At 34.6% G+C, this 115343-nt stretch carries 120 protein-coding genes and 3 tRNA genes (1 of these 123 running past the window's edge); 47 read left to right on the plus strand and 76 right to left on the minus strand.

The features are described from left to right. Window positions 1–155: 155 nt before the first annotated feature. The gene (locus tag RMR09_RS09165) at window positions 156–1250 is read right to left on the minus strand and encodes a bifunctional methionine sulfoxide reductase B/A protein (protein ID WP_310595501.1); all 1095 of its coding nucleotides are present in this window, start codon (window positions 1248–1250) and stop codon (window positions 156–158) included. A gap of 139 nt (window positions 1251–1389) precedes the next feature. Here RMR09_RS09165 and idi point away from each other — a divergent pair, with 139 nt between their 5' ends. The 6 genes from idi to RMR09_RS09195 all read left to right on the plus strand — a co-directional run bounded on the left by idi (window position 1390) and on the right by RMR09_RS09195 (window position 4275). Then, window positions 1390–1917 carry an isopentenyl-diphosphate Delta-isomerase gene (gene idi / locus RMR09_RS09170; RefSeq protein WP_310595502.1) on the plus strand — a complete coding sequence of 176 codons (528 nt, stop codon included), beginning with the start codon at window positions 1390–1392 and terminating at the stop codon, window positions 1915–1917. A gap of 13 nt (window positions 1918–1930) precedes the next feature. Continuing rightward, window positions 1931–2341 carry a 6-carboxytetrahydropterin synthase gene (locus tag RMR09_RS09175; RefSeq protein WP_310595503.1) on the plus strand — a complete coding sequence of 137 codons (411 nt, stop codon included), beginning with the start codon at window positions 1931–1933 and terminating at the stop codon, window positions 2339–2341. Next, entirely contained in the window at window positions 2341–2808 is a 468-nt protein-coding gene (locus tag RMR09_RS09180) for a peroxiredoxin (protein ID WP_310595504.1), read from the plus strand. The genes RMR09_RS09175 and RMR09_RS09180 overlap by 1 nt, the downstream gene beginning before the upstream one ends. A 22-nt stretch (window positions 2809–2830) precedes the next feature. Beyond that, a complete protein-coding gene (locus RMR09_RS09185) occupies window positions 2831–3799 on the plus strand; it encodes a type I phosphomannose isomerase catalytic subunit (RefSeq protein WP_310595505.1) in 969 nt (322 codons plus the stop codon). Window positions 3800–3856: 57 nt separating this feature from the next. After that, window positions 3857–4123 carry a hypothetical protein gene (locus RMR09_RS09190; RefSeq protein ID WP_229316154.1) on the plus strand — a complete coding sequence of 89 codons (267 nt, stop codon included), beginning with the start codon at window positions 3857–3859 and terminating at the stop codon, window positions 4121–4123. A gap of 78 nt (window positions 4124–4201) precedes the next feature. Continuing rightward, a tRNA-Thr gene (locus tag RMR09_RS09195) sits at window positions 4202–4275 on the plus strand. 100 nt (window positions 4276–4375) lie between these two features. On the opposite strand, the gene RMR09_RS09200 is transcribed toward RMR09_RS09195, so the two are convergent. From RMR09_RS09200 to RMR09_RS09235, 8 genes are all read right to left on the minus strand, one after another. Then, complete coding sequence (locus RMR09_RS09200) at window positions 4376–5086, minus strand: DUF4369 domain-containing protein (RefSeq protein ID WP_310595506.1); 711 nt, start codon at window positions 5084–5086, stop codon at window positions 4376–4378. A gap of 110 nt (window positions 5087–5196) precedes the next feature. Next, on the minus strand, window positions 5197–7056 hold the full coding sequence (locus RMR09_RS09205) for a peptidase M61 (protein ID WP_310595507.1): 1860 nt from the start codon (window positions 7054–7056) through the stop codon (window positions 5197–5199). A gap of 55 nt (window positions 7057–7111) precedes the next feature. Further along, complete coding sequence (locus tag RMR09_RS09210; RefSeq protein ID WP_310595508.1) at window positions 7112–8050, minus strand: serine aminopeptidase domain-containing protein; 939 nt, start codon at window positions 8048–8050, stop codon at window positions 7112–7114. Between the two features lie 53 nt (window positions 8051–8103). Continuing rightward, window positions 8104–8382 carry a DUF2805 domain-containing protein gene (locus RMR09_RS09215; RefSeq protein WP_296686472.1) on the minus strand — a complete coding sequence of 93 codons (279 nt, stop codon included), beginning with the start codon at window positions 8380–8382 and terminating at the stop codon, window positions 8104–8106. 107 nt (window positions 8383–8489) lie between these two features. After that, on the minus strand, window positions 8490–9302 hold the full coding sequence (locus tag RMR09_RS09220; RefSeq protein ID WP_310595509.1) for a sterol desaturase family protein: 813 nt from the start codon (window positions 9300–9302) through the stop codon (window positions 8490–8492). Window positions 9303–9333: 31 nt separating this feature from the next. Further along, on the minus strand, window positions 9334–10014 hold the full coding sequence (locus RMR09_RS09225) for an alpha-ketoglutarate-dependent dioxygenase AlkB (protein ID WP_310595510.1): 681 nt from the start codon (window positions 10012–10014) through the stop codon (window positions 9334–9336). Further along, complete coding sequence (locus tag RMR09_RS09230; RefSeq protein ID WP_310595511.1) at window positions 9948–10841, minus strand: DMT family transporter; 894 nt, start codon at window positions 10839–10841, stop codon at window positions 9948–9950. Before RMR09_RS09230 ends, RMR09_RS09225 begins: the two co-directional genes overlap by 67 nt. Next, the gene (locus tag RMR09_RS09235; protein ID WP_310595512.1) at window positions 10842–11252 is read right to left on the minus strand and encodes a DUF2721 domain-containing protein; all 411 of its coding nucleotides are present in this window, start codon (window positions 11250–11252) and stop codon (window positions 10842–10844) included. Window positions 11253–11388: 136 nt separating this feature from the next. On the opposite strand from RMR09_RS09235, the gene RMR09_RS09240 reads away from it, so the two are divergent. Further along, the gene (locus RMR09_RS09240) at window positions 11389–13494 is read left to right on the plus strand and encodes a TonB-dependent receptor domain-containing protein (protein WP_310595513.1); all 2106 of its coding nucleotides are present in this window, start codon (window positions 11389–11391) and stop codon (window positions 13492–13494) included. A 55-nt stretch (window positions 13495–13549) separates the two neighbouring features. Here the strand turns inward: RMR09_RS09240 and htpG are convergent, their stop codons facing one another. After that, window positions 13550–15433, minus strand: coding sequence for a molecular chaperone HtpG (gene htpG / locus RMR09_RS09245; RefSeq protein ID WP_310595514.1), 1884 nt, complete (start codon window positions 15431–15433; stop codon window positions 13550–13552). 157 nt (window positions 15434–15590) lie between these two features. Here htpG and RMR09_RS09250 point away from each other — a divergent pair, with 157 nt between their 5' ends. From RMR09_RS09250 to argS, 4 genes are all read left to right on the plus strand, one after another. Next, the gene (locus tag RMR09_RS09250; RefSeq protein ID WP_310595515.1) at window positions 15591–16280 is read left to right on the plus strand and encodes an OmpA family protein; all 690 of its coding nucleotides are present in this window, start codon (window positions 15591–15593) and stop codon (window positions 16278–16280) included. A 103-nt stretch (window positions 16281–16383) separates the two neighbouring features. Then, entirely contained in the window at window positions 16384–17316 is a 933-nt protein-coding gene (locus tag RMR09_RS09255) for an ABC transporter ATP-binding protein (protein ID WP_310595516.1), read from the plus strand. Between the two features lie 82 nt (window positions 17317–17398). Then, a complete protein-coding gene (locus RMR09_RS09260) occupies window positions 17399–18406 on the plus strand; it encodes a beta-ketoacyl-ACP synthase III (RefSeq protein ID WP_310595517.1) in 1008 nt (335 codons plus the stop codon). Window positions 18407–18827: 421 nt separating this feature from the next. Beyond that, window positions 18828–20606: an arginine--tRNA ligase gene (gene argS, locus RMR09_RS09265; RefSeq protein WP_310595518.1), complete on the plus strand. Its 1779-nt coding sequence runs from the start codon at window positions 18828–18830 to the stop codon at window positions 20604–20606. Between the two features lie 109 nt (window positions 20607–20715). Here the strand turns inward: argS and RMR09_RS09270 are convergent, their stop codons facing one another. The 6 genes from RMR09_RS09270 to RMR09_RS09295 all read right to left on the minus strand — a co-directional run bounded on the left by RMR09_RS09270 (window position 20716) and on the right by RMR09_RS09295 (window position 23776). Continuing rightward, window positions 20716–21072 (minus strand): hypothetical protein, encoded by a 357-nt coding sequence (locus RMR09_RS09270; RefSeq protein WP_310595519.1) that lies wholly within the window; start codon window positions 21070–21072, stop codon window positions 20716–20718. A gap of 188 nt (window positions 21073–21260) precedes the next feature. Continuing rightward, window positions 21261–21635 (minus strand): hypothetical protein, encoded by a 375-nt coding sequence (locus RMR09_RS09275; RefSeq protein ID WP_310595520.1) that lies wholly within the window; start codon window positions 21633–21635, stop codon window positions 21261–21263. After that, window positions 21628–21993 carry a DUF6864 domain-containing function gene (locus RMR09_RS09280; RefSeq protein ID WP_310595521.1) on the minus strand — a complete coding sequence of 122 codons (366 nt, stop codon included), beginning with the start codon at window positions 21991–21993 and terminating at the stop codon, window positions 21628–21630. Before RMR09_RS09280 ends, RMR09_RS09275 begins: the two co-directional genes overlap by 8 nt. A gap of 237 nt (window positions 21994–22230) precedes the next feature. Next, a complete protein-coding gene (locus RMR09_RS09285; RefSeq protein WP_310595522.1) occupies window positions 22231–22416 on the minus strand; it encodes a hypothetical protein in 186 nt (61 codons plus the stop codon). A gap of 493 nt (window positions 22417–22909) precedes the next feature. Continuing rightward, entirely contained in the window at window positions 22910–23374 is a 465-nt protein-coding gene (locus RMR09_RS09290) for a PEGA domain-containing protein (RefSeq protein WP_310595523.1), read from the minus strand. An 18-nt stretch (window positions 23375–23392) separates the two neighbouring features. Continuing rightward, on the minus strand, window positions 23393–23776 hold the full coding sequence (locus tag RMR09_RS09295; RefSeq protein WP_310595524.1) for a hypothetical protein: 384 nt from the start codon (window positions 23774–23776) through the stop codon (window positions 23393–23395). Between the two features lie 487 nt (window positions 23777–24263). On the opposite strand from RMR09_RS09295, the gene ffh reads away from it, so the two are divergent. Then, window positions 24264–25622 carry a signal recognition particle protein gene (ffh, locus tag RMR09_RS09300; RefSeq protein WP_310595525.1) on the plus strand — a complete coding sequence of 453 codons (1359 nt, stop codon included), beginning with the start codon at window positions 24264–24266 and terminating at the stop codon, window positions 25620–25622. Window positions 25623–25740: 118 nt separating this feature from the next. Continuing rightward, window positions 25741–26622 (plus strand): tetrahydrofolate dehydrogenase/cyclohydrolase catalytic domain-containing protein, encoded by an 882-nt coding sequence (locus tag RMR09_RS09305; protein WP_310595526.1) that lies wholly within the window; start codon window positions 25741–25743, stop codon window positions 26620–26622. A gap of 55 nt (window positions 26623–26677) precedes the next feature. Here the strand turns inward: RMR09_RS09305 and rluF are convergent, their stop codons facing one another. Genes rluF through RMR09_RS09325 form a run of 4 tightly spaced genes read right to left on the minus strand, consistent with a single transcriptional unit; the run spans window position 26678 to window position 30275 of the window. Then, window positions 26678–27481 (minus strand): 23S rRNA pseudouridine(2604) synthase RluF, encoded by an 804-nt coding sequence (gene rluF / locus RMR09_RS09310; RefSeq protein WP_310595527.1) that lies wholly within the window; start codon window positions 27479–27481, stop codon window positions 26678–26680. Between the two features lie 29 nt (window positions 27482–27510). After that, window positions 27511–28359, minus strand: coding sequence for an alpha/beta hydrolase (locus RMR09_RS09315; protein WP_310595528.1), 849 nt, complete (start codon window positions 28357–28359; stop codon window positions 27511–27513). A gap of 38 nt (window positions 28360–28397) precedes the next feature. Beyond that, complete coding sequence (locus RMR09_RS09320; protein ID WP_310595529.1) at window positions 28398–29177, minus strand: C4-type zinc ribbon domain-containing protein; 780 nt, start codon at window positions 29175–29177, stop codon at window positions 28398–28400. A gap of 3 nt (window positions 29178–29180) precedes the next feature. Next, window positions 29181–30275 (minus strand): Nif3-like dinuclear metal center hexameric protein, encoded by a 1095-nt coding sequence (locus tag RMR09_RS09325; protein WP_310595530.1) that lies wholly within the window; start codon window positions 30273–30275, stop codon window positions 29181–29183. A 79-nt stretch (window positions 30276–30354) separates the two neighbouring features. Between RMR09_RS09325 and lpxK the strand changes: the two genes are divergently transcribed. Then, window positions 30355–31401, plus strand: coding sequence for a tetraacyldisaccharide 4'-kinase (gene lpxK, locus RMR09_RS09330; RefSeq protein WP_310595531.1), 1047 nt, complete (start codon window positions 30355–30357; stop codon window positions 31399–31401). A gap of 5 nt (window positions 31402–31406) precedes the next feature. Beyond that, window positions 31407–33815, plus strand: a complete 2409-nt coding sequence (locus RMR09_RS09335) for a TonB-dependent receptor domain-containing protein (protein ID WP_310595532.1) — start codon at window positions 31407–31409, stop codon at window positions 33813–33815. Here RMR09_RS09335 and gap read toward each other — a convergent pair whose 3' ends face one another. From gap to recF, 8 genes are all read right to left on the minus strand, one after another. After that, on the minus strand, window positions 33816–34820 hold the full coding sequence (gap, locus tag RMR09_RS09340; protein ID WP_310595533.1) for a type I glyceraldehyde-3-phosphate dehydrogenase: 1005 nt from the start codon (window positions 34818–34820) through the stop codon (window positions 33816–33818). 16 nt (window positions 34821–34836) lie between these two features. Continuing rightward, the gene (gene lipA / locus RMR09_RS09345; protein ID WP_310595534.1) at window positions 34837–35706 is read right to left on the minus strand and encodes a lipoyl synthase; all 870 of its coding nucleotides are present in this window, start codon (window positions 35704–35706) and stop codon (window positions 34837–34839) included. Window positions 35707–35797: 91 nt separating this feature from the next. Further along, the gene (locus RMR09_RS09350) at window positions 35798–36349 is read right to left on the minus strand and encodes a sigma-70 family RNA polymerase sigma factor (protein ID WP_310595535.1); all 552 of its coding nucleotides are present in this window, start codon (window positions 36347–36349) and stop codon (window positions 35798–35800) included. Further along, window positions 36340–37443: a glycosyltransferase gene (locus RMR09_RS09355; RefSeq protein WP_310595536.1), complete on the minus strand. Its 1104-nt coding sequence runs from the start codon at window positions 37441–37443 to the stop codon at window positions 36340–36342. Before RMR09_RS09355 ends, RMR09_RS09350 begins: the two co-directional genes overlap by 10 nt. 311 nt (window positions 37444–37754) lie before the next feature. Further along, window positions 37755–38768, minus strand: coding sequence for a UDP-N-acetylmuramate dehydrogenase (gene murB / locus RMR09_RS09360; protein WP_310595537.1), 1014 nt, complete (start codon window positions 38766–38768; stop codon window positions 37755–37757). Window positions 38769–38805: 37 nt separating this feature from the next. Further along, window positions 38806–39483 carry a DUF2461 domain-containing protein gene (locus RMR09_RS09365; RefSeq protein ID WP_310595538.1) on the minus strand — a complete coding sequence of 226 codons (678 nt, stop codon included), beginning with the start codon at window positions 39481–39483 and terminating at the stop codon, window positions 38806–38808. Window positions 39484–39493: 10 nt separating this feature from the next. Next, complete coding sequence (locus RMR09_RS09370) at window positions 39494–40189, minus strand: thioredoxin domain-containing protein (RefSeq protein ID WP_310595539.1); 696 nt, start codon at window positions 40187–40189, stop codon at window positions 39494–39496. A gap of 78 nt (window positions 40190–40267) precedes the next feature. Further along, complete coding sequence (gene recF, locus RMR09_RS09375) at window positions 40268–41347, minus strand: DNA replication/repair protein RecF (protein ID WP_310595650.1); 1080 nt, start codon at window positions 41345–41347, stop codon at window positions 40268–40270. 141 nt (window positions 41348–41488) lie between these two features. Here recF and RMR09_RS09380 point away from each other — a divergent pair, with 141 nt between their 5' ends. The 6 genes from RMR09_RS09380 to RMR09_RS09405 all read left to right on the plus strand — a co-directional run bounded on the left by RMR09_RS09380 (window position 41489) and on the right by RMR09_RS09405 (window position 47757). Further along, window positions 41489–42262, plus strand: a complete 774-nt coding sequence (locus RMR09_RS09380) for a tetratricopeptide repeat protein (protein WP_310595540.1) — start codon at window positions 41489–41491, stop codon at window positions 42260–42262. Window positions 42263–42382: 120 nt separating this feature from the next. After that, a complete protein-coding gene (gene ribH / locus RMR09_RS09385) occupies window positions 42383–42955 on the plus strand; it encodes a 6,7-dimethyl-8-ribityllumazine synthase (protein WP_310595541.1) in 573 nt (190 codons plus the stop codon). A 258-nt stretch (window positions 42956–43213) separates the two neighbouring features. Then, complete coding sequence (mutL, locus tag RMR09_RS09390; RefSeq protein ID WP_310595542.1) at window positions 43214–45076, plus strand: DNA mismatch repair endonuclease MutL; 1863 nt, start codon at window positions 43214–43216, stop codon at window positions 45074–45076. Beyond that, window positions 45073–45819 (plus strand): rhomboid family intramembrane serine protease, encoded by a 747-nt coding sequence (locus RMR09_RS09395; RefSeq protein WP_310595543.1) that lies wholly within the window; start codon window positions 45073–45075, stop codon window positions 45817–45819. The genes mutL and RMR09_RS09395 overlap by 4 nt, the downstream gene beginning before the upstream one ends. 27 nt (window positions 45820–45846) lie before the next feature. Next, window positions 45847–46692, plus strand: coding sequence for a rhomboid family intramembrane serine protease (locus RMR09_RS09400; RefSeq protein ID WP_310595544.1), 846 nt, complete (start codon window positions 45847–45849; stop codon window positions 46690–46692). An 18-nt stretch (window positions 46693–46710) separates the two neighbouring features. Further along, window positions 46711–47757 (plus strand): endonuclease/exonuclease/phosphatase family protein, encoded by a 1047-nt coding sequence (locus RMR09_RS09405; RefSeq protein WP_310595545.1) that lies wholly within the window; start codon window positions 46711–46713, stop codon window positions 47755–47757. On the opposite strand, the gene RMR09_RS09410 is transcribed toward RMR09_RS09405, so the two are convergent. The 8 genes from RMR09_RS09410 to RMR09_RS09445 all read right to left on the minus strand — a co-directional run bounded on the left by RMR09_RS09410 (window position 47758) and on the right by RMR09_RS09445 (window position 53676). Then, on the minus strand, window positions 47758–48384 hold the full coding sequence (locus RMR09_RS09410; RefSeq protein ID WP_310595546.1) for a WbqC family protein: 627 nt from the start codon (window positions 48382–48384) through the stop codon (window positions 47758–47760). Window positions 48385–48404: 20 nt separating this feature from the next. Continuing rightward, window positions 48405–48776 carry a four helix bundle protein gene (locus tag RMR09_RS09415; protein WP_310595547.1) on the minus strand — a complete coding sequence of 124 codons (372 nt, stop codon included), beginning with the start codon at window positions 48774–48776 and terminating at the stop codon, window positions 48405–48407. Window positions 48777–48824: 48 nt separating this feature from the next. Then, the gene (gene lepB / locus RMR09_RS09420) at window positions 48825–50372 is read right to left on the minus strand and encodes a signal peptidase I (protein WP_310595548.1); all 1548 of its coding nucleotides are present in this window, start codon (window positions 50370–50372) and stop codon (window positions 48825–48827) included. Between the two features lie 44 nt (window positions 50373–50416). After that, window positions 50417–51118 (minus strand): 4-hydroxy-tetrahydrodipicolinate reductase, encoded by a 702-nt coding sequence (gene dapB / locus RMR09_RS09425; protein WP_310595549.1) that lies wholly within the window; start codon window positions 51116–51118, stop codon window positions 50417–50419. Window positions 51119–51164: 46 nt separating this feature from the next. Beyond that, window positions 51165–51725, minus strand: a complete 561-nt coding sequence (locus tag RMR09_RS09430) for a DUF5683 domain-containing protein (protein WP_310595550.1) — start codon at window positions 51723–51725, stop codon at window positions 51165–51167. After that, entirely contained in the window at window positions 51725–52624 is a 900-nt protein-coding gene (locus RMR09_RS09435; protein WP_310595551.1) for a ParB/RepB/Spo0J family partition protein, read from the minus strand. The genes RMR09_RS09430 and RMR09_RS09435 overlap by 1 nt, the downstream gene beginning before the upstream one ends. A gap of 4 nt (window positions 52625–52628) precedes the next feature. Beyond that, window positions 52629–53396, minus strand: a complete 768-nt coding sequence (locus tag RMR09_RS09440; protein ID WP_310595552.1) for an AAA family ATPase — start codon at window positions 53394–53396, stop codon at window positions 52629–52631. A 205-nt stretch (window positions 53397–53601) separates the two neighbouring features. Beyond that, window positions 53602–53676 (minus strand) — tRNA-Pro (locus tag RMR09_RS09445). A 160-nt stretch (window positions 53677–53836) separates the two neighbouring features. Here RMR09_RS09445 and trxB point away from each other — a divergent pair. Continuing rightward, window positions 53837–54787 (plus strand): thioredoxin-disulfide reductase, encoded by a 951-nt coding sequence (trxB, locus tag RMR09_RS09450; RefSeq protein ID WP_310595553.1) that lies wholly within the window; start codon window positions 53837–53839, stop codon window positions 54785–54787. 46 nt (window positions 54788–54833) lie between these two features. Here trxB and RMR09_RS09455 read toward each other — a convergent pair whose 3' ends face one another. The 5 genes from RMR09_RS09455 to RMR09_RS09475 form a co-directional block, all read right to left on the minus strand. Then, window positions 54834–55682, minus strand: coding sequence for a GIN domain-containing protein (locus RMR09_RS09455; protein ID WP_310595554.1), 849 nt, complete (start codon window positions 55680–55682; stop codon window positions 54834–54836). A 79-nt stretch (window positions 55683–55761) separates the two neighbouring features. After that, window positions 55762–56499 carry a head GIN domain-containing protein gene (locus RMR09_RS09460; RefSeq protein ID WP_310595555.1) on the minus strand — a complete coding sequence of 246 codons (738 nt, stop codon included), beginning with the start codon at window positions 56497–56499 and terminating at the stop codon, window positions 55762–55764. Between the two features lie 4 nt (window positions 56500–56503). Beyond that, entirely contained in the window at window positions 56504–58225 is a 1722-nt protein-coding gene (locus tag RMR09_RS09465) for a PspC domain-containing protein (RefSeq protein WP_310595556.1), read from the minus strand. 2 nt (window positions 58226–58227) lie between these two features. Further along, entirely contained in the window at window positions 58228–58560 is a 333-nt protein-coding gene (locus tag RMR09_RS09470) for a PadR family transcriptional regulator (protein ID WP_310595557.1), read from the minus strand. A 110-nt stretch (window positions 58561–58670) separates the two neighbouring features. Beyond that, entirely contained in the window at window positions 58671–59126 is a 456-nt protein-coding gene (locus RMR09_RS09475; RefSeq protein WP_310595558.1) for a DUF4870 domain-containing protein, read from the minus strand. A 206-nt stretch (window positions 59127–59332) separates the two neighbouring features. On the opposite strand from RMR09_RS09475, the gene RMR09_RS09480 reads away from it, so the two are divergent. Further along, the gene (locus RMR09_RS09480) at window positions 59333–59785 is read left to right on the plus strand and encodes a DUF4442 domain-containing protein (protein ID WP_310595559.1); all 453 of its coding nucleotides are present in this window, start codon (window positions 59333–59335) and stop codon (window positions 59783–59785) included. 47 nt (window positions 59786–59832) lie between these two features. On the opposite strand, the gene RMR09_RS09485 is transcribed toward RMR09_RS09480, so the two are convergent. The 7 genes from RMR09_RS09485 to RMR09_RS09515 all read right to left on the minus strand — a co-directional run bounded on the left by RMR09_RS09485 (window position 59833) and on the right by RMR09_RS09515 (window position 63632). Further along, the gene (locus tag RMR09_RS09485; RefSeq protein ID WP_310595560.1) at window positions 59833–60057 is read right to left on the minus strand and encodes a hypothetical protein; all 225 of its coding nucleotides are present in this window, start codon (window positions 60055–60057) and stop codon (window positions 59833–59835) included. A gap of 106 nt (window positions 60058–60163) precedes the next feature. Next, window positions 60164–61198: an ACR3 family arsenite efflux transporter gene (arsB, locus tag RMR09_RS09490; RefSeq protein ID WP_310595561.1), complete on the minus strand. Its 1035-nt coding sequence runs from the start codon at window positions 61196–61198 to the stop codon at window positions 60164–60166. A 60-nt stretch (window positions 61199–61258) separates the two neighbouring features. After that, complete coding sequence (locus tag RMR09_RS09495; protein ID WP_310595562.1) at window positions 61259–61870, minus strand: protein-tyrosine-phosphatase; 612 nt, start codon at window positions 61868–61870, stop codon at window positions 61259–61261. A gap of 17 nt (window positions 61871–61887) precedes the next feature. Then, a complete protein-coding gene (locus tag RMR09_RS09500; RefSeq protein ID WP_310595563.1) occupies window positions 61888–62361 on the minus strand; it encodes a DUF6428 family protein in 474 nt (157 codons plus the stop codon). Window positions 62362–62378: 17 nt separating this feature from the next. After that, window positions 62379–62705, minus strand: coding sequence for a metalloregulator ArsR/SmtB family transcription factor (locus RMR09_RS09505; protein WP_310595564.1), 327 nt, complete (start codon window positions 62703–62705; stop codon window positions 62379–62381). A 99-nt stretch (window positions 62706–62804) separates the two neighbouring features. Next, complete coding sequence (locus RMR09_RS09510; RefSeq protein WP_310595565.1) at window positions 62805–63479, minus strand: DUF1080 domain-containing protein; 675 nt, start codon at window positions 63477–63479, stop codon at window positions 62805–62807. A gap of 79 nt (window positions 63480–63558) precedes the next feature. Then, window positions 63559–63632: transfer RNA gene (locus RMR09_RS09515), tRNA-Met, on the minus strand. A 151-nt stretch (window positions 63633–63783) separates the two neighbouring features. Here RMR09_RS09515 and RMR09_RS09520 point away from each other — a divergent pair. Next, window positions 63784–64176, plus strand: a complete 393-nt coding sequence (locus RMR09_RS09520; RefSeq protein ID WP_310595566.1) for an START-like domain-containing protein — start codon at window positions 63784–63786, stop codon at window positions 64174–64176. Between the two features lie 52 nt (window positions 64177–64228). Continuing rightward, window positions 64229–65062: an aminotransferase class IV gene (locus RMR09_RS09525; RefSeq protein ID WP_310595567.1), complete on the plus strand. Its 834-nt coding sequence runs from the start codon at window positions 64229–64231 to the stop codon at window positions 65060–65062. On the opposite strand, the gene RMR09_RS09530 is transcribed toward RMR09_RS09525, so the two are convergent. From RMR09_RS09530 to RMR09_RS09550, 5 genes are all read right to left on the minus strand, one after another. Then, on the minus strand, window positions 65059–65619 hold the full coding sequence (locus RMR09_RS09530; protein WP_310595568.1) for a YqgE/AlgH family protein: 561 nt from the start codon (window positions 65617–65619) through the stop codon (window positions 65059–65061). The genes RMR09_RS09525 and RMR09_RS09530 overlap by 4 nt on opposite strands. 116 nt (window positions 65620–65735) lie before the next feature. Beyond that, the gene (locus RMR09_RS09535; protein ID WP_264532738.1) at window positions 65736–66008 is read right to left on the minus strand and encodes an HU family DNA-binding protein; all 273 of its coding nucleotides are present in this window, start codon (window positions 66006–66008) and stop codon (window positions 65736–65738) included. A gap of 178 nt (window positions 66009–66186) precedes the next feature. After that, entirely contained in the window at window positions 66187–67134 is a 948-nt protein-coding gene (fmt, locus tag RMR09_RS09540; RefSeq protein WP_310595569.1) for a methionyl-tRNA formyltransferase, read from the minus strand. Then, window positions 67134–69029 (minus strand): ATP-dependent DNA helicase RecQ, encoded by a 1896-nt coding sequence (locus RMR09_RS09545; protein ID WP_310595570.1) that lies wholly within the window; start codon window positions 69027–69029, stop codon window positions 67134–67136. Before RMR09_RS09545 ends, fmt begins: the two co-directional genes overlap by 1 nt. Window positions 69030–69093: 64 nt before the next feature. Beyond that, window positions 69094–69633, minus strand: coding sequence for an ATP-binding protein (locus RMR09_RS09550; RefSeq protein WP_310595571.1), 540 nt, complete (start codon window positions 69631–69633; stop codon window positions 69094–69096). A gap of 148 nt (window positions 69634–69781) precedes the next feature. Between RMR09_RS09550 and RMR09_RS09555 the strand changes: the two genes are divergently transcribed. The 4 genes from RMR09_RS09555 (at window position 69782) to RMR09_RS09570 (ending at window position 73072) form a co-directional block, all read left to right on the plus strand. Further along, window positions 69782–70078, plus strand: coding sequence for a DUF493 domain-containing protein (locus RMR09_RS09555; protein WP_310595572.1), 297 nt, complete (start codon window positions 69782–69784; stop codon window positions 70076–70078). 3 nt (window positions 70079–70081) lie between these two features. Further along, window positions 70082–70798, plus strand: a complete 717-nt coding sequence (locus RMR09_RS09560) for a DUF4290 domain-containing protein (protein WP_310595573.1) — start codon at window positions 70082–70084, stop codon at window positions 70796–70798. Beyond that, window positions 70799–72112 carry a UDP-N-acetylglucosamine 1-carboxyvinyltransferase gene (gene murA / locus RMR09_RS09565; RefSeq protein WP_310595574.1) on the plus strand — a complete coding sequence of 438 codons (1314 nt, stop codon included), beginning with the start codon at window positions 70799–70801 and terminating at the stop codon, window positions 72110–72112. 84 nt (window positions 72113–72196) lie between these two features. Continuing rightward, on the plus strand, window positions 72197–73072 hold the full coding sequence (locus RMR09_RS09570; RefSeq protein ID WP_310595575.1) for a cation diffusion facilitator family transporter: 876 nt from the start codon (window positions 72197–72199) through the stop codon (window positions 73070–73072). Window positions 73073–73120: 48 nt separating this feature from the next. Here RMR09_RS09570 and RMR09_RS09575 read toward each other — a convergent pair whose 3' ends face one another. The 3 genes from RMR09_RS09575 to RMR09_RS09585 form a co-directional block, all read right to left on the minus strand. After that, window positions 73121–75553 carry a DUF5686 family protein gene (locus RMR09_RS09575; protein WP_310595576.1) on the minus strand — a complete coding sequence of 811 codons (2433 nt, stop codon included), beginning with the start codon at window positions 75551–75553 and terminating at the stop codon, window positions 73121–73123. A gap of 147 nt (window positions 75554–75700) precedes the next feature. Further along, window positions 75701–76114, minus strand: coding sequence for a type II 3-dehydroquinate dehydratase (gene aroQ, locus RMR09_RS09580; protein ID WP_310595577.1), 414 nt, complete (start codon window positions 76112–76114; stop codon window positions 75701–75703). Between the two features lie 74 nt (window positions 76115–76188). Further along, entirely contained in the window at window positions 76189–76788 is a 600-nt protein-coding gene (locus tag RMR09_RS09585; RefSeq protein WP_310595578.1) for a porin family protein, read from the minus strand. Between the two features lie 217 nt (window positions 76789–77005). On the opposite strand from RMR09_RS09585, the gene RMR09_RS09590 reads away from it, so the two are divergent. Both RMR09_RS09590 and xerD read left to right on the plus strand, forming a co-directional pair. Then, window positions 77006–77551: an outer membrane beta-barrel protein gene (locus tag RMR09_RS09590; RefSeq protein ID WP_310595579.1), complete on the plus strand. Its 546-nt coding sequence runs from the start codon at window positions 77006–77008 to the stop codon at window positions 77549–77551. Between the two features lie 78 nt (window positions 77552–77629). Next, complete coding sequence (gene xerD, locus RMR09_RS09595) at window positions 77630–78529, plus strand: site-specific tyrosine recombinase XerD (protein WP_310595651.1); 900 nt, start codon at window positions 77630–77632, stop codon at window positions 78527–78529. Between the two features lie 60 nt (window positions 78530–78589). On the opposite strand, the gene rny is transcribed toward xerD, so the two are convergent. The 3 genes from rny to RMR09_RS09610 all read right to left on the minus strand — a co-directional run bounded on the left by rny (window position 78590) and on the right by RMR09_RS09610 (window position 80955). Next, a complete protein-coding gene (gene rny / locus RMR09_RS09600) occupies window positions 78590–80155 on the minus strand; it encodes a ribonuclease Y (protein ID WP_310595580.1) in 1566 nt (521 codons plus the stop codon). 209 nt (window positions 80156–80364) lie between these two features. Then, window positions 80365–80658, minus strand: coding sequence for a cell division protein ZapA (locus RMR09_RS09605; protein WP_310595581.1), 294 nt, complete (start codon window positions 80656–80658; stop codon window positions 80365–80367). 6 nt (window positions 80659–80664) lie between these two features. Continuing rightward, window positions 80665–80955 carry a hypothetical protein gene (locus tag RMR09_RS09610; protein ID WP_310595582.1) on the minus strand — a complete coding sequence of 97 codons (291 nt, stop codon included), beginning with the start codon at window positions 80953–80955 and terminating at the stop codon, window positions 80665–80667. A gap of 184 nt (window positions 80956–81139) precedes the next feature. On the opposite strand from RMR09_RS09610, the gene RMR09_RS09615 reads away from it, so the two are divergent. Continuing rightward, on the plus strand, window positions 81140–82834 hold the full coding sequence (locus RMR09_RS09615; RefSeq protein ID WP_310595583.1) for a M23 family metallopeptidase: 1695 nt from the start codon (window positions 81140–81142) through the stop codon (window positions 82832–82834). A gap of 20 nt (window positions 82835–82854) precedes the next feature. Continuing rightward, entirely contained in the window at window positions 82855–85314 is a 2460-nt protein-coding gene (locus RMR09_RS09620) for a TonB-dependent receptor plug domain-containing protein (protein ID WP_310595652.1), read from the plus strand. Between the two features lies 1 nt (window position 85315). On the opposite strand, the gene RMR09_RS09625 is transcribed toward RMR09_RS09620, so the two are convergent. From RMR09_RS09625 to RMR09_RS09650, 6 genes are read right to left on the minus strand one after another with little or no spacing between them, the layout of a single operon-like run. Continuing rightward, entirely contained in the window at window positions 85316–86017 is a 702-nt protein-coding gene (locus RMR09_RS09625) for a hypothetical protein (protein WP_310595584.1), read from the minus strand. 2 nt (window positions 86018–86019) lie between these two features. After that, window positions 86020–87849 (minus strand): ABC transporter ATP-binding protein, encoded by a 1830-nt coding sequence (locus RMR09_RS09630; RefSeq protein WP_310595585.1) that lies wholly within the window; start codon window positions 87847–87849, stop codon window positions 86020–86022. Then, window positions 87850–89580, minus strand: a complete 1731-nt coding sequence (locus RMR09_RS09635) for a phospho-sugar mutase (protein ID WP_310595586.1) — start codon at window positions 89578–89580, stop codon at window positions 87850–87852. Window positions 89581–89588: 8 nt separating this feature from the next. Then, window positions 89589–90092, minus strand: coding sequence for an ORF6N domain-containing protein (locus RMR09_RS09640; RefSeq protein WP_310595587.1), 504 nt, complete (start codon window positions 90090–90092; stop codon window positions 89589–89591). 9 nt (window positions 90093–90101) lie between these two features. Next, the gene (locus tag RMR09_RS09645) at window positions 90102–91061 is read right to left on the minus strand and encodes a glycosyltransferase family 2 protein (protein ID WP_310595588.1); all 960 of its coding nucleotides are present in this window, start codon (window positions 91059–91061) and stop codon (window positions 90102–90104) included. A 6-nt stretch (window positions 91062–91067) separates the two neighbouring features. Further along, window positions 91068–91595, minus strand: coding sequence for a DUF4199 domain-containing protein (locus RMR09_RS09650; RefSeq protein ID WP_310595589.1), 528 nt, complete (start codon window positions 91593–91595; stop codon window positions 91068–91070). Between the two features lie 244 nt (window positions 91596–91839). On the opposite strand from RMR09_RS09650, the gene RMR09_RS09655 reads away from it, so the two are divergent. Continuing rightward, window positions 91840–92091 (plus strand): type B 50S ribosomal protein L31, encoded by a 252-nt coding sequence (locus tag RMR09_RS09655; RefSeq protein WP_296686803.1) that lies wholly within the window; start codon window positions 91840–91842, stop codon window positions 92089–92091. A 113-nt stretch (window positions 92092–92204) separates the two neighbouring features. Further along, window positions 92205–93380 carry a GlmU family protein gene (locus RMR09_RS09660; RefSeq protein ID WP_310595590.1) on the plus strand — a complete coding sequence of 392 codons (1176 nt, stop codon included), beginning with the start codon at window positions 92205–92207 and terminating at the stop codon, window positions 93378–93380. Window positions 93381–93434: 54 nt separating this feature from the next. Here RMR09_RS09660 and RMR09_RS09665 read toward each other — a convergent pair whose 3' ends face one another. Beyond that, window positions 93435–94814, minus strand: a complete 1380-nt coding sequence (locus RMR09_RS09665; RefSeq protein WP_310595591.1) for a kelch repeat-containing protein — start codon at window positions 94812–94814, stop codon at window positions 93435–93437. An 845-nt stretch (window positions 94815–95659) separates the two neighbouring features. Between RMR09_RS09665 and RMR09_RS09670 the strand changes: the two genes are divergently transcribed. From RMR09_RS09670 to RMR09_RS09680, 3 genes are all read left to right on the plus strand, one after another. Then, complete coding sequence (locus RMR09_RS09670) at window positions 95660–97294, plus strand: ABC-F family ATP-binding cassette domain-containing protein (RefSeq protein ID WP_310595592.1); 1635 nt, start codon at window positions 95660–95662, stop codon at window positions 97292–97294. 167 nt (window positions 97295–97461) lie between these two features. Beyond that, a complete protein-coding gene (locus RMR09_RS09675) occupies window positions 97462–98148 on the plus strand; it encodes an alpha/beta hydrolase (protein ID WP_310595593.1) in 687 nt (228 codons plus the stop codon). 11 nt (window positions 98149–98159) lie between these two features. Beyond that, a complete protein-coding gene (locus tag RMR09_RS09680; RefSeq protein WP_310595594.1) occupies window positions 98160–99065 on the plus strand; it encodes a lytic transglycosylase domain-containing protein in 906 nt (301 codons plus the stop codon). A 39-nt stretch (window positions 99066–99104) separates the two neighbouring features. On the opposite strand, the gene RMR09_RS09685 is transcribed toward RMR09_RS09680, so the two are convergent. Next, entirely contained in the window at window positions 99105–99620 is a 516-nt protein-coding gene (locus RMR09_RS09685) for a DUF2892 domain-containing protein (protein ID WP_310595595.1), read from the minus strand. Window positions 99621–99786: 166 nt separating this feature from the next. Between RMR09_RS09685 and rpmH the strand changes: the two genes are divergently transcribed. Both rpmH and carB read left to right on the plus strand, forming a co-directional pair. Then, the gene (rpmH, locus tag RMR09_RS09690) at window positions 99787–99948 is read left to right on the plus strand and encodes a 50S ribosomal protein L34 (RefSeq protein WP_008464848.1); all 162 of its coding nucleotides are present in this window, start codon (window positions 99787–99789) and stop codon (window positions 99946–99948) included. Window positions 99949–100118: 170 nt separating this feature from the next. Continuing rightward, window positions 100119–102974 (plus strand): carbamoyl-phosphate synthase large subunit, encoded by a 2856-nt coding sequence (gene carB / locus RMR09_RS09695; protein WP_310595596.1) that lies wholly within the window; start codon window positions 100119–100121, stop codon window positions 102972–102974. Window positions 102975–103010: 36 nt separating this feature from the next. On the opposite strand, the gene RMR09_RS09700 is transcribed toward carB, so the two are convergent. Then, on the minus strand, window positions 103011–103676 hold the full coding sequence (locus RMR09_RS09700; protein WP_310595597.1) for an alpha/beta hydrolase: 666 nt from the start codon (window positions 103674–103676) through the stop codon (window positions 103011–103013). A gap of 32 nt (window positions 103677–103708) precedes the next feature. Further along, window positions 103709–104344 (minus strand): phosphoribosyltransferase family protein, encoded by a 636-nt coding sequence (locus tag RMR09_RS09705; RefSeq protein WP_310595598.1) that lies wholly within the window; start codon window positions 104342–104344, stop codon window positions 103709–103711. Window positions 104345–104530: 186 nt separating this feature from the next. Here RMR09_RS09705 and RMR09_RS09710 point away from each other — a divergent pair, with 186 nt between their 5' ends. From RMR09_RS09710 to RMR09_RS09735, 6 genes are read left to right on the plus strand one after another with little or no spacing between them, the layout of a single operon-like run. Beyond that, entirely contained in the window at window positions 104531–105427 is an 897-nt protein-coding gene (locus RMR09_RS09710) for a MerR family transcriptional regulator (protein WP_310595599.1), read from the plus strand. A gap of 24 nt (window positions 105428–105451) precedes the next feature. Continuing rightward, a complete protein-coding gene (locus tag RMR09_RS09715; RefSeq protein ID WP_310595600.1) occupies window positions 105452–106927 on the plus strand; it encodes a phytoene desaturase family protein in 1476 nt (491 codons plus the stop codon). A gap of 1 nt (window position 106928) precedes the next feature. After that, complete coding sequence (locus tag RMR09_RS09720; protein ID WP_310595601.1) at window positions 106929–107768, plus strand: phytoene/squalene synthase family protein; 840 nt, start codon at window positions 106929–106931, stop codon at window positions 107766–107768. 18 nt (window positions 107769–107786) lie between these two features. After that, the gene (locus RMR09_RS09725; RefSeq protein WP_310595602.1) at window positions 107787–108236 is read left to right on the plus strand and encodes a sterol desaturase family protein; all 450 of its coding nucleotides are present in this window, start codon (window positions 107787–107789) and stop codon (window positions 108234–108236) included. Between the two features lies 1 nt (window position 108237). Next, the gene (locus RMR09_RS09730) at window positions 108238–108699 is read left to right on the plus strand and encodes an SRPBCC family protein (RefSeq protein ID WP_310595603.1); all 462 of its coding nucleotides are present in this window, start codon (window positions 108238–108240) and stop codon (window positions 108697–108699) included. After that, window positions 108699–109994 (plus strand): deoxyribodipyrimidine photo-lyase, encoded by a 1296-nt coding sequence (locus RMR09_RS09735; protein WP_310595604.1) that lies wholly within the window; start codon window positions 108699–108701, stop codon window positions 109992–109994. The genes RMR09_RS09730 and RMR09_RS09735 overlap by 1 nt, the downstream gene beginning before the upstream one ends. 82 nt (window positions 109995–110076) lie before the next feature. On the opposite strand, the gene folE is transcribed toward RMR09_RS09735, so the two are convergent. From folE to RMR09_RS09760, 5 genes are read right to left on the minus strand one after another with little or no spacing between them, the layout of a single operon-like run. Continuing rightward, window positions 110077–110676 carry a GTP cyclohydrolase I FolE gene (gene folE, locus RMR09_RS09740; protein WP_310595605.1) on the minus strand — a complete coding sequence of 200 codons (600 nt, stop codon included), beginning with the start codon at window positions 110674–110676 and terminating at the stop codon, window positions 110077–110079. A gap of 23 nt (window positions 110677–110699) precedes the next feature. After that, a complete protein-coding gene (locus RMR09_RS09745; protein WP_310595606.1) occupies window positions 110700–111383 on the minus strand; it encodes an SDR family oxidoreductase in 684 nt (227 codons plus the stop codon). An 11-nt stretch (window positions 111384–111394) separates the two neighbouring features. After that, complete coding sequence (locus tag RMR09_RS09750; RefSeq protein ID WP_310595607.1) at window positions 111395–111673, minus strand: TIGR03643 family protein; 279 nt, start codon at window positions 111671–111673, stop codon at window positions 111395–111397. Further along, the gene (locus RMR09_RS09755) at window positions 111673–112980 is read right to left on the minus strand and encodes an AarF/UbiB family protein (protein ID WP_310595608.1); all 1308 of its coding nucleotides are present in this window, start codon (window positions 112978–112980) and stop codon (window positions 111673–111675) included. The genes RMR09_RS09750 and RMR09_RS09755 overlap by 1 nt, the downstream gene beginning before the upstream one ends. Continuing rightward, window positions 112981–113640 carry a TetR family transcriptional regulator C-terminal domain-containing protein gene (locus tag RMR09_RS09760; protein WP_310595609.1) on the minus strand — a complete coding sequence of 220 codons (660 nt, stop codon included), beginning with the start codon at window positions 113638–113640 and terminating at the stop codon, window positions 112981–112983. A gap of 120 nt (window positions 113641–113760) precedes the next feature. On the opposite strand from RMR09_RS09760, the gene RMR09_RS09765 reads away from it, so the two are divergent. Beyond that, window positions 113761–114675, plus strand: coding sequence for a TIGR01777 family oxidoreductase (locus RMR09_RS09765; protein ID WP_310595610.1), 915 nt, complete (start codon window positions 113761–113763; stop codon window positions 114673–114675). Between the two features lies 1 nt (window position 114676). Here the strand turns inward: RMR09_RS09765 and RMR09_RS09770 are convergent, their stop codons facing one another. Then, entirely contained in the window at window positions 114677–115216 is a 540-nt protein-coding gene (locus RMR09_RS09770) for a YceI family protein (protein WP_310595611.1), read from the minus strand. A 62-nt stretch (window positions 115217–115278) separates the two neighbouring features. After that, window positions 115279–115343, minus strand: the end of a protein-coding gene (locus RMR09_RS09775) for an acyl-CoA thioesterase (protein WP_310595612.1). The gene runs 484 nt beyond the window's last position; only the last 65 of its 549 coding nucleotides appear in the window; its start codon lies beyond the right edge, outside the window; its stop codon occupies window positions 115279–115281.

The raw sequence follows: 115343 nt of genomic DNA on the forward strand, positions 1-115343 counted from the left end.
AACGGAACAAAAAATGTATCGAGAACCGTTTTTAATGAAATTTTTCTTGTTCTCGATACAATTTTCTTCCCGAAGCGTCGGGAGAAAATCACTCGAACTGACGAAAAATTATCATCAAAAACTAATTACACCCAACGGGTTAGGTAAATATACTACTATTCTTTTTTTAATCGGCTTTTAAATAGCTTTTCGAATTTTTCAATTTTAGGTTGGATCACCATTTTGCAATAGGGTTGGTTTTTATTGTTTTCGTAATACCCTTGATGGTAGTCTTCGGCTTTGTAAAATTGAGTTAGCGGTTCAATAGTGGTTACCACAGGATTATCATAGACGTGGGCATTCTTTAGCGCATCAATAACATTTTGTGCTTCTTTTTTTTCTTGTTCGTTTTTATAGAAAATAACCGAACGGTACTGTGTTCCTACATCAGCGCCTTGACGGTTGAGTGTGGTTGGGTCGTGAACGGTAAAGAAGACTTTAAAAATCTCATCTAAATTCGTTTGTGTTTTGTCATAAGTGATTTGGACTACTTCGGCATGCCCTGTAGTTCCTGAGCACACTTCTTCGTAACTCGGGTTTTTGGTTGTTCCGCCTGCAAAACCTGACACGACTGATGTTACTCCTTTCAAATTTTCGTACACGGCTTCGACACACCAATAACAGCCTCCGCCAAGTGTAATGGTTTCACTATTAATGGCCGAATTTTTTGGGCTAATCTCCGGAACAAAATCCAACGAAATCGCATTCATACAGTATCTTTTTCCTGTTGGTTCTGGTCCGTCATTGAATAAATGGCCTAAATGACTGTTGCATCTGCCACAAAGTGCTTCGGTTCGAATCATTCCAAACGATTTGTCTAACTTAAAGGCGATACTTTCTTTATTTTGTTGTTCAAAAAAACTAGGCCATCCGCAACTGCTAGTGAACTTTTGATTGGATTGGAAGAGTTGGTAGCCACAAGCCGCACAGTAATAGGTTCCTTTGGTTTCGTCATTCCACATCGTTCCTGTAAAAGCTCTTTCAGTATCGGCTTCACGGGCTACAGCATACAAGTCGGGTGGTAACACTTTTTTCCATTCGGCATCTGAGACGTTTAGTTTTGTGGTGTCGGTGTTGGAATAATAAGGATTTTCAGGTTTTGAAATAGTATTGGACATAGTGGATGTATTTTTTGATTTATTTTGATTTGTCGTTTGGCCACAGGCATTAAAAATAAGCAAGGGGATGAGTAATAAAAAATAATTTTTCATTTGTATCTGTTTTTAGCAACTCTAGTTTCAGTGTAAAAATACCATTTTACTAGTTAGACAGTAGTTAAACTTTGTCTAAAATTAAAAATAGGCGTTCTTACTCTATCTTTTTTGTATTTTTGACGATTAATACCATTGTATGTTAGAAGAGAACGTTATATTAGTGAATGAAAGGGATGAGCCTATTGGTTTAATGCCCAAGATGGAGGCGCATGAAAAGGCGGTTTTGCATCGTGCTTTTTCGGTTTTTGTGTTGAATAGCAAAAACGAAATCATGTTGCAACAGCGCGCACACCATAAATACCATTCTCCGTTGTTGTGGACCAACACTTGCTGTAGTCACCAACGCGAAGGTGAGACTAATATTCAGGCGGGAAGCCGACGTTTGTTTGAAGAAATGGGATTTCAAACCGAGTTGAAGGAGTTGTTTCATTTTATATACAAAGCGCCTTTTGACAATGGTTTGACTGAGCATGAATTGGATCATGTGATGATTGGGTATTACAATGAGGAGCCAAGCATTAATCCGGAAGAAGTAGAAGCTTGGAAATGGATGCCTATTGAAGCGGTTAAAGAAGATATTCAAGCTAATCCAGTAGTTTATACCATTTGGTTTAAAATTATTTTTGACGAGTTTTATCATTTTTTAGAAGAACATACATTATAACACCAAACCCCAGATGAGAGTTACTATTTCGCGAAAAGCACATTTTAATGCAGCACACCGATTGTATAGAAAAGATTGGTCATTTGAAAAAAATGATGCTGTTTTTGGGAAATGCAACAATCCTAATTTTCATGGGCATAATTATGAATTGATAGTCAGTGTTACAGGAGCGATTGATCCTGAAACCGGCTATGTGATGGATGTAAAAATCTTGTCGGATATTATCAAAGAAGAGGTGGAAAACCAAATGGATCATAAAAACTTAAATTTGGATGTTCCTGAATTTCAAGATTTGAATCCTACGGCTGAAAATATTGTGGTGGTGATTTGGAATAAAATTAGAAAACGAATCCAGTCGGAATTGGATTTAGAAGTAGTTTTATACGAGACCCCGCGTAATTTTGTAACGTATAGAGGAGCATAATGGCAATACAAGTAGGTGATAGAATTCCTCATTTTAGTGCTTTAGATACTAAAGGGAATTCGTTTGATAGCGATGCTGTGGTGGGTAAAAAGCCATTTGTGATTTATTTCTACCCCAAAGACAATACGCCAGGTTGTACTGCTCAGGCCTGTAGTTTTAGAGATCAATATGAAGATTTCCTTGATTTGGGTGCTGAGGTTATTGGGGTAAGTAGTGACAGTGTGATCTCACATCAAAAATTTACTTCTCAATACCAATTGCCTTTTATACTTTTGTCAGATGCAGATAAAAAAATAAGAACTTTGTTTGGCGTTCCATCAGCGCTACTCGGAATGGTACCAGGAAGAGTGACTTATGTTGTCGATGCAGCTGGTGTAGTTCAAATGGTTTTTAATAGTATGTTAGCAGGTAAACATATACCAAAAGCCCTTGAGGCGGTAAAAAAAATAGTTGCAGTATCAATGTGACGATCAATTTAGGTTTTAACAAATGAAAATACCACTCTATCCATTACAATTTATTCCGATCTTCCAAGAGCGACTTTGGGGAGGAGATAAATTAAAAACGCTTTTTAATAAGCCTATAACTTCTACTAAAACGGGAGAGAGTTGGGAATTGTCCACTATCGAAGGTGCTGTTAGTACGATTGCCAATGGGGATTTAGCAGGAAGATTTATCACAGAAGTTATTAATGAATATCCTAATGAAATTTTAGGGACTTCGGTCTACCAACGATTTGGAAACCAATTCCCTTTGTTATTCAAATATTTAGATGCTAAGGAAGATTTGTCGGTTCAAGTACATCCTAATGATGCCTTGGCGAAAGCGCGTCATCATTCTTTCGGTAAAACCGAGATGTGGTATGTAGTTCAAGCTGATGCAGATGCTCGGTTGATTGTTGGTTTTAAAGAAGAGATGAACCAAACCACTTATCTTGAAAACTTAGAAAAAAAGACTTTATTAGCCACTCTGGATGAAATTAAAGTACAACCAGGAGATGTTTTCTTAATAGAAACCGGAACGGTACATGCTATAGGAGCGGGGATGGTTATTGCCGAAATTCAGCAAACTTCAGATATCACGTATCGATTGTATGATTTTGACCGAGTGGATGCTGATGGGAATTTACGCGAACTTCATGTTGATTTGGCTTTGGATGCCATTAATTACCATACCATTGAAACTCAAAAGCAATATCAAAAACACAGTAACCAGTCTAATGAAGTAGTGGACTGTCCTTATTTTACGACTCATTTTATTCCATTAGCGGGTGAGATGAATGTTCAAAAAACAGCAGAGACGTTTACCGTGTATATGTGTGTAGATGGGGAGTTTGAATTTATTTTGGATGGCAAACAGTATTCGTATTCTAAAGGGGATACGATTTTAGTACCAGCAGCATTAACAGATTTTCAATTGAGCGGAAAAGCTTCAATTTTAGAAATTTACATTTCGTAGTAGTGAATAGAAAGATTATGTGTACTTTTGCACACGCAAATTAAAATTAAAAATAAAATGGCAAACGTTAAGAATTTAAAGAAAGACATCAACTACGTTTTAGGAGATATTATTGAAGCAGTTTATTTGTTTGAAATTTCAACTTCAGGAGTTCCAACACCAGAAACTAATGCTTTGATTGACGAAGCTATTGCAGCTTTTGATGTTTTGATTACAAAAGTAAACGCTAAGAACGTTGAGAACAAAAAAGCACACTTCAAACAAATCAATGTTGAATTGGAACAAACTGCTAATCAATTGATTGCTAAAATCAACGAATTATAGTCGAAAAAAACCGTAAAAAAGTGTCAAATTATTTTGGAAAATTGAATTTCAGAATTATATTTGCACCCGTAATACGCTGCCAGCGTAGCTCAGTTGGCTAGAGCAGCTGATTTGTAATCAGCAGGTCGTGGGTTCGAGTCCCTCCGCCGGCTCAAAAAAACCATAACATTTGTTATGGTTTTTTTATTTTATAACAAAGCATAAAAAACCGTCAATTGCAATTGACGGTTTTCTTGTTTTTAATCGTTTTGACTATTGTTGCTTTTTAATGGAAGCAATATACTCGGTAAGTTTTTTACCATAAAGTGATTTAGATACTTTTGGTGTCAACGATTTTTGAATCGTATCTAAATATTTCATGTTGATATCATAAATCTCAGATAAGGCAAGATAAGGTGCTACTTCATATTCTTTGTTGTTGATGATGAAATTAGTAGCATACAAGTATTTTCTTTTGATATTGGATTCTTGTTGTGCAGTGATGCTTGCAATTTCTTTTTCGTTATTGCTTTTTAATGCTTTGAATTTTTTCTCAATCAAACTAAGTTCTTCGTCTTGAAAGCGATTGTCCACCTTTTTAAACTCGTAATACAAATCTTGATTTTTTGATCCTGTTACTTTTGCATCTGCGATGTAGTTCTCAAGGTCGGTATCGATGTTTACATTTCCAGGCTCAGCAAAGAATAATAAATTATTATCTAACGAATTGCTTACTCCTCTGTCAAGAAACAAGTATAACATTTCAGGTGATTTTAACTCGATATTGGTTTCAAAATTAGAGCTGCCATCTATAGCTATCGTGTCTAATGCCACTAGTTTATTATTAGTGACTCTTTGTACATACAAAGTTCCTTTTTTCAATCCTTTGATATTTCCTGTTAAGTGTAAATTGTTTTCCAATTTTTTTTCGGAACAAGCAAACACTAGTGTCAATGTTACGAAAGCAATACTAATTTTTTTCATTGTAGATTTATTTTGTCGCAAAATAACGAAAATTGTTGGAAAGCGATATTGAATTGCAAAAAAAATCCCAATCTATTTCTAAATTGGGATTTTGACTGATTAATTTGTTTTTATCCTTTTAACCAAGCGTTTTTTAAATTGGTTTTAGAGGCATCTGTAGCTTTTAAACCGTCTGTTTCTTCATAAGGCAAACTCACTTTTCCAGTTAGGATTTGTTCTTTACCGTCTCTTTTGATTTTGATGGTAATCTCGTCATTTTCTTTCCAGTTTTCGCTTTCGCCAATCATGTCATAGATGTTGTCTAGTGTATAGGCTTTGTTATTAATAGCTAGGATAATATCGTTAGCTCTCAAATCCAAGTTTTTGTAGAAGTCGATTAAATCGGTATTGGGTCTCACTAAAATTTCTTTGGTAGCTTTATCTACAGTAATATAAGGCGCTTGTCCTTTTAAGAATACGTTGCCCGCTTTTTTATCAGCTACTTTAGTTACGCCTACTTTAGCTAAGAATATATCGTATGGAATCGGCGTTGAACCCGAAACATACGTACTTAAAAAGTTACCTACTTCAGGATACGTTAGTGCTGTGATTTTAGCAAATAATTCGTTGTCGTTGAAAGCCTTGGTTACTCCGTATTCTTTTGATAATTGTTGCATTAAGTTCAAAATACCTCTTTCGCCGTTGCTTTTTTCACGGATGATGATATCGATACACATTCCGATTAAAGCGCCTTTTTGGTACACGTTTAAGTATTGTTCTTTGTACGGACTTTTTAAAACGTTAGCACTCATAGTGGTGAATGGCATGGTGTCGTCTAAAGTTTTTGCTTGTTCGATCTTTTCAGCCATACGAGTATAAAATTCTGCCTCGTCAATTAGACCTTGATTGATTTGGAATAAATTTGCAAAATATTCGGTTACTCCCTCATACATCCATAAATGTTGAGACATTTTTGGTGCATTGTAATCAAAGTATTGAATTTCGTTAGAGTGAATGGTTAAAGGGGTTACAATATGAAAAAATTCGTGTGAAACCACATCTTTCATTGATTTTTGTAACTCTTCTAGCGGCATCATTTCAGGTAATACAACGGTAGTAGCTGTCGGGTGTTCTAGCGCTCCAAAACCTTTGGCATCATTATCTTTCATTGAAGATAAGTACAGCAAAACACTGTATTTTTTAGTGGCATTGATATTTCCTAAAAACGTTTTTTGAGCCGTCATCATTTTTTTCATTTCAGGGGTAATGCTTTCAGCGGTTACTTTTCCTGAAGGCGAATACACTGCAATTTGAATGTCCATTCCGTTGACATTAAAAGTAGTGTAATCTGGTTTAGCATACATGATTGGGTTTTCGACTAATTCAGCATAGCGCGGTGTGTTGAATACGTCTTTGGATTTACTAGCGTCAGTATCACTCATGGAAGTAGCGCCCCAAAGTGTTTCAGGATGGGTAATAGTAACTTGATAAGGAAGGTCTTTTTTGTCTTGAAAGTAACCTACAAAACCATGTGTATTCAGCATAAAGTTGTTTCCTGCATCGATATTAGTTCCTGCAGGTGAGAAAATATCGGTTCCAAAACTTCCTCCTTTTTCAGTATCAAAAGTATCGTTGACTAAATAGGTGATTTTAGATAGATTTTTAGCATTCGAAATCGACCAAGTATTGTCGTCTGATTTCGTTACAGTCAATTCTTTTCCTTTTGAATCAAATGCCTTAAAACCTTCGATGTTTTTTCCGTAATTGTCTTCAGAATAGGTTCCAGGTACAATTTTAGGAATGCTGTAGGTAATTTTCTCAGTAGTTATTTTTGGTGCTTGAACGGTTACTTTGACTTTGTCGTCTTTTACGTCAATTAAGTCAATGCTCACTTTAATGTCTTGTTTTGCAATGGACTTGTTTTGTGCCATAGCGTTATTGCTGTTCCAAAGAAAAGCTACAAGCGCAAGTGCAATAATTGATTTTTTCATTTTGAATTTATTTAGATTGGGTTATTAGTATTCTTTTTTAGATAAATGTTACAATTTATAGTGATTGGATGAACGTAGTTATGATCAATGGTAATTCTTTGCTGATAGGCAAATCGGGATTAGTGTACGAAGCTTTGTTCTCCGCCTCATCTCCTTTGATTTCCTTAAAAATATGATTCATATTGGAAATAATTTTTAGTTGGGCCTCTGGTTTCGCTTGTTGTAATAATTGCGCATCATTCACACTTACTTGAATATCTTTGTCGCCATTGATTAATAGGGTTGGGACGTGTAGTTTCTTAATTTCAGACTGCGGGTTGTATTTGATCCACGAAATCATATAAGGTTGCACACTCGCTCTAAATAAGGAAGCAAGCATCTGATTTTTTAATTCGAAGGTGGTGCCACTTTTAAGTGTTTCTAGGTTTTTTTGTACTTCCTCTTTTAGAAAAGGGGCTTGTTTTCCAATTTGCTCCACCAAAACCTCGTCGATTGGGCGACCCGCTCCAGCAATTGAGATGTACCCATCAGCATTCCCATCAGCAGCCACCATTCCAATCAAGGCTCCTTCGCTATGCCCAGCAATAGTGATGCTGTGGTACTTTTTTTGGTTTTTGAAATATTGAATAACCGCTTTAGCATCGTCTATAAAATTATCGAAAGATAAACTCGCCTCGTCTAATTTTCCTGAAGCTATTTGAGCAAAAATTCGTTTGTCATAACTGTACACTGCAATACCGTTATTGGCTAATGCTTCGGCTAATAGTTTCAATGAGTTATTGGTTAACCCTTTTTGATTGCCGTCTCGGTCTGTAGGTCCGGAGCCAGCAATGAGAATCACCAAGTTCGTTTTATTACTTTGCTTTAATGGGGAATACAACGTACCTTTTAAAAGCGAATTAATTTCAATATCTGCTTTCGAAAATTCTATTTTTTCTTGAGAAAATGCAAGGGTTGAGAACAGAATGACAAATAAAACAAGGGCTTTTTTCATGGGGTAGTGTATAAAGGAATAAAAAAACTCCTGTTTTTCAGGAGTTCTGTAACTTAATCTAATTTATTTTTGATGTAGTATTTGCCATCCAATTCGTCGTCAAAATCATCGATTTTTACTGGTTTTGGTTTTGGTTTGTTGGCTGCCGCTTTCTTTTTCCACATTTCAAATTTTTCTGCGGGCATTTTCTTTTTCATAATTTCTAAAACCTCTTTTTCGGCTAAGCCAAATTCTTTTTTAATAATTTCAAAAGGGTTTCTTTCTTCTAGGGCCAAAGTCATCAATTTTTCCGTCTCTTCCCAATTTAATTCTTTACGGCTACTCTTTTTCATCAGCTGAAAATAATTCAAATAGTGTTGTTAGTTATTCGTTATTAGTTGTTGATTTGAAATCATTTATCAATATTAATAAAAAAAATAATTACTTCATTATCCTTAGTTTACTTTTTTTTCTGAAAAGGGATTTTTAATAAATTTCCTAGGTTATTGTGCTCTTCAGGCTGCATATGAGTGTCCACTCCGTACACAATTTCTTCTCTTGGCAGTACCTTAAAAGTACCGAATAATCGATCCCAAATAGAAAAAATATTACCATAATTACTATCCGTATACGGCATGACATAATGGTGGTGTACTTTGTGCATGTCGGGAGAAACAATAAAGTAACTCAAAAACAAATCGACTTTTTTGGGCAAGGCAATATTGGCATGATTGAATTGCGTGGCTATAACGGATAAGGTTTGGTACAAGAATACTAGCCACATCGGACTTCCCACAACTACCACTCCCAAAGTAGTGAATACAAACCGAATCACACTTTCGCCAGGGTGGTGACGGTTAGCTGAAGTAGTATCAATCCATGTGTCGGTATGGTGAATCAAATGGAAACGCCAAAACAATTTTACTTTGTGTTCTATTAGATGCACGAGATAAGCCCCTATTAAGTCTAATAAAAGCAAACCTATAAGGGTGTACGCTACTATTGGCATTTCAGGCAACCATTGTAACAATCCAAAGTGATTGGTAAAAGCCCAATCTGCTGTTTGTAATAAAATGAAAGCCAAACAGAAATTGACAATAATCGTAGTTAAAGTAAAAAAGATATTGATACCGGCATGTTGCCATCGTCTGTACTTGAAGTTAAACAAGGGAAAGGCATTTTCTATTAGCCAAAAAATAGTGATTCCGCTTACTAAAATAAGGCTTCGGTGTGAAGATGGAATGGTTGAGAAATAATCAATAATTGGTTGCATATTGGATCGATTTGAATCCAAATATAAACAATTATTTAATGGTTCGAAAGGTTAGATTAATTCTTGTGCCAATAGGTTTTGCTGTTTTTGGAATTTGGTGTTTCCAAAAATGTTGGGTGCTTCCTTTCATTAGTAAAAGACTGCCGTGTTCCAAAACAATATTCTTTTTGAGGTCTGGGATGGTGTTGTGCTTGAGCTGAAAAACACGTTCGGCTCCAAAGCTTACGGATGCAATACTTGGATTGTTGCCTAATTCTTTTTCGTTATCGGCGTGCCAACCGTTACTGTCTTTTCCGTCTCGGTATTGATTCAGTAAAACGGTGGTGAATTGGCATTCCGTCGTATCCTCAATGTAGTATTTGATTTTTTGCAAAAGGGTATTCCACGGATGTGGGTGCATCGTGATATTGGAATACGAATACGGTTTTCCTTCGTTTCCGTACAAAGCCGTCAATCGCGGTTGCGGATGGGTTTTGCCATATATAGTGATATCATCTTGTTGCCAAGCGATTTGTTGGAGTAATTCGGCATAGATACTATCCGCTTGTTCTTTATCAAAAAACTGAGGGTAATAGATAATTGCTGCATCTGGCAAATCGAGTACAAGAGGTTCGGGGGCGAAATTGAATAGCGATTCCACAATTATTAGGGTTTCTTGTAATTGATATTCATAATGATGATGGCGAGGATAATTAGCACAATTCCTAACCATTGTAGTCCGATGACACTTTCGTTCAATAAAAAATAGGCCATGAGTACTGAAACAGGAAGTTCTAAAGCCGAGACAATACTGCCTAATCCGATTCCCGTTAACGGAAATCCAGTATTGAATAATAAAGGCGGAATTACCGTACCGAAAAGAGCTAGTACAATTCCCCATTTGGCAAAAATGCCGAAATGGAAAGTCCCTGTTTGGGTTGCAATGGCAAATCCAAAAACAATTACAGCACCACCTAACAGCATAAACAAACTACGTTGCGCTGACGAAATACCAATACCTACTCGGTTAGCTGTAAACATAGTTGTTGTGAATGAAGTGGCTGATAGAAGTCCTAAAACAATACCTCGCCAATCCAAATTGATTTGGCTTTCTATTAAATTAGTAGCCAATGCGGTTCCAATAAGAACGACTACAACGGATATGATTTTTTGGGCTGAAGGGATTTTTTTTTCAAGAGCCATTTCAAATACAACACCCATCCAAACGGTTTGCATTAATAAAATAATAGCAATGGAAACCGGAATGTATTTTACGGCCAAATAATAGAAAACACTGGTCATCCCAAGAGATGTTCCTGCAAGCATCAATTGAAAAATGGTTTTGGATGAGGCGTTTGTAGTTGTACTATTCTTTTTTGATTTTTGGAAGGCGTTTATAAGTAGTATTCCCATAATTCCATACACAAATTGAGCAATTGTAACTTCGGGAGTGGTAAATCCTTCGGCATAGGCCATTTTTACAAAAGTTGCTAGCATGCCATAACTGGTTGCTCCAAGTCCGATGAGGAAAACGCCTTTTAGTTTTGAATTATTTGTCATTTAATTGATTTGTTTTTTATCCATTTCTGATAAATCGCTCAAGTGCAAACGCAAGGCATTTACTGAAATACTAATTTCCCAAAACGACAAACCAAGCGAAATTAATAAACTCAACAAACTCAATCCGAAGAAATACAGACTGATGGCTTGCTCTTCGAAAAATAATAGCAGCATCGCAAAAACAGACAAGAACAAGCACAATACACCCGCCATTTGCATGTAGCGAATTAAGGTAAGGCGCAGGTTGAGGTTTTTAATCTCTAACAAAATCATGCTGTTCTCCTTTTCTTTGTACACTTTTTTCAGTCCACGAATGATGCTTGCAATGGTCAAAAATCGATTGGTATAGGCCAAAAGAATTAACGAAGTTGCTGAAAAAAGCAGGGCGGGTGTTCCTATTTCTAAAGTCATATTTAATTGAGTGTAATTTCAGTGGCCAAAGTTCGTGATTCTTTATTCATTTTTAATTTTTTTTACCAATAACTTCGAGTTGGACTGTAACAAATGAATGCATTTAAAGACTAAACGTACAAACGAAATTTATATAATGAAAAAAATAATTGTATTACAAGCCTTATTTTTTGGTGCTTTTTCCCAGCTTTCTGCCCAAGAGACTACCAAAAAAGCACAGGAATTAAAAGAAGTGACCATTATTAAAACCAAGAAAGCGGTGGAGCAACGAGCAGATCGGACTATTTTTGATTTTGCCAATCAACCGAGTTTGAGTTCGGGTTCTGTTCTAGAAGGATTGAAAAAATTACCGGGTTTAATTGCTTCGGATATTGCGGGTATGATGTACCAAGGAAAGCAATTGGATGTGTATATGGACGGGCGACCGTTGAATATTTCTTCTAATGAATTGAATAGTTTCTTGGAAGGAATGCCGGCGAATGCGATTGAAAGAATTGAAGTGATTACGCAACCTGGTGCCGAATTCCCTGCGACTTCGGGAGGGGCTATTTTGAATATTATTACCAATAAAAACGCGAAGAACTTTTTGAGCGCCACCTACACCAATAGTACAAATGTCACTAATTATGACCGTTTGCGATGGAGAGTGAATAATAGCGTCTTATTGAATGCCAAAAACAAATACTTTGGTTGGCAATTGAACATGGGGCAAAACTATAGAGAAAGCGCCATGTGGACTTCGTTGATTAAAGAAGAAAATTCGAGTCAAACTTTGCTTTCCAATACAGATGCTGATAGAACCAATAGAACTAATTTTATCAAATCAGCCGTTACATTTGACTTGAAAAAAGATCGATTGTTGTTGAACTATGATGTGAATTATAACAATAATGGAAGCACTACCTTGTCGAATGGTCCTGGGTATGCTACCAATGACAATTCCAATACAAAAGGATGGCGTCAAGATGCGGTAGCAACTTATCAAAAACGATTTGAAGACAAGACGAAAAAGTTGGATTTTAAATTCAATTTCAATCGCAATCAGAGTGACTTTGTAATGAATTCATTAGGGTATGTGCTTCCCGTTCTAGACAACTCTTCGGATCAAAAATACTACAACTTCAAGTTTGATTATTCGCAACCGATTGCCTTTTCTGATGAAGGGAAAATAAGTTTTGGAAGTTTGCACGAAGAATTGGATTTCCAAACGCAAAACAGAGGGGTAACTAATTTGGATTACCAAAGAAAAACCACCGCAGGGTATTTTGAACTGCAAACCAAATTCAAAAGTATGAGTTTTATTTTGGGAGGTAGAGCCGAAGATTACGACATTTCTGGAAAAACCAACACGACTGATTTGACTCCTTTCAAACAGTTTCGTTTCTTCCCAAATGCGAGTGCGCAGTACAATTTTAACAAGTCGGTGTTTTTTAATGTGAATTACAATAAGAAGATTACGTTACCAAGTACGTCAGCCTTGAATCCGAACAATACCAATTATCAAAACCCGAATATTGGTTATGCTGGAAACCCGAATTTGCAACCTACGATATATGATAACTACGAAGTGAAACTGAGTGCGTATGATTATGCATTTATAGGTTATTCTTTGAGTTCGGCTAAGAATCAAGTGATCCAAAGAGTGAATTTGAATTCGAATGTGGTAGTCAATTCCAATGAGAATGTACCTGAAGTGAAAATTCATAATTTCAATATTGGAATGCCTATTCCGTACATGTTGTTTACCAAAGGATTGGCCGAAACGATGAAGATGAATGTGAATCCCGATGAGATGAATTTTATTTTTGTGTATGCAGCTTATCAGTTGCACCAAATACCATCAATAGAGACCAAAGGATTTTGGGTGTATAATCTGATGTCACAAATGGTGTTGCCAAGTAAAATTAAGTTTGTTGCCAACTTCAGTTATATTACTGCTAAAGGAAATTACTATTATTTTATTGCGAACAAACCATTTAATAATACCGTGGATTTGTCATTGTCTAAAAAGTTTTTGAAAGACCAGTTGTCTGTTTCCATCAATGCGGATGATATTTTCAATTCGAATCGATTTGTGTTCAACTCGTACAACACGCCGCTGTTGTTGAGCAACAAAATGGATTCACGCCGATTTGGATTTAGTATCAATTACAAGATTCCAACGAAGAATAGATTGGCTAAAGAAACCCCAATTTTATTGAATAAGGATAAAAAAGAAGAAACCGGAATTATTGGGAATTAAAATAAAAAAGCCTGTTAGTTCAACTAACAGGCTTTTATTTTATACGAAGTTCGTATTATTTTAAGATGTCAAAACTACGTTTCACAAAAGCGGTTAACGCTTCTCCTTTGAGTAAGTTTTGCGATAATTTAGCCAAGTCTAGGGCTTGTTTGACCAAGCTTTCTTGAACTGTTTCGTCTTCGGTGTTCAAAATGGTCGTTGCCAAATCAGAGTTGGTGTTCACCACTAAGTTGTACATTTCAGGCATGTTACCCATACCAAACATACCGCCACCGGTTTGACTCATTTCTTTCATGCGTCGCATAAACTCGGGTTGTGTGATGATGAAAGGCGCTGCTTGACTGTCTAAGGCTTCCAATTGAACGGTATAGTTTTGCTTTGGCACAATCGTTTCTACTACCGTTTTCAAACTCGTTTGTTCTTCGTCTGACAATTTAGAAATAGTAGTATCTTCTTTCTTGATTAAATTATCAATATGGTCTGAATCCACACGAACAAAAGTAATTTCGCTATTGTCTCCTTCAATTTTTTGGATGAGGTGCGAAATAATTGGTGAATCCAATAACAAGACTTCATATCCTTTTTCTTTTGCAATTTCGATGTACGAGTGTTGCGCCTCTTTATTGCTAGCGTAAAGTAATACTAATTTGTTGTTTTTATCCGTTTGCTTTTCTTTTAGTTGTTCTTTCAATTCGTCCAAAGTGTAGTACTTGTCGTCTACTGTTGGGTACAAAACAAAAGCGCCTGCTTTTTCATAGAACTTATCTTCAGACAACATTCCGTATTCCAAAACAATTTTGATGTCGTTCCATTTTTGTTGAAAATCAGCACGGTTGTCATTGAATAATGCTTTTAGTTTGTCGGCTACTTTACGGGTGATGTAATTCGATATTTTCTTCACCGCAGCATCTGCTTGTAAACCGGAACGCGACACGTTCAACGGAATATCTGGAGAATCAATCACTCCTTTCAACATCGTTAAGAACTCAGGTACAATTCCTTCTACATTATCCGTAACAAATACTTGGTTTTGGTACAATTGGATTTTGTCTTTTTGGATTTGTAAATCCGATCCTAATTTTGGGAAGTACAAAATCCCTGTTAAGTTGAACGGATAATCTACATTCAAATGAATGTTGAATAAGGGTTCTTCAAACTGCATTGGGTACAATTCGTGGTAGAACTTTTTGTAGTCTTCCTCAGATAATTCGGTAGGCTGTTTTGTCCAAGCCGGATTCGGATTGTTGATGATATTGTCTACTTCAATAGTTTCAGGTTTTGCGTCTTCGGCAGCACCTTCAGGCAAAGGAAGTGCTTCTGTTTTGGTTCCAAATTTAATTGGAATAGGCATGAATTTATTGTAACGATTCAGTAATTCTTTGATTTTGAATTCTTCTAAAAACTCCAAAGAATCCTCTGCGATATGCAAGATAATTTCAGTTCCTCTGTCGGTTTTGTCAGCAGGTTCCAAAGTAAATTCGGGACTACCATCGCAAGTCCAATGCGCTGCTGGTTCGTCTTTGAATGATTTAGTGATGATTTCTACTTTTTCAGCGACCATAAAAGCCGAGTAAAATCCAAGACCAAAGTGTCCAATGATTCCAGAATCTTTAGCTGAATCTTTGTATTTGTCTAGGAATTCTTCTGCTCCAGAAAAAGCCACTTGATTGATGTATTTTTCTACTTCGTCAGCGGTCATCCCTAAACCTTGATCAATGATGTGCAGTTTTTTGCCTTCTTTGTCAATTTTTACTTCAATAATGGGATTACCATACTCTACTTTGGCTTCGCCAATACTTGTTAAGTGTTTTAATTTTAAGGTAGCGTCAGTTCCATTTGAAATCAATTCGCGCAAGAAAATTTCGTGATCGCTGTATAAAAATTTCTTGATTAATGGGAAGATGTTCTCTACCGAAACATTAATTTTTCCAGTTGTCATAGTGTATAAATTTTAAGTTTAAATTGATGTTGAAATGATTTTCAAATAAGATACCAAATTCCTTTGAAGTGACAAATTGGCATTTGGTCGATTTTATATCTTTATGGGCGTTTTCTTCGATTATCTTTAGGTTAGTTTAAAATAAAAAATACAAAAGATGAGAGAAATAATTAGTATAAGTAGCAGTGTGGTATTGATTTTAGTAAGTATAGCGAGTAGTTGTGACTCGGTTAAAAATGCGAGTAATACACAAAAAGGAGCCGTAATAGGTACTGTAAGTGGAGCTGTAATTGGAGGTATTATAGGCAATAATGCGGGCAAAGGAGGTAAAGGGGCTTTAGGAGCTGTTTTAGGAGGAGTTGTTGGTGGTGTAGCGGGTGGACTTATTGGAAATAAAATGGATAAACAGGCTCGAGAGATTGATCAAGCTTTGCCTGGAACCGAAGTACAACGAGTAGGAGAAGGAATTCGTTTAGTGCTCAATGAAAATGCGATTCGTTTTAATACTAATATGTCTTCATTGACACTTCAAGCGCAACAAAATTTAGATAAACTCATTCCGATTTTACAAAAATATCCTGAAACCGATATCCAAATTTTTGGATATACCGATACCTCAGGTACACCAGAATATAATTTGACACTTTCGCAGAAAAGAGCCGATACGGTCAAATGGTATTTGGTTTCCAAAGGGCTAAGCCCAGGCCGATTTAGTACCTTTGGATACGGTGTGGCAGATCCAATTGCGACTAACGAAACGGCAGAAGGTAGAAGTCAAAATCGCCGAGTAGAGTTTGCGATTACTGCCAATGAAAAAATGGTTCAAGACGCGAAAAACGGAAATTAATAGTTGTTCTAAAATTTATTTTTAAGCTGTCCTCTTATGGGGCAGCTTTTTTTGTTGAAGTATTCCAATTAACATTGTAAATTTGGTTCCTTTATAACCAAGCATGCTCGAACTCAAGAATATCAGCTTTACCTATATCGACCAACCCGTAATTAAGGAGTTGAGCTGTGTTGTACACCAAGGACAAAACATATCTGTCATTGGCGAAAGCGGCTGTGGTAAAAGTACATTACTAAAGTTGATTTATGGTTTGTACGATTTGGATTCGGGTAGCATCAGCAATAACGGACAAGCTATTTTGGGTCCTAAATTCAATTTAATTCCCGGCGAAGACTATATTAAATATTTGGCACAAGATTTTGATTTGATGCCTTATATTACGGTAGAAGAAAATGTGGGCAAGTACTTGTCGAATATCTATCGCGATAAAAAGAAAGCCCGCGTTCAGGAGTTATTGGAAATGGTCGAAATGACGGATTATGCCAAAGTCAAAGCCAAATATTTGAGTGGCGGTCAACAGCAACGTGTGGCTTTAGCCAGAGTCTTGGCTTTGGAACCCGAGATTTTATTGTTAGATGAACCTTTTAGCCAAATTGATTCTTTTCGGAAAAATGCGTTGCGCAGAAATGTGTTTCAGTATTTAAAAGAAAAGAAAATTACGTGTATTATAGCCACTCACGATAGCACTGATGCCTTGTCTTTTTCGGACGAAACCATTGTCATGCAGAGCGGAAAAATCATTGCTAACGACAATCCTCAAAATTTATATCATCATCCTGCGTCCCAATATATCGCCTCGCTTTTTGGCGAAGTCAATGAATTAGAATTGGACGGGAAAGTGCATTTGGTTTATCCACATCAACTTAAGTTGGATGCTACTGGACCACTAAAAGGGATTGTAAAACATTCCTATTTCAAAGGAAGCCATTATTTGATTGAGGTTGGTTCAGAACGACAATCGTTATTTTTTGAAAATGCCTTTCCGATAGCTACAGGAGAAGCAATCCGATTGCAAGCTTGTATAAATACGTTATAATTGTACCACAATCCGATTTATTTACTACTTTAGATTTTGAAATCGAATAGATAGCCCTAAATTTAATACACTACTTACACGTATGTACCACTCAAAAATAACAGGATTAGGATTTTATGTTCCTGACAATGTAGTTACGAATGATGATTTGTCTAAAATCATCGATACGAATGATGAATGGATTCAAGAAAGAACTGGGATTCAAGAACGTCGTCATATTATTTCCGGTCAAGATACTACGACATCCATGGGAGTCAAAGCAGCCGAAATTGCTATTGAGCGCTCGGGTGTAGCCAAAGAAGATATTGATTTTATAGTATTTGCGACTCTAAGTCCGGATTACTATTTTCCAGGTCCAGGCGTTTTAGTGCAACGTGATCTAGGCTTGCGAACAGTAGGAGCTTTGGATGTTAGAAACCAATGTTCGGGATTTGTCTATGCCTTATCTGTAGCCGATCAATACATTAAAACTGGAATGTATAAAAATGTTTTGGTCATTGGTTCCGAGGTACAATCTACTGGATTGGACATGACCACTCGTGGACGTGGTGTTTCGGTGATTTTTGGTGATGGAGCAGGAGCGGCAGTCTTAAGTCGTGAAGAAGATTTGACCAAAGGGATTTTATCCACTCACCTACATTCAGAAGGCTTACATGCTGAAGAATTGATTGTAAAAGCACCCGGAATGGGCGGCCGATGGGTAACCGATATTTTGAAAGACAACTACCCAGACGATGAAAGTTATTTCCCATACATGAATGGACAATTTGTATTCAAACATGCAGTGGTTCGTTTTGCTGAGGTAATCAACGAAGGTTTGGAAGCCAATAATTTACAAGTCACTGATATTGATATGTTGATTCCGCACCAAGCGAATTTGAGAATTTCGCAATTCATTCAGAAGAAATTCGGATTGAAAGACGAGCAAGTACACAATAATGTAATGAAATACGGAAATACTACCGCAGCTTCTATACCAATTGCTTTAACTGAGGCTTGGGAGCTGGGTAAAATCAAATCAGGCGATACGGTAGTTTTAGCGGCTTTTGGAAGTGGCTTTACTTGGGCAAGTGCGATTATTAAATGGTAGTTGTTGTTCATTAACCATTTTTGTTAAAATTGTAAACCATTACGAAATTAAGGTTCATTAAGCGCTAAATGAATCTTAATTTCTTAATGGTTTTTTAAATTTAACCACATAGAAACATAGGTTTGTTAGTTGTAAGGAAAATATAGAAATACTTTTATTTTTCACATAGCTATGTGACTAGTGGAACGTCTCTCCAATTCTTTGTTTAGTACTTTTAATCTATGTATCTATGTGGTAAAAAAATGTTTAAAATTTGCCACAGATTTCACAGATTATATTGACTTATACAAATAAAATCAGTTGAATCCGTGGCTAAAAAAACAAACAAAATCTCTTTTTTGCTAACTAAAACCGATTCAAAAAAAGGCTATTCTAATTCCTTCTGAAATCCTTATATTTGCACTCTTAAAAAATAAATTCAATGTCATTACAACACATTCTTACTCCATCTATAGCAAAAGCGATTCAAAGTTTATTTGAAGTGTCCGTTGATAAAGTAGAATTTCAAGCAACCCGCAAGGAGTTTGAAGGCGATATTACGATGGTTATTTTTCCTTTATTAAAATTGGTGAAAAGCAATCCAGTGGAATTAGGAAATAAAATAGGAAACTATTTAGTAGGGAATGTACCAGAAGTAGCCCGTTTTAATGTGGTGTCTGGATTTTTGAATATTGTAATCTCCGATTCGTATTACTTGAATTTCTTCAACGGAATCAAAGACGATGCGAAATATGGTTTTGTAACGCCTAATCCGTCAGACAAAGCAGTGATGGTCGAATATTCTTCGCCTAACACTAATAAGCCCTTGCACTTAGGACATGTGCGTAACAATTTGTTAGGCTATTCGGTGGCTGAGATTATCAAAGCTTCAGGAAAGAAAGTTTATAAAACTCAAATTATCAACGACCGTGGGATTCATATCTGCAAGTCGATGTTGGCTTGGAAAAAATTTGGTAATGGCGAAACGCCAGCTTCCACAGGATTAAAAGGAGATAAATTAGTTGGGAATTACTATGTAGCTTTTGATAAAGCCTACAAAGAAGAAATCAACCAATTGATGGCTGCTGGTAAAACCGAAGAAGAAGCCAAAAAGCAAGCGCCAATCATTCTAGAAGCACAAGAAATGTTGCTGAAATGGGAAGCAGGAGATGAAGAAGTCAAATCCCTTTGGGCGATGATGAACCAATGGGTGTACGATGGTTTTGCGACTACCTACAGCAATTTGGGAGTTAACTTTGATAGTTTTTATTACGAAAGCAATACCTATTTATTAGGAAAAGATGTGGTTCAAATTGGTTTAGAAAAAGGCGTTTTTGAAAAAGATCCAGACGGTTCGGTTTGGATTGATTTGACTGACGAAGGTTTGGACCGAAAAATCGTGTTGCGTTCCGACGGAACTGCGGTGTATATGACACAAGATATTGGTACGGCAATCCAACGTGTGAAAGATCATCCCGATGTGGGAGGAATGGTATACACGGTGGGTAACGAACAAGATTACCATTTCAAAGTGTTGTTTTTGATTTTGCAAAAACTAGGTTTTGATTGGGCTTCGAGCTTGTACCATTTGTCGTACGGAATGGTGGATTTGCCTTCGGGCAAGATGAAAAGCCGTGAAGGAACCGTAGTCGATGCCGATGATTTAATGCAAGAAATGACGAGTACGGCTCAAAACATTTCGGAAGAATTAGGCAAATTAGAAGGCTATTCAGAAGAAGAGAAAACCAAATTATACAACACGATTGGTTTGGGTGCTTTGAAATACTACATTTTGAAAGTAGATCCTAAAAAACGCATCTTGTTCAATCCAGAAGAATCGGTTGATTTTGCTGGAAATACAGGGCCGTTTATTCAATATACCTATGCGCGTATTCAGTCGATTATTCGTAAAGCCACTTTTGATTTTTCGGCTACAGCCAAAACTACCGACTTGCACGAAAAAGAAAAAGAATTGTTAAAACAAATTGAACTGTATCCAGAAGTGATTCAGAATGCGGCACAGAATCATAGTCCTGCTTTGATTGCGAATTATACCTATGAGTTGGTACGCGAATACAATTCGTTTTACCAAGCGGTACCTATCTTGGGCGAAGAAAACCAAGAAAAGAAAATATTCAGAGTGCAACTCTCTAAAAAAGTAGCCGATACGATTGCTTCTTCGTTTAGTTTGTTAGGGATTAATGTTCCAGAGAGAATGTAAAGTTGTAACTTTATTATAAATGAAAACGACCTTTAGAGGTCGTTTTTTTTGTTTGTATAACCACCCGAAAGGATTCGGGCGGTAGAGAAGGAATTAGCCATCGGTTTTCTTAGTACCAATTAAATTCTTTAAAAATGAAAACATACAAAGCAATTATGACTATGCAACTCGCTTCTGATTTCAACATTAAGTTATTTGTTTTTGTATCAATGTTATTATTTTCGAGACTTTTATAGATTTTTATAAACCAACAAATAACAAATGCTAATAATGAAATATTATGATTATTAACATTTAACCAAATTATATTCATGAAAAACCAAGTAAAAAGTCCGCCAATAAAAATTCCTATTTGTAAAGGTATTTTTAGCTTTTTTAATATTTCTCCAATTAGGCTGATTGGAATAAATGTAAAACTCAATACTTGTGTTAAAAATATTATTATGTAAGAAGCTATTAGTATCATAAATTATGTAATTAATCTTAAATGAATAAAAGTTAAAATTTTAGAGATGAATTTACCCGTCCTTCGAAGTTACCTGACTTATATCGGGTAAAATGATTATTAAATGGAATTTATATTTTTTTTCGAGGTAGGGAGACCTTTTCAGAGCATCTTAATATTTTTAATTATACTTCGTAGAGCGGGGGTGGTTAGTTGTTTTTAATTTTATTAATCAAGAATTCAAGTTTTGTTTTTTTATAATTTAGTAATGATTTAAATAAGTAATAAATTGTAAAAAAAGCACTTAATATTAATGATAATACAAAAAAAGCATACCAATAATTTTTTGTTATACCTAAAAACTCTTTGAAATCAGCAGCCGTAAGAAATGTTAATAATAATGATAAAAAAATACCAAGTGGTGTTAACCAAATAGTCAAATTGGTATAGTTGCTTAAAAATTTAATTAGTATATTTTCTAATTTATCTTCGGTTATTTCTATGAGGTCAGATTTTGTATTTGAGCAAACTTGACTTATAAATCTACTGTTACTTTTTGAGTTGTTATTTGAATCACTAGCCATTTTTAAAATCCTCTCTTGTGTAAAAATTGAACATAAATGTCATTCCAACATTATTTAAGTCAAAAACTCTATAATTGAAAAATAATGGTTTTGTTCTTAAGGTGCCTAATTCAACTAACTCAGTATTTCCTCCATTTTGGAAATGATTGAAATTTTTCAAATCCACTTGTATTGTAAATTTGTCTAATGCAATAAAGTTAGAATTTGAAGCTTTATCGGTTGTATCGGTAACAAAGTTGATTATAAAAGTAAAGTCCCCCTCAACTTCATCCTTTATTTTAATTTTTATAGGCATATCTTTGATTTGAATAATGATTCCAGAATGAACTAGATTATATTCTCCAAGGGAAATTTCCATTTTATATTTTTAATTAAGATTTTTTATTTTTTAATTACTTTATAACATTTGTAAATCTAATTTTAGCAATTCAGTTTTTTATTTGGTGAATTTTTGGTTTAGTTTATGCAATTCTATTTATTCAGAAACACAATTAAACCAAAAATTTATGCTTTTAATACCTAAAAAAATTCAGAATGTTTGTGGAATTAGCAATCTTTTTATGCTATAATTACTTGCTTTTTTTGAACAAAAAAATTAATCTTTATACAACTGATAAATAACGCTAAAACTGTATGAAATAACATTTGTTACTATGTCATATTTTTCGATTTGCCATCCATCAGATAAATATTTATTTAATTCTGTTAATTCGTGTTCAAAGCTTTTTGTTCCGTCATTTTTTACAGTTGAAACAATGTTTGCTACTAATACTTTTTTCATTTTTATTTATTGTTAAGGTTAAAATTATTTTACGCCATCAATTTTGAATCGGATGGATTGGGAGGTTAACTTGAATATCCAAAACAAAGTTTCGCTAATCAACTAAATTTGTTGTATTTGCTAGTCCTTAAATCAAAATGATTTACTTTTTCAAGCCAACCCACAGCAAAGCCAAAGCCTTTCTAGTGCTCAATTTGTTTTTTTTACCTCTTGTTTTATTGAAACCTACAGCAACAGATGCGTTAGTGTAGGGGAGCTCCGGAAGCTGCTGCGTGCGTAATGTAATTAATTTAACATGAATGACTTGTATTTTGTCATTCCGACAAAAGGAGGAATCTCATTAGTTACTCTAGTTATTAGATTTAACGTTTCTCCCGATGGTCGAAATGACAATTTATACTTAAAGTGCTTACTATTTTTGTTTACTAAAAATAATAGGCATGTACGAGACGATAGCTTTAGGGAATAGGCTGTCAAACAATTTTACTAGTCATCAAATTTTTTCAAGTTGTCCAATTTTTTTCCAATTTGGGTCAATTTTCAGTGCAACAGCCACATAGACATCTTTTCCGTTGTTTTTGAATGCAGTTCCTTTATTCATTTGTGCATTAATTTGGTCTGGTGTTAAATTATAAATTGCCCCAGTAATTGGATCAATAATTACTCCAATTAGCCCACCAAATAAAATGTTTCCAATATACCAAGCATTAAATTTTTTGGTCAATTTTGTTTCATAAGTTTGGTAACCATCAAGTTTGATCATTACGCTGTGTTCACTTTTTCTGGCAAGTTTAATTTCAAACGGTGTTTTACCAACTTCAACTTCATCAATATAAATTGTTGCAGTTGAAGGATTACTGTCGAATTTTACATTTTGCTTTGAACCTGAAATAATTGTTGCACAACTTGATGTTAATAAAGCAATTGCTAATGTACTAGAGATAATTGTTTTTCTCATTTAATAAAATATTAAGGGTTAATTAATTTGTAGTTGATATTGAGATAATTTAGTTACATCACCCTCAAAATAATAAAATTCAACAGAGATTCTGTAACAAGAACTCCATAAATCAGGTGTCGATTTTTTAATTACTTTTACGATATTCGCTCCATTAGCTCTTGCAAGTTTTCTTGCACTGATTAAATTTGTGTTGAAATCACAATCTGTAGAAAACCCACTATCTCCAAATCTTGCTTCTCCAATTTTTTTTGCATTTTCAGGAAGTTTGTTTTCTAAATCCAAAAAAGCAACTTTATTTTCTATTGTTAAAGGTTTTAGTTGCTCTGTAAAACTTGACTGAATGCTTGCTCCACAACTTGTGAGCAAGAAAATAGAAATTCCAAATAATAATTTTCTCATTAATTTTCTTTTTTAGTTAATTTTTAATTACTCAAATATCATTGAGAAGGTTTATATATAAAAAACAAAGTTTCGCCAATCAACTAAAAATTTGTTGTATTTGCTAGTCCTCAAATCAAAATGATTCACTTTTTCAAACTAAACCATAGCAAAGTCAAAGCTTTTCTAGTGCTCAATTTGTTTTTTTACCTCTTGTTTTTTGAAACCTACAACAACAGATGCGTTAGTGTAGGGGAGCTGTTTTTTGTGGGGAGTACAGCTCGTCAATAGTACTATTGAAATTCAAATGTAAGAGTTTTATTTTAATAATTGGAATGGGTTGTCATTTTTTTTATAAATAATTTCAGAGTTTCATCCCGTTACTTAGACACAAAATGGAATGGTCTAAAAATCTAAATAGTCTAAAAATCCCATTACAATTATATAAGTATTGAATTGCCTAATTATTGAATTAGTTTATCTTTGCGTTTCAATAAAATAAAAAACTATGTTTAGTAATTTAAGCGATAAATTAGATAAAGCCTTTCACGTATTAAAAGGACACGGAAAAATCACTGAGATTAACGTAGCAGAAACTTTAAAAGAAGTGCGTCGTGCGTTATTGGATGCCGATGTGAACTTTAAAATTGCCAAAGATTTTACTGCCAAAGTAAAAGACAAAGCGATGGGTCAAGATGTATTGACGACATTGCAACCAGGTCAATTGTTAGTGAAGTTGGTCAAAGATGAATTGACCGAATTGATGGGTGGCGATGTGGCCGGAATCAATCTTTCGGGAGCGCCAACAGTCATCTTGATGTCGGGTTTACAAGGGTCGGGTAAAACGACTTTCTCAGGTAAATTAGCGAATTACTTACAAACTAAAAAAGGAAAGAAACCACTATTGGTGGCTTGTGATATTTACCGTCCAGCGGCGATTCAGCAGTTGTATGTGGTAGGAGATTCCATAGGTGTTGAGGTGTACTCAGAACCAGAAAATAAAAATCCTGTTGAAATTGCTCAAAACGCCATCAAACACGCTAAAGCCAATGGTTTTAATGTAGTGATTGTCGATACTGCAGGCCGTCTAGCAGTAGATGAGGAAATGATGAACGAAATTGAACGCGTTCATAAAGCAATTCAGCCGCAAGAAACATTATTTGTAGTCGATTCGATGACGGGTCAAGATGCTGTGAATACTGCTAAAACTTTCAACGATAGATTGAACTTTGATGGGGTAATCTTAACCAAATTGGATGGAGATACGCGTGGTGGAGCAGCGCTTTCTATTAAATCAGTTGTCAACAAACCAATTAAGTTTGTGGGTACAGGTGAAAAAATGGAAGCAATTGATGTGTTCTATCCAGTGCGTATGGCAGAACGTATCCTTGGAATGGGAGACGTAGTGTCTTTGGTAGAAAGAGCGCAAGAACAATACAACGAAGAAGAAGCAAGAAAACTACAAAAGAAAATCGCGAAAAACGAATTCGGTTTTGATGATTTCTTGGCACAGATTCAACAAGTGAAAAAAATGGGTAATATGAAAGACTTGGTGGGAATGATACCAGGTGCTTCTAAAGCCATGAAAGATGTGGAGATTGAAGACGACGCTTTCAAACATATTGAAGCGATTATTCACTCGATGACACCTATTGAAAGAAGCAAACCTGCTTTGATTGATATGAAACGTAAAACGAGAATTGCTAAAGGCTCAGGAACCAAAATCGAACAAGTGAATCAATTGATGAAACAGTTTGAGCAAATGAGCAAAATGATGAAAATGATGCAAGGTCCTGGAGGTAAAAACCTAATGAAGATGATGGGCGGAATGAAAGGAATGCCAGGTGGTATGCCGGGGATGAGATAAAAAAAGTTTATGAGGTTAAAATGTTAAGAGATTAAAAGGTTAAAATTACAACACACTATTCAGAGTTTATTTTTTTTAGTTTAAACATATAAACTCCTAAACAACTAAACTATATATAATGCAACTACTAGACGGAAAAAAGACATCGGAAGATATCAAACAAGAAATTGCAGCTGAGGTTCAAAAAATGAAAGCCAATGGCGAAAAAGTACCTCATTTAGCAGCAGTTTTGGTTGGAAATAATGGTGCGAGCTTGACTTATGTGGGCAGCAAAGTGCGTTCTTGCGAACAAATTGGTTTTGAATCGACTTTGGTGTCTTTGCCAGAAACAATTACCGAAAACGAATTGTTAGCCAAAATCGCTGATTTGAACGAAGACGATAATTTGGACGGATTTATTGTTCAATTGCCTTTACCAAAACACATCAACGAAGAAAAGATATTAATGGCAATTCACCCCGATAAAGATGTGGATGGTTTTCATCCGACTAATTTTGGTAAAATGGCTTTGGAAATGGAAACGTTTTTGCCAGCTACTCCGTTTGGAATCATGCAATTGTTAGAGCGTTACAAAGTGGAAACTGCAGGAAAACATACTGTGGTTATTGGAAGAAGTCATATTGTGGGTCGACCAATGAGTATTTTGATGAGTCGCAAAGGGTATCCAGGGGATTCAACCGTAACCTTAACACACAGTAGAACTAAAAACATCGAAGAATATACTAAGAATGCCGATATCATTATCACTGCTTTGGGAGTACCTAATTATTTAAAAGCGGATATGGTGAAAGACGGTGTTGTAGTCATTGATGTGGGTATTACGAGAGTAGAAGATGCTTCGCATCCAAAAGGCTATGTAATTACAGGCGATGTTGATTTTGACGAAGTAAGCAAGAAATCTTCTTTTATTACACCAGTTCCTGGTGGAGTAGGGCCTATGACCATTGCGATGTTGTTGCAAAACACACTTTTGGCACGTCAGATACGAGCTAGAAAATAAAAGGTAATTGATATAAAATATAAAAGGCTGTTCGTGAGAACAGCCTTTTTTGGTATTAATTTCTTCTGAATTTCGAATCATTCCTTCTTGGAAATTCTATTTTTCGTCTTGTGGGTTCTGATTTGGGTAAACTCGCCTCTTCCGTTTTACTAGATGGTTCAATCAGCTGATTCAATTCTTTAATTTCAGCTTCGGTCAATTCGCGGTAGCGCCCCACAGGAACATCCAGCGAGATATTGATAATTCGGATGCGTTTTAAGGCAGTTACTTCATAGCCTAAATACTCACACATTCTACGAATTTGACGGTTTAAGCCTTGCGTTAAAATGATTTTGAAGTTGTATTTGCTAATTTGCTCTACCTTGCATTTTCGGGTTACAGTTTCTAAAATAGGTACGCCATTACCCATACGCTCTATAAAACGATCGGTAATTGGTCGGTTGACCGTTACGGTATATTCTTTTTCGTGATTGTTTCTGGCACGCAATATTTTGTTGACAATATCACCGTCGTTGGTCATGAAAATCAAACCTTCACTGGCTTTGTCTAATCGACCAATAGGGAAAATACGTTTGGGATAGTTGATGTAATCGACAATGTTATCGCGAACGTCCAAATTAGTCGTACATTCAATTCCAACGGGTTTATTGAAAGCCAAATAAATGGATTTTTCGTTTTTTTCGATAATCAGTTTGCCATCAATACGCACTTCGTCTTCAGGAGCTACTTTAGTCCCCATTTCAGGTACAATGCCGTTGATGGTCACTCTTCCTTCTTCGATGAGTTTATCGGCTTCTCTGCGCGAGCAATAGCCGGTTTCTCCAATGAATTTATTAAGGCGTTTTAGATTTTCTTCCATGCCACAAAAGTAATGAATTTTGGGATGTATTAATTTGAATCCGAAAGGAAGTCTACGATTTTTTTGTACACGTCTTTGTTTTGCAAACTGTGTCCTAATCCTTTGGTGGTTTCCAAAACAGAGGCTTTCCAATGATTGGTGATTTTTTCGCCTTCTTTGTACAACACAATTTTGTCTTCTACATCGTGAATAATAAAACCTTTGGCTGTAATGTTTGGAGTAAAATGTTGTGCAGAAAATTGTTCGACTTTGATTTGGAAGTAATCCCAATAATGTTGGTGTAATAACTGCACCATGCGACTATTCAAACTCAATAATTTGATGTAGTTTTCAAAAATGACTTTAAAGTCGGCAGGAGCGCCTAACAATACCATTTTTTCAATACTTGGATTTTGGTAGGTAGCTTGGTAATACAAACTTGTTTTTCCACCAATCGAATGACCAATGATATACTTGGGTGCGTATTTTTTGGACACAATATCGATATAAGAAGCATACTGGAACACATTGAATTCTTTCCCTTCCGAAAGTCCGTGAGCAGGTGCGTCAATAGCAATTATGGTATGGCCTGTTTCTAGAAGATGCGGAATTAATTTTTTCCAACGTGCCGTATTGCTTTCCCAACCGTGAATTAGAAAAATAATTTTTTCATCGCCTTTCCAGATATAGGTTTGGAAGTTTTGTCCGTTTTTTTCAAAAGTTTCTTTTTCGGCTTCGGCTAAAAATGGGGGTAAATTTGTGGCGTCCAACTTTCCTTTGCGGGGTTGGCTAAAAAGGGAGTACGCAATTAGGGTTGCTTTTTTAGGAGCTATAAAACACAATAGGTTGAGGTAGGCTCCGTAAGATTTGGTAGTAATATAGAAAAGGAATCGTTTCATAATAAAAAAGTCCCGATTTGCATCGGGACTTAAAGTATTTAAAATTTAGAAAATAATTTTTCCATTTTTTCTCTTTCTTCTTCGGCTAATGTACTGTCAACCAAAATTCTTCCAGAGTGTTCATCTGTGATAATTTTCTTTCTTGAAGCAATTTCCACTTGTGTTTGTGGTGGAATAGTAAAGAAAGAACCTGCAGAGGCTCCTCTTTCGATAGAAACAACAGCTAATCCGTTACGAACGCTGCTTCTGATTCTTTTGTAAGCAGTTAACAAACGCTCTTCGATTTGTGCTTCGTACTCAGCTGATTTTTCAGATAAGAATTCTTCTTCTTTCTGAGTTTCAGCCATAATAGCATCCAATTCTGATTTTTTGTGTTTCAAGTGTGCTGATTTTGCTTCTAATTTTTCTTTAGAATTAGCAATCACCTCTTTTTTATGTTCGATAGAAGCTTTCATTTCTTTGATTTGCTTTTCAGCCAATTGAATTTCTAATTCTTGAAATTCAACTTCTTTAGTCAAAGAGTTGTATTCTCTGTTATTACGAACGCTCTCTTGTTGTTTAGTGTATTTTTTGATAGCTTCTTTGTGATCGTCAATAGCATTTTTCTTTACTTTGATTAGATCTTCAATTACTTCAAGCTCGCTTTTTAATTTTTCTGAACGAGTGCTTAAACCAGCTACTTCATCTTCTAAATCTTCTACTTCTAAAGGAAGTTCTCCTCTAACGTTTCTGATTTCGTCAATTCTAGAGTCAATTAATTGTAAATCGTAAATTGCTCTTAACTTGTCCTCGACACTTAATTCTTTTTTAGTCGCCATATTTTATAAGTACTTAACTGGATTTGTATTTTCTTCTGAAAAAATGATGGCAAAATTAAGGATTTTTTTTCTAAGAAAGTCAACAATATAATTTTTTGTATAGCGTTCGCTTTCAAAATGCCCAATATCTGCCAAAAGTAATTGATTTTCAGCTTCATAAAACTGATGGTATTTCAAATCTGCTGTTAGAAAAGCATCGGCACCTGCTTGAATTGCGTTTTTGATAGCAAAACTTCCAGCACCTCCCAAAACCGCTACTTTTTGGATTGATTTTTGGGTAAATTGTGAATGACGAATCCCTTCAGATTGCATTTTTTCTTTTACCATTCCCAAGAATTCTTTTTCGTTCAAGGGATTTTCTAATTCGCCAATCATTCCTAAGCCGATATTCTGGTGTTGGTTCTTTAAATCGTAAATTTCGTAAGCGACTTCTTCGTAGGTATGACTTTGGAACAAGGCCTTTAGGATTTTACTTTCCAAGTGTTTTTCAAAAGTCACTTCGATTTTGATTTCGTCTCCTTGAACAAATTCAAATCGTTCGCCAATTTCAGGATTACTGTGTTCGTTCCCCATATAGGTCCCAATCCCTTTAGAATTGAAACTACAATTGTCATAATTGCCAATGCTTCCTGCTCCGGCATTGAATAATGCGTTGCGCACTTCTTCGGCATTTTCTGGAATAGTATAGGTCACTAATTTGCGGATGAAGTTTTCTTTTGGAATGAGAATTTTGGTGTTTTTCAATCCCAAAGCATCACAAAATATTTTGTTGACACCTTCTGGATGATTGTCTAAAGCGGTATGAACGGCATAGATAGCAATATCATTTTTGATGGCTTTAATAATGGCGCGTTCTACATAATTCTTGCCCGTAATTTTCTTTAAACCTGAAAATAAGATGGGGTGGAAGCATACTACCAAATTGCAGTTTTTAGTAATAGCTTCATCAATAACACTTTCTAAGGCATCATGACATACTAAAACCCCTGTCGCTTCATTCTCTTGATTACCTACTAATAGTCCTACATTGTCAAAGTCTTCGGCATAGGCCAAAGGAGCCATTGCTTCGAGAATAGGGAATATTTCTTTTATTTTCATTTCCTTTTGTTATAATGAACAAAGTAACGAATAATGGTCGCAACTTTTATATAAAGATAAAATATTCTACTTTCGTACCATGAATCTTTTCCGAAAAATACTATTTCCTTTTGCCATTTTGTACGGCTTGATTACGAGTATTCGTAATTTTTTGTTTGACAAAGGCATTTTAAAATCGTATTCGTTTGATTTACCCATCATAGCTGTTGGTAATTTGAGCGTGGGAGGCACTGGAAAAACACCCCAAATAGAGTATTTAATTCGGTTACTTTCCAATCAATATGCACTAGCTACTTTAAGCAGAGGTTATAAAAGAAAATCTACCGGATTTGTTCTAGCTAATAAAACTTCCAATGCTGAAATATTGGGAGACGAACCTTTCCAATTTTATCAAAAATTTCCATCCATTCAAGTTGCAGTAGATGCGGATAGGAAAAATGGTATTGAACAGTTATTGGCACAAACGCATTCGCCTCAAGTGATTTTATTGGATGATGCGTACCAACATCGAAAAGTCAAAGCGGGATTTTATGTTTTGCTTACCGCTTATGATGATTTGTTTTCGGATGACATTCTGTTGCCAACAGGCAATTTGAGAGAATCAAAAAGTGGCGCTCGAAGAGCGGATTTGATTGTGGTAACTAAATGCCCAACAACACTTTCAGAACTAGAACAAGCTCAAATTAAGCAAAAATTAAGACGACTCTCCAAGTCCACTCAAGCCGTTTATTTTACTTTTGTGGCCTATGATAGTGTAGTCAGTTCTAAAAAAGAAACGATTCCCGTTGCTGAAATTCAGCAATCAGATTGTGTTCTTTTGGCTGGAATTGCAAAACCGGGTTCATTTTTTAATCATTTAAAAAACAACAATTCTCTTTGTTTGACGTATCCTGATCATCATCATTTTTCGGATAGCGACATTCAGGAAATCAAACAAAAGGCGGGTAATAAACGAATTGTGACTACTGAAAAAGATTACGTTCGATTGAAAGATTCGATTTTGCAAGAGCAATTGTATTATTTATCGATTCGAACGTCATTTATTGCCGATTCAGACCAATTTGATGCTACTATCTTAGACTTTGTTAAACACTATTTTAAAAATAATATACCTACACCCACTTAAATCCAATGCAAAAAACAACTCGCCAACTGGCTACCTTGATTGTAGGATTCTTCATAAGTCAGTTTGTTACAGCTCAGAATGTTGTTTCAATAAAAGGAACTGTATTCAGTGGAAATGAGGCTTTGGAATTTGTTGAAGTCAATTTGAAAAAAGTGAGCGACACTACTAAAATAGTAGGGTATGCGGTTACCGATGCAAAAGGTGATTTTTCAATTGAAAATGGAAGTTCAGGAGAGTATATCATTCAATTCCGTTTGTTTGGATATCGTACGGCTTCTCAAAAACTAACACTTTCTGGAATACCTGTTGTTTTAGATAAAATCATTTTAAAAAGTAACGAAACTCATTTAGATGCTGTAGTCGTAACGGCTAAAAAGAAGACGATAGAAAAAGTTCAGGGAGGATTTGTTTTTAATGCAACGACCTCTATTGCACAAATTGGGGGTACCGCAACCGACTTATTGAAAAACATCCCTACGATTTCTGTAGATGCAGATGGAGCAATTACTTTAAGAGGTAAAAAGCCTTTGATTTTGATTAATGGAAAAAATTCAGCTATTACTAATATTGACCAAATTGCAGCCAGCAGCATCGAAAACATTGAAGTAATTAGTAATCCCACCGCTAAATACGATGCCAATGCAGAAAGTGGGATTATTAACATTAAGCTCAAAAAAAACAATCAAAAAGGAACTAATGGGGCTTTCGTTTTAGGAACTGGTTTTGGTGATAAAGGAAGAGTGAATAGTTCGGTTATCTTGAATCATAAGGTTGGGAAATGGAATTTTGGCTTAGGATATGATAATCGTTTTGCTGGGAGAACCAAAAAAATCAATTCTAGCCGTACCAATTATTTTATAGCAAATGAATATTTATTGACGCAAAGCCGTGATGATAAGCGTTTGGAGCAGTTGCAAAATTTAAAATTCAATGTTGATTTTTCTCCCAATGAAAATAATAGTTTTTCTTTTGAAGCTATCGGCAACATGGAAGGTCAAGACAATGACGAGACATTATACAGTTTATTAAATACCAATTCTCTTTCTTTTTATTCTAATTCTAAAAGACATTCGTTGGAACTAGAACGTTCTAAAGTAGCTGAATTAGCCTTAAATTATGAACGAAAATTTGCAGATGAACGCAAAATTTTGACCGCAAGTGTAACATCATCTTTTAATAGAGATAGAGAAAATACGGATATTGATACTTATAATTATGACGTGAATTATTTGCCATTAGGGATTGCTTCTTGGCAAAGAACACACAATTATGAGAATGAGAATATTTCGAATGCTAAAATCGATTATGCTTTTCCAATAACTAAAAATACTAGTGTAGAAACTGGATACAAAGGGACTTTTCGATTTTTTAATTCCGATTTTCAAACAGCTGATCAGATAAATACGACTTATGTAGTTAATGCTATTGCTAGTAATACCTTTCAATTCAATGAACAAATCAATGCTGTTTACGGAATGTTGAATTCGTTTTCGGGAAATAGTGAAAATCCTAAATGGAAATACAACTTAGGCTTGCGTGCAGAGCAAATTTCAAATAATGGAAAAACAGTTAATCAGAATACTGATTTTAGTAATCATTATTTAAAATTATTCCCTTCGGCTTCGGTTCAATTTAATGTAACCCCAGAAGAGTCAATTAAGTTAGGCTATAGCAAAAGAATTAATCTTCCAGAGTTGGATCAGTTAAATCCTTTTATGGATATTACAGATGCTTTAAATCCACATTCTGGTAATCCGTATTTAAAACCTGAAATTGTACATATTGTAGAGTTAGGGTATAACAAAGACTGGACAGGTTGTTCTTTTTCAGCAACCTCTTTTTACAGAAATGCTCAAAATACGATTAAACAATATTCAGAATTACAGAGTAACGGAGCCGTTTTAGTATCTCCTAAAAACTTTGGAGAAACAATTACCTATGGTTTAGAATCTATTTTTAGTTGGAGACCACTCTCTTTTTATGATGCTAATTTTAGTTTAACTGCTTTTCAGCAAAATATTAATGGATCTAACTTGGCTCAAGATGTAGTGAGTAAGGCATTCAATTGGTACGGAAAATGGATCAATAATTTTGTTCCTTGGCAAGGAGGGAAGTTACAATTGATAGGGAGTTATAATTCGAAATTAGCTACCGCTCAAGGGAATCGAATTGCTATTTATAGTATGGATTTAGGGTTTCAACAAAAGGTAGGTAAATCCAATTCTAGATTGGGATTGGTAGTAACAGATGTATTCAATACCTTGAAAAGTGGGTATGTAAATAACACGGCAAATTTTACTAATAATCGTACTTCCAAAGCAGATACGCGTGCTATTATGCTAACCTTTGCGTATACGTTTAAATCTGAATTTAAAGAAAAGTTGTTAGAAAATCAGTTTGCTCCTGAATATTAATTAAGACTTAAGTTGGTTTGTATACAAAACCAAATCAATCAAACGGGAAGAATAACCAATTTCGTTATCATACCAACCTACGACTTTTACCATTTTATCAATTACAGAAGTCAGTTGTGCGTCAAAAACACAAGAGTGAGTGTTTCCAATCACATCCACGGATACAATAGGATCTTCGGTATACGCCAAAATTCCTTTTAAAGTAGTTTGTGATGCTAACTGGAAAGCTGCATTGATTTCGTCAATCGTTACCGCTCGTTGTACATTGAAAGTAATATCGGTAAGAGAACCGTCAGGAACAGGAACACGAATTCCGCAACCTCCCATTTTATTTTCTAAATGTGTAAAAATTTTAGTCAATGCTTTGGCCGCACCGGTAGTTGTAGGAACTATAGATTGACTGGCGCCACGCGCACGTCTTAAATCTTTATGAGGTTGGTCGTGTAAACTTTGGTCGGTTGTAAACGAGTGAATAGTAGTAATATAAGCCTGTTCAATACCGCACAACTGATCAATAATTTGAATCATTGGCGCGGCATTATTGGTAGTGCAACTTGCATTAGAAATGATATTTTCACTTCCGTCAAGAATATTTTCGTTAACACCCAAAACGATGGTTTTAATGCTATCTACTTCGGAAGGTGCGGATAGAATTACTTTTTTGGCTCCTGCCAAAATATGTGCATTGAGTTCGTCAAACGTCTTGTATTTACCAGTCGATTCAATAACGTAGTCAATATCTAGACTTTCCCAATCCAAATTGGCAATGCTTTTTTCGTGGAAGAATGATATGTGTTTGCCATCTACAATAATACCTTTTGCATCAGAAGTTACTTCCAAAGGTAATACCCCGTGAATACTGTCGTATTTCACCAAATGCGCCATGGTTTGGGTATCAGCAATGTCATTGATGGCCACCACTTCGATTTGAGGATGGTTTAGCAGTAATCGAAAAAGATTTCGACCAATTCTCCCAAAACCATTGATAGCGATTCGTATTTTCAAAGTAAAAGTATATCGTTTAAAGAATGTGTTTTTGTGCCTTGTAAGAAGAGCGTACTAAAGCGCCACTTTCTACATGACGGAAACCTAATTCTAATCCGTATTTTTCGTATTTCTCGAATTGTTCAGGCGTAATGTATTCTTTTACAGGTAGGTGTTTTTTACTAGGTTGCAAGTATTGACCGATAGTTACCACATCGACATTAGCAGCGCGAAGATCACGAAGTGTTTGCAAAACTTCTTCCTCTTCTTCGCCTAAGCCAAGCATAATACCTGATTTGGTTCTGTTGATTCCTTTTTCTTTCAAGTAACGCAATACTTCCATACTACGATCGTATTTAGCTTGAATACGTACTTCACGAGTTAATCGGCGTACGGTTTCAATATTGTGCGAAACCACCTCAGGATTGGCCTCTACAATACGATCTAGATTTCGTTCGATGCCTTGGAAATCCGGAATTAAGGTTTCTAAAGTCGTATTCGGATTCATTCTTCGAATGGCTTTCACCGTTTCAATCCAAATAATTGAACCGCCATCTTTTAAATCGTCTCTATCAACGCTAGTGATAACCGCGTGTTTGATGTTCATGATTTTAATTGAACGGGCTACTTTTTCTGGTTCATCCCAATCGACTGTTTCTGGACGACCCGTTTTTACCCCACAAAAACCACAAGAACGGGTACAAACATTCCCTAAAATCATAAAGGTTGCAGTCCCTTCACCCCAGCATTCGCCCATATTAGGACAACTTCCTGAAGTGCAAATCGTGTTCAAGCTATATTTGTCAACTAATCCTCTTAGTTCGGTGTATTTTTGACCAATAGGTAATTTTACACGAAGCCATTTCGGTTTAGAAGTGGGTAATTTAGTATCTAAAACAGTTTCCATACAATCAATTTTTCGGTTACAAATATAAGGAATGTTGTTGAGTTGGTTGAGGTTAATTTGGATTAACAAAAGTTAAAAAATAGCAGATGAATTACGTTCCTTTTTGAATGATTTCGGCTAATAATTTTTTAGCTCTCAAAATCTTAATTTTTACGTTGCTCAGCGGTTCGTCAATTTTAGTAGCGATTTCTTGGTAACTCATCTCTTGAAAATAGCGCATCTGAATCACTTCTTGATAATGCGGTTTCAATTCTTTGATGAATTTCAATAATTGCGAAAGGTTTTGCTCTGTGATTAATTTGTCTTCTACAGAGGGAGTAGTGTCGGCTACATTATGCGCTTTTTGATCGTCGTCTTCCGTAATTTCTACAAACAGACTCGATTTTCTTTTGCGTAACAAATCAATATGTCCATTTTTGGCAATAGCAATTAGCCACGTATTGAACTGAAATTCGTTGTTGTAAGTGCTGATTTTGTCAAAAGCCTTGGAGAACGTTTCGATAGTAATGTCTTCCGCATCTGTTTCGTTTTCGGTACGAATTAGCATAAAGGCAAATACTTCGTTCCAATAATAATCCAATAGAAAAGTAAAGGCAGTTTGATCGCCTTGTTTTGCTTTTTCTATTTGTTTGATTATTTCCAATGGGTTGGTTTTGAGAATAAATTGGTAAAATACGCATTCACTTGTGTAAAGATAAGCACAATTTCAACAACAGGGAACCACAATTTAATGTCGTTTTCTTTTAATTTTCCTGCTGAAAATCCGACTATAGTCCAAGCGATACTATATCGTGCCAAAAAGATACTTAATACAATTATCCATTCAAATTGGAATGCCAATAAGAAGACTGCGACCAATAGAAATAACAGTTGAGAACCATAAAAAACACCTAATCGTAATTGGTCTAATGACTTGAAGTGATTAGCCGTTGCGATTTGTCTTCTTTTTTGGTTGAAAAAGGCGGAAAAAGTAGTCTTTGGTTTCGAATAAGAAAAACTTTCAGGAGTGTAAGCAATGGTTGTGTTTTTGCCATTTGCTGCTTGGTTAATGAATAATTCATCGTCACCTGTGCGAATTTGCATGTGATCAATAAAACCATTGACATTGAAAAACTCTTCTTTTTTGTAGGCCATATTACGACCCACTCCCATATAAGGATATCCCATTTTTGCCCAAGAAAAATACTGAATGGTATTTAATACATTCTCAAAACGGATGATTTTGTTTAGAAACGAATTGGCTACTTTTTCATATTTACCATAACCTAAAACAATCGTTTTTTGCATGGTAAATTGCGAACTCATAGCCGTAATCCAATCTTTAGAAGTAGGATAGCAATCCGCATCTGTAAAAAGTAAATATTCTTTTTTAGCCGCTTTTATACCTAGGGTTAAAGCGTATTTTTTATTGCCCCAAAAAGCTTCGTTGTTTTCTACTTTGACCAAGCGGACATTGGGATATTGCTTTTCAAATTGTTCGAAAATTTCTAATGTATTATCTCCTGAAGCATCGTCAATCAAAACGATTTCAAAATCAGGATAATTTTGTTCGGCTAAAAGTGGAATGTAATTGGCTACATTTTCTTCTTCATTTTTAGCACATACAATTACTGAAATCGGAATTCGTTTCGGGGTGATTTTCTGTGCTTTGGCAAAAGCAAATTTTCCAAAAACACCTAAATAATACGCCAATTGAATAGCTGCTAAAACAATAAAAATGTATAGAATAATAAGCATGGGGAAATTGTCTTTTAAAATCGTGTGCAAAGGTATGAATACAAAAACAAAATTGAAATGAAACAATAGGAATTTTTACCGCTTATTTTTCTTTTTTGATTTGAAATTTGAATAGTTGTTTTCTTTTGATGAAAGTATATGAAACCCGTCAGTTCGAGTGTTTTTTGTGTAGTAGAACGGAACAAAAAATGTATCGAGAACCATTTAAAGTGAAATTTTCCTTGTTCTCGATACAATTTTCTTCCCGATGTTTCAGAAGAAAATCACTCGAACTGACGAAAAATTTTCATCAACGTACTTTTATTGATGATTTAAATTACATTCACTTCCGCTTCAATATGAATGCCAAAAGTATTATATACTGTGTCTTGAATATTTTTTGATACCGCCAAAATTTCTTGTCCAGTAGCATTTCCATAATTAACTAAAACTAAAGCCTGATTTTTATGTACTCCGGCATCGCCAAAACGTTTGCCTTTGAAACCGGCTTGTTCTATAAGCCAACCCGCAGGGACTTTTACTTCGGTTGCTGAAACTTCAAAGAATTTCATGTCAGGAAATTGTGGATGAATTTTTTCGAATTCAGTTTTCGAAATAATTGGATTTTTGAAAAAACTACCGCTATTGCCTAATTCTTTAGGGTCGGGTAATTTACTTTGACGAATCGCAATGACGGCATTACTCACGTCTTTCAGACTAGGGTTTTGAATGTTGTGTTTCTCCAATTCGCCCAAAATATCGCCATACGAAGTATTGATATTGTGGTTGCGTTTGGTTAATTTGAAAACAACAGAAGTAATGATGTACTGGTCTTTGACCTCATTTTTGAAAATACTTTCTCGGTAACCAAAATGACATTCGGCATTCGTAAAAGTTTTCATTTCTTGATTCGCAATTGATATGGCTTGACAAGAAATAAAATGGTCTTTGATTTCGGCACCATAAGCCCCAATATTCTGCACAGGAGTAGTTCCCACGTTGCCAGGAATGAGCGACATATTTTCTAATCCGCCAAAATTTTGATCAATCGTCCAAAGCACAAATTCATGCCAGTTTTCGCCAGCCTGACTCTCGACCCAAACAAAATCATCATTTTCTTCGATGATTTTTTTACCTTTCAAGTCAATATGAATCACTAAGGCGTCAATGTCTTTGGTCAAAAGCATATTGCTTCCACCTCCTAAAATAAATTTTTTCTCTGTTGTATTTTCAGTCAAAACGGTTTTTAAATCAGCTAATGAATGCACCGCTGTAAATTGTTTTGCTTTGGCTTCAATGCCAAAAGTATTGTAGTTTTTTAGAGAAAAATTAGATTGTATGGTCATAAAACAAAGTGCTTTTTTGAAAGTTCAAAAGTAAGAATTAAAAGTCTTCGGTAGTTACCGCGCGATTGATAAAATCGTTCAAAGGTTTTAAAGCGATTAATTTTTTTGTCATTTTGGCGACAAAATCTTCTTTTAGAACTTCTGAAATATCAAATTTCTGACTGGCTTCAAAACTTTTTAATTTTAAAAACTCAATGGCAGGATGGTCTTTTTCGTAACCTCTAGGTGGATTTTTTAGAATACTCGATACGTTACGATCAAAATCGCCAAACTCTTTTTTGAAATTTTCCTCCTGTAGAATGGCTTCTAAATCATCATAGAAAAAGGCTATTTCTTTACGAACTTTTTTTAAATCGTCTGCTTCGGGGCAATAAAACCCACCGGCAATAAAACTTTTGTCTCTTTCAATATGAACGTAATATCCTGAACGATTTTTACCTTTGGCACCCGAAGAAAGCCAAACTCCTGCATAGGATTTGTAGGGTGTTTTGTCTTTTGAAAAACGAATGTCACGGTTGATTCTAAACGTGCAATTTTTTACTTCCAACATTTCGAGTGAAGGATCTAAAGGTTTCATCATATCAAGGAATTGACCTACTAATTGTTGGTAGTCCTTTTTGAATATTTCGTATCGTTTTTTATTCTCTAAAAACCAATCTCTATTGTTGTTGGCTTTTAAATCGTCTAAAAATTGTAGGCTGTCTTTGGAAAGCATTGAGGTGTTTTTAGAATTGTTTTTTTAAATCAGGTTCGCTAATGTAACCAGAATGTTGCCATTTTAATTGTTTGTTGTCGTACAATAATAGCGTAGGCAATTCGCTAATTTTCATTTCTGAAAGTAGGCTTTTGTTTTTATCAGCATCTAGACGAATAATAACGATTTTGTCTCCCATTTCTTTTTGCATTTTTAAAAGATAAGGCGTCATTTTTTTGCAAGGCGCACACCATTCGGCATAAAAATCAATGAGTACTTTTTTATCCGAATTCAACAAATCGGCATATTCTTTCTGAGTGATTCCAATCCACTTTTCGGAAGGTTTAGATAGCCCAGCGGCTTCCCATTTTAGGATTCCACCTTCCATTTCAATTACATTGGTAAAACCTAATTCAGCTAATTTTTCGGCTGCTTTGTGGCTTCTTCCACCACTTTTACAGTACACAAAAATCGGCTTTGATTTATCGTATTTTACACTATTGGCTACAAAATCAGGATTCATCCAATTTACATTTTGAGCTTGGATTAAATGTCCTGAAGCAAATTCTTCAGGCGTTCTAACATCAACTACTTGTGGGGTGGGAGTAGCTTGTATTGCCTTTGAAAAAGCAACAGCGTCAATTGTTTGGATATTTTTTGAAGGCTGTCCTTTGCAAGAAGTTATTGCCAAAGTGACTATTGCTAGTAGTATAATTTTTAATTTCATATCGTAGTCATTAATTAAGTATACGCTAATGTACGGATTTTATTGGTCGGATTCTTTTAATAAAATCCTAAATAAAAGTTATAAATTAAATATTTTATAACTCTGATGGGTCGATTTCACTATGGTTTCTGTTCGTTCCGGATGAGTGTCGGAAATAAAGAGTTGTCCAAAAGTATCGCTATTCACCATTTCTACAATTTTAGCCACGCGACTTTCGTCTAATTTGTCGAAGATGTCATCAAAAAGTAAAATAGGTTTGACGCCGCTTTGTTTTTTTAGGAATTCAAATTGAGCTAATTTTAAGGCAATAAGAAATGATTTTTGCTGGCCTTGTGAACCAAATTTCTTAATGGGATGGGAGTCAATTTCAAATGATAAATCGTCTTTGTGAACTCCAACGCTAGTATATTGTAAAGCTTTATCTTTAGAAAGATTTTCTTGTAAAAGCGTTAGTAAATCATTTTCGAATAAATGACTTTCATACACGAGTTGAACCGTTTCTTGCGAATCAGTTATTGCTTGGTGGTGTTTGTTGAAAATAGGAATGAATTCCCCAATAAATGACTTTCTTTTTTCAAAAATCGACTGAGCAAACTCATTCAGCTGCTTATTATAGATGGATAAAGTATCGTTGTCAAAGACATGATTTAAAGCAAAATATTTCAGCAAAGCATTACGCTGACTAATTATTTTTTGATGCTGAATTAATTGTTGAAGGTAAATTGCGTCCAATTGTGAGATGACACTGTCCATGAACTTGCGACGGGTTTCGCTACCTTCGATAATTAAATCCCTGTCGGCTGGCGAAATAATCACTAAAGGAACAAAACCAATGTGGTCGGAGAATTTATCGTAGACTTTTCCGTTGCGTTTTAGGATTTTCTTCTGTCCTTTTTTTAAACTGCAAACAATTTGTTCAGCTCTGTTTTCTTTTTCCAATTCGGCATCAATAACAAAAAACTCTTCGCCGTGTTTGATGTTTTGGACAGCAAGCGGATTAAAATAGCTCTTTCCGTACGATACATGATAAATCGCATCGAGTACATTCGTTTTTCCGATTCCGTTTTTTCCAACAAAACAATTGATTTTGGTGTCAAACTCGAAATTAGCTTCGGAAAAGTTCTTGTAATTGAATAATGAAATCTTTTTTAAATACATTTTTTGTCTTGCTGGAATGAAGAATGGGGCTTTATTAGAGCGCTTTTTCAAACTGCCCGCAAATTATTGAAAAATATCCACAAAATGCCTTTTAGATTTGAATAAAAATTTTATTTTTGCCACTCACTAAATTAAATTGAAATGGCCACTTATAATAAAAGAGGATATAAAACCCCGAAAGAAAAAGAAGTAAAAGAAGTTGTTGAAGACGTTCAGATTGATGAAAAAGACAGTACAACGGCTGGTGTTTTCTCAAAATTAGATGAAACTGCTTCAAAAACAGAAGATTTTGTTGCTAAAAATCAAAAAGTAATTATTGGTTTTGTTGCAGCAATAGCTTTGGTTACTGTAGGGTATTTGGCATTTGAAAAATTCATCGCTACTCCAAAAGAAGAAGAAGCGGCTAATGAAATGTTTGTGGCACAACAAAATTTCCAAAAAGCAACAGACGGTGTAGCAAGCGACTCTTTGTATAAATTGTCATTGAATGGTTCTGAAGGTAAATTTGGTTTCATTAAAATTGCTGACGAATATGCTGGAACTGATGCGGGTAATTTAGCTAACTATTATGCAGGTATTGCTTACTTGAATACAGGTAAATATGCTGAAGCAATTGATTTCTTAAGTAAATTTGAATCAAAAGACATGATTTTGGGCGCTTTAGCAAAAGGGGCTATTGGAGATGCTTATGCTCAAAAGAACCAATTAAAAGAAGCTTTAGACAATTACGCTAAAGCTGCAGAAGCTAGTAAAAATGATTTTACAACGCCTCGTTTCTTATTGAAAGCAGGTAAAACAGCTTTGGCTTTGGGTAATAAAGAAGAAGCTTTGAAATATTTTACAGATATTAAAGATAATTATGACACAACTCCTGAAGCTGCTTCAGTAGATGTGTTGATTGGATTGGCTCAGTAGTTATCCACTAATTTATAATTTAGGTTAGCAATTATAAAGCAATTAGATTTTGTCTAGTTACTTGTAATTTCTAACCTTTATTTTTATCTTTAACATAAAACCTTTAAATTCATTTGAATTATGGCTACTGAAAATAAAAACTTATCAGAATACGATAAAAATAGTGTTCCTGATGCAAGAAACTTTCGTTTTGGAATTGTGGTTGCAGAATGGAATGAAACGATTACCGAAGGACTTTATAATGGTGCTTTTACTGCATTAATTGAGAATCAGGTGCCAGCACAACAAATTATCCGTTGGAATGTACCAGGTAGTTTCGAATTAGTATATGGTGCCAAGAAAATGCTACAAACCCAAAATGTAGATGCAGTAATCGTAATTGGTTGTGTGATTCAAGGACAAACCAAACATTTTGATTTTGTTTGCGAAGGAGTAACACAAGGAATCAAGGATTTAAATGTACAAACCGATATTCCTGTTATTTTTTGTGTATTGACAGATAATACGATGCAACAGTCTATTGATAGAAGCGGCGGAATTCACGGTAACAAAGGGACTGAAGCAGCGATTGCAGCTATCAAAATGGCCTTTATTCGTCAACAAGCTTCGTTATCGCATCAAATTGACAATCAGCATTTATTGGGTAGTGGAGCACTTCAAATTGAAAACAATCCATTGCAAATAGAAGAATAGTAAAATTAATATACCTGAACGAGGGTGTCTAAAAGCACGAGTTTTGTCATTCCGAATTCATTTCGGAATCTATAAATAAAATTGTCAATCAATTATTTTAAGAAACTGAAACAAGTTCAGTTTGACAAAAACAAGACTTTTAAGTCACTCTTTTCTGTTTTTTGTAATTACGGATGTTTCAAAACCAAGTATAAATTCCCTAAATTTGTCCTTTATGGTTTTAGCGTAATTAAACCCCAACCTTTAAACCCTTTTTTAATGTCGAGTATTATTCAATTACTTCCTGATCATGTTGCCAATCAAATTGCCGCTGGTGAAGTGGTGCAGCGACCGGCTTCGGTAGTGAAAGAATTATTAGAGAATGCAGTAGATGCAAAGGCAACGGATATTAAATTGATAATTAAAGATGCTGGGAAATCGTTGATTCAAGTGATTGATAACGGTGTGGGTATGAGTGTAACCGATGCGCGTTTGTGTTTTGAACGTCATGCTACGTCTAAAATTCGCCAAGCGGAAGATTTATTTTCTTTGCATACCAAAGGATTTCGTGGAGAAGCTTTGGCTTCCATTGCGGCGATTGCACATGTTGAAATGAGAACCAAGCAAGACCAAGAAGAATTAGGAACCCATCTGATTATCGAAGGGAGTAAATTTGTTTCTCAAGAAGTAGCTGTTTTGCCTAAAGGGACTTCGTTTGCCGTTAAAAATCTGTTTTACAATATTCCTGCACGACGCAATTTCCTTAAATCGGATATTGTCGAGTACCGCCATGTTATTGATGAGTTCCAACGAGTGGCATTGGCACATCCCAATATTCATTTTACGTTTTATCATAATGGAAGTGAAATGTTCAATTTGCCTCAGTCTAATTTCAGACAGCGAATTGTGGCTATTTTTTCGGGTAAAACCAATGAGAAATTAGTTCCAGTTCAAGAAGAAACCGAGATTGTCGAAATCCAGGGATTTGTGAGTAAACCCGAATTTGCTAAAAAGAATAGAGGTGAACAGTTCTTTTTTGTGAACGACCGATACATAAAAAGCGGGTATTTGCATCATGCGGTTATGGCGGCTTATGACGGAATTCTAAAAGATGGTGCGCAGCCTAGTTATTTCTTGTTTTTGTCAGTGCCACCACATACTATTGATATCAATATCCATCCTACTAAGACTGAGATTAAGTTTGACGATGAACAGGCCTTGTATGCGATTTTGAGAGCGGCTATCAAACACAGTTTAGGCCAATTTAATGTGGCGCCTGTATTGGATTTTGATCGCGATGCTAATTTGGATACGCCCTATCATTATAAAGATATGGAAGGGGCAATGCCTACTGTTCAAGTCGATGCTAATTTCAATCCGTTTGCCGAAGTCCAACCTGCAAAATCGTATTCTGGATCAGGTTCAAGTTATAAAAAAACTGAAATCGCTTCGAGTTGGGAAGGATTGTACGTGGGATTAAAACAAGAAACCGAAACCTTTTCTGCGGCGAGTAATTTTACTTTTGAAAACGAAGAGGTCACATCTTCTTTGTTTGATTTGGAAGACGCTGAGCCAACGGTTCATAGAACCTATCAAATTCATAAAAAATACATTGTTTCGCCTATTAAATCAGGAATGGTCATTGTCGATCAGCAACGCGCGCATCAACGTGTTTTGTACGAACAATTCTTAGTGAACATGACGGTGCATCAAGCTTCAAGTCAGCAATTATTATTTCCTTTAAACTTATACTTTTCTAAAAACGAAATGGAGTTGATTGCTGAACTACAGTTGTCGTTGATGAATACGGGTTTTGTTTTTGAGGAAACTCAAAAAGACCATGTCGTTATTTCAGGTATTCCAGTGAATATTACGGAAAGTGAAGTTTCCTTAGTTTTGGAACAATTGTTGAGTGACTTGCAAGATGGTATTCCTGAAAGCAGTTTTAGTCAAAATGATACTATAGCCAAATCGATGGCGAAAAGTTTAGCCGTTAAAACGGGAAGTTATTTGACCGAAAAAGAGCAAGAAAATCTGGTCAACGGATTGTTTGCTTGTAAGGAACCTAATGTTTCGCCTTTTCAAAAACCCACTTTTATCACGATGCGTGTGGAAGACTTAGATAAAAAATTTGCCCTATGAGAAATGTAACCGAGACTGTTAAGCAGTTAATTATTATTAATATTTTATTTTTTATAGGTACGCTATTAGTTTCAGGACCTGCGTATCAATATCTCGCATTATTTTTTCCTGAAAACCCAGATTTTAAAGCTTGGCAACCCATTACTTATATGTTCATGCACGGTGGATTCATGCATATTTTTTTCAATATGTTTGCCTTGTATTCGTTTGGTTCTGCTCTAGAGCTATTTTGGGGGAGTAAAAAGTTTTTGTTTTTTTATATTTCTTGCGGATTAGGTTCGGCTCTGGTACATACGGGTGTGAATTATTATCATTTTCAAGAAGGTTTGAATACCTTATTGTCTAATGGTTTTTCTAAATCCGAAATCCTACAATTGCTTAACGAAGGAAAAATCGATACCCGTTGGCAAGAATTATTAACTGTATCTCAATTTCAGAATTTCACTAGTGCTTATATCGGCACGGCCGTTGGTGCCTCAGGAGCGATCTACGGAATTATAGTGGCTTTTGCATTTATGTTTCCCAATGCTGAATTGGCTTTGATGTTTGTGCCTATTCCTATTAAAGCTAAATATTTTGTACCGGGCTTAGTATTGGTCGATTTGTATTTAGGAATTTCAGGAAAATCTATTTTTGGAGGTGGCGGAATTGCTCATTTCGCTCATGTCGGCGGTGCTTTGTTTGGATTTATTATTATGTGGTATTGGAAGAAAAATCAGTTCAATTCAAATCGTTGGAATTAGTTTGACAACCTATAAGTGGAATTATAAATGAGTAGTATACTAAACGATTTAAAAATGCAATATCAATTGGGAGGAATTGCCTTTAGGCTAATCTTCTGGAATGTGTTGTGTTTTCTAGTTTCAGTACTGTTTTTTTATCAATTTCAATTCGGAGTGTTTAATTTTCCCAATTGGATTGCGTTGTCTTCTGATCCCAATGTATTGATTACACAACCTTGGACGCTGATTACCTACGCATTTTTTCATCATGGATTTGGGCACTTGTTTTTTAATATGATGGTGCTGCATTTTTCTAGTATGCTTTTCCTCACTTTTTTTAATTCCAAACAATTCTTAGGACTGTATCTGTTGAGCGCCTTGTTTTCTGGGATAGCTTTTGTAACAGGGTATTATTTTTTACATTTGAGTTCGTCAATGGTAGGAGCTTCGGCAGCTATTATGGCTATTTTGGTAGCTACAACCACTTATCGTCCGCTGATGAATGTTCGATTGCTATTTTTTGGAAACGTCAAATTATGGCATATTACGGCTGTAATTTTGGTTTTGGATTTTATGCAATTTAAAATTGAAAACACAGGCGGACATATCGCACATCTTTCAGGAGCGTTTTTTGGATTTATTTTTATTAAATTGCTCCAAAATGGAATTGATTTGAGCCAAATTCTAACAAATCCATTTAAAAAATCGAAACGCGCCCCTTTTAGAAAAGTACATAAAAACTATACCAAATCGACACCAAAGTCAAGTTCAAGAATTGTTGTAAAGGATAAAACCCAGCAGCAAATTGACGAGATTTTGGATAAAATTAGTCAATCGGGTTACGATTGTTTGACTCAAGAAGAAAAAGAATTTCTGTTCAAAGCAGGTAAATAGTTGTAGATAAACAAGAAGATGAAAAATCTTTCGTGGTTCAATAAAGGGATGTTTCTATTGAATATAGTTTTAACTGTAGTGACTTTCAGCGCGTATTTGTTGCCCTTTTTAGCTCCTAAGGCTTTTCCTTTATTGTCGGTTTTAACTTTGTTCATGCCTTTGTTTTTCGTGTTCAATGCCTTGTTTTTTTTCTACTGGGGATTCCAATTTAAAAAACGAATGATTTTATCCGGTTTGGTACTGTTGATGGGGATTACATTTATCAATAAATTCTATAAGTTTTCTGCTAAAGAATTTCCTGAGAGTGAAAAGAATTTTACGGTGATGAGTTATAATGTTCGCTTGTTCAATGTTTTCAAATGGATAGATAGAGACGATGTTCCTTCTCAAATTGTGAATTTTATCAATGATAAAAACCCTGATATTCTTTGTATTCAGGAATATTCTACTTCAGCTGATATTGATTTGAAAGTGTATCCACACAAATACATTTTAATGGCGGGTGACCAAATCAAAACGGGGCAAGCTATTTTTTCGAAATTTCCTATTATCAACGAGGGCAATATTGTTTTTCCAAATTCGAATAACAACGTAATTTTTGCTGATATTAAAAAGGGTAAAGAGATTATTCGGGTGTACAATATGCATTTACAATCCATTAAAATATCGCCTGATGTGACCGAAATCAATGATGATATCAACGTGATTAATCAAAGTAAGTCGCAAAAGCTATTTAATCGGATTAGTAAAGCCTTTAAGCAACAACAGCAACAAGCAGAGTTGTTTAAGGAACATAAAAAAGACTGTGAGTATCCGTTAATTATCTGTGGAGACATGAATAACAGTGCTTTTTCGTATGTGTATAGAAATATCAAAGGAAAACTACGCGATAGCTTTGAAGAAGCAGGAAAAGGGTTTGGTGCAACGTATAAATTTCGCTATTACCCGGCCCGTATTGACTATATTTTTGCCGATGAAAAAATGAAAGTCAAAAAGTTTGAAAGCTTTTCTGATTTTGAAAATTCAGATCATTACCCAATCATGACTCAGCTTTCTTTTGAGTAATTATTTCAACACTAATTGTTGCGATTGTAAATAATCCAAAGCGAACTTCCCTTCATTAAATACTAAATCCAACACGCTTAAATTATTGATAAACCCAAATTTATCGTCAAATACCTGAGTGTAACTTTCAAATTGCGAAGCATCTTTTTTCCCATTAGCTAAAAAGCGAAAATCAGTAATTTCGTTTGAGTTAATCTCGTGAAAATATTCGGTAGTAGTTGAGTACTCTATTTTCATTCGAAGGCATCTGGTAATTAAATCAAATACTTCTAGATTTAAGTCCATTAAAAATTGGTGTTTTTTTTCAAATATTGGGAGTAAATCGTCTTCAAAATATTCGAAAAAAGGTGAACTTCTATAGGCTGCTTCTAAGGATTTAAAGTGTTGCTTTTGCCAATCAAAATCATTTTCAATCTGAATATCTTTTGTTTTTTGATGTGCAGTTTTAGAGTGTTTTACAGGGATATTCAATAACTGAATTCCGTTAGGGCTGTAAATATACGTACGGTTTCTGTTGGTTTGTTTTTGGAAATTATCTTCCATTTCAAACACGATTTTTTCAGCTTGAACAATCGCTGCAAAATGACTGATAGAGGGGAAGTAGGTGGGATGAATAAGAATGTTCATTCGGTTATTCGTTAATTTGGTTATTTGTTGATTTGATTGGTTTGGTAATTTCGTAGTCCATTCAACTTATTAGTAATACTTTCTAATTCCAATCTTAGTTTTGAATATACTTCTTCCGAAATAAAATCCATCTCAAATGATAAGATAAGTTGATTTATTACTTCAATAGCAGAGCTAAAAGCCATTGTAGTAAAATGTGCTTTGTCTTTATAAGTGTTTCTAGCAGAACCTTCCGCTATATTAGAACAAATTGAAACAGAAGCTCTTCTAAGTTGAGAAACTAATCCAAACTTTTCTTGATCAGGAAATGTTGTGGTTATTGTATATATTGATTTAGTAAATTCTTTTGATTCGTTCCAAACTTCGAGTTTTTCAAATGAATAAGTATACATCTTTTTCAAATTACCAAATTACCAAATCAACAAACAAACATCTTATAATTACATAGATTTCTTTTTCTTCCAAAGGTATTCTCCAATGAAATAAGCGACTAAAGCCAATAAGAAAAATTTGAAATACGATTGTGGTTGACCTTCACCGCTAACTGTAGTGAACAAACGATCCCAACGAATTTTTTTCAATCCTTTAGCATTTGAATCTAAGCTCATCCAGATGAAAATAGGTTTTCCTACGATGTGATTTTCAGGAACATAACCCCAGTAACGGCTGTCTTCTGAATTATGTCGATTGTCTCCCATCATCCAATAATAATCTTGTTGGAAAGTATAGGTGGTAGCAACTTTTCCGTTAATTCTAATTTCAGCACCGGTTACTTTTAAATCATTATTTTCATAATCAGTGATGATGGTCCTGTAAAAAGGTAACGTCTCTAAATTCAAGGCTACTGTTTTTCCTTTTTGTGGAATGTAAATAGGGCCAAAATTGTCACGATTCCATTTGTTGATATGCGGGAAAATACCTGGTTCCACTTCTTTCGAAATGATTTTTTGAACTCCTGTAATTCCTGGGATTTGTTTTAGTCTTTCGGCATTAGCAGCGGTTAAAGCCGCTATGAATAAAGTATCTCTTTTTTCGGCATCCATAAAGCCAGCACCATCAGTGATGTCCATGTCTTTCAAAAGAGATTCAAAATCAATAGGTGTTTTACCATCTAATGCTACTTTATAAGAAAACTGAGGTTTGGCTCTTTCAGGCAAAATCAATTCTTTACCATTGACAAAAACAACGCCATCTTTGATTTCTAATTGGTCTCCAGGAATACCTACACAACGTTTTACATAGTTGGATTTCTTATCGATAGGTTTGTTCACTCTCAATCCTGAGTTGTCTCTAAATTTGTATACCGTATCTACAGGCCAGTTGAATACCACAATATCATTTCGTTCAATGGATTGGAATCCTGGAAATCTGAAATAAGGCAATTCAGGCCAATTAAGGTAGGATTTCTTTTTAGTCAAAGGAATGGTGTCATGTACCATAGGAAGTGCCACGGTAGTCATAGGCGTTCTTGCGCCATAGTTCACTTTGCTAACAAATAGAAAGTCGCCCACCAATAATGATTTCTCTAAGGAAGAAGTTGGAATTGTAAATGGCTGAATAAAATAGGTGTGTACAAACGTAGCTACAATGATAGCAAATAGTAAAGAACTAATAGTATCGGCTGTTTTGTTCACCGGTTCTGAACTTCTGTCAGCGGTATAGTTTAATTTTTGAGTATAATTGATATAGGCTATATACAAACCGAAAGTGGCTATTCCTACTACTTTATCTAATGTTGAGTTCTTACCAAAACTGCGTAAGGTTTCTACCCAAATCACAGGGAACATGATCAAGTTAATGATCGGTATAAAAAGTAAGATAGTCCACCAAGTTGGTCGGTCAATTATTTTCAATAGTACAATTGCATTATAAACAGGAATTGCAGCTTCCCAACTTTTTCTACCTGCACTTATGTACAATTTCCAAGTCCCTATGAAGTGGACCACTTGTACCAATAAGAAAAAAATAAACCATTGTGATAGTGTCATAATCGTGTCATTTAAATTTTAAAGTCTAGTACAACTTTAAAAAATTATTTAAAATTTAATACGTCTTTCATTGTAAAAATCCCTTGTTTACCAGCTAACCATTCGGCAGCAATTACAGCACCTAAAGCAAATCCCTCGCGATTGTGAGCGGTATGCTTGATTTCGATGCTATCCACTTCCGAATTGTAAGTTACCGTATGTGTGCCTGGAACATCTGCAATTCGTAAGGCTTCAATGTGAATTTCATTTTCGGTTGGCTTATTTAAAGTCCAATTGGTGTATTTGCTGTTTTCAATGACCCCTTTGGCTAATGAAATAGCCGTTCCACTTGGAGCGTCTAATTTTTGTGTATGATGAATTTCTTCCATATCCACTGAATAGGAGTTGTACGGAGCCATTATTTTGGCTAAATAATCGTTCAATTCAAAAAACAAATTAACTCCTAAACTAAAATTAGAACTAGAAATAAAGCCTCCCTTTTTTTCGTCACAAAGGGCAATCATTTCGTCATAATGATCTAACCAACCTGTTGTTCCAGAAACTACAGGTATATTAGCGTGAAAACAACTAGCAATATTATCTACAGCAGCAGATGGAACACTGAAATCAATGGCTACATCCGCATTGGAAAGTCCATCATACGAATTGAACTCGTCTTTTTTCAATACAATTTCGTGACCTCTTTCAAGGGCAATTCGTTCAATCACTTTACCCATTTTTCCGTATCCTAAAAGTGCAATTTTCATTTTTTCTGTATTTTTAAAAGTATATTTAGAAGCTAATCAATTCGTTCTAAAAATTATAATTAAGTGTTAGTCCAACGTTGGTCTTAAATGTTACAACATCGGGATATACATTCGGTCTTACCGACAAATTTTCGTTGACATTAAATTGTATTAAAGCGGCATCTACATTGGCATCGATAATGTTTAAAGCATAAAAACCAACCACAAAAAGCGCTGATAAATCGCGGTTGCGTTGGTAGAATTTTTGAGCGGTAATCAATCGGTTGGTGTCTAAATAGCTGAATTTATCATCGCTGTAGCCTTCCAGTCTGCGTTTGTATGCATCTCGGTATTCGTGGTATTTTGTGTTACTACTGATGTAAAAATAAAGACTAGTACCAATAGCGCCATATACCAAAGGAATTTTCCAGTATTTTTTATTGTAAGCCTGGCCTAAACCAGGTAAGACAGCCGAATAAAAAGCTGCTTTTGCAGGAGTTAAAGGGTCTATATTATTGGATTTCAAGCTATCTTTTGCTGTTCGGGTTGCGATAGGCTTCCCTTGTGCAAAAACGAAAGTGTTTCCCAAAAATAAAAAGAAAATAGCTATGAAAACAACTTTTTGCACTATCCTTTGATTAGTTTGATAATTCGGTTGAAGTCTTCTTCAGAGTGGAATGGAATCGTAATTTTTCCTTTACCATTTCCAGCAACTTTGATATCTACTTTTGCACCAAAATAGTCTGCAAATTTATTTTTTTCGCTTGGAGCTACTTCAAATGAAGCCGATTTAGCTTTAGTAGCTGCTTTAGGTTTCAAGCTCTCTTGGTAGTTTTTAACCAAGGCTTCAGTATTACGAACAGATAGATTTTGACTTACAATTTTTTGGTATATATCCGTTTGAACATCTAAGTCTTCAATGTTGATGATGGCACGACCGTGTCCCATACTAATGAAACCATCGCGAATTCCAGTTTGGATAATTGGGTCTAATTTCAATAGACGTAAGTAGTTGGCAATAGTAGAACGTTTTTTACCAACTCGCTCACTCATTTGTTCTTGGGTCAATTCGATTTCGTCCATCAATCGTTGGTAGGATAGTGCAATCTCAATTGGATCTAAGTCATGACGTTGGATATTTTCTACCAAGGCCATTACTAAAGATTCATTGTCGTTTGCAATACGGATGTAAGCAGGAACGGTTTTTAAACCCACCAAAGTAGAGGCACGTAAACGACGTTCCCCTGAAATTAATTGGTATTTATTGAAGTCTAATTTACGAACAGTAATGGGTTGAATCACTCCTAATTCCTTGATAGAAGTTGCTAATTCTTTTAGCGATTCTTCGTTGAAATTGCTACGAGGTTGAAACGGGTTGATTTCAATGGCATCAATTTCTAGCTCAATGATATTCCCAACCACCTTGTCGGCATTTTTATCATGTACTGATTTAATGTCGTTTTCTGGATCTTTCAACAAGGCTGATAGTCCTCTTCCTAGGGCTTGTTTTTTTATTGCTTTTGCCATACAATTAGTTGCTATTTTTTTGAATTACTTCTTGAGCTAAATGCAAGTAGTTGGTAGCCCCTTTACTTGTAGCGTCATAATTTATAATGCTTTCGCCAAAACTAGGCGCTTCGCTTAATTTGATATTTCGTTGGATAATGGTCTCAAATACCATATCGTTAAAATGTTTCTGCACTTCTTCTACCACTTGGTTTGATAAACGCAAACGAGAATCAAACATGGTCAATAATAATCCTTCTATGTCCAATTCTGGATTGTGTATTTTTTGAATACTTTTAATGGTATTCAATAATTTTCCTAAACCTTCCAATGCAAAATATTCACATTGGATTGGGATGATTACCGAGTCAGCAGCCGTTAGGGCATTTAAAGTCAATAATCCTAACGAAGGAGCGCAGTCGATAATGATAAAGTCATAATCCTCTTTTACACTTTGCAATGCTTGTTTCAGCATATATTCTCTATTTTCTTTGTCTACCAATTCGATTTCGATGGCAACTAAGTCAATATGGGCAGGGATTACATCGACATTCGGAGCCGAACAACTGATGATCGCTTCCTTTGGGGAATGGCTATGTTCTAAAATCTGGTAGGTACCAATTTCAACTGATTCCACATCGATTCCCAATCCCGAAGTTGCATTCGCTTGGGGGTCAGCGTCAATAAGTAGTACTTTTTTTTCTAAAACTCCTAAGGAAGCCGCCAGATTTACTGATGTTGTAGTTTTTCCAACTCCTCCTTTTTGATTGGCAATAGCAATGATTTTACCCATTTATTTTTTTAAATTTTGAATGGTAAAAATACAATTAATTCTCGTTTCTGAAAATCTATTTTGTTAACATTTGTTACGGCTTGATTTGTTGGTATTTGACAGCTTTTAAAAGTGGGTTTTAGATTCGTTTTTCAATTTTTGAAAAGAGGGAAAAGGAATGGATTTAAAATAAAAAATCCCTTTTGCAAAGCAAAAAGGATTTTTGTCGGGGTGGCAGGATTCGAACCTGCGGCCTCCTGCTCCCAAAGCAGGCGCGATAACCGGGCTACGCTACACCCCGTAACGCGAGTGCAAAGATAGAATTAATTTTTATTTTAGCAAGTCAAAAGTAAAAATAGGCAACGATTATTTTTAAATAACTAAAAATGATGTTTTTTCGTTTGCTATTTTTATTTAAAAACTACCTTTGTAACATCAAAAAAATACAAATAAGTACTACTATGTCAGATACAATCGAAAAAATTAAATGCCTTATCATAGGTTCTGGACCAGCAGGTTATACTGCGGCTATTTATGCGGCTAGAGCCAATATGAACCCTGTTTTATATCAAGGAATGCAACCTGGGGGACAATTGACCACTACCAATGAAGTAGAAAATTTCCCAGGGTATGTTGATGGAGTAACTGGGCCAGAGATGATGATACAATTGCAGGCACAAGCACAACGTTTTGGTGCTGATATTCGTGATGGATGGGCTACTAAAGTAGATTTTTCAGGACCAGTTCATAAAGTTTGGATTAATGATAGTATCGAATTGCATTGTGATACCGTAATTATTTCTACAGGTGCTTCGGCTAAATATTTAGGATTGCCTTCAGAACAACATTATTTAAAAATGGGTGGAGGTGTTTCGGCTTGTGCAGTGTGTGATGGATTTTTCTACAGAAATCAAGAGGTAGTGATTGTTGGAGCTGGGGATTCAGCTTGTGAAGAAGCGCATTACTTATCTAAATTGTGTAAAAAAGTAACAATGCTAGTGCGTAGTGAGAAATTTAGAGCTTCTAAAATTATGGAAGAACGTGTTCGTGCTACAGAAAATATTACGATTTTAATGAATCACGATACGGTAGAGGTATTGGGTGACGAACAAGTGGTGACAGGAGTGAAAGCAAAAAATAAATCGACAGATGAAATTTTTGAAATTCCAGCAACTGGTTTCTTTGTAGCGATTGGTCACCAACCGAATACGGCAATTTTTAAAGATTATATCACTTTGGACGAAACAGGTTATATTGTGAATACTCCAGGAACTTCAAAAACGAATGTAGCAGGAGTTTTTGTAGCAGGAGATGCTGCTGATCATGTGTACCGTCAAGCAATTACGGCTGCAGGAACAGGTTGTATGGCTGCATTGGATGCAGAACGTTATTTGGCTGCCAAAGGTCATTAATATCATTTACAGCGTATAAAAAAAAGTCCCAATATTGGGACTTTTTTTATTTTTTAGAAGAAAGCTTTTTAAGTAGTTTGGCTTCTCCTTCTAATTTGTTAATCTCTATTTTAGGTGTTCCAAACAGCGCAATTTCGGCTCTGTCTGTAGCACTAATTGCAATACTGTTTTCGGCTAATATGCTGCAATTAGCATTGCCCTCGATGGCTAAATTGCCATTTTTGATATTGAAATTTCGCGCGTTTAATTCAGCTGAATTGTCTAATCTTAAATTAGCATTAGTTGCATCTCCTTCTATAACCGCATTGGCTTTTTGGTACAAATCACATTTTAAATCCACACTGTTTATTAATGCTTTCAGTGTTGCATTTTTGCTTAGCTCAATAAAGCTATTTTCCCCTTTTAGATTGAGTTCTATCTTAGATTTATCATTGGATTGTAGAATGAAATTTTTTGAATTGACATTCAAGAACAGTTTCGATTTATCAAAAGTTTTAAAAGTAATGTTGTCCAGAATTATCTCCTGAATTGCATTGACGACTGATTCATCTTTAGTAGTTACCAAATTTAAATCATTGGTGTACGTAATTTTTACTGAAAGTTTTTTGAAACCTTGTGCTTCTTTGGAAGTAGAGATCATTAAAATCTCATCTTGTACTTCTAAGTTGATGATGTCGTGTAAATTATCATCCGCTTCAATTTTGATTTCGTTTTTGTCTCCTTTTTCTAAATTGATTTCCAAATTGTCTCCAATTTCGAGGGCATTGAACGATTTAATCTCTTTTTGAGAAGTTGTAACTACTTTAGAACCTTTTATTTTTTCCGCTTTTTGAGCCAATAGTATTGAAGTAGAAAAAATAAGTGTAATAATCGAAAGGTAGATTTTTGGTTTCATGGCAAGTAGGTTTTATACAAATATAAAAAAATCATTCACTTGTGATGAATGATTTTTCTTATTTTTAAACAGAACGATTTTAGTCTTGCTGAATACTTCCGCCTGAACTTGATTTTTGATTGATCGTCTTTGGAGCTGCATCATAATTAATTGATGCACCACTTGAAGCTTCGGCTTTCAAACTAAGAACGGGATGCACTTGAATATTGGCTCCGCTGGAAGCGTCAGCAATTACTTCATTGGCTAGCAAACGAAAACATTTAATACTACTTCCACTTGAGGCTTTAGTTTCTAATTTTAGGGCCAATCCTTTTAGTTTAATTCCGCCAGCACTACTTGAATTGCAAATCACATTATCCATTTCAATACTATTCAAATTGATATTGGCAGCGCTCGAAGTTTTAATATAGATTTGGCTTCCTTTTAGCAGAGATCGACTAGTGATGGTCGAGGCGCTAGACGCTTCTAAATTATCAACAATTGGCATTTTCACCAACACCTTTCTAGTACCATTATGGATGTTGGTATACGATTTATTTGCGATAATCAATTTCCCGTCTTTTACTTCGGTCACAATAGTATTTTGAAGATTATCATCGGCCTCTACAACTATTTCTGTTTTATCAGCTTGTTCGAGGGTTAATTCAATGGCGCTACTTACATCTATACCTGTAAAACTTCCTGTTACAGCTCTATTTTCAGTAGTGATAACACCACTCCCTTTGATGCTTTTGTAATCCAAATGACAGCCGCTAAAGAATAACGCTGTGAGTACTATGACAATAATTTTGGTAATCCAAGTGATAATTTTAATCATGACTTTATTTTTTTACAATTACACCTTCTTTATTTACGGTTAATCCTTTTTTACCAGATTGATTTACAGTAACGACTTCTCCATTTACCTTGACAGTTGTGGTAACAATTGTGTCATTTCCAGAAACGTCTTCTGTAATCCCAGTTTCAACATCGTCGTATTCGTTTTCATTTTCAGGACAATTCAAACACTTTACTTGTGTACTATTTACTTTGTAAATGTAATCATCAGAACTGAAATGAAGATTAAAAAATTCATTATCCGATTCGTCATAATGGGTTACAGAATCATCCGTTTTAAATAATGTCCCTTCTGGTAGATACAAGTAGATGGCAATTTCTTGATCACGGAATTTATCCGCTAAGTTAGTCAATAAATAATTGTCTAAAATCAATTGATTTCCTTCTAATTTATAACCAAATTGAATTTTTTCCGCTCGTTTTTTAGCTTCTTGAAACGACCTTCCTCTCGCTTTTCTTTCGATTTGAATGTAAGGCGCTTTTTCGTCTGTTTTTACAATTTCAAAACGAATATTGTTCGAATAGATCAGTTGGTTATTTGCTGCATCTTGCACTAATCTGAAATTGTCATTATCGTCAATGTCTTTGGTGTAGTAATCATTGAATCTAAACTTAATATGAAGCGTGTCGGTTGGTTTAAGATTCAACGTTTCCTTTTGTACTGATTTACCCTCGTAAGCGACTTCAGTTGCTTGTTGAATTCCAATTGAAATTAGAATTGCAATAGCAATAATCCATAAAGCTAGCAGGGTGTATTTAGCGATACTTCCAATGGATTTCATGCTTGGGGATAATAGTCTAAAGCCTAACAAAGTCAAGAAAAAGAATGGAATTCCTACTGCAAAAAACATGAGTAAACCGAAAGCCCAAATAGGATAATCAGTAAAATTACCTGCATTCACAAATTCTTGCCAAGGAAATTCTACAAACACACCTGTGCCTAAAGTGAAAATTCCAACAAATAAAAAGAACAATACAGTAAGTCCTGTGATGATGAGAATTACGCCTAAAAATTTCGCAAAAACCTTAAAGATATTTAAGATAATTTCGCTTAACGAATTACCAAATTTCTCTGCACCCGTTTTAATTTGGTTACCGTATTTATCGTAATCTACGTTTTTGATTTTCTCTGAAACAGAATCAAATTCTTCACGAACTTTTTTCTCAATACTTGAAATTGTTACTGGTTCGCCAGTCATTTCTAGTTTTTCTGAAGTAGTTACCGCTTCCGGAATAGCAATCCACAAAATGATGTACGCTAATGCTCCAGTTCCAAAACCAAAGAACAATAATAAAGAAACTACACGGATCCAAACAACGTCAATTCCAAAATAGTGGCTTAATCCCGCAGCAACACCACCGATCATTCCTTTGTCCTTATCGCGGTACAATTTTTTTGATTTTTTGTACGCTTGATATGCAGGTTCTCCTTTCGAATCGTCTTCAATAATATAATCTTCAGGTTGGCCCATTACAGCAATTACTTCGTCGATTTCTTTTAAACCAATTACATGTTTGTCTGAAATTAATTTTTCGCTAAGCAATTCCGAAATACGCATTTCAATGTCTTTAATAATTTCGTCTTGTCCAGATGAATTATTCAAAGAACGTTTGATCGCATCAAAATAGCGCGATAATTTTTGGTACGCATCTTCGTCAATATGGAATACAATTCCGCCTAAATTTATGGTTACAGTTTTATTCATGACTATTCGTTTTGATTGGTGATTAAGTTTACAGCATTCGATAATTCGGTCCAAGTGCCATTCAATTCGTTTAAGAAAGTTTGTCCCTCATCGGTCAAACCATAGTATTTTCTTGGAGGTCCAGAAGTCGATTCTTCCCAGCGATAGTCTAATAAGCCATCGTTTTTCAAGCGAGTCAAAAGCGGGTAAATCGTTCCCTCTACGACCAATAATTTAGCATTTTTTAAAGTGTCTAAAATCTCTGAAGTGTACGCATATTTCTCTTTCAAAACCGAGAGAATGCAAAACTCGAGAACACCTTTACGCATCTGGGCTTTTGTGTTTTCTATATTCATAATTTTTTTAATTTTTTATTTGAAGCTAATCCCGCTTTCCATTGCAATCTTTTTATTTTGCTCCGCTCCATAAAAAGGATTTTCATTATAATCGGGGCTAGGGGATTTCGTTATTTTAAGAATTTTATAGTTAAAGGATACTTGTATTGTTCTCCGTTAGCCGTTTTGACCGAAGCTTGAATAATCAAGAAAAATTCGGTAATTTTTATTACAGCAAGCATAAAAAGAGCTATGCAGCCTGTGCTAATTAATCCAATATTTTCTCCAAAATTGAATTCGTTACTAGTAAAATGATGGTGTTGTGTTAATTCATACAAAGGAATTTGTTTCAGAAAAGTAATTATGAAAACTGGTACGATGATAGCTCCCAAAATCAATGAGTACAATAAGATACTCAGTTGAAAATTGATACATTGTTTTCCATTGTAATCCACAAAAGCAGATTCATTTTTTTTGGAACTCCAAATAATAATTGGAATCACAAAATTTCCTAAAGGCAAACAATACTGACTTAAAGCACTTAGATGTGTAAAAGCGGCCCATTTTTTTTCTGAATTTGTTAGCATAGTAAAAGTATATAGTAATTTCTTATGCAAATATATATCTAAAAGACAGTATCTTGTTTTACATAGTAGTAAATATTAACATAATATTAACATTTTAAAATATAGGTAATAAATTTAAAATATTGACTATCATTATTTTAACTATATTTTTTCTTGAAACTAACTTATTGAATTCAATTTGCTATTTTTACTAAAAATTAGCCATTATGATTATTACTGCTTCAAAACTAAATCAATTTTTACTATTCAAATTACCCTCTGCATTTATTTGTGGGGTTAGGGTAAAAACTATTGATGCTAATCAATGTGTAGTTTCGGTAAAGCACCGTTGGATTAATCAAAATCCATTTCAGTCGATGTATTTTGCTGTTCAAGCCATGGGAGCTGAATTGAGTACAGGAGCTTTAGTCATGTATCATATTCAAAAAAGTGGAAAGAAGATATCGATGCTGGTGGCTAATAATAAAGGTAATTTTACTAAAAAAGCTACTGGTCGCATCACGTTTACCTGTAATGACGGACATTTAATTGAAGAAGCAATTCAAAAAACTATTGCTACAGGAGAAGGACAAACCTTTTGGATGAAGTCCATAGGGATGAATGAACAAGGTGTTCAAGTTTCTGAAATGGATTTTGAATGGAGTGTGCGTGTTAAATAACAAAAGCCTCTAAAAGAGGCTTTTGTTATTGTAAAATGTAAGATGAATTATGCTTTAGCACAACATTTTTTACCAGATGCTTTTTCCATTTTAGCATCACATTTTTTGCCTTCTGCTTTGCATTTGGCTTTACATTTAGCTACTTCATCAGCACTCATTTTTTTGTCATGCTTCATGGTTACGCTCATTTCTTTTTTCTCTTGTTTTGTTTCTTGCGCATTCATGCTTACAGTAAACAAAGCCAAGGCTACAATTGCAACTACCTTTTTCATAATTTTATTTTTTATCGGTTTGATTTTTAATTTTTCAATCTCACACAAATATAAAATAATTTTCAAGATTGATTTTTAAAATAAAGTTAATGTTTGCTTAAATGATTTATTGATTATAATACTTCTTTCTCCACCAAAACGCCACATTTACTAAAGTAATCAAAGCAGGGACTTCTACTAATGGGCCAATCACTCCTGCAAAAGCTTGTCCGCTATTGATACCAAAAACACCAATGGAAACAGCGATAGCTAATTCGAAATTATTCCCAGAGGCGGTAAAGGATAAGGCTACCGCATCGCGATAATTAGCGCCGATTTTTTTGCTTACAAAAAACATTAAGGTAAACATAATGGCAAAGAAAATAACCAGGGGTAAAGCAATGCGGAGTACATCTAGGGGTAAATTAACAATCATTTCGCCTTTCAAACTGAACATCACCACTATGGTAAACAATAAAGCAATTAGTGTAATAGGTGAAACAAACGGAATAAATTTTTGATTGAACCATTTGTCTCCAATGAATTTTTTGATAGCATAACGACTTGACACAGCTAATGCAAACGGAATACCTAAATAGATGCCAACCGTTTGAGCAATCTCGGCAATAGTAATGTTCAATGCTAAACCTTTGATACCAAATAGCGGTAACATAATTTCAAGATAAAAATAAGCGTACAAACTAAAGAAGAAAACCTGTATCAAACTGTTGATGCCTATTAATCCTGCGGTGAGTTCTCGGTTGCCTTCAGCGAGTTCGTTCCATACAATCACCATCGCAATACAAGGCGCTAATCCAATAATGATTAAGCCCGTCATGTATTCTGGAAAGTCCTGTAAGAATAAGATAGCCAAAGAAAACATCAAAAAAGGCCCTACAATCCAAGTAATGAAAAAGGAAGCGGTGAGCAATTTAGGTTTTTCAAACATTTTTGGCACTTGCGAAAAATCAATTTTTGTCAAAGGCGGATACATCATTAAAATCAATCCAATAGCTAACGGAATATTGGTTGTTCCTGATGAAAACGAATTGATAAAATCAGCAGTATTGGGAATAGAATAGCCAATAGATACACCAACTAGCATGGCGAGAACTATCCATAGTGTTAAAAATCGGTCTAAAAATCCTAGTTTTTTTTTCATTGTTGAACCATTAAGAAATTAAGATACATTCAGTATTGAAATTGGTGTGTGGTGTAATTATTAGTTATTTATTTTCGAAAAAACATAATACATTTCCGAAGCGATTTCCAAGCTTCGTTCAGCGTATTTTGCGTCCATTAATTCTGTTCCATCAAATGCTTTTGGATCATCGTAGCGAATAGGGAAGCGTTTCTCAGCTCCCGCAATGAACGGACAACCCGCATCGGCTGACGAACAGGTCATAATAGCTGCAAACTCACTATTGGGATTGAAAGCATCGTCAAATGTTTTGGAAAAACAGAGGATAGCAGCTTCGTTTGTATCGAATTTTACGGTATATACGGGATTAGACGTATTACTTAATTGTTGGATTTGAAATCCTTGATTAGTTAATGTTTCGGCCACTTTAGGGAACATAGCGGTAGCCTCGGTACCACCCGAATAGCAAAATACATTCTTGATATTGAAATGAAATGCCATCGTTTGCGCCCAAATTTGGGATAAATGGCTGCGACGTGAATTGTGAGTACAAATAAAGTTCAATCGAATTTCTTCGTTTGCATTGACCTTATTTTGAATGTAATCTACTAGTGGTTTCAAAACTTCTTTTCGTTCTTCAGAAATTGTAGTTTTCGAAATGCTTTCGATAGTTGTGTTCAGTTTTTGATGCATTTTGTATTCATTTTAATTTAACAACAGCCTGAATCAGGTGTGCAACATGTGTTAGCTTTTGCTTTCCATTGTCCAACAGGGGGTATTTTATTTTCTGAAATGCCACAATGATCGGGAGCTAAACAGTTGGTTATTTTGGAAGTCAATTGAAAATGTGTGCCGTCAAATTCCAAACCAAATTTTCCAATACTGTCTTTCATTTGGTATTCCACTTCGATTTCTAAATCGGTGATGCCTAATTTTTGTTCCGACAATTCGATAATATCCAATAGTTTTTCGGGATGCAAACGGTGGTCGTAATCTTGCGCTTCCCATAATTGGAAATTCACCACTTCTTCATTTCTGATTGTACCACCACAATCGATAAAATGCTTGGTAATTTTGCCCACTTCAGTCACGTGAAAGTGAGGAGCAACTAATTCGCCATTTGGCAACTGGAATGCAATGCTACTTATTTTTTTCAATTCGGATTTAATTGCTGATAGTGTCATGATTTTCTATTTTTTAGTTAACAACATTCTTTACTAGTAAGGTACGTATTAATAGGTTCAAAAAAGCCTTTCAATTTGTTAAAACCTTCTTCGTTAATACAATAACATATCGAAGTTCCCTCTATATTTCCTTTGATTAAACCAGCATTTTTTAATTCTTTTAAATGTTGTGAAACGGTGGGCTGTGCTAAGGGCAATTCGTTTACAATATCCCCGCAAATGCATGAGTCGGTTTTTAATAAGTATTCAATTATAGCAATTCGTGCAGGATGACCAATGGCCTTAGCAAGAATGGCTAATTCATTTTGTTGTGTTGTAAAACTTTCTGTTTTTGTAATTCCCATGAGTAATATTTGTATATTGTAATATTACGATATTTAAAAATATAAAAATATATTTTTTAAAATAGTTATTGTTTTAGGTATTCGGGGATTGAATTAAGCCTACTTCAATTTGACAATTTCTACTTTTCGAAAGTCAATAGGAAAGCCTTCGTATTGCAATAAAACGCGACCCTTAGTTACAGACGAATTAATGCCTTCGTTAACTAGTTTCCCATTTAATTCTTGAGTAATTGTCCCGTTGTTAGAAGTGATTACTAGTGTATTCCACTCGTTGATTGGATTTTCGGCTTCTTGGAAACGCTTGGCTACGACACTTTTTCCAGGTTGGGTTTGAATTCCATTAATAGTTAATGTAACTTCTTGAAGCAGCACAAAATCTCCAGTTGCTCCACCTTCTTTAATTTGAAATTGAATACCCTTTGGCCATAATTCATCAGGGGTATCTTTAGGTACAAGGTACATGACTCCACTGTTTCGGCTGTTGTTTTTCTTGACAAATGTAGTGTCGGTATTCCATTTGAAATCGACTGTCAATTTGAAATCTCGGAATGACTTTTTTGACATTAAATACCCTGCTTTCTTTCCATAACAACGAATCATTTTGTTATCTACTGCAAATAGGTCTAATCCTTCTTTGTGTTTTCCTGTTTCTGGCTCAAAGGCATACCATCCTTTTAAATCATTTTGATTAAAAAGTGATATTGTCTTTTGTGCCATTGAACTTGTTGTACCTAATAGTAAGAATATAAGCGATAAAAAATAGATAGGTTTCATTAATATGTTTTTATGGGTGTTACAATAAAAATCTATTAAAAAACCCCTAACACATTCGTATTAGGGGTTTTACATTTTGTAGCGAAGACGGGAGTTGAACCCGTGACCTCAGGGTTATGAATCCTGCGCTCTAACCAACTGAGCTACCTCGCCATTTGTATAGGTCATGCATCTCTCAATGCGGGTGCAAATATAGAAATAATAATAATGTTTGCAAGCATAAAATGAGAAAAAAAATATTTTTGAAAACACTTTTTTTTTGAGTTTATATTCTATATATTTCACAAAAAATTAAATAGCATTCATGGATCCAAAAGTACGTTACGAGATAGAGTTCCCCATCACTTCTTCCCCTCAATTATTGTATCAATACATTTCAACTCCTTCGGGTTTATCGGAGTGGTTTGCGGATAACGTAAACTCTCGCGGTGAGTTCTTTACGTTCATTTGGAATGATTCACAAGAAAAAGCAAGATTAGCTTCTAAGAAATCAGGTGAGAAAGTAAAGTTTAAATGGGTTGACGATAACGGGAAAGATACAGAGTACTTTTTTGAATTGCATATTTTGGAAGATGAGATTACTAAAGACGTTTCTTTACTGGTAATTGATTTTGCTCCAAAAGACGAGTTAGACGAAGCTAAACAGTTGTGGGAAAATCAAATTTCAGATTTGAAACATCTTATCGGTTCTGTATAAAAAATATATTTTATAGACTATATTTGCCCTGAACAAAATTCAGGGCTTTTTTATGATTAATTTTAACAGAGACAGTAGCACAGCAGAAAATATATTAACACAAAATCGTGCCTTTTTATATGGTGATGCGGTTTTTGAAACCTTAAAAATTGTACAAGGTAAAGTACTATTTTTAGAGGATCACTATTTTAGATTGATGGCTTCTATGCGAATTCTTAGAATGGAAATTCCAATGAATTTTACTATGGAATATTTTGAGGAGCAACTACTCTCTGTAGTCAAGTCAAATGGATTGGAAGATGCTGCTCGTGCTAGAATTACCATTTATCGTAATGATGGAGGGTATTATTTGCCTACTACCAATACGATTTCTTTTTTAATTCATACTAGTTCGTTAGATAATCAAGCCTATGTATGGGAAGAAAAAACTTGTGAAGTCGATTTGTACAAAGATTTTTATATCAGTAAACAATTAATTTCGACTTTAAAAACTACCAATAAAGTGATTCATGTTACCGCCAGTATTTATGCTGATGAAAATGGATTTGACAATTGTATTTTACTGAATGATAGTAAAAATGTGGTTGAGGTATTACAAGGAAATTTGTTTATGCTCCAAGGGAATAAATTGATTACTCCACCAGTTGCTGAAGGCTGTATTAATGGAATTATGAGAAAGCAAGTATTGGCGTTGGCAAAAAAAGTAGAGGGACTTGAGGTGGTCGAAGAAGTAATATCGCCTTTTGACCTTCAAAAAGCAGACGAGTTATTTTTTACCAATGTGATCAAAGGAATTCAGTCAATTACCAAGTACAGAAAAAAAGAATTTGCTACGACAATGGCTAATTTGTTGGTGCAAAAGTTGAACGAATCAATTCAAAACTAATTCATATAGGGGTTTTCGGGAGCATTAGACCAAATGAGATAATCGCCTCCTAATTCAATTATTTTTTCTTTCCAAAAATGGATTGTCGATTTACCGATGATTTTATTTTCATAGCTATTGGGTGTCACAATCCAAGAGTTTTGTTCCATTTCTGATTCCAATTGATCTTCATCCCAACCGGTATACCCTAGAAAAAAGCGAATATTATTTTTGGTAATTTTTCTTTCGTTGATTAATTCTTTTACCGAATCAAAGCAGCCGCCCCAAAAAATCCCATTAGATATCTCGACACTATTAGGAATTAGTTCTGGTACATTGTGAATGAAATATAAATTATCTTGTTCAACAGGACCACCGTTATAGACTTTGAATGAAGCTTTAATGTCGGGAATTAAATCGTTTATTGAATACTTGAGTGGTTTGTTGATGATGAATCCTACAGAGCCTTCTTGATTGTGGACGGTCAATAAAATTACAGACCTATCAAATGAGGCGTCGCCAATTATATAAGGATCGGCTATAAGAAGTTGTCCTTTTTTTAATTTTGCTGAAATCATGGCTTCAATTTTTATTAAAATTAACAATAAAAATCGTATGTGGTGAAAATATATCGATAAAAGGCATAAAAAAACCTTCCAAAAGGAAGGTTTTTGTTATATCAGGAAAACTTTAATTAGTTTACAGCTCCTTCTAATTCAGCACCAGCTTTGAATTTTACTACATTTTTAGCAGCGATTTTGATAGTTTTTCCTGTTTGTGGATTTCTACCATCTCTTGCAGCTCTTTTAGATACTGACCAAGATCCGAAACCTACTAAAGATACTCTTCCACCTTTTTTCAAAGTACCACCTACATTTCCTAAAAATGATTCTAAAGCTAATTTAGCAGCTGCTTTAGTAATTCCTGCGTCAGCAGCGATAGCGTCGATTAATTCTGATTTGTTCATAATAATTAGTTATTAATTGTTGGTTAAAAAAAAATTGTTAAACAAATTTAGCAGGAAATCCTTTCTGTGCAAGGGAAAAATACATTTTAGGGCTATTTTGTTAATAACTTAAGATTTTTGTTCATAAAGCAATGCTTTTTTCAGCCGAAAACGTAATAAATACTCACTTTTCCGAGTGTTAATAGGCTTTTGCATTTTCAGTAAACTGGATTCCATTTAATAATTCGGCAGTAGTCATCTTCTTTTTTCCAGGAAATTGTAAACTTAGAACCTGTATGAAACCATCTTGAACCGCAATCTTCATTTCTTTTTTGGTACAAACCAATTGACCAATAGCCAAAGAATGCGATTCATTAAGAATATTTGCCTCGTATATTTTAATGTTCCATTCTTCTCCTTTGTCGCTAAAGAAACACCAAGCTGCAGGATAAGGGCTTAAACCTCTTATTAGGTTATGAATTTCTGATACTGATTTTGTCCAGTCTATTTTGCAGTTTTCTTTATTGAGTTTGTATGCTGTTTTAATGTCTGCCGTATCTTGTTGAATGTTTGTCGTGACATTTCCTTTTTCAAGTAATGCTAAAGTTTGAATTACGGTTTCGCTACCGAGTTGCATTAATCGGTCATGCAATTGTCCAGCTGATTCACTTTTGCTAATAGCTGTTTCGACATTCAATATCATAGCTCCGGTATCAATTTTATCATCGATAAAAAAGGTAGTAACCCCTGTTTTGGCTTCGCCATTGATAATTGCCCAGTTGATAGGTGCTGCTCCACGATAGTTAGGTAGGAGCGAAGCATGAAGGTTGAAGGTACCCAATGACGGCATTTCCCACACTACTTTAGGTAACATTCTAAAAGCAACTACAATTTGTAGGTTAGCATTTAGGGCTTTTAACTCTTCTAAAAAACTCTCGTCTTTTAGGTTTATAGGCTGCAACAAAGGAAGCTCGTGTGTCAAAGCGTATTCTTTTACGGCTGAATATTTTATTTTTTGACCACGTCCCGCGGGTTTGTCTGCTGCGGTAATTACTCCGACAACTTCGTAATTGTGTTGTAAAATCGTGTCTAAAATGCCAACGGCAAATTCAGGAGTTCCCATAAAGACGATTCGTAATTTTTCCATTAGTGTTGAATTGTATATTTGTTATTCGCTTTGATGGCGATACGTTCTTGTTGTAATAAATCTTGAAGCAGTTCGATAACAGTAGCGGAATCAGATTGCGTTCGTTCTTGAATTTCTCTCGAATTTAATTCTTCGGTTTCCAATAATTGAAGAATTGCATCCGAAAGCGACTGAGTGTTACTCGGTACTTTCTTTTTGGTAATGCAATAGGAACAAATTCCGCAATCTTCTTTTGTTTTTTCGCCAAAGTAAGCTAGAATCAATCGATTCTTACAGTTTTGTTTGTCATTACTATAATGTAGTACCGACTGTAATTGCTCTTTTTTAAGTTGATTTTGTCTTTCTAAATATTTTGCTACTCGATTAATGGTACGTTCGTCTTCGCGAATTTCGTTAAAGATTAAAGAGGCATCATTATTTTTTGCGTGGTAATCAATAATGTCTTTTTCTTTTAATTTGTGTAAAACAGCTTGTACTTCATTTACCTTGTGATTTGATTTCTTTGCAATAAAGTCCAAGTTAAAAGCAGTTTGCATATCATAAATACCTGGATACGCTCTTAAAATAGTGAGAATAATTTCCTCGTCATTTGGATTTAAACTAATGTAGCGAATAACTTCTTTCGAAGGAATCAAAAATTGCATGCTGATTTTCTCTGAAAATTCTTGTGACAAACTAATGATGCCTTGTCGGTCTAAAAACTGAATAGCATTATATGTTTTTAAAGTAGGAAAATTGTATTTCAAACAAAAATGATTCAGGTTGAATGAGAATTGTTCGTTGATACCCTCGCCGTAGGCAATTTGGAAATAGTTACACAATTTAATGTACACCGAATTTAAAAAAGGCTTGTCGGGTAAATTCAATAGAAACTGATTTTCGGCTTGAAGTGTGTCTGAAGGACTAGTCAATAAGACAGCAAATGCTTTTTCTCCATTACGACCCGCACGACCTGATTCTTGGTAATAATTTTCGATATTATCAGGTAGCTGAATATGAATTACCGTTTTGACGTTAGCTTTGTCAATTCCCATTCCAAATGCATTAGTAGCGACCATCACTTGAGCTTCTTCTTGCATCCACAGCGCCATATTTTTGTCTTTTTCTTTTGGCGAAAGCCCACCGTGATAAAAGGTAGCTTTGAATCCTAAAGATTGCAGTTGGTTAGCAATGTCAATGCAGGAACGTCTGTTGCGAACGTAGATAATAGAAGGTTGCGGATTCTTTTTGAGGATTTGCTCTATTTTGTATAGTTTATCTTCAGCTTCAATTACCATATATGCAATGTTGTCTCTTGCAAATGATTTTTGAAATAGTTGCGGATTTTGCAATCCTGTTTCGGTGATAATATCTTCTTTAACTCTTGGGGTAGCTGTAGCAGTTAAGGTTAAAAAAGGCACTTTTTGGAAGTGCTTTTTTAAATCGGAAATTTTTAAATAGGCAGGTCTAAAATCGTGTCCCCATTGCGAAACACAATGTGCTTCATCAATGGCGATAAGATGGATTGGGAGATTCTTGATTCGGTCTAAAATCCAATCTGATTGTAAGCGCTCTGGCGACAAATAAAGAAATTTATAATTCCCAAACTGGCAATTGTCTAACAAATCAATCATTTCTTCAGAACGAATTCCGCCAGTCAAGGCAATCGCTTTGATATCTCGTGCTTGTAAGTTAGCCACTTGGTCTTTCATTAAAGCGACCAAAGGAGAAATGACCAAACAAATCCCTTCTTTCATCATGGCGGGTACCTGAAAACAAATCGATTTTCCACCGCCTGTTGGCAAAATAGCCAAAGTATCCTTGCCGCTAACAACTGAATCAATGATTTCGTTTTGTAGCGATCGAAACTGATCGTGTTTCCAATATTTCTGAAGAATAGCTAGTGCTGTTTGCATCGATTTCAGTGCGCTACGTTGGGTTGTTCAATACAAAGGGAAATTCCATTTGTATTGCATTAAATTAGTTTGAAATTTTATCTAAGATAAAAAGAATTCTTTTATCTACGGTATCTTTAGGAACTTCGATAAGTTCGTACCCGTATTTTTGATAGGTTTCGACTAAATGATTGTGAATTAATTTAGCTTGTTCAAAATTTTCATACCGTTCTTGGTCACTAATATAGATGTCTTCCCAAGGCGGTAAAATGAAAATTTTAGAGTAAATATGTTCTCTACAAGCTGCATCAAAAAAAGCAGGGTAGCTGTCGCCAATATAGTGCATATAGGCTAAAACATCAGGAATTCCTCGATCTATAAAAACAACATTATGTGGTTCTTGATGCGCATCGTGAAATTGTTTCTTTCTTCCTTCTAACAATAGTTCGCTAAAAAGAAGCGGGTTCTCTAAGAATAATTGTTCGATGCCTTGTTGTTGTGCTTCGGCAGTTACATGTCTAGAAATCTCAGGATAACAGCAATAACCATTACTAACTAATCCGTCAATAATAGTTGTTTTTCCTGTGCCAGGTCCTCCGATAATAACTACAATTTCTTTTTGCACTTTTTGTAAATAAGTCGCAAATTTACCTAAAGTAATTGGGATTTTAAAAATTAATCCAACCTATAATTGTCATTCGTTTCAAAAAATAACTTGAAATTCTAAAATCTAAAATCAATACCTTATATTTGCCTTTATTTTAAGCTTACTAATGGATCAAGAGAAAGAAAACAAAACAGCTGAATTTTACGAAAGATTAAAAGTAGAGTTGGATATGAGTAACACTTGGCCTGCTCTATATTTATTCAAATTTATCGTTCCTTCGGTTGCTGATAATGTAGAGCGTGTAGAAAATGCTTTTGATTGTATGGGTGCAGTGATTAAAACTACTAAATCTAAAACTGGTAAATTTACTAGTGTATCAGTAGATGTTCAAATGAAAGACGCTCAAGAAATAATTGATAAATACATCGAAGTTTCGGTAGTAGAAGGTATCGTTTCCTTATAAAATATGAATTCAAAATACACTAAAGAAAATGCGAATGATGTAGTGCATCACCTGGAATACAATGCCGAGCGATCGCATTTGATTATTCCAGAGTATGGACGCCATTTGCAAAAATTAATTGATCAGGCTACAGTAATTGAAGATGCTGAGGAGCGAAACAAAGCGGCTAAATACATTATTCAGGTAATGGGTACGTTGAATCCGCACTTGCGCGATGTGCCTGACTTTCAACATAAATTATGGGATCAGTTGTTCATTATGTCTGATTTTAAATTGGATGTGGTTTCTCCATATCCTATTCCTTCTCGTGAAGTATTGCAATTAAAACCAGATGTTTTACAATACCCACAAAATTTTCCCAAATACCGATATTACGGTAACAACATCAAATACATGATTGATGTAGCGAACAAATGGGAAGAAGGAGAAATGAAAAATGCATTGGTAAAAGTAATTGCCAATCATATGAAAAAATCCTACTTGAGTTGGAATAAAGACACTGTAAAAGATGATGTTATTTTTGAGCATCTTTACGAATTGTCAGATGGGAAATTAAATTTATTACAAAGTACCGAGGAGTTATTAAATACCACTGATTTATTGCGAACCAATAAACGAGTGTCTAATAAAATTTCGCCGGCAGGTCAGCCTAAGATTCAAGGTAATAAAAACAATAAACAGGGAAAACCAAAAACGTTTCAAAAAAATAAACAAAAATAAATGGGAATTTTCAAAATCGAAGGTGGCATTCGTCTAAAAGGAGAAATCACACCACAAGGAGCAAAAAACGAGGCATTACAAATACTTTGTGCTATTTTATTGACCCCAGAAAAAGTGACAATTAACAATGTGCCAGACATTATTGATATTAATAAACTGATTACTTTATTAGGTAATTTAGGGGTTAAGATTCAAAAAAACGGACCTAATTCGTATACTTTTCAAGCAGATGAGGTGAATGTAAATTACCTTGAAACAGAAGCTTTCAAAAAAGAAGGTGGAGCACTTCGAGGTTCTATTATGATTGTTGGACCACTTTTGGCTCGTTTTGGTAAAGGATATATTCCAAAACCAGGTGGAGATAAAATTGGACGTAGAAGATTAGATACTCACTTTGAAGGATTTATTAATTTAGGTGCTAAATTTAGATACAACAAAGAAGACCATTTTTACGGAGTAGAAACTCCAGCCGAAGGTTTACAAGGGGCACATATGTTATTAGATGAAGCTTCGGTAACTGGAACAGCTAATATTGTTATGGCAGCTGTTTTGGCTAAAGGAATCACGACTATTTATAATGCGGCATGCGAACCATATTTACAACAATTGTGTAAAATGTTGAACTCCATGGGAGCCAAAATCACAGGAGTTGGTTCTAACTTACTAACTATTGAAGGTGTAGAAAGTTTAGGTGGTTGTGAGCATAGAATTCTTCCTGACATGATTGAGATAGGAAGTTGGATTGGTTTGGCAGCGATGACCAAATCAGAAATTACAATTAAAGATGTAAGTTGGGATAATTTAGGTGTTATTCCCAATGTGTTTAGAAAATTAGGAATCACGTTAGAAAGACAGGGTGATGATATTTATATCCCATCTCATGTAGATGGATATGAAGTTAAAACGGATATTGATGGTTCGATATTAACTATTGCTGATGCACCTTGGCCAGGTTTTACACCCGATTTATTGAGTATTGTATTAGTAGTAGCTACGCAAGCCAAAGGAGATGTTTTAATTCATCAAAAAATGTTTGAAAGCCGTTTGTTCTTTGTGGACAAATTGATTGATATGGGGGCTAAAATTATGTTGTGTGATCCACATAGAGCAGTGGTTATTGGACATGATTTTAAATCACAATTAAAAGCTACTACGATGTCATCTCCAGATATTCGTGCAGGTATCTCTTTGTTGATTGCAGCGCTTTCGGCAAAAGGAACAAGTACAATTCAAAATATCGATCAAATTGACAGGGGTTATGAGCGCATTGATGAGCGTTTAAGAGCTATCGGTGCTAATATTGTTCGAGCATAAATCAAAATAAATCAAATAGTAAATATCGTTTAGAGTTTTTTATCATTTAAAATCTCTAAACGATTTTTTTATAAAACTTATACAATGCCAAAAGTAGCAGCGGCTATTAAAGCCACATATTTTAGTATTATTGGAAATGCCGCACTAGCTCTTATTAAAGCGTTAGCAGGTTTTTTTGGAAATTCTTATGCACTTATAGCAGATGCGATAGAATCTACTACTGATATTTTTGCCTCTTTTCTGGTTTTGTTTGGGATTAAATATTCTAACAAACCGGCGGATGAGAATCATCCCTATGGACATGGCAGAGCCGAACCTTTGATTACGTTCTTAGTAGTTGGTTTTTTGATTACTTCGGCTACCATTATTGCGTATGAAAGTATTCTAAATATTAGCACTCCACATGATTTGCCTAAATCGTGGACTTTATATGTTTTGGGAGCTATTATTATTTGGAAAGAATATTCCTTTCAAGTGGTTATGAAAAGGAGTAAAGAAACGAATAGTTCGTCTTTAAAGGCAGATGCATGGCACCACAGGAGTGATGCAATTACTTCAGTAGCTGCTTTTGTTGGGATTTCGATTGCGCTATTTTTAGGAAAAGGATATGAGGCTGCAGATGACTGGGCTGCTTTGTTTGCTTCAGGGTTTATTTTGTACAATAGTTTTCTCATTTTCAGACCTGCTTTGGGCGAAATTATGGATGAACATTTGTATGATGATTTGATCGATACAATTAGGCTAGTTGCAAAGAAAGTAGAAGGAATTATCGATACGGAGAAGTGTTTTATTCGCAAATCGGGTATGAAATACCATGTTGATTTACATGCTAGGGTGAAAGCCACTATTTCAGTAAAAGAGGGACATGATTTGGCTCATAAACTCAAGGACACTTTGAGAGCTGAAATTCCTGAATTGGGTCATGTTTTGATTCATATTGAACCGGATGATTCTCTATAAACCAATAAAGGCGTTGAAATTTTCAACGCCTTTATTGGTTTTAAGCATTTATAATTTCAGTCCAAATACAAGCCCATTAGTTTTTATACCATTTTCATAAGTACGAACGTAATCAATTCGGAATATCTTAAATTTTCCAAAGCCAAGACGGTCTAAGCCTATATTGAATTCATTGTATGGTTTTTTATTTGGAACTCCTAAAGCATGGTAACCCATTACTAATTGGGATTTTAATTTATTTAGTAATGGAATCTTATTCATTATAAATCCATTATCGTTGTATTCTGAATGCAATTGAAAATAACTAGTATTGGTACTATTGGAATAATAAGGCATCAATAGAAAAGCATCTAAATATTTTTCGCTTAATTCAATATGGGTTTGATTTCCATTAAAGTGTTTGTAATCAATAAAAGCAATGTTTTCGGCATTGAAAAATTTTCCTACATTGAAATTTACAGCCAACTCACCTTTGTTTTTCAACAGCATATTATAAGAAATTTTAGCCTCTACTTTGTCAAATTCGTATTTTTTTTCATTGGCCGCAAATCCTTTTTCATAATTTAAAAAAAGCGAAGGATATTTCTTGTTTTTTATATTGTATTTTCCGTCAGGTCTTGTAATGAATTTGTTACCAAAATTTATTGTGGCGTTCAAATTAAATGTAGTTAAATGGTGAGTTTCGAATCCTGGGTTTATATAATCATCAGGTGCTTGCGGATTGTTTGAGGTGTATGATTTGTCATTTTTAAGGAATGTATAATTAGAGGTGTTGAACAAAGGCTTTCTTTGTGAATAGTCTACTTTTCCTTCTAAATTTACCCCATTGGCAATGTTTTGACTGTATTGAACACCAAAGAACTCCTTATTATACAATTTCATATAATTGTCTTTGAAAAAGGTGGCGCTAATGTCATTAATAAAGCCCTTAATCGGTTCGTTTGCATTAAATTGGCTGACTTTTGTTCCTCCAAAAATAGCTAATTTAGCGTAATTTTGATTGTTAAATTGGTGTTTGTATTCAGCACTTACTCGTAAACGTTCATCTGAAAACCCATAATTAAATGTAGTTTTGATATTGGTTTTTTTGCCAAGATCATCATTCCAATTAGAAAAAGAAAAGCCCGAAGACAAACTTATGCCTTGCACCGTATTAAAATTGAGTGAGCTTAAATCAACTAGGCCATTATAGTGGAACGAATATTTTTGGTATGAGTTTTTATAGGTGTAGCCATTAATAACATTCATTAAATGAAATTTGTTTTTTTTTTCATCAATTGAATCCAAGTATTTTTTGGATTCTCTAACTGTTTCAATCGAATCTTTTTTAGAGTAATCTAAAACTTCTTCAGTTGTTAAAGGAATTGGACGAATAGTATTCCAAAATTGATTTTCTTTTTTATTAGCAGTAGTTTCAATACTTAAAATTTCATTTGTGAATGTGTTTTTATCAAATGAATCAAGAAAATTATAATTAGAAAATACGTGATTAAAGTTTGCAGTAAATTGTATTCCAAAAGCACCTGCTACTAAAGTTATGGATTGGTTACTTTTAGCCCATATTTTGTTAATTGAATTATAATCAAAATTTTGTTTTAGTTGAAAAAATTCGGTGAATTCATTATTCATTCGATACCCTTTGATTGTTAAATCAATAGCATAGATGGCCCAACTATCGTCAACAATATAAATATAGCCCTCAAATACGGGGTCTTTATCGCGTTTTGGAGTGACTTTAATTTTGTTAATCTGATGATTATTTTCGTCAAAAAAAGACCCTTCTAATTGGTATTTGTAATAATTAAAAGCATTGTTAGCAATTGGAGAAATTAGATTTGTTCCAATTTTAACCACATTATTATAAAAACTGTAGTTGCTTGACAATGCGGTGTTGTAGCTATACCCTTTATTATCTCCTGCTATTTTTGAAGCGATTATTTTTTCTTTAAAATGATCTGGTTTTTCAAATGAAATTTTTGAAACTGTTTCGGATAGATAGATAATTCCGCTACCGGTGGAATCTAGATAGGATAACATTTTATCTTCCATATCTACCTTCATTCCCATAATTTTTTTGGGTAAGTTTTTTATTTTAAAGATCCCTCTGGAATAAAAATCAGCAGTAAATCGATTGGTTTTTTCTGCGTTTTCTTTTTTTGAAGCAATGGCTTTTTTAATAATAGCTAATGCGGGATTTACTTTTGTATTAATAACTACTTCATTTAAGGCGAGATTTTCTTCAGCTAAAACTGCATTTAGCGTGTATGGGAATTCAGTAGTAGTTATTTTTTCTTTCTTAGTCTTATAGCCTAATGATTTAAAAATGAGAGTATGGTTATCTGTTTTTTTTACATTTAGTTCGTAAACCCCTTTCTCATTAGCTGTGGTGCTATTGTAGGTGTTCTCTTCAAAAACTATTGCATAAGGAATTGAGTTTCCTTTTTCATCAGAAATAGTTCCTTTGATTTGAGAAAAGCTCATAAAGGAGATTAAAAAAAGCAAGGGGGCGTAGCATTTTTTCATGGGTTTAATTTATATTTATTAGAATCTAACGCATCTGTTTTGCAAATATTGTTGGATTATAGATTGGATACAGTTTAAAATTTAAGTAAAAAGGACGTTTTTTAATTATATAAACGATTGTATCGCCAAATCATAACTTTTAAGACCAAATCCTAATATTACTCCTTTTGCATTCCCTGAAATATAGGATTGATGGCGGAATTCTTCTCTCCCAAAGGTGTTAGAAATATGTACTTCTATAACGGGGCTAGTTATTGCTTTGATAGCATCTCCAATACCAATAGAAGTGTGTGTGTATGCTCCTGCATTTAAAATGATCCCATTATAAGAAAAACCAACTTCCTGAATTTTCCCAATCAACTCTCCTTCGATATTACTTTGAAAATACTCGAATGTAATTGTTGGAAATTTAGCCTTTAAAATTTTGAAATAATCTTCAAAAGTTTGACTTCCATATACCTCAGGTTCACGTCTTCCTAAAAGATTTAAGTTGGGGCCGTTGATGATGCAAATTTTCATAATACTATATTTTTGTAAAAATAAAAAAACCGTTCCAATAAAAGAACGGTTGTTATAAAATAGTTGATTTCTTTTTAGAAGAAGAAACCTGCAGATACTTGTAGTACTGAATTTTTTGTTTTTGCATTGGTTGAAACTTCACTAAGTCCAACTACATAACGTCCTTGCAAAAAGATTCCTTTTGTAATTTTTATGCCTAAACCAGCCGCAGCTCCAAAATCAAATGATTTGGTATCGTTAATAGAAACATCATTTTTATTGCTTAATAAGAAGGAAGCTTGGGGTCCTAAATCTAAACTAAAAGTTTTGCTTAAATTGATTTTTGCTAATACTGGTATTGTAATATATCCTAGTTTGTTATTAAAGTCAGTTATTATACTTGAAGTACCTGCATAATATAGCATCATACCAGATTGTTTGTAATTGGCTCCTACAGTAGAGTATAATAATTCAGGTTGTATTGCTAAAGTATTTCCAAGCGGAAATTCAGCAACAAGACCAAAATGATAATTCGTAATGGCCTCTGATTTGTAGGTGGTGCTATTTACAGTAATATCGGTACCCGTTTGATTAGCATAATTAAAACCTCCTTTAATTCCGAATTTTACTATTTGTGCTTGAGTAGCTATCGAAGCAAGAAGAATAAGGCAGATTGTGATACGATTTTTTTTCATGATTTTTGTTTTAGTGTTGGGTTTAGTTGTAAAACATCAGTTTGGGATATTTATTATATGAAATATAATTCTAATTGCAAATGTAAGAATAATTTGTAGATAAAATAGAGGGTGATTTCTGTAGTTTGTCGGTTTTATATAACTGTTAACGAGTTTGTTATGGTGATTTTGTGTTCTGTAAGTAATTTTGTGCGTATAAATTTTAAATAGCAACATCATGAAAAAAATTATTCTAACACTGACAACAATCGTAACATCTGTTTTTTGTAATGCTCAAGATTCAAAAACTATGAGTGATGGAAGTCAAACGGCAGAAGGAAAATGGTTAATTGAAGCCAATACTAATTTTGGAACCCCAGTTGGTTCCAACACCAACTTTAGTTATGCTACAGAAAATGGGAATTCAATATATAATATAGGTGCAGAAGCAGGTTATTTTGTTATTGATGATTTGGCTGTGAAATTTGGATTAGGTTACGGAGGTATGAAAAATGATATAGTAGATACTAATGTTTTTTCCTATAAAATAGGAGTAAAATATTACATCGCAAGTCAATTTCCGGTTCAATTAGACTATTCAGGTGCTTCAATAAAAGATGCTTCTGAAAACCCATCGTATTTTGGAATTCAAGCGGGATATGCTTGGTTTTTAGGAGAAAATGTGAGTATTGAGCCGGGCATCCGATATAATGTAAGCTTGAATCAAAATTACGCCTCGTCAGATACTTTTCAGTTGAATTTAGGCTTTGCACTACATTTCTAAAACGATCCCCCAATATAATTGAAAACCACATCAATTGATGTGGTTTTTTTATGTCCAAAATTTCCGTTTCTTTGTTTAGTGAATTGGACAACATATATTAAAAATTACCAATCGTATTTGAAGATCGAAAGAGGATTGTCAAAGAACACCATCGAAAATTATTCTTTTGATGTGGATCGATTGTGTCTTTTTTTAGATCAAAATCAAATTCAAGTTTCCCCCGTTTCAATTACTGAAGAAACCATTCAGCAATTCATTTATAGTGTCTCAAAGCAAGTGAATCCTCGTTCCCAAGCTCGAATCATTTCAGGTTTAAAAAGTTTTTTTAATTATTTAGTTTTCGAGGATTATCGCTCTGACAATCCACTAGAATTAATTGAAACCCCCAAGGCGGGTCGTAAATTACCCGATACGCTTTCTGTGGAAGAAATAGATGCTTTAATCAACGCTATTGATTTGTCTTCTAATGAAGGAGAACGAAATCGGGCAATGCTAGAAACCTTATATGGTTGTGGACTTCGTGTGTCTGAATTGGTAAATTTGAAAATATCAGATTTGTTTTTTGAGGAAGGATTTGTAAAAATTACAGGTAAGGGAAATAAACAGCGTTTTGTTCCTATTGGCAATCTAACACAAAAATACATCCAGTTATACAAAGAGAATATCAGAAGTCACATATCTGTAAAAAAAGGATTTGAAGACACTTTGTTTTTGAATAGAAGAGGAGGTCAGTTGACTCGTGCTATGATTTTCACTATCATCAAAGATTTGGCTTCCAAAATCAATTGGAATAAGACTATTAGTCCGCATACGTTACGTCATTCGTTTGCAACACATTTATTGGAAAATGGCGCCGACTTGCGGTCAATTCAGTTGATGTTAGGACATGAATCGATTACAACTACTGAAATCTACGTTCATTTGGATAGAAAATTTCTTACTGAAGTCATGAATACCTTTCATCCGCGTAAGGATTAAATAAAAAAGTCCAAATTTCAATATTGAAATTTGGACTTCCTATTTTGAAATCAAGGTACTTTATTTAGCAATATTTACTGCTCTAGTTTCTCGAATTACAGTTACTTTAACCTGACCTGGATAGGTCATTTCAGTTTGAATTTTTTGTGAAATTTCGAATGATAAGTTAGATGCTTTATCATCAGAAACTTTCTCACTTTCTACAATCACACGTAATTCTCTACCCGCTTGGATGGCATAAGCACTTTTCACTCCGCCAAATCCGTAAGCTACTTCTTCTAAGTCTTTCAAACGTTGTATATAAGAATCCAATACTTGTCTTCTAGCTCCTGGTCTAGCTCCTGAAATAGCATCACACACTTGGATAATTGGAGATAACAATGATTTCATCTCAATCTCGTCGTGGTGCGCTCCAATAGCATTACAAACTTCTTCTTTCTCGCCGTATTTCTCAGCCCATTGCATACCTAATAAAGCGTGTGGTAAATCACTTTCAGTATCTGGAACTTTACCAATATCGTGTAATAAACCAGCTCTCTTCGCTAATTTTACATTCAATCCTAACTCAGCTGCCATGATTCCACAAAGCTTAGAAACTTCGCGCGAGTGTTGCAATAAGTTTTGTCCGTAAGACGAACGGTATTTCATTCTACCTACTACTTTAATCAATTCGGGGTGCAATCCGTGGATTCCTAAATCAATTACGGTACGCTTACCAACTTCAATGATTTCGTCATCAATTTGTTTAGCAGTTTTAGCAACTACCTCTTCAATACGCGCTGGGTGAATACGTCCATCAGTAACTAATTTGTGCAATGATAAACGCGCAATTTCTCTTCGAACAGGGTCAAAACAAGAAAGGATAATTGCCTCTGGTGTATCATCAACAATGATTTCAACTCCGGTTGCGGCTTCTAAAGCACGGATATTTCTTCCTTCACGACCAATGATTCTACCTTTTACATCATCCGATTCAATGTTGAATACAGAAACGCAATTCTCTACCGCTTCTTCTGTACCTACTCTCTGAATAGTATTGATGATGATTTTCTTTGCTTCTTGTTGTGCAGTCAATTTTGCCTCCTCAATCGTATCTTGAATCTGAGACATTGCTTGAGTTTTAGCTTCCGCTTTCAATCCCTCAATTAATTGGTCTTTAGCTTCTTCAGCAGACAATCCAGAAATAACTTCTAATTGTTGCAATTGGCTTTTATGCATTTTTTCTACTTCGGCTTGTTTCTTTTCTAGAATATCAAGTTTTGAAGTATATTCAACTGTTTTAGCCTCGTAATCGTCGTTTATTTTTTTGGCTTTAGCCAATTCGTTAGAGATTTGAGATTCTTTATCTCGAACTCTTTTTTCTACTTCAGCGACTTTTTTATCACGAGCCAAAATCACTTGTTCGTGCTCTGATTTTAATTCGATAAATTTTTCTTTCGCTTGAAGAATTTTATCTTTTTTGATGTTTTCGGCTTCAAAATTAGCGTCTTTTAAAATAGAAGCGGCTTCTTTTTTTGCGTTTTTGATGAGATTCGAAATGTTGCTTTTTTCAATGATTTTAGCGATTGTAAAACCAGCTGCAACACCTATAATTCCAGTAATGATAATTGTTACTATGTTGTCCATGTTAATTAAAAATTTATATATAAAAAAAGCCTACATTAGGTGCTTGTATAAACTCGAAAAGACAAGTTTTGAGCTAACTCACTGTTCAAGCTTCCTTACCGAAGTGAGGCGTGCTATAGTAGTGACGATTCGCTCATTCTAAATTGTTAGTGTTGAGTTTACCAAATTGAACTAATGTAGGCAGTATCTTAGTCTATGTTAAGAACGTATTATTTATTGAGATATTCGTCTAATACCGAATTGATTTTATTTAATCTTTCGATGGTTTCTACTCCATCAATTGCGTTATCGATTTGTTTTTGTTCTACCTGAGAAGCGAATTGTAAAGCACACATGGCTAATACATCTTGCTTGTCACGAACAGCATAATTTTCTTCAAATTGCTTAATCATGGTATCAATTTTTTTAGAAGCACTTCTTAGTCCTTCTTCTTGTGCCGGATCTACCGTTAAAGGATAAACTCGGTCTGCAATTGATATTTTTATTTTAAGCTTTTCGTCCATATCTTTTTAATCTGATAGCTGAGCTATGCAGTAATCAATCTCGCGAATTAATGAATTTATTTTAAGCTTAGTATCTCTTTTATTTTCTTCACTGCCAAGCAATGAGTTGGCTATTTTTAGAGCCTCATACTCTTTTTTCAAAGCATCAATCTCACGAGACTGATTGTGTATGATTGTTGTAGTATTGGTTAATTCGGTCTTTAAATCCTGATTGATTTTCTCTAAACTAGCCATTCTAGTGAAAAGTTTTTCAATCTTATTTTCAAGAGTATCAATTATTTCCGCAATTACACTCATTAGTATTCCAATTCATTACTTAATCTTACAAAGTTAGTATTCCTTTTTATTAATACAATATTTTATTTGCTTTTTTATTTAAAATTTAGTAAATTATTACTAAACAAAGGGTTAAGTTTTTTTTCGTTTCAATTCCAATTTTATTTCTGATTTTGTTTTTTTACCTTAGCAAAAATGTAATTCTATGCGATTCCTTCTTTTTTGTATTCTTTTTTGTAGTACACTATTGGCTCAAAATAATTTTCCGAAAGACTATTTTAGTCCGCCTTTGGATATACCAATGCAATTGTCTGGAAATTTTGGCGAATTACGTCCCAATCATTTTCATGCTGGATTTGATTTTAAGACCCAACAAAAGGAAGGTTTAAAAGTATATGCAGCGGCAGAGGGTTATGTGTCTAGAATTAAAATCTCCACTTTTGGTAACGGAAAAACCATTTATATTACCCATCCCAATGGCTATACTTCAGTGTATGCTCATTTGCAAAAAGCAGTAGGTGCTATTCAAGATTTTATTATTGAATCACATTATAAAGAACAGGCTTTTGAAATTGAAATGTATTTAAAACCAGGAGAAATTCCTATAAAAAAAGGAGAGTGGATTGCTATTTCAGGAAATACAGGAGCTTCAGAAGGACCTCATTTGCATTTTGAGATTCGTGATTCAAAAACGGAATACATCATTAATCCAATGCTTTTTGGTTTTGATTCAGGATTTAAGGATACTAAAAAACCTTCGCTTTCAGGCTTGTATGTATATCCTTTGACTACAAAAACGACGGTAAATAAATCGCAACGACCTATTTTGTTAAATTATTCGTTACAAAAAGACGGTACTTTTTTGGCGGATAAAGTAGTAGCGAATGGTGCGATTGGTTTCGGAATTATTGCAGATGATTACGATGATGTTTCGTTCAATAAAAATGGAGTGTATAGCGTTACTTCATTTTTGAATGGCCAACCTAGTTTTGGTTACCAATTTGACACTTATTCTTTTGACGACATGCGTTATGTAAATGCTTTAATTGATTATTCGAGATATAAGAAAACCCAACAGAGAGTTCAGAAACTATTCATGAAAAACAAGTATGGTTTGCCTTTTATCAAAACAGATGAAGCAAAAGGACAAATCACTCCAATGCTTAATTTGGATGCATTGTATCGTATAGAAGTGGCTGATTTTTTTGGAAATACATCAATTGTGTCTGTGCCTGTTCAATATGACTCCACTCCAATAGTTGTTCCAGCAGAACCCATTGTTTCTAAGTATTTTATTAAGGCCAATAAGGACAACATTTTTGAAAAAGAAAATGTCGCTGTGTTTTTTCCATCAGGAACCTTTTACGATGACTTTGCGTTAAATTTTGATGTAAAAAATAAGGTGTTGTACTTACACGACGATACCGTTCCAGCTCATACTAATTTTACGATTTCAATAATCGATAGTCAATTTTCAAAAGAACAGCGTGAAAAAATGTTTATTGGAAGGTTAGATGGAGACCAAATAAGTTATAATTCTACTTATAAAAAAGACAGTGTTTTTAGTGTTAAAGTAAAGACTTTAGGAAAATATAAATTAGTGAGCGATACGATTGCCCCTAAAGTTAGTATTCTAAAACCTATCGAAGGGAAATGGGTGAGTGATGATCTTGTTCAGTTTCAAATTTCGGATGTCAGTTCAGGAATTAAATCCTATAATGGGTATTTAAATGGTAAATGGGTTTTGTTTGAGTACGATAATAAGACCAATAAAATTACGCATATATTCAATGATGAGCAGTTATTAGAAGGAGCTAACGAGTTGAAGGTAATTGTAATTGATAATGTAGGGAATTCTACTACCTTTGAAACTCGATTTTTTCGAAGTCTAAAAAAATAAAAAAAAAGCGCTTGAAAAGTATTCCAACATTTCTCTCTATTCTTCTGTTTTTCGGAATTGGATTTTCGACTTTGGCTCAAAATGCCAAGTTAAGAGGAGTCGTTTTGGACGAAAATAAACAAGCCGTAGACAATGTTTCTATTACTTCAGGGACAGCTCGAACTCAATCCAATTCGAATGGGTTTTACGAACTAACAATTCCTGCCAACAAAAAAGCAACTATTGTTTTTACCCATATTGCTTTGAAGACTTCGGTAATTGTATTGTTTTTGCAACCGAATGAAGTTTTCGAATTCAATCCAGTACTGAATAATCGAATGGAGCAAATGGGAGAAGTAATTGTAACAGCTAATAATACCAAACGAATTCAAGGTATTACAACTATTTCTCCTGAAGTCTTGCGAAAAATACCTGGGGCAAATGCTGGTGTCGAAACTATTTTAAAAACCTTCGCTGGAGTCAATTCGAATAATGAATTAAGTACTCAATACGCTGTTCGTGGGGGGAATTATGATGAGAATTTGGTGTATGTCAATGAAATTGAAGTCTATCGTCCCTTTTTAATTCGTTCAGGTCAGCAAGAAGGCTTGAGTTTTACCAATACGGATTTGGTTCAAAATATCGATTTTTCAGTAGGAGGATTCCAAGCTAAATATGGAGATAAATTATCTTCGGTTTTGGATATTACGTATCGTAAACCAACTGCTTTTGGAGCTAATTTCGAAGCTAGTTTTTTAGGTGGAAGCGCCTCGATTGATGCGGTTTCTAAAAACAAAAAATGGTCTGCCATTACAGGGGTGCGTTATCGGAATAATAGTCTTTTGGTAAAAAGCCAAGAAACGCAAACGAATTACACTCCTAGCTTTGCCGATATTCAAACGAATGTCAATTATCAGGCTTCCGCCAAATGGCAATGGAGTTTTTTAGGAAACATATCAAAAAATAAGTACCAATTCCAACCCTTGACGCGTCAAACTAATTTTGGAACTTTAGATCAGCCCATGGCTTTATTAGTGTATTATGACGGACAAGAAAAAGACCAGTACGATACTTATTTTGGGGCTATAAAAACAACCTTTAAGCCAACCGAAAATTTTAATTTAAAATTCATTGGTTCGGTTTATCATACTACCGAACAAGAATATTTTGATGTTTTGGCACAATATCGTTTGGGTGAAGTAGATGCTAATGTAGCTTCTGAAACCTATGGTAAAGTAAATTATTCTCGCGGGATTGGTTCGCAATTAAATCACGCCCGAAATAATTTAGATGCTTTAATTGCCAACATCGAATTGAAAGGTTTTCACGATTGGAAGAAAAGCCAATTGGATTGGGGTGTAAAATATACTCGCGAATCAATACGTGATCGAGTAGTGGAGTGGGAGGTAATTGATTCAGCCGGTTTTTCTATCCCTCCGCCTATTGTTTTACCTCAAAAAGACGAACCTAATTTGGTTTATACCGGTCCACTTGTTCCGTATCAAAATGTTAGAGCGACTAATTATACTACCATTAATAGATTTTCGGGCTTTGCCCAATGGAACTCTAAAGGAACAATTGGAGCCTATAAGGTTTGGTATAACGCAGGGTTGCGTTTCCATAATTGGGAAGTTTCAGGTGCTAATGAACTAGGAAAATCACAATTAGTTTGGAGTCCGCGCGCTCAAATTTCCATTCAGCCCGATTGGAAAAAAGATATGGTGTTTCGATTGTCAGGAGGGATATATTACCAACCTCCTTTTTACAGAGAATTGCGAGCTGCAGATGGAGATGTGCAACCGAATGTCAAAGCGCAACAATCGATTCATTTGGTTCTTGGGAATGATTATAATTTTAAAATGTGGAATCGACCATTCAAATTGGTTTCAGAACTCTATTACAAATCCATGTCGGATGTAAATACGTATACGATTGACAATGTCCGAATTCGGTATGTAGCCAATAATTTGGCGAAAGCCTATGCGCAGGGATTTGACCTTCGATTGAATGGCGAATTTGTACCTGGAACCGAATCGTGGTTTAGTTTTGGGTATTTAAAGACTGAAGAAAATACCAGTGATAAAGGTTTTATTGCTCGACCTACAGACCAACTATTGAAGTTTGGCTTATTGTTCCAAGATTATATGCCCAATATTCCGAGTATGAAAGTCTATTTGAATTTAGTGTATAATACAGGATTGCCTGGTGGTTCGCCATCGTATGCTGATCCGTATTTATACCAAAACAGACTACGTGATTATCGCCGTGCCGATGTTGGTTTTTCTAAAATTTTGATTGATAACAAAACAGACTCTTTCAAGAAAAATTGGTTAGGAAATTGTAAAGAATTGGCTGTAGGTTTTGAAATTTTTAATCTTTTTAACAATCAAAATGCAATTACGAATACTTGGGTTCGCGATTTATATTCTAAAAATCAATATGCTATCCCGAATTATATGACTACGCGCGTGTTCAATATCAAATTGACGGCTAAATTGTAAGCTAAATCAGAATATCGCTTTCTAAATCTGATTTTTCAATTTCAATATCAAAACCTAATTTGGATACCAATTCGATAACTAAGTTTTTATACCAGTTTTCTGATTTGGGGTGAATGTAGATTTTATCAATTAATTGGCTGATATCTACATTGATTTTAATACCATCATTAATGTGGATTTTAGTTTCTGAAGTGTCGGATATAATACGGACTTCGCGTTCGTATTGAAAGCTTTTTCGTTTGAACAAGAATGGGAAAAACATATCGTCAAACGGAATGTATTCTTTCTTGTAATCGATATAATTCACTTGTCCGATGTATTGCTTTAAGTTTTTTTCGGGTTCCAACGCTTTTTGCAGTCGTCCAATGGTGGATTGGATAGCCAATCCTTCACTGTTTTGGGTGAAAATTTGCCACATAGCAAACGATTCGTATTCGTTGATGTGCCAACTGCTGATAGCTACTTTTTCGCGATGGGTTTTGTAGTAATCAAGAAAGTCAGGATTATTAATCGCTAACTTTTTAATCTCTTCGTAGGTAGGTTCGCTAAAAGTACCTTCGTATTGATCTTCAAACTTATCCGATCGCGACATGAATAATTTGCGAGATAGCAGTAAATCCAAAAATTTAGACAAATCCAAATACTTCCAAACAATAGTGTCTGGATCTTCAGGGAGTTTGATATTTGGATTATTAAGATACATAATTATTCTAGCGACTGCATACTTACAAGTTTATTATATGTTCCGTTCAATGCAATTAGTTCTTCGTGGGTTCCTTGCTCTACAATTCTTCCCTTTTGCATGACTATAATTTTATTTGCTTTTTGAATGGTAGAAAGACGGTGTGCAATTACAATCGAAGTTCGGTTTTGCATCATATTTTCTAAGGCAACTTGCACAAATTTTTCACTTTCAGTATCCAATGCTGAAGTAGCTTCGTCCAAAATCATAATCGGTGGGTTTTTCAAAACAGCACGCGCAATTGAAAGGCGTTGTTTTTGTCCCCCAGATAATTTATTACCACTGTCACCAATATTGGTATGAATACCATTGGGTAACTCTTTTACAAATTCATACGCATTGGCAATTTTTAGCGCCTCAACAATTTCTTCATCGGTAGCATCTTCTTTTCCTAAAGCAATGTTTGCTTTAATAGTGTCGTTGAACAAAATACTATCTTGAGTCACTAAACCGATTAATCCACGGAGTGAATGTAAATTGAATTTTTTAATGTCAATTCCGTCAATTTTAATAGTCCCCTCGTTAACATCATAAAAACGAGTTAATAAATTAGCAATCGTACTTTTTCCACTACCAGATTGTCCTACTAATGCAACGGTTTGTCCTTTGACTACTTCTAACGAAAAATCTTTCAAGACATTTTCGTCTTCGTATTTGAAGTTGATATTCGAAATTTCAATTTTCGATTCAAAATGCTCTTTGATCACCGCCTCATCGTGATTGGTAATGGTATTCTCAATTTCGAGTACTTCAAAAACACGTTCGGCAGCTGCTAATCCATTTTTTACAGCATAAGAGGCTTTAGAGATGTTTTTTGCAGGGGTTAGAATGTTGTAAGACAATAACATATAAACCAAAAATAACGAGCCTTCCAATGTTTTGTCAACCAACACCAAGTTACCTCCGTACCATAATAAAGTGGCAATGGTAACAATTCCCATGAATTCACTCATAGGAGAAGCTAAATTGTTCTTGTTTCCAATACTATTGCTTAATTTTAATAGTCTATCAATTGAATCGTTGAATCGTTTTTTAAATTGATTTTCGGCATTATAACTTTTAACCACTTTGAGTCCGCCCAAACTTTCTTCTACTAACGAAATGAAATAACCACTTTCTTGTTGCGCACGAGTTGATTTAGATTTTAAGCTTTTTCCAATTTTTGAGATAATAAATCCAGAAACGGGAATAAATACAAACACAAATAGCGTCAGATTCACACTAATGTTGAGCATGGCAATGATGGTAAACACAATCGTCAAAGGTTCTTTTACAATTAATTCTAAAATTGAAAAGAAAGAGTTTTGAACTTCGTTAACATCGCCAAGCATTCGTGCCATAATATCTCCTTTTCTTTTTTCAGAATAGTAGGAGATGGGCAAGTCAATGATCTTGTAATACATCTTTTGTCTTAAGTCACGCAACACACCGTTTTTTAAGTGTGTGATGTGGTAGGAAGCCAAATAATTGAATAAATTTTTCAATAAAAAAGTTACAATGACCAAAATGACAGCTAACAATAAAGCAAATTGCGGCCCTTGTTTTTGGTTCAAATCGGATATGGTAAAAAACAACCAATCCTTACCATACTGGCCTATATCTTGAATCCCGGTATAAGTAGGCGCTTTAATAACAGTGGTACTTTTTTTAAATAGTACTTCCAATAATGGAAACATCGTTATCATGGAAAGCGTGCTGAATAAAGCATACAAAATGTTATAAATCACATTCCAAATGATGTGTGATTTATAGGGTTTGGTGTAGGGGATAAGTTTGGTTAGATTTTGATCCATTTAGTTCAAATGCATTGCTGCGATTATGTTTTTAATTTTCTGATCTAATTCAGCTTCAACAGTTTTGAAATTCTCCACTTTGTCCAAAGTGGTGTTGACACTAAAATAGAATTTTATTTTTGGCTCCGTTCCACTTGGACGCGCGCAAATTTTGGAACCATCTTCTAAATAGTAAATTAATACATTCGATTTCGGAATAGTAATAGGCTCGATTTCATTAGTAATTCGATTCAATGAAGTCGAATTTTCATAATCATCAATACATACCACACGTTGCCCATTGATTTCGTCCACTGGGTTTTCACGAAGGTCAATCATCATTTGATTGATTTCTGCTAATCCGTCAATACCTTTTTTAGTTAACGAAATCAGATGTTCTTTGTAGCAACCAAAATCAACATACAAATTCAATAACTCTTGGTATAAGGTGCTTCCTGAGGCTTTCGCCAAAGCGGCAATTTCGCAAACTAAAAGCGAAGCTCCAACAGCATCTTTATCACGTACGGCATCGCCTACCATGAAACCAAAACTTTCTTCTCCACCACCAATGAATTTTTGGTTCGGAAAATCTTTAATCATTTTGGCAATCCATTTGAAACCAGTCAATCCAATTTTACATTCTATTCCGTATGCTGATGCCAATTCGAACATCATTGGAGTCGATACAATTGTTGAACCTACGAATTCAGTTCCAGTAATTTTATCGGCACGTTTCCATTGTTCTAATAGAAATGCGGTCATGATAATCATCGTTTGATTACCATTCAATAAAGTCATTTTACCTTCAGTATTTCTCACGGCTACACCCAAACGATCTGAATCAGGGTCGGTACCAATAACAATATCGGCTTGCGTAGCTTCTGCTAATTTCATTGCCATAGTCAACGCTTCAGGCTCTTCAGGATTAGGAGATTTTACCGTTGGAAAATTTCCATTAGGTTCTGCTTGTTCTTTAACTATGTTTACTTGAGTGTATCCCGCTTGCGCCAAAACGGTTGGAATCGATTTGATCGAAGTACCGTGTAGCGATGTGTACACAATTTTTAGATTTTCTTTTGCAGCTGCAGGCGTAGTTTTAAAACTAGCATTCTCAATAGTTGATTGATGAAAGGCTGCATCCACTTCCTCATCTATATATTGAATTAAATCAGCATTGGCTTCAAATTTGATTTCGTCATAATTCAATGCTTCTATCAACTGAATAATTTCGCCATCTTGCGGTGGAACTAATTGCCCTCCGTCTTGCCAATACACTTTGTACCCGTTGTATTCAGGTGGATTATGAGAAGCAGTTAATACAATTCCTGCGTGACATTTCAAGTGTTTTACAGTAAATGATAATTCAGGAGTAGTTCGTAATTCTGAAAATAAGAATACCTGAATTCCATTGGCAGAAAACACATCAGCAACAACTTTGGCTAAAGTATCGCTATTGTGTCGACAATCGTAAGCAATAGCTACGCGTAATTTTTCGTTAGGAAATACTTTTTTCAAATAGTTGGATAAACCTTGGGTGTTCTTTCCTAGAGTATATTTGTTGATGCGGTTAGTACCTACACCCATAACACCACGCATTCCACCAGTTCCAAATTCTAAATTCTTATAAAAACTTTCTTCTAACTCTTTCGGAGCTGAAGTCATCATTTCTTTAATTGTATTTTGTGTTTCAGAGTCAAAATTTGGCGAAAGCCATTCGTTTACTTTGTCTAAAATAGTTTGTTTGATTTCCATATCGTTTATTATTTGGTATAACCAATCTTTTTTCGTTCTTGTTGCATTTGATGTTGTTGTTTAGAATCCATCAAATGATTCAGTGCTTTATAAATATCAGGAAATTGTTGCTCAATTTCCGTTACTCTTTTAGTTAGTTCCTCATACGTCAGCGCAAATTTCCGAAGTGAAACAAAACTTCGCATGATGGCAATGTTAATTTCAATAGCTCTTTCGTTATTCAATACACTTGAAAGCATTGCTACGCCTTGTTCTGTAAAAGCGAAGGGTAAATATTTTGAATGCTGCCCTCTTCCAGTTTTTAAGGTCACAATTTGTGATCTTAAAGTTGTCCACTCTTCTTCGGTCAATTCAAACATGAAATCTTCAGGAAACCTATTGATATTCCTGCGTACCGCTTGTTTCAATATTCTTGTTTCCGTTTCGTACAATTCGGCTAAATCAAAATCGAGTAGTACTTTGTGACCTCTAATTTCGATAATTTTTTGGGTAATGATTTGGGATTTGGGCATGTTGTAATCTTATAAAAAATTGAGTTCACTTGCGACTTTATACCGTCCTTCATTGCTTTTGGTTCGTAAAATAATTTCACCTAAAAAACCTGCTAAGAATAATTGTGTACCAATAATCATAGTGGTCAATGCAATATAGAACAACGGATTTTCAGTTACTAACATAGGGTGAAAACCAGCATACAATCGGTATAATTTAATACCGATAATTAATCCTGTAGAGACAAACCCAATAATGAACATCAAGACGCCTGCGGCTCCAAAAAAGTGCATCGGGCGTTTTCCATAACGAGATAAAAACCAAATCGTAATTAAATCCAAGAACCCATTGATGAAGCGGCTCATCCCAAATTTAGATTCCCCGTATTTTCTAGCTTGGTGTTGGACTACTTTTTCGCCAATTTTATTGAAGCCAGCATTTTTTGCTAAAACAGGAATGTAGCGGTGCATTTCTCCCGAAACTTCAACATTTTTCACCACTACGTTTTTGTAGGCTTTTAGTCCGCAGTTAAAGTCATTCAAATAAACCCCAGATGTTTTTCTAGCTGCCCAGTTGAACAATTTGGATGGTAGGTTTTTAGCCATGACCGAGTCGTAGCGTTTCTTTTTCCAACCCGAAACCAAATCAAAATTACCATTGGTAATCATATCATACAATCCAGGAATTTCTTCAGGGCTATCTTGTAAATCAGCATCCATAGTGATAATTACATCGCCTTGGGCTTTAGCAAAGCCAGCATGTAAGGCTTGTGACTTACCAAAGTTTTTCATGAAACGAATTCCTTTTACATGAGGATTTTCGTGTGCGAATTTTTCGATGCAATGCCAAGAGCTATCCGTACTACCATCGTCTAGGAAGATAATTTCGTACGTATAATTATGAGTTTGCATCACTTTGATAATCCAAGCGTACAATTCGTTCAGCGATTCCTCTTCGTTAAGAAGTGGTATAAGTATGGATAGATTCATTTACTATTATTCTTGTGACTTACTTTTAAAAAATGCGGCCATTATTAATCCAATTATTGAACTGAATACAATACTGAAAACGGATCCTTTTAGTAATTGAAGTACAGAATATGGATTGTTTTCTTTCATTTTTGCAATCATTTCATTGATGGCAGCTGCTGGAGAATTGAATTTTTGCATCATAGCTACTGCATTTTTAATCGTAATCTCTTTTAATGTGTCTTGAGCTGAAGGATCAATAACGTTAAATAACAAAATATTGAATGCAGTTCCGATTAAGATGGCAATTACGGCACAAATAAAGTAAGTTGTAAAAGCATCTTTGAATACAAATATTCCCTTCAATTCTTTTTTAGTTTTTGACAGTAAGACTATTCCTAATACAAGATAAATTAGAATGCTTACAATTCCAACCCACCAAGAAACAAATAGATTTAAATCTACCGCGTAGATTGTTGCAGTTATTAAAGCAGAAAGTATACCTGTTACTACACCGAATGTTATTCCATTTCTTTTTATAATTTCGTTTATCATGATATAGAAGATTTAAAATTAATCTACAAATATAGCAATTCCCAATTTATTTGCGCCTAAAAATCGAGTTTTAGCGCAGGATAAAAAAAGTAAGACAAAGATTTGTTTATTAAAAAATAAGTGTAAATTTGCAAACTCAAAATAATAATGTAAAAACAAAAAGTTATAATCGGTTTATACCTTTTCTGTTAGAAGAAAAGCTTCAAAGCACGATTATAATTGAAACTAATAAAAAAGATTTAAGATGAAAAAAGGTGTACACCCAGAAAATTACAGATTAGTTGCTTTTAAAGACATGTCAAATGATGATGTTTTTATTACTAAATCTACTGCAGAAACTAAAGAAACTATCACTGTTGATGGTGTAGAATATCCAGTTGTTAAAATGGAGATTTCTAGAACGTCTCACCCTTTTTACACAGGTAAATCTAAATTAATTGATACTGCAGGACGTATCGATAAATTCAAAACTAAATACGCGAAACACGTTAAATAATTTTAATTTGTTTCTTACTATATCAAGCCTCGCAATTTGCGAGGCTTTTTTTATTTTTATCTGCTTAGAAATCTTTGTAACTTTGAGCCTTTATAACTTTGTAATTACTCAAAATGAATTATATCCTTTTTGACGGTCCCGCTCGAACTGCCCTTTTACCTTTTACTTTTACTCGCCCGGTGGCGGATATTTTAATAGGAATTCTGACGATTCGTCAAAAATGGGAAGTTTATTTAGGTTCCACAACAACGACTTTGACAGAAGAATACCTTTCTGAAAAATTCCCTATGGTGGAGATGGAGCAAAATGTAATGATTAATGCCTCTTTTTTACCTAATGCTAGTTTGGTTGAAATGATTCAAGGTTTAAAATCCAATCAAGCCATTTTCAAAGGAGATGAGGTAATCGCTTTTTTTACCAATGATGAACAAGAGCAAGTTGACTTTGATACGTATGAAATAATCGATTATTCGGAGGATTGTTTGACGGTTCAAAATACCTGGGATATTTTTGCTAAAAACGATACGGCACTTCGCGCCGACTTTGAATTAGTAACTCAAGATAGAAAATCGCAACCTATTCCTAAGTCGGTGAATGTAATTGCTCCCGAAAATATTTTTATTGAAGAAGGAGCAAAGTTAGAATTTGTCACTTTGAATGCGTCAACTGGGCCTATTTATATTGGTAAAGATGCCGAAATCATGGAAGGTTCTGTAATTCGTGGGCCATTTGCTTTGTGCGAAGGTGCGGGAGTAAAACTGGCATCTAAAGTCTATGGTGCTACTACTGTTGGGCCGTATTCTAAAATTGGTGGCGAAGTAAATAACTCCGTTTTATTTGCTTATTCTAACAAAGGACATGACGGATTTTTAGGGAATTCGGTTTTGGGAGAATGGTGTAATATTGGCGCAGACAGCAACAATTCAAACCTAAAAAACAATTACGAAGAAGTGAAATTATGGAGCTATGAAACGGAAGGTTTTGCTAAAACGGGTTTGCAGTTTTGTGGGCTAATGATGGGTGATCATAGCAAATGTGGGATTAATACGATGTTCAATACTGGAACGGTAGTGGGAGTAAGCGCTAATATTTTTGGAAGTGGTTTTCCGCGCAATTTTGTCCCGAGTTTTTCTTGGGGAGGTGCAGGAGGATTTACGACTTATACCACTAGCAAAGCCTTTGCTACTGCTAAATTAGTGATGAGTCGCCGCAATGTAGAGTTTGACGAAAAAGAACAAGCTATTTTAGAACACGTTTTTGAAGAAACCAAGAAATGGAGAAAAGAATAACCGCTTTTTATAAATAAAAAAAACTCGCATCAATTGATGCGAGTTTTATTGTGCTTATTTTATTCTAATAATATTCTCTTTCAGTTTAATCTCTTTTACTCTTTTGTCGTCAGGATTTTTACGATAGTCAAGAATTTCATTTTCTTTATATCCGGTGATTAGGCTTAATTTTGTAATTAGATTGTTCAGTGTATTTTCTCTACGTTTGATAGTGCTTGTGTAGTTTTCGCTTAATTCATCCTGTTCAAAAAGTTCATTTAATGTGTTTAAGGCAATAAACTTAGTTTGATTGTCCACTAAAAAAGAAATGATTTTTAGTTCATTGTCATCAATAGAGCCAATATTTTTTCTTTTATAACGCAATTGATTTTTTGTAGTATCAAAAATCAAACTATTATAGTCACTTATTACTGTTTTTACTTTGGTTTTTAAAAACACAAAACTAACTAAAAGTAGACTACATCCAATAAACAGGAATGTATATAGCTTTTTTAATGGATTGATAATAAATGCTTCCGAACTAATTGGTGTTTTTGTAATTGTATTCAGAGGTATGTGAATCACCTTGATTTGATTAGTGGTGCTAAGTAAGTGGAGTACTACCAAATCATTCGATTTTTCATCAAAATAGAAAGATTTAACATTAATCAATGAAGGTAAAATATATTTTTTAATGGTGTTTGCTTCAATATCTATTTCTAATAGTTTGTTGTTGGCACCTCTACTAAGTAGATACGTTTTTTTACCATTTTGAAAATTAAAATACCCATCTAACGAATTGTATTTAGAATCAAAAACCCCTTCTTTATTCCATTTCATCTTTTTGAGGTCTAATTTCCAAACGTTAGAATCTGATAGCCCTTCTCCATAATAGAAATTATCTGGATTTTCAACAAGTCCTCCAAAAATATAAAGATAATCTCCAATTAGAATTCGGTTGGCATCGCGGCGTAATGATGGGAGTTCGTCTCCAAAGGTTTGAACCGCCATCCATTCTCTTGATTTGAAAATATATTTGGTTAACAAATTTTTGAAAGTGAATAATCCATACCCTCCGAAGTAATAAAATTCATTTTTGTAAACAAACGACGCGGCACCATATTGATTTTGATGTAAAAAGGAATTATCAATTCGAACTAAAGAGTCATTTCGCCATTCTAAAACAGGTCCGCAACCATTGTGTGCAAAATAATTTTTTCCTTTAATCTTAAAGGTATTATAGCGAGAGATGATTTCGGGATAGTTTGTGTGTTTAAGTCGATATAAACGATCTTGAGAGTCTATTTGATACAATGAATCGTGCTCAATAACGATGGTTTTTCTTGTTTTTGCGTCTTGAAAAAGGAAATAATCTCCTTTATATTGGTCAAATTGTGCTTGACAAATAGAGGTATGTAAAAGAAATAGTGAAAAAATACAGAATAGTCGATTCATTTGTGGGGTTGTTTCGAAAATTTTTTCTAAAGTACTATTTTATTTACATATTACAAAGTTGCAGTTGAATTCATTTGTAATTGATTTCTCACCTCATTAATAACGGTAATGAATTCGTATTTCAATTTTTTAGGAATGCGTTTTTCGATAATCACATTATTCTTCAATACATTTGCAATCGGTAGCTTTTAAAGTCAAGCGAGTTAATTACAATAAAATTGATACTGAAGATAAGAATTGAAAAAACAGATAATTCTAGATTAAGGTAGCGTAAACAAATAAGGGTAAAAATAAAGTACCCAATGAGAAAGCTTTTGAGTACAAATTGACGTTGGTGAATACTAATGTGAATTTTAGCCACATCAGTAAATGGAATTTGTTCTTTCTTTTTTGATTTGGGATTTAAAACGATGCCATTGGTTGCTATGCGTATTAAAGCGGCGGTGTCTTTTGAAATCATAATCGGTGGGGTTTTGATTGTGGTATTTATAAACCTTGTCAATAGGTTGGTTTATCTTTTGTAAATTTCTGAATTAGTGCTTGCGCTTCTTAAAATAATGCACGAAACAATATTTTCCAGTATTTTTATTTATTTAACTATTTGAAAATCAGACTATTTTTAAAATGTAGATTTTGAATATTTGGGTTGTTTTAAATGTCTGTTTCTATTGTTTTATTGATATTTAGTTTGTTTTTACGTGGTTTTGGTAGTCCGGTTAGCGGCAAATGAAAAATAAAATTGTATCCAATAGGCTTTAAACAACGAGGGATTTGAATTATATTTGCGCCTTCAAAAAAGGGCGGGTCGAATTACCGATGAGTCCAAAAAATCAAATCCACTACACATGATTACAGTAAACGATATTTCTGTACAATTTGGCGGGACTACACTTTTTAGTGAAGTTTCTTTTGCTATTAATGAAAATGACAAAATTGCCCTTATGGGTAAAAATGGAGCGGGAAAATCGACGCTTTTAAAAATAATTGCTGGACATAGCAAACCTTCTACAGGTTCTATTTCGGCTCCAAAAGAAGCGGTGGTGGCTTATTTGCCTCAACATTTATTGACTACTGATGGCGCTACTGTAATGGAAGAAACGTCTAAGGCGTTTGGTGAAATTTTCAAAATGAAAGCCGAAATTGATGAAGTGAATGAGCAATTAACCGTCCGTACCGATTATGAAAGTGATGAGTACATGAAGTTGATTGAACGTGTTTCGGATTTGAGTGAGAAATACTATGCTATTGAAGAGGTGAATTATGAGGCCGAAGTAGAGAAAATTTTAATTGGTTTGGGATTTGTCCGTGAGGATTTTACGCGTCAAACTTCGGAGTTTTCTGGAGGTTGGAGAATGCGTATTGAGTTGGCTAAAATCCTTTTACAAAAACCCGATTTGATTTTGCTCGATGAGCCAACGAATCACATGGATATTGAAAGTATTCAATGGTTAGAAGATTTCTTAGTGAATCAAGCCAAAGCAGTAGTGGTAATTTCGCACGATAGGGCTTTTGTAGATAACATTACCAATCGTACTATTGAAGTAACTATGGGACGTATTTATGATTATAAAGCCAAATATTCTCATTATTTAGAATTGCGAAAAGACCGTCGTATGCACCAACAAAAAGCCTACGATGAGCAACAAAAAATGATTGCCGATAACAGAGCGTTCATCGATCGTTTTAAAGGAACTTTTTCTAAAACTGACGCGGTCCAATCTCGTGTGAAGATGTTGGAAAAATTAGAAATTGTTCAGGTGGACGAAGTCGACACTTCGGCATTGAAATTGAAGTTTCCGCCAGCGGCTCGTTCAGGACAGTATCCGGTTATTGTCAAAGAATTATCAAAATCGTACGGTGATCATGTGGTTTTTAAAGATGCTAATTTGGTTATTGAGCGCGGACAAAAAGTAGCCTTCGTTGGTAAAAATGGGGAAGGAAAATCGACTATGATTAAAGCTATCATGAAGGAGATTGGTATTGATAGCGGTAGTGTCGAAATTGGTCACAATGCTCAAATAGGCTATTTTGCACAAAATCAGGCGGCATTATTGGATGGGAATGCGTCTATTTTTGAAACGATTGACGATATTGCTGTTGGCGATGTACGAACTAAGATTAAAGATATTTTAGGAGCTTTTATGTTTCACGGCGATGATGTAACTAAGAAAGTAAAAGTGCTTTCAGGAGGAGAAAAAACGCGTTTGGCAATGATAAAATTATTGTTGGAGCCTGTTAATTTGTTGATTCTAGATGAGCCTTCTAATCACTTGGATATGAAAACCAAAGATATTATCAAAGACGCTTTGAAAGATTTTGATGGCACCTTAATTTTAGTATCGCACGACCGTGATTTCTTAGATGGATTAGCTACTAAGGTTTTTGAATTTGGAAACAAAAGAGTAGTGGAACACTTTGAAGATATTGCTGGTTTCTTGGCACACAAAAAAATGGAAAATCTGAGAGAAATCGAGAAGTAGTTTTTAAGGTAAGCTCAATGTCATTAGGTTGAAGTATAATTTGTCATTTCGACAAAAGGAAGAAATCACATCACAAGAGCACTGATTAAACTCCTTTGCCTCTTATTTTAAAGGCTACGTATATAAATTATCCTTATTTTTACCCTAAAGTAATAGGGTTCTAAATAATGGATAATACAAAGACTTCAGTTTATTTCATGCCTGGATTAGCGGCTAGTTCGTTAATCTTTGAGCGCATTACTTTACCTCAAGATCTTTTTGAAGTGCAGCTTTTGGATTGGGAATTACCAATTGGAGAGGAATCTTTAACGGATTATGCTCGAAGGATGGCTCAAAAAATAACGGCTCCAAATCCTGTTTTGATTGGTGTTTCTTTTGGCGGGATCTTAGTGCAAGAGATGGCAGCATTTTTAAATCCACAAAAAGTGATTATTATTTCGAGTGTGAAATCAAATTTGGAATTTCCTCGCCGAATGAAAATTGCTAAGACGACCAAAGCCTACAAATTAATTCCAACTTCGATTTTTTCGAATATGGAAAAATTGAGCGCTTTTTCTTTTGGTAAATCCATAGCACAGCGATTGAAATTGTACGAGAGATACCTTTCGGTTCGAGATGTAAAGTATTTAGATTGGGCGATTGAACGCATTGTATTATGGGATAGAACCCAAGTAGATACAAGTGTAGTTCATATTCACGGCGATGCCGATGAGGTATTTCCAATACAGTATATATCGGATTGTATTGTGGTAAAAGGAGGAACGCACATAATGATTTTAAGTAAATATAAATGGTTGAATGAGAATTTACCCGCTATTATAGCCGGAACTTTTTCAGGATATAGTATAAAATAAAAATTGAATAAATGAAAAAAGTAACCAACAGCTTTCGTAAATGGAGCCTTTTGATTGGGGTAGTGCTAATTAGTGGTCTGTTTATTTTTGCTTCCAAATTAGAATTACCTGCAAACTGGATTGCTCGTTTTAATCCGAATTATTTTCCTGCCAAGATTGATTTTGCAGGAGAAGCAGTACCGTTGCAAATTGCCGATGTCCAAGAACGTTTGGATAGAGAGTTATTAGTGAACGAGCACTTGAATGCGTCAACACTTTTGATTTTAAAAAGAGCGCATCGTGCTTTTGCTGTCATTGAACCGATATTAAAGAAAAACGGAATTCCAGACGATTTTAAATATGTAGCGGTGATAGAAAGTGGTTTAGTGAATGTAGTTTCTCCGGCTGGAGCCAAAGGAATTTGGCAATTTATGCCTGATACGGCTAAGGAAATCGGACTTGAAGTAAATGAAAATATAGATGAGCGTTATCATTTAGAAAAAGCGACTGAGGCAGCCTGTGCTTATTTTTTGAAAGCCAAAGAGAAATTTGGAAATTGGACATTAGTCGCAGCGTCTTATAATGCTGGTGGGACAGGAATCAAAAAGCAATTGGATATTCAAAAAGTAGCTAATTATTATGATTTGCTACTCAATGATGAAACATCACGTTATGTATTCCGAATTTTAGCTTTGAAACAAATTATGGAACATCCAGAACAATATGGTTTTCCAATTACTGAAGAGGAGCAATATAAAATTGTAGCTACAAAAAAAATTGCGATAGATAGTTCTGTAACTGATTTGGCCACTTTAGCAATTCAACAAGGGATTAACTACAAAATTTTAAAAATTCACAATCCGTGGTTGCGAACAACTAAGATTGTCAATCCAACGAATAAAAAATACCAACTGGAAATTCCTTTGGAAGGATATTAAAAAAAAAAGAGGCGATATTCATCGCCTCTTTTTTTTGTGTTATATTTTCTTCATTTGTTCTTTCATCATACTGATTTGATCTTTCAGCATGTTTTGTTTGTCTAGTTTTTTTGCTTCATTCAATAAAGAGGTAGCTTCTAATTTTCTTCTTCTAGACATAGCAATGCCCGCTAGGTTTAATTTGGCCACAGCCAAATCCATATCCATAGACAATCCCAACTCGATCGCTTTTTTGAAATATTTCTCAGATTGATTGATATTGGTTTGCGAAAGCATAATTCCATGAAGGTAATTGAAATACCCTTGTTGTTTTTGAACTAAGGCACCTTCTGGGTTTTTGATTTTGTCTAACCATTTTTTAGCACCTTCAAAATCTTGTTTTCTTAACTTTAAGAAAGCGAGTAAGATGAATTCGTTTTTGAAATATAAAAAAACGGGAAGAGCACTCACTAATATAAGGAAGATTCCATTTCCAGTGTAACCATCAGTAATTTGCCAAATGCCTGTAGCGACAATAAGTCCGGCAAGGATAAGTTTGATATTTTTGTGAAACATAATAGGTTTAAATTTATGATTGCAAAGATAGTAAAAGGAATTAAAAATATTTTTATAAAACTACTTGCTAGAAAAAAAAGTCTTTGTATATTTGCACTCGGTTTTCGAATAACGGTTATTCAAAAACTAGAAGACATATAAATAAAGATTTTAAAGATACAAACCAATGAGCAAAAGAACGTTTCAACCATCGAAAAGAAAAAGAAGAAATAAACACGGATTTATGGACAGAATGGCTTCTGCTAATGGAAGAAAAGTTCTTGCAAGAAGAAGAGCTAAAGGAAGACATAAATTGACTGTTTCTAGCGAACCTAGACACAAAAAATAATGGTTATTCTATAATCAATATTAAGCCGTTACTATTTTTTAGTAACGGCTTTTTTTTGAAAAATTAAACTAATTATAGTTAGATTAGTTCTAAAATACTCAGGTTAAAGTATTTTTTTCTACTTCAACCTGACAATAATAAAAAACAACATACACACAAATTATACTACAATGCCAAAAGACACATCCATTAAATCCGTTTTGATAATAGGTTCAGGTCCTATTGTAATTGGTCAAGCATGCGAATTTGATTATGCTGGTTCGCAATCAGCACGTTCGATTCGTGAAGAAGGAATCGAAGTGATATTAATCAACTCGAATCCTGCTACAATTATGACTGACCCTTCAATGGCCGATCATGTTTATTTGAAACCATTGACGACCAAGTCAATTATTGAAATTTTGAAAGCACATCCGCAAATTGATGCGGTGTTGCCAACAATGGGTGGACAAACCGCTTTGAATTTATGCTTGGAAGCTGAAGAAAAAGGAATTTGGGAAGATTTTGGAGTAAAATTAATTGGGGTTGATGTGAACGCCATTAATATTACTGAAGATAGAGAGCAGTTCAAACAATTGCTTGAAAAAATTGGAGTTCCTGCTGCACCAGCAAAAACAGCTACTTCATTCTTACAAGGAAAAGAAATTGCACAAGAATTTGGTTTCCCATTAGTAATTCGTCCTTCATTTACTTTAGGAGGAACGGGAGCAGCTTTTGTACACAGCAAAGAAGAATTTGACGAAAAACTGACTTACGGTTTAGAAATGTCTCCAATTCACGAAGTGTTGATTGACAAGGCTTTGCTAGGTTGGAAAGAATATGAATTAGAATTATTGAGAGATAAAAACGACAATGTAGTTATTATCTGTTCTATCGAAAATATGGATCCAATGGGAATCCACACTGGAGATTCTATCACGGTAGCGCCAGCCATGACGCTTTCGGATACGACATTCCAAAAAATGCGTGATATGGCGATATTGATGATGCGTAGCATCGGAAATTTTGCTGGAGGATGTAACGTACAATTTGCGGTTTCGCCAGACGAAAAAGAAGATATTGTTGCGATTGAAATCAACCCACGTGTGTCACGTTCATCGGCATTGGCTTCTAAAGCTACAGGTTATCCAATTGCTAAAATTGCTTCAAAATTAGCTTTGGGTTACAACTTAGATGAATTGCAAAATCAAATTACAAAATCAACTTCGGCTTTATTTGAACCGACTTTGGATTATGTGATTGTAAAAATACCACGTTGGAACTTCGATAAATTTGAAGGTGCTGATAAAACATTAGGACTTCAAATGAAATCAGTAGGTGAGGTAATGGGAATTGGACGTTCGTTCCAAGAAGCCTTACATAAAGCTACTCAGTCTTTGGAAATCAAAAGAAATGGTTTAGGTGCTGACGGAAAAGGATATACCAACTACGAACAAATTATCGAGAAACTGACTTATGCAAGTTGGGATCGTGTTTTTGTAATCTATGATGCGATTGCGATGGGAATTCCGTTGAGTCGTATTCACGAAATCACTAAAATCGATATGTGGTTCTTGAAACAATACGAAGAGTTATTTACTTTAGAAAAAGAAATTGCATCGTATAAAGTAGATTCTTTACCAAGAGAATTGCTATTGGAAGCCAAACAAAAAGGATTTTCTGATAGACAAATTGCGCACATGATGGGGGCTTTGGAAAGTCAAGTGCATACATTACGTATGGATATGAAAATCAACCGTGTGTTCAAATTAGTAGATACTTGTGCGGCTGAATTTAAAGCACAAACGCCGTATTACTATTCTACTTTTGAGGCTGAAATTGAAAAGCCAAACGGAGAGCGTTATGTTCACAACGAAAGTATTGTGACGGATAAAAAGAAAATCATTGTTTTAGGGTCAGGCCCAAATAGAATTGGACAAGGAATTGAGTTTGATTATTCTTGTGTTCACGGGGTGCTTGCTGCTAAAGAATGTGGCTATGAAACGATTATGATTAACTGTAATCCAGAAACGGTTTCGACTGATTTTGATACAGCTGATAAATTGTATTTCGAACCTGTTTTTTGGGAACATATTTATGATATCATCCAACATGAGAAACCAGAAGGTGTTATCGTGCAATTAGGTGGTCAAACGGCTTTGAAATTAGCGGAGAAATTATCTAAATACGGAGTAAAAATCTTAGGAACTAGCTTTGATGCTTTGGATTTAGCTGAAGATAGAGGGCGCTTCTCTGATTTATTAACGGACTTAAATATCCCGTTCCCTAAATTTGGTATTGCTGAAACTGCTGATGAAGCGTCTGCATTAGCAGATACATTAGACTTCCCATTATTGATTCGTCCTTCGTATGTGTTAGGAGGTCAGGGAATGAAAATTGTCATCAACAAACAAGAATTAGAAGAACACGTAATCAATTTATTGAAGTCAATCCCAGGGAATAAATTGTTGTTAGACCACTATTTAGACGGCGCTATTGAGGCTGAGGCTGATGCGATTTGTGATGCTGATGGTAATGTATATATCATCGGAATTATGGAACATATCGAACCTTGTGGTGTTCACTCGGGAGATAGTAATGCCACTTTGCCACCGTTTAACTTGGGTGAATTTGTAATGCAACAAATTAAAGATCACACGCATAAAATAGCAGTTGCTTTGAAAACCGTAGGTTTAATCAATATTCAGTTTGCTATCAAAAATGATATTGTTTACATCATTGAAGCCAATCCAAGAGCGTCTAGAACCGTCCCTTTTATTGCAAAAGCGTATGGGGAACCGTATGTAAATTATGCTACTAAAGTGATGTTAGGAGCTAATAAAGTAACTGATTTTAACTACAATCCACAGTTGAAAGGATATGCAATTAAACAACCTGTTTTCTCTTTTAGCAAATTCCAAAATGTGAATAAAGCATTAGGGCCAGAGATGAAATCAACGGGTGAAAGTATCTTGTTTATTGACGACTTGAAAGACGATCAATTCTATGAATTGTATTCTCGAAGAAAAATGTATTTGAGTAAATAATTACGTATTTGAATCTAGATATGTAAAAGCCTCTTTTTAGAGGCTTTTTATTTTTTTAATTGTTTTTGGTTTTACTAAGTATTTCTTATACCAATTGATTGCTAAATTGGCAACCTCTAATAGTTTTCCTGATTCTTCAAATAGATGTGTAGCTCCATATACGATTTGCATTTCTTTTACGCACTCTAATTTTTCTAATGCTAATTTATTCATATTGATTACGGGAACATCAAGTCCACCTACAATAAGCAATGTTGGAGCAGTTACCATGGGTAATTCTTGTACGGCTAAATCAGGTCGTCCACCACGAGATACTACGGCTTTAATGGTATTTTCAAAAAATGCGGCTGCTTTTAATGCTGAAGCAGCTCCTGTACTTGCACCAAAATAAGCAATTGGATATTTTTTAATTTCTTTGTTTTCAAGAAACCATTCTGTCACATTGATTAATCGAGTAGTTAATAAATCAATATTAAACCGATTTTCATAAATACGATCTTCTTCTTCGGTAAGTAAATCAAATAGGAAAGTGCCTACATTCTCTTTCTGTAGGAGTTCAGCAACCATTCGGTTTCTAGAGCTGAAACGGCTACTTCCACTTCCGTGAGCAAAAACAACAACTCCAATGGCTTTCTCAGGGATAATTAAATCACCTTTTAAAATGACCGAATCGACAGGAATATTCAAATCTAATTTTTTCATAATGTTTCAATTTTAATAATTTTAAAAAATGATTATTTGTGAGGTTGCTTATAGTTTAACATTTGAATAGCTTCTTCATCTTCAACTGGTTCGAATTGGTTATAAAAGCTACTAATTCCACTAAAATGATGAGCCGCTATTAAATAGATTAATTCATCAGTATTTTTTTTGAAAACAGATAGTGTGTCAAAAGGCAATACAGGTATTGCTATAATAATTTTTGCAGGATTTTTTTTCCGTACAATATCCAAACAAACTAATAAGGTATTTCCTGTAGCAATTCCATCATCCACTAGTATTACATTTTTATTTTTTAAATCTAATAGTTCCTTATTACCCTTATATAATTTATATTTTTTTCGTATATTTTGTTGTATACTTAATACTTCTTTTTGGATGTAATCCGCAGAAACTCCTGTATTTTCATCGACTATTACTGAGTCGAGGGCAACTGCTCCAATAGCAAATTCTTTATTATTAGGGTGTCCAATTTTTTTTGAAAAGATGATATCTAAAGGGAGATGTAATTCTTTTGCAATTTCATAACCAACAGGGACTCCTCCTCTAGGAATAGCAAGTACTACTGAATCACTATTTTGGTATTGCAGTAATTTTTTTGCTAGTAGTTGCCCTGCTTCAGTTCTGTTTTTTAGTTTTTCGTAGTACATACAAGTAATTTTTGAAATAAACTTGTAGGTTGAAAGGGGAATATAAATTTAGGGCTTATATTTATTTAATTGAATATATAAAATGTTAATTTTCAGTATCTTAATAAAAATAAGTAGATGGATTTAAAATGAATTAGCTTCTTATCATTTTTTATTTTACATTTGTTTAATAAAAATTAAAAAAGAATGAACAACGTTAAAAACGTATTCAGTATCAAAGACCTCGAAAATTTATCAGGAATTAAAGCGCATACGATTCGTATTTGGGAAAAAAGGTACAATATCTTGGAACCCATGCGTACGGATACCAATATTAGGCTGTATGATTTAGCAAGTTTGCAAAAGCTGCTCAACATTACTTTACTTCATGATTACGGGTATAAAATTTCTAAAATTGCAACTTATCCACCAGATAATATACCTAATTTAGTTCGTGAGATTGTAACTAATAAAACAGCTAAAAGTCATGCATTAAGCGAATTCAAAATGGCGATGATGCATTTTGATCAGGAGTTGTTTTTTAGAACTTACAACTGGTTAATGGCTGAAAAATCGTTTCAAGAAATTTTTCATGAGGTATTCATTCCCTTGATGCAAGAATTGGGAATGTTATGGCAAACAGACACAATTTCGCCCGCACACGAACATTTCATTACTTTTTTGATCAAACAAAAATTACTTATTCAAACGGAACAATTGCAGATCTTAAAACCTACCAAGACAGATAAAGTTTTTGTGTTGTCATTGCCTATGAATGAAATTCACGAATTAGGCTTGATGTATTTGAATTATGAAATTTTATCAAAAGGCTACAAGACCATTTATTTAGGGGAAAGCATGCCAATTGACAATTTAAAAGATTTAAAGAAACATTTCGACTCCATAGTTTTTGTTTCGTACCTTACCGTTCAGCCTGATAAAGAATCAGTTAATGATTATGTCAATCAAATGAAACAAGAGTTAGAAGACGAGACTACCCAATTATGGTATATAGGGCGAATGATAGAACATATTGATACTAACATTCTTTCTGATAGTATGTCGGTTTTCAATTCGATAGAGTCTTTAGTAGAAGCTATTTAAATAATAATTACAAATAATAAATTAATGAATCAACCCAAAACAATAGCAATTATAGGTTCTGGATTTTCGTCTTTAGCAGCAGCAAGTTATTTGGCTCAAAGCGGTCATCAAGTTACTGTTTACGAAAAAAATGTCACTATTGGTGGTCGCGCACGTCAGCTAAAAAGTGATGGTTTTACTTTTGACATGGGACCAAGTTGGTATTGGATGCCTGACGTTTTTGAACGATTTTTTGCTGATTTTGGTAAAAAAACTACCGATTATTATGAGTTGATTAAATTGTCTCCAGCCTATCGCGTGTATTTTGGAATCAATGAATTCATTTCCATTGCCGATAATTTACCCGAAATTATTGCCACTTTTGAGTCGGTAGAAAAGGGTAGTGGGGCTATTTTGGAACAATTTATGGCTGAAGCTCGAAGCAATTACGATATTGCTATAAAAGACTTAGTATATCGTCCAGGAGTTTCTCCTTTGGAACTAATTACTTTAGAAACAGCTAAAAAAGTAGGACAATTTTTTAGTAACATCAGTCGCGATGTTCGCAAGAAATTCAAGAATGAAAAGCTAGTTCAAATCTTAGAATTTCCAGTTTTGTTTTTAGGTGCGAAACCTTCAGACACGCCTTCTTTTTATAGCTTTATGAATTATGCCGACTTTGGTTTAGGAACTTGGCATCCAAAGACAGGAATGTTTGATGTAGTTAAAGGAATGGAAAGTTTGGCAGCTGAATTAGGGGTTCAATTTGTAACCAATGCAGCGATTGAAAAAATCATTGTTGAAAACAAATCGGCTAAAGGAATAGTTGTTAATGGTACAGCAATCTATGCGGATGTGGTGTTGAGTGGTGCAGATTACCATCATACTGAAACGTTACTAGAAGAACAACACCGTGCGTATTCTGAAAAATATTGGGATAGTCGCGTATTTGCGCCCTCTTCATTGTTGTTTTATGTGGGGTTCAATAAAAAAATAGAAAATATTTCGCACCACGCTTTGTTTTTTGATACTGATTTTAATCAGCATGCTAAAGATATTTATGACACTCCAAGATGGCCAGCTGAGCCTTTGTTTTATGCTAGTTTTCCATCGATAACAGATCCGTCTACGGCTCCTGAAGGAATGGAATCTGCTTGTTTTTTGATTCCACTAGCACCTGGAATTGAAGACACAGAAGCCTTACGCGAAGAATATTTTCATAAAATTATGGACCGATTGGAAACGTTGACGCAACAAGAGGTTCGAAAAAACATTATCTTTAGACAATCATTTTGCAAAAATGATTTTGTACAAGACTATAATTCCTATAAAGGGAATGCTTACGGAATGGCCAATACGTTATTGCAAACGGCTTTTTTAAGACCCAAATTAAAAAGTAAAAAAGTCGCTAATTTGTTTTTTACAGGTCAGTTGACGGTTCCTGGACCGGGTGTGCCTCCCGCCTTAATTTCGGGAAAATTAGTAGCCGAATTAATTAATAAACAATTTTCAAAAGCCTAACATGAAGCAGTTATTTGACGACGTATCCTTTAAATGCAGTAAGCTGGTGACTAAAAATTACAGCACTTCATTTTCATTAGCAGTCTATATGCTTTCGCCAAGCATACGAGAAGCTATTTATAGCGTATATGGTTTTGTTCGTTTTGCGGATGAAATTGTGGATTCTTTTCACGGATATGAAAAAGAAACCTTAATTAATGATTTTGAAACTGAATACTATAAAGCATTCAATTCGGGAATTAGTTTGAATCCTATTTTGAATTCATTTCAAATTACGGTAAAACGCTATAATATTTCAGACGATTTGATCCAGGCTTTTCTGAAAAGTATGAAATTGGATTTGGTCAAAACCGAATACCATAGCAAAGAAGAATACGAAGAATACATCTATGGTTCAGCTGATGTGGTGGGATTGATGTGTTTGAAAGTCTTTGTGGATGGCGATACTGAGAAATACAATTTGTTGAAAGACGAAGCGATGCGTTTGGGATCGGCATTTCAAAAAGTGAATTTCTTACGCGATTTGAAAGACGATAATTTGGTTTTAAACCGAACGTATTTCCCTGGAGTAGATTTGAATTCATTTGATGAAAAAGCAAAACAAGCGATTATTAGCGAAATCGAAGACGATTTTAAAATTGCTTTTCAAGGCATTACTAAATTACCAATGGAGGCTAAATTTGGTGTGTACACGGCTTATGTGTATTATAAAAAACTATTAAATAAATTGGAGAAAACCCCAAGCCATAAAATTGGTACGGCACGAATTCGTGTTTCTAATTATACCAAAGCGGGATTATTAGCCCAGTCTTTTGTTACTTATAAATTAAAATTAGTTTAAAATTTAATCGTTACAACAATGAATGAAATCCAGTTTTTTCTGATTTTCTTAGGGACTTTTTTATTGATGGAATGTGTGACTTGGTGTACACATAAATTTGTGATGCATGGCTTTATGTGGTATTTTCACGAAGATCATCACCAACCTAAATATGCTGCTATTTTCGAAAGAAACGATGTTTTCTTTGTCATTTTTGCCATCCCAAGTATCGTGCTTTTTTATTATGGTGTAGAAGGAGGGTTGAACTATAAATTCTTTATTGGTTTAGGAATCATGTTTTACGGCATGTGTTATTTCATGATTCACGATGTCTTGATCCACCAACGTTTCAAATGGTTTAAAAATACCAATAACAAGTATTTAATTGGTTTGCGTAAAGCACACAAAGTACACCACAAACACCTAGGAAAAGAACATGGAGAATGTTTTGGGATGTTGTTTGTTCCATTCAAATACTATAAAATTTAAGATGAAAGTTTATACTAAAAAAACAGAGCAGCATGTTAATGCTAGTTTAGAAGAATGTTGGACTTTCTTTTCTAGTCCTAGAAATTTACAAAAGATTACCCCAGAGTCTATGGGATTCGAAATCACAGATTTTGATGAGAAAAACATGTATGCGGGTCAGATTATTCAATATAAAGTATCACCTCTTTTGGGAATCAAATTACCGTGGGTAACTGAAATTACTTTTGTGAAAGACAATAGTTATTTCATAGACGAGCAGCGTTTTGGACCTTATGCTTTATGGCATCACAAACACTTTTTTGAGGCTACTGAAAATGGTGTTTTAATGACTGATTTAGTGCATTATGCATTGCCTTTGGGGTTTATTGGTCGAATAATGAATACCTTGGTGGTTAAAAATAAATTGAAAGCTATTTTCGATTACAGAAAAGTGAAGGTGGACGAATTATTTAATAACAAATAATGGCTAAACAAGAGGTTGCTTTTTTCTGGTTTCGACGTGATTTACGATTAGAAGATAATGTAGGGTTGTATCAATCTTTGCAATCCCAATATCCTGTAATCCCACTTTTTATTTTTGACGAAACTATTTTGGAACGATTACCTAATAACGATCCGAGAGTAGGTTTTATTCACGAATCACTTTCTAAAATAAACACCCAACTGAAAGAATCAGGAAGTTCGCTTTTAATCAAAAAGGGAAAACCTCAAGAAGTTTGGACTAATTTACTCGAAGAATATACTATTCGAGAAGTCATTTGGAATAAAGATTACGAGCCTTCTGCCATCCAACGCGATGCGGCCGTTGCAGAGATATTACAATCCAAAGCAATTAAAGTTTTGGCTACCAAAGACCAAGTTATTTTTGAAGAAGCTGAGATTGTTAAAGCCGATGGCTTACCTTATACTGTTTATACTCCGTTTAAAAATAAATGGTTGGAAAAGTACCAATCGATAGCACCCGTTCAAGAATTGGATGCGTCACCCTATTTTTCTAATTTTTTTAAAAGTGAGTTTGACTTTCTTTCTTTGGAACAAATTGGTTTTATAGCAAGTCCAATTAAAGTTAAACCGCATAATTTAAAATTGATTGCAAATTATCACGAAACGCGTGATTTTCCGGCTTTAGATAGCACTTCATATCTGTCTCCTCATTTGCGTTTTGGCACGGTTAGTATTCGGAAATTAGTGAATTGGGCGGTGCGTAAAAATCCTGTATTCTTGAGCGAATTGATTTGGAGAGAATTCTTTATGCAAATCCTTTTTCATTTTCCAAAAGTGAAAAATAAGAATTTCAAGTCTGCGTATGATGGAATCCAATGGCGAAATGACGAAGCCGATTTTCAACGTTGGTGCGAAGGAAAAACAGGTTACCCAATGGTAGATGCAGGAATGCGTCAGCTGAATGAAACGGGCTATATGCACAACCGAGTGCGTATGGTGGTGGCTAGTTTTCTCTGCAAACATTTGTTAATCGAATGGCAGTGGGGCGAAGCTTATTTTGCTGAAAAGTTATTGGATTATGAAATGGCGGCGAACGTCGGGAATTGGCAATGGGCAGCAGGAACGGGTTGTGATGCAGCACCTTACTTTAGAGTATTCAATCCAGATATTCAACTGAAAAAATTTGACGAAAAAGGAATTTACATTCGTCAATGGATTAAAGAATTTGATTTGGGTTACGGCCAACCGATGGTAGAACACGCCATGGCTAGAGACCGAGCGATTGCTACTTATAAAGCTGGAATTCTAAAATAACTCTATAATAAAAACTCCCGATAACTTAATAAAGCGTATCGGGAGTTTACAATTTAACCCTAACCTAAAAACAATTATTTTCTTAGCTTAATTTATTCGAAATTAAACTGATAAATTCTTTACGTGTTTTGTCTTTTTCAAAAGCCCCTGTAAACGAAGAAGTAGTTGTCACAGAGTTTTGCTTTTGAATCCCACGCATTTGCATGCACATGTGTTGTGCTTCAATGACAACAGCTACACCTAGCGGTTCTAGCGCCTCTTGAATACAATCTTTGATTTGGTCTGTCAATCGTTCTTGCACTTGCATTCTACGAGCAAAAGCATCTACAATACGAGGGATTTTACTTAATCCTACAATTTTTCCATTGGGAATATACGCCACGTGTGTTTTCCCGAAAAAAGGTAACATATGGTGTTCGCACATAGAATACACTTCAATATCTTTTACCACAATCATTTGCTGGTGGTCTTCGGTAAATAAAGCTGATGTTAATATTTCCAACGGATTGATTTCGTAACCGTGTGTTAAATATTGCATGGCTTTAGCGACTCTTTCTGGTGTTTTTTCAAGCCCTTCACGGTTCACATCTTCGCCTAAATTTTCAATAATGGTTTTGTAATTTGAAGACAATATTTCAGTGACTTCGGTATTGTATTGCTCTATCTTTTCGTAGTTTTTCATTGAGTTTTTTTGAGGTGTTTTTATTAAATTTTAAAGCTGACAATACCATAATCCATCTCGAATATTTGCCCTGAGATGGATTTTGCTTTTTCAGAAATTAAGAAGTCAGCCATTTCAGCCACTTCTTGTGGTTGTAAGTAGCCTTTCATGGGATGGCGTTCTACCATATTTTCTTTCATTCGATCGTTTCTTAAAATTCCCGAAGCTAAAGTAGTTTCAGTAATAGTTGGCGCAATAGCGTTAATGCGAATGCTGGACGCTAATTCAGCACCAAGGGATTTCACTAAACCTTCTACTCCGGCTTTGGCAGTAGCAATACTGGCATGAAATGGCATCCCTAATTTTGCAGCAATCGTACTAAATAATAGGATGGAAGGTTGGTTGCCTTTTTTCAAAGCAGGCAAGTATTTTTGGATGGCTTTTACAGCTCCAATGACGTTGATTTCAAAATCATTTCTAAAATCGTCAATACTCAAACTTCCAATAGGCTTTAACGTAATCGAACCTGGGCAATAAATTAAACTATCCAAGCTCTCGATTTCAGGAAGTGTGTCTTGCAACACGTCTAACGAGAAATGAGTTAGGTTTGGATGTGAGATTTCAGGTGCAGTACGGCTAATGGTGTAAACGATGTTTTTGTCTAATTGCTGTAACAAAATGGCATTGCCAATTCCTTTGCTTCCACCAATGATGAGTATTTTTTTCATTTTTATAGGATTTAGCGTTTCGCTATTTTATTGTTGTTGATTTGTCTTTGGCGACTGCATTTAAAACGTCCTTCTCTAAAATCTCTCAATTTTTCGTGTTTGGTTTTTCTACCTTGTACTCTTGCACGCCACATTCTGAAACTTGACGGCTTCATTTCGGCACGCATTAGGTCTATCACTTCTTGTTCTTTTAACCCAAATTGCAATAAAATAGCATCAAATGTGGTTCGGTCTTCCCAAGCCATTTCTATGACGCGATCTTTTTCTATGTCGGTTAGTTCTTTTCTCATTATTGGTATTTTTGAAACTGATGTACCACAATATTGGCTTTTAAGTCAAATAATAAATTGTATAAACCAAAGAAGGTTCTGTTCATATAAATAAAATGTTTGGAACCTCTATTGCCATTCATTTTTCGTAAGTTGGTGTCATTGGCAAAACGTTCGCCTAATTGAGCGATGTTCTGAAAAAAACCTTCATCTGAAAAATCAAAAGTTTCCGATTGAAAAGGTTGTGTAAACAACGTTAATAAATCATAGAACATTTCCGTGAAATAAGCGACTTCTTCAGCAGTATCATCGGTTCGTAAGATTTCTAATTCGAATAATTTATCGCTAAACAATGCTTTGTTGTCAATAATTTCTTTTTTGACCAATTCAAAATAGGGAATGTAAAAGTCATTCGGAATAGCTTTCATACATCCAAAGTCTAAAGCGACCAATTGATTTTTTTCGTTTACCAAGAAATTCCCTGGATGTGGGTCGGCATGTACTTTGCGCAACACATGAATTTGGTACATATAAAAATCCCATAGCGCCTGACCTAATTGGTTGCCAATTTCAGCATTGTTGTTTTCTTTGGTAAATTCAGATAAGTGTAAGCCTGTCATCCAATCCATCGTAATGATTTTCTCAGAAGAATACTCAGGATAATACTTAGGGAAAACTAAATTTTCTATTTTTGAACAAGCGGCTACTACTTCCTGACTTTGTTTTAATTCTAATAAATAGTTCGTTTCTTCAATTAACTTGTCTTCAACCTCTTTGAAATATTTATCGGAGTCTTTGCCTTGTAAGTTGAACATTCGAATGGCAATGGGTTTAACCAAAGCCAAGTCAGACGAAATACTATTGGCTACGCCAGGATATTGAATTTTTACGGCTAACTTTTTATTGTTTTTGACTGCCAAATGGACTTGTCCAATACTAGCTGCATTAACCGAATTAGGATTGAATTCATCAAAAATTTCATAAGGGGTTTTGCCCAAATTAGATTTGAATGTTTTCAAAACCAAAGGAGCTGAAAGTGGTGGGACTGAAAATTGAGATAATGAGAATTTCTCCACGTAGGCTTGTGGTAGAAAACTTTTGTCCATACTTAGCATTTGCGCCACTTTTAAAGCGCTTCCTTTTAAACTTTTAAGCCCATCATAAATGTCTTCAGCATTGTCTTCGTTTAATTTGTCGCGATTCAGGGTTGGATTGACCACTTTTTCGCCATAGTATTTTAAATAATTGACTCCTACTTTGGCACCTGTTTGCACTAGTTTGCTAGCGCGTTCAATTTTTGAAGTAGGAATATAGTCGATGGTTTTCATTTAGTTGTGTTGTATTTTTTCTTTGAATAGGAATTTTCCAAAATCCATTAGGCTTTCCAATGGAGCAGTATTCATTAATTCAAAAGAGGCTTTAACTGATTTTTCGATAAAAAGATCTGTTTTTTCAAATGAGGCAGAAGTGTCATCCAACCAAAATTTCAAGGTCATTATCAATTGAAACCAAGCTGATTCTTGAATTGCTTTTTCTTGGATTTGTTGGAATTTCTCTTGTTTTAATCGGTATTCATCAGAAATTATTTCACTAACAAAATCTTTAAAGCCATTTCGCAAACTAGATAATTGCATTAAACCTTGTAATGGGTTTTTGTCTCCTTTCAAACTCAACACAACATAACTACGATTGGCTGCTAGTAATTCGAAAAAAGTAAAATAAAAGCTTAACATTTTACTCTTCATATCATAGTATTCGTAGTCTTTGTCTTTATTCAATAACTCTTTTGTTTTTTCTAGAAATTGATTAAAAATTTCTTTTTCAACTCCTTCAAGACCTCCAAAAAGGGTATAGAATTCGGCTTCAGTAATTCCATTTGCTTTTGCAAAGTGGTATACTGATTTCGGTTTTTCATTGTTTTCAAGGGTGTCTTGCATGAACATTGAAACTATTTTGTCTTTCGTCAGGGTTGATTTTTTAGTTGCCATTGTCTAGTTGTTTTCAAATTAGAGCATAAAGATATAAAATGTTTAATAAAATAATAAAAAAGTTAAACAAAATATTTGTTTATATTTGTAATAAAATCAAAACAAGTAACTATTTATAAAATGAAAAAAAATGTACTATTGACGGGAGGGACTGGATTTATTGGTAAAAAGTTAACTCAATTGCTTTTAGTAAGTGGATATTCGGTATCGATTTTAAGTCGTTCGAATAAAGCAAATACAGATTGTATTTCGTACTTTCAATGGGATGTTGATGCAGGAACGATAGATGAAGCGGCGATATTGAATGCAGATTATGTGATTCATTTAGCGGGTGAAAATATTGGCGCAAAACGTTGGACAACGGCTCGTAAGCAGGCAATTTTGGATAGCCGTGAAAAATCGACTCAGTTATTATATACCACTTTGCTAAAAACGAATAAAAAATTAGATGCTTTTATTTCGGCCTCTGGAGTTGGAATTTATGGAGCCATTACCGATGAGGTAATTTGTACAGAAGCCACTCCGGCGGCTTCTGATTTTTTAGGAACGGTTTGTCAAAAATGGGAGGGAGCTACTGCATCAATTCACGATTTAGGGATTCGAACAGTACAAATCAGAACAGGATTAGTGTTGGGTAAAGGTGATGGTGTTTTAAAACAATTACTGCCCTTGTTCCGATTGCGACTTGGGAGTGCTATTGGGTCAGGAAAACAATACATGCCTTGGATCCACATAGACGATTTGTGTCGAATATATCTTCAAGCCATTGTAAATCAAGAGATGCAAGGGCCTTATAATGCAGCTATTAATGATGGAACGAATAGTACTATTTTTTCTAAAATATTAGCTAAAGTCATTGGGTATAAAATGGGGTTACCCAATGTTCCGGTTTTCATTTTGCAATTGGTATTAGGAGAAATGTCTCAATTGGTTTTACAAGGAAGACGTGTAGCTTCTGATAAAATTGAGAAAACAGGATTTCAATTTCAATTTATTGATTTAGAAAAGGCGCTACGCAATTGTTTATTTGACTAGTCTATTCTAGGATAAAATCAATATGTGTTTTTACTTTTTTGGAAACCTTAGGTAAAATCATACTTGGAATTTCTATTTTAAAATCGTCAGTATCCAACTCAAAATCAGCTGTAAGCTGAATGGCATTTTCAGTTTTTTTAAATTTTCCTTTGATACTTAAGGGTTGGGTTACACCGTGAATTTTTATTTTCCCATTTATTGGTAAAATGATTCCTTCTGAAGTGATTTTAGTAACGTCTAGATTTGGAATAGTTCCTTTAAAAGTTGCTCTTGGATGTTTGTCGCTTTCTAAATAGATTTCGTTAAAATGAGTTTCCATTAAATCTAATTTAAAATGGAAATCTTTTATTTTTAAAGCACATACAATGATTTTGTACTCTGAATTTAAGACACATTTAACTGCATAGTTTTGAGCTTTGACCTCTTCAAAAAAAGGAACTGAGGCTTCAAAATTGATATTCCCTGATTGGGTTGTCCATTTATCTTGGGCAAACGAAAAGCAGCTAATGAGTAATAGCAGTATAGAAGTAATTCTTTTCATAAGCTAAAGGAAATTAATTATCCTAAAGTTACGAATTTTAATTACAAAGTAGTAGTGTGTGGCTAATTTAATTCTATCGAAACATTGTATTTCTTAAGACTTTCAATGGTTTCAATCGAACTGTAAT

Origin of the sequence: Flavobacterium sp., assembly GCF_031537875.1 — a bacterium.
Taxonomy (GTDB): domain Bacteria; phylum Bacteroidota; class Bacteroidia; order Flavobacteriales; family Flavobacteriaceae; genus Flavobacterium.

What these genes read in the sequence shown, in the direction of transcription:
- RMR09_RS09165 (WP_310595501.1), bottom strand. Translation starts at nt 1,250, where the DNA reads ATGAAAAATTATTTTTTATTACTCATCCCCTTGCTTATTTTTAATGCC.
- idi (WP_310595502.1), top strand. Translation starts at nt 1,390, where the DNA reads ATGTTAGAAGAGAACGTTATATTAGTGAATGAAAGGGATGAGCCTATT.
- RMR09_RS09175 (WP_310595503.1), top strand. Translation starts at nt 1,931, where the DNA reads ATGAGAGTTACTATTTCGCGAAAAGCACATTTTAATGCAGCACACCGA.
- RMR09_RS09180 (WP_310595504.1), top strand. Translation starts at nt 2,341, where the DNA reads ATGGCAATACAAGTAGGTGATAGAATTCCTCATTTTAGTGCTTTAGAT.
- RMR09_RS09185 (WP_310595505.1), top strand. Translation starts at nt 2,831, where the DNA reads ATGAAAATACCACTCTATCCATTACAATTTATTCCGATCTTCCAAGAG.
- RMR09_RS09190 (WP_229316154.1), top strand. Translation starts at nt 3,857, where the DNA reads ATGGCAAACGTTAAGAATTTAAAGAAAGACATCAACTACGTTTTAGGA.
- RMR09_RS09200 (WP_310595506.1), bottom strand. Translation starts at nt 5,086, where the DNA reads ATGAAAAAAATTAGTATTGCTTTCGTAACATTGACACTAGTGTTTGCT.
- RMR09_RS09205 (WP_310595507.1), bottom strand. Translation starts at nt 7,056, where the DNA reads ATGAAAAAATCAATTATTGCACTTGCGCTTGTAGCTTTTCTTTGGAAC.
- RMR09_RS09210 (WP_310595508.1), bottom strand. Translation starts at nt 8,050, where the DNA reads ATGAAAAAAGCCCTTGTTTTATTTGTCATTCTGTTCTCAACCCTTGCA.
- RMR09_RS09215 (WP_296686472.1), bottom strand. Translation starts at nt 8,382, where the DNA reads ATGAAAAAGAGTAGCCGTAAAGAATTAAATTGGGAAGAGACGGAAAAA.
- RMR09_RS09220 (WP_310595509.1), bottom strand. Translation starts at nt 9,302, where the DNA reads ATGCAACCAATTATTGATTATTTCTCAACCATTCCATCTTCACACCGA.
- RMR09_RS09225 (WP_310595510.1), bottom strand. Translation starts at nt 10,014, where the DNA reads ATGGTTAGGAATTGTGCTAATTATCCTCGCCATCATCATTATGAATAT.
- RMR09_RS09230 (WP_310595511.1), bottom strand. Translation starts at nt 10,841, where the DNA reads ATGACAAATAATTCAAAACTAAAAGGCGTTTTCCTCATCGGACTTGGA.
- RMR09_RS09235 (WP_310595512.1), bottom strand. Translation starts at nt 11,252, where the DNA reads ATGACTTTAGAAATAGGAACACCCGCCCTGCTTTTTTCAGCAACTTCG.
- RMR09_RS09240 (WP_310595513.1), top strand. Translation starts at nt 11,389, where the DNA reads ATGAAAAAAATAATTGTATTACAAGCCTTATTTTTTGGTGCTTTTTCC.
- htpG (WP_310595514.1), bottom strand. Translation starts at nt 15,433, where the DNA reads ATGACAACTGGAAAAATTAATGTTTCGGTAGAGAACATCTTCCCATTA.
- RMR09_RS09250 (WP_310595515.1), top strand. Translation starts at nt 15,591, where the DNA reads ATGAGAGAAATAATTAGTATAAGTAGCAGTGTGGTATTGATTTTAGTA.
- RMR09_RS09255 (WP_310595516.1), top strand. Translation starts at nt 16,384, where the DNA reads ATGCTCGAACTCAAGAATATCAGCTTTACCTATATCGACCAACCCGTA.
- RMR09_RS09260 (WP_310595517.1), top strand. Translation starts at nt 17,399, where the DNA reads ATGTACCACTCAAAAATAACAGGATTAGGATTTTATGTTCCTGACAAT.
- argS (WP_310595518.1), top strand. Translation starts at nt 18,828, where the DNA reads ATGTCATTACAACACATTCTTACTCCATCTATAGCAAAAGCGATTCAA.
- RMR09_RS09270 (WP_310595519.1), bottom strand. Translation starts at nt 21,072, where the DNA reads ATGATACTAATAGCTTCTTACATAATAATATTTTTAACACAAGTATTG.
- RMR09_RS09275 (WP_310595520.1), bottom strand. Translation starts at nt 21,635, where the DNA reads ATGGCTAGTGATTCAAATAACAACTCAAAAAGTAACAGTAGATTTATA.
- RMR09_RS09280 (WP_310595521.1), bottom strand. Translation starts at nt 21,993, where the DNA reads ATGGAAATTTCCCTTGGAGAATATAATCTAGTTCATTCTGGAATCATT.
- RMR09_RS09285 (WP_310595522.1), bottom strand. Translation starts at nt 22,416, where the DNA reads ATGAAAAAAGTATTAGTAGCAAACATTGTTTCAACTGTAAAAAATGAC.
- RMR09_RS09290 (WP_310595523.1), bottom strand. Translation starts at nt 23,374, where the DNA reads ATGAGAAAAACAATTATCTCTAGTACATTAGCAATTGCTTTATTAACA.
- RMR09_RS09295 (WP_310595524.1), bottom strand. Translation starts at nt 23,776, where the DNA reads ATGAGAAAATTATTATTTGGAATTTCTATTTTCTTGCTCACAAGTTGT.
- ffh (WP_310595525.1), top strand. Translation starts at nt 24,264, where the DNA reads ATGTTTAGTAATTTAAGCGATAAATTAGATAAAGCCTTTCACGTATTA.
- RMR09_RS09305 (WP_310595526.1), top strand. Translation starts at nt 25,741, where the DNA reads ATGCAACTACTAGACGGAAAAAAGACATCGGAAGATATCAAACAAGAA.
- rluF (WP_310595527.1), bottom strand. Translation starts at nt 27,481, where the DNA reads ATGGAAGAAAATCTAAAACGCCTTAATAAATTCATTGGAGAAACCGGC.
- RMR09_RS09315 (WP_310595528.1), bottom strand. Translation starts at nt 28,359, where the DNA reads ATGAAACGATTCCTTTTCTATATTACTACCAAATCTTACGGAGCCTAC.
- RMR09_RS09320 (WP_310595529.1), bottom strand. Translation starts at nt 29,177, where the DNA reads ATGGCGACTAAAAAAGAATTAAGTGTCGAGGACAAGTTAAGAGCAATT.
- RMR09_RS09325 (WP_310595530.1), bottom strand. Translation starts at nt 30,275, where the DNA reads ATGAAAATAAAAGAAATATTCCCTATTCTCGAAGCAATGGCTCCTTTG.
- lpxK (WP_310595531.1), top strand. Translation starts at nt 30,355, where the DNA reads ATGAATCTTTTCCGAAAAATACTATTTCCTTTTGCCATTTTGTACGGC.
- RMR09_RS09335 (WP_310595532.1), top strand. Translation starts at nt 31,407, where the DNA reads ATGCAAAAAACAACTCGCCAACTGGCTACCTTGATTGTAGGATTCTTC.
- lipA (WP_310595534.1), bottom strand. Translation starts at nt 35,706, where the DNA reads ATGGAAACTGTTTTAGATACTAAATTACCCACTTCTAAACCGAAATGG.
- RMR09_RS09355 (WP_310595536.1), bottom strand. Translation starts at nt 37,443, where the DNA reads ATGCTTATTATTCTATACATTTTTATTGTTTTAGCAGCTATTCAATTG.
- murB (WP_310595537.1), bottom strand. Translation starts at nt 38,768, where the DNA reads ATGACCATACAATCTAATTTTTCTCTAAAAAACTACAATACTTTTGGC.
- RMR09_RS09365 (WP_310595538.1), bottom strand. Translation starts at nt 39,483, where the DNA reads ATGCTTTCCAAAGACAGCCTACAATTTTTAGACGATTTAAAAGCCAAC.
- RMR09_RS09370 (WP_310595539.1), bottom strand. Translation starts at nt 40,189, where the DNA reads ATGAAATTAAAAATTATACTACTAGCAATAGTCACTTTGGCAATAACT.
- recF (WP_310595650.1), bottom strand. Translation starts at nt 41,347, where the DNA reads ATGTATTTAAAAAAGATTTCATTATTCAATTACAAGAACTTTTCCGAA.
- RMR09_RS09380 (WP_310595540.1), top strand. Translation starts at nt 41,489, where the DNA reads ATGGCCACTTATAATAAAAGAGGATATAAAACCCCGAAAGAAAAAGAA.
- ribH (WP_310595541.1), top strand. Translation starts at nt 42,383, where the DNA reads ATGGCTACTGAAAATAAAAACTTATCAGAATACGATAAAAATAGTGTT.
- mutL (WP_310595542.1), top strand. Translation starts at nt 43,214, where the DNA reads ATGTCGAGTATTATTCAATTACTTCCTGATCATGTTGCCAATCAAATT.
- RMR09_RS09395 (WP_310595543.1), top strand. Translation starts at nt 45,073, where the DNA reads ATGAGAAATGTAACCGAGACTGTTAAGCAGTTAATTATTATTAATATT.
- RMR09_RS09400 (WP_310595544.1), top strand. Translation starts at nt 45,847, where the DNA reads ATGAGTAGTATACTAAACGATTTAAAAATGCAATATCAATTGGGAGGA.
- RMR09_RS09405 (WP_310595545.1), top strand. Translation starts at nt 46,711, where the DNA reads ATGAAAAATCTTTCGTGGTTCAATAAAGGGATGTTTCTATTGAATATA.
- RMR09_RS09410 (WP_310595546.1), bottom strand. Translation starts at nt 48,384, where the DNA reads ATGAACATTCTTATTCATCCCACCTACTTCCCCTCTATCAGTCATTTT.
- RMR09_RS09415 (WP_310595547.1), bottom strand. Translation starts at nt 48,776, where the DNA reads ATGTATACTTATTCATTTGAAAAACTCGAAGTTTGGAACGAATCAAAA.
- lepB (WP_310595548.1), bottom strand. Translation starts at nt 50,372, where the DNA reads ATGACACTATCACAATGGTTTATTTTTTTCTTATTGGTACAAGTGGTC.
- dapB (WP_310595549.1), bottom strand. Translation starts at nt 51,118, where the DNA reads ATGAAAATTGCACTTTTAGGATACGGAAAAATGGGTAAAGTGATTGAA.
- RMR09_RS09435 (WP_310595551.1), bottom strand. Translation starts at nt 52,624, where the DNA reads ATGGCAAAAGCAATAAAAAAACAAGCCCTAGGAAGAGGACTATCAGCC.
- RMR09_RS09440 (WP_310595552.1), bottom strand. Translation starts at nt 53,396, where the DNA reads ATGGGTAAAATCATTGCTATTGCCAATCAAAAAGGAGGAGTTGGAAAA.
- trxB (WP_310595553.1), top strand. Translation starts at nt 53,837, where the DNA reads ATGTCAGATACAATCGAAAAAATTAAATGCCTTATCATAGGTTCTGGA.
- RMR09_RS09455 (WP_310595554.1), bottom strand. Translation starts at nt 55,682, where the DNA reads ATGAAACCAAAAATCTACCTTTCGATTATTACACTTATTTTTTCTACT.
- RMR09_RS09460 (WP_310595555.1), bottom strand. Translation starts at nt 56,499, where the DNA reads ATGATTAAAATTATCACTTGGATTACCAAAATTATTGTCATAGTACTC.
- RMR09_RS09465 (WP_310595556.1), bottom strand. Translation starts at nt 58,225, where the DNA reads ATGAATAAAACTGTAACCATAAATTTAGGCGGAATTGTATTCCATATT.
- RMR09_RS09470 (WP_310595557.1), bottom strand. Translation starts at nt 58,560, where the DNA reads ATGAATATAGAAAACACAAAAGCCCAGATGCGTAAAGGTGTTCTCGAG.
- RMR09_RS09475 (WP_310595558.1), bottom strand. Translation starts at nt 59,126, where the DNA reads ATGCTAACAAATTCAGAAAAAAAATGGGCCGCTTTTACACATCTAAGT.
- RMR09_RS09480 (WP_310595559.1), top strand. Translation starts at nt 59,333, where the DNA reads ATGATTATTACTGCTTCAAAACTAAATCAATTTTTACTATTCAAATTA.
- RMR09_RS09485 (WP_310595560.1), bottom strand. Translation starts at nt 60,057, where the DNA reads ATGAAAAAGGTAGTTGCAATTGTAGCCTTGGCTTTGTTTACTGTAAGC.
- arsB (WP_310595561.1), bottom strand. Translation starts at nt 61,198, where the DNA reads ATGAAAAAAAAACTAGGATTTTTAGACCGATTTTTAACACTATGGATA.
- RMR09_RS09495 (WP_310595562.1), bottom strand. Translation starts at nt 61,870, where the DNA reads ATGCATCAAAAACTGAACACAACTATCGAAAGCATTTCGAAAACTACA.
- RMR09_RS09500 (WP_310595563.1), bottom strand. Translation starts at nt 62,361, where the DNA reads ATGACACTATCAGCAATTAAATCCGAATTGAAAAAAATAAGTAGCATT.
- RMR09_RS09505 (WP_310595564.1), bottom strand. Translation starts at nt 62,705, where the DNA reads ATGGGAATTACAAAAACAGAAAGTTTTACAACACAACAAAATGAATTA.
- RMR09_RS09510 (WP_310595565.1), bottom strand. Translation starts at nt 63,479, where the DNA reads ATGAAACCTATCTATTTTTTATCGCTTATATTCTTACTATTAGGTACA.
- RMR09_RS09520 (WP_310595566.1), top strand. Translation starts at nt 63,784, where the DNA reads ATGGATCCAAAAGTACGTTACGAGATAGAGTTCCCCATCACTTCTTCC.
- RMR09_RS09525 (WP_310595567.1), top strand. Translation starts at nt 64,229, where the DNA reads ATGATTAATTTTAACAGAGACAGTAGCACAGCAGAAAATATATTAACA.
- RMR09_RS09530 (WP_310595568.1), bottom strand. Translation starts at nt 65,619, where the DNA reads ATGATTTCAGCAAAATTAAAAAAAGGACAACTTCTTATAGCCGATCCT.
- RMR09_RS09535 (WP_264532738.1), bottom strand. Translation starts at nt 66,008, where the DNA reads ATGAACAAATCAGAATTAATCGACGCTATCGCTGCTGACGCAGGAATT.
- fmt (WP_310595569.1), bottom strand. Translation starts at nt 67,134, where the DNA reads ATGGAAAAATTACGAATCGTCTTTATGGGAACTCCTGAATTTGCCGTT.
- RMR09_RS09545 (WP_310595570.1), bottom strand. Translation starts at nt 69,029, where the DNA reads ATGCAAACAGCACTAGCTATTCTTCAGAAATATTGGAAACACGATCAG.
- RMR09_RS09555 (WP_310595572.1), top strand. Translation starts at nt 69,782, where the DNA reads ATGGATCAAGAGAAAGAAAACAAAACAGCTGAATTTTACGAAAGATTA.
- RMR09_RS09560 (WP_310595573.1), top strand. Translation starts at nt 70,082, where the DNA reads ATGAATTCAAAATACACTAAAGAAAATGCGAATGATGTAGTGCATCAC.
- murA (WP_310595574.1), top strand. Translation starts at nt 70,799, where the DNA reads ATGGGAATTTTCAAAATCGAAGGTGGCATTCGTCTAAAAGGAGAAATC.
- RMR09_RS09570 (WP_310595575.1), top strand. Translation starts at nt 72,197, where the DNA reads ATGCCAAAAGTAGCAGCGGCTATTAAAGCCACATATTTTAGTATTATT.
- RMR09_RS09575 (WP_310595576.1), bottom strand. Translation starts at nt 75,553, where the DNA reads ATGAGCTTTTCTCAAATCAAAGGAACTATTTCTGATGAAAAAGGAAAC.
- aroQ (WP_310595577.1), bottom strand. Translation starts at nt 76,114, where the DNA reads ATGAAAATTTGCATCATCAACGGCCCCAACTTAAATCTTTTAGGAAGA.
- RMR09_RS09585 (WP_310595578.1), bottom strand. Translation starts at nt 76,788, where the DNA reads ATGAAAAAAAATCGTATCACAATCTGCCTTATTCTTCTTGCTTCGATA.
- RMR09_RS09590 (WP_310595579.1), top strand. Translation starts at nt 77,006, where the DNA reads ATGAAAAAAATTATTCTAACACTGACAACAATCGTAACATCTGTTTTT.
- rny (WP_310595580.1), bottom strand. Translation starts at nt 80,155, where the DNA reads ATGGACAACATAGTAACAATTATCATTACTGGAATTATAGGTGTTGCA.
- RMR09_RS09605 (WP_310595581.1), bottom strand. Translation starts at nt 80,658, where the DNA reads ATGGACGAAAAGCTTAAAATAAAAATATCAATTGCAGACCGAGTTTAT.
- RMR09_RS09610 (WP_310595582.1), bottom strand. Translation starts at nt 80,955, where the DNA reads ATGAGTGTAATTGCGGAAATAATTGATACTCTTGAAAATAAGATTGAA.
- RMR09_RS09615 (WP_310595583.1), top strand. Translation starts at nt 81,140, where the DNA reads ATGCGATTCCTTCTTTTTTGTATTCTTTTTTGTAGTACACTATTGGCT.
- RMR09_RS09625 (WP_310595584.1), bottom strand. Translation starts at nt 86,017, where the DNA reads ATGTATCTTAATAATCCAAATATCAAACTCCCTGAAGATCCAGACACT.
- RMR09_RS09630 (WP_310595585.1), bottom strand. Translation starts at nt 87,849, where the DNA reads ATGGATCAAAATCTAACCAAACTTATCCCCTACACCAAACCCTATAAA.
- RMR09_RS09635 (WP_310595586.1), bottom strand. Translation starts at nt 89,580, where the DNA reads ATGGAAATCAAACAAACTATTTTAGACAAAGTAAACGAATGGCTTTCG.
- RMR09_RS09640 (WP_310595587.1), bottom strand. Translation starts at nt 90,092, where the DNA reads ATGCCCAAATCCCAAATCATTACCCAAAAAATTATCGAAATTAGAGGT.
- RMR09_RS09645 (WP_310595588.1), bottom strand. Translation starts at nt 91,061, where the DNA reads ATGAATCTATCCATACTTATACCACTTCTTAACGAAGAGGAATCGCTG.
- RMR09_RS09650 (WP_310595589.1), bottom strand. Translation starts at nt 91,595, where the DNA reads ATGATAAACGAAATTATAAAAAGAAATGGAATAACATTCGGTGTAGTA.
- RMR09_RS09655 (WP_296686803.1), top strand. Translation starts at nt 91,840, where the DNA reads ATGAAAAAAGGTGTACACCCAGAAAATTACAGATTAGTTGCTTTTAAA.
- RMR09_RS09660 (WP_310595590.1), top strand. Translation starts at nt 92,205, where the DNA reads ATGAATTATATCCTTTTTGACGGTCCCGCTCGAACTGCCCTTTTACCT.
- RMR09_RS09665 (WP_310595591.1), bottom strand. Translation starts at nt 94,814, where the DNA reads ATGAATCGACTATTCTGTATTTTTTCACTATTTCTTTTACATACCTCT.
- RMR09_RS09670 (WP_310595592.1), top strand. Translation starts at nt 95,660, where the DNA reads ATGATTACAGTAAACGATATTTCTGTACAATTTGGCGGGACTACACTT.
- RMR09_RS09675 (WP_310595593.1), top strand. Translation starts at nt 97,462, where the DNA reads ATGGATAATACAAAGACTTCAGTTTATTTCATGCCTGGATTAGCGGCT.
- RMR09_RS09680 (WP_310595594.1), top strand. Translation starts at nt 98,160, where the DNA reads ATGAAAAAAGTAACCAACAGCTTTCGTAAATGGAGCCTTTTGATTGGG.
- RMR09_RS09685 (WP_310595595.1), bottom strand. Translation starts at nt 99,620, where the DNA reads ATGTTTCACAAAAATATCAAACTTATCCTTGCCGGACTTATTGTCGCT.
- rpmH (WP_008464848.1), top strand. Translation starts at nt 99,787, where the DNA reads ATGAGCAAAAGAACGTTTCAACCATCGAAAAGAAAAAGAAGAAATAAA.
- carB (WP_310595596.1), top strand. Translation starts at nt 100,119, where the DNA reads ATGCCAAAAGACACATCCATTAAATCCGTTTTGATAATAGGTTCAGGT.
- RMR09_RS09700 (WP_310595597.1), bottom strand. Translation starts at nt 103,676, where the DNA reads ATGAAAAAATTAGATTTGAATATTCCTGTCGATTCGGTCATTTTAAAA.
- RMR09_RS09705 (WP_310595598.1), bottom strand. Translation starts at nt 104,344, where the DNA reads ATGTACTACGAAAAACTAAAAAACAGAACTGAAGCAGGGCAACTACTA.
- RMR09_RS09710 (WP_310595599.1), top strand. Translation starts at nt 104,531, where the DNA reads ATGAACAACGTTAAAAACGTATTCAGTATCAAAGACCTCGAAAATTTA.
- RMR09_RS09715 (WP_310595600.1), top strand. Translation starts at nt 105,452, where the DNA reads ATGAATCAACCCAAAACAATAGCAATTATAGGTTCTGGATTTTCGTCT.
- RMR09_RS09720 (WP_310595601.1), top strand. Translation starts at nt 106,929, where the DNA reads ATGAAGCAGTTATTTGACGACGTATCCTTTAAATGCAGTAAGCTGGTG.
- RMR09_RS09725 (WP_310595602.1), top strand. Translation starts at nt 107,787, where the DNA reads ATGAATGAAATCCAGTTTTTTCTGATTTTCTTAGGGACTTTTTTATTG.
- RMR09_RS09730 (WP_310595603.1), top strand. Translation starts at nt 108,238, where the DNA reads ATGAAAGTTTATACTAAAAAAACAGAGCAGCATGTTAATGCTAGTTTA.
- RMR09_RS09735 (WP_310595604.1), top strand. Translation starts at nt 108,699, where the DNA reads ATGGCTAAACAAGAGGTTGCTTTTTTCTGGTTTCGACGTGATTTACGA.
- folE (WP_310595605.1), bottom strand. Translation starts at nt 110,676, where the DNA reads ATGAAAAACTACGAAAAGATAGAGCAATACAATACCGAAGTCACTGAA.
- RMR09_RS09745 (WP_310595606.1), bottom strand. Translation starts at nt 111,383, where the DNA reads ATGAAAAAAATACTCATCATTGGTGGAAGCAAAGGAATTGGCAATGCC.
- RMR09_RS09750 (WP_310595607.1), bottom strand. Translation starts at nt 111,673, where the DNA reads ATGAGAAAAGAACTAACCGACATAGAAAAAGATCGCGTCATAGAAATG.
- RMR09_RS09755 (WP_310595608.1), bottom strand. Translation starts at nt 112,980, where the DNA reads ATGAAAACCATCGACTATATTCCTACTTCAAAAATTGAACGCGCTAGC.
- RMR09_RS09760 (WP_310595609.1), bottom strand. Translation starts at nt 113,640, where the DNA reads ATGGCAACTAAAAAATCAACCCTGACGAAAGACAAAATAGTTTCAATG.
- RMR09_RS09765 (WP_310595610.1), top strand. Translation starts at nt 113,761, where the DNA reads ATGAAAAAAAATGTACTATTGACGGGAGGGACTGGATTTATTGGTAAA.
- RMR09_RS09770 (WP_310595611.1), bottom strand. Translation starts at nt 115,216, where the DNA reads ATGAAAAGAATTACTTCTATACTGCTATTACTCATTAGCTGCTTTTCG.